The sequence below is a fragment of the Lutimonas halocynthiae genome (genome assembly GCF_030409835.1).
Classification (GTDB): Bacteria; Bacteroidota; Bacteroidia; order Flavobacteriales; family Flavobacteriaceae; genus Lutimonas; species Lutimonas halocynthiae.
In genome coordinates, this window is record NZ_JAUFQO010000016.1 from 519,043 (window position 1) to 634,385 (window position 115,343).

At 35.2% G+C, this 115,343-nt stretch carries 106 protein-coding genes and 2 tRNA genes (2 of these 108 only partly in view); 62 read left to right on the forward strand and 46 right to left on the reverse strand.

The genetic code is table 11. From position 1 onward, the window contains the following. A protein-coding gene (locus QWY87_RS15335) for a FlgD immunoglobulin-like domain containing protein (RefSeq protein WP_290292843.1) crosses the window boundary here: on the forward strand, positions 1 to 1,216 show its 3' portion. Its footprint begins 629 nt before the window's first position; the window shows 1,216 of its 1,845 coding nt (coding positions 630-1,845); the start codon falls outside the window, past its left edge; its stop codon occupies positions 1,214 to 1,216. Between the two features lie 96 nt (positions 1,217 to 1,312). On the opposite strand, the gene QWY87_RS15340 is transcribed toward QWY87_RS15335, so the two are convergent. The 4 genes from QWY87_RS15340 to QWY87_RS15355 form a co-directional block, all read right to left on the reverse strand. Then, the gene (locus tag QWY87_RS15340; RefSeq protein ID WP_290292846.1) at positions 1,313 to 1,744 is read right to left on the reverse strand and encodes a YHS domain-containing (seleno)protein; all 432 of its coding nucleotides are present in this window, start codon (positions 1,742 to 1,744) and stop codon (positions 1,313 to 1,315) included. A gap of 55 nt (positions 1,745 to 1,799) precedes the next feature. Continuing rightward, positions 1,800 to 2,462: a hypothetical protein gene (locus QWY87_RS15345; RefSeq protein ID WP_290292850.1), complete on the reverse strand. Its 663-nt coding sequence runs from the start codon at positions 2,460 to 2,462 to the stop codon at positions 1,800 to 1,802. Between the two features lie 303 nt (positions 2,463 to 2,765). Beyond that, the gene (locus QWY87_RS15350) at positions 2,766 to 4,955 is read right to left on the reverse strand and encodes a xanthine dehydrogenase family protein molybdopterin-binding subunit (RefSeq protein WP_290292852.1); all 2,190 of its coding nucleotides are present in this window, start codon (positions 4,953 to 4,955) and stop codon (positions 2,766 to 2,768) included. Beyond that, complete coding sequence (locus QWY87_RS15355) at positions 4,952 to 5,428, reverse strand: (2Fe-2S)-binding protein (RefSeq protein WP_290292856.1); 477 nt, start codon at positions 5,426 to 5,428, stop codon at positions 4,952 to 4,954. Before QWY87_RS15355 ends, QWY87_RS15350 begins: the two co-directional genes overlap by 4 nt. A gap of 103 nt (positions 5,429 to 5,531) precedes the next feature. On the opposite strand from QWY87_RS15355, the gene QWY87_RS15360 reads away from it, so the two are divergent. The 5 genes from QWY87_RS15360 (at position 5,532) to QWY87_RS15380 (ending at position 9,836) form a co-directional block, all read left to right on the forward strand. Continuing rightward, positions 5,532 to 5,999, forward strand: coding sequence for a hypothetical protein (locus tag QWY87_RS15360; protein WP_290292857.1), 468 nt, complete (start codon positions 5,532 to 5,534; stop codon positions 5,997 to 5,999). Positions 6,000 to 6,014: 15 nt separating this feature from the next. Continuing rightward, a complete protein-coding gene (locus QWY87_RS15365; protein ID WP_290292860.1) occupies positions 6,015 to 6,485 on the forward strand; it encodes a hypothetical protein in 471 nt (156 codons plus the stop codon). Between the two features lie 20 nt (positions 6,486 to 6,505). Next, entirely contained in the window at positions 6,506 to 7,111 is a 606-nt protein-coding gene (locus tag QWY87_RS15370; RefSeq protein WP_290292863.1) for a hypothetical protein, read from the forward strand. A gap of 96 nt (positions 7,112 to 7,207) precedes the next feature. After that, positions 7,208 to 8,749 carry an arylsulfatase gene (locus tag QWY87_RS15375; protein ID WP_290292864.1) on the forward strand — a complete coding sequence of 514 codons (1,542 nt, stop codon included), beginning with the start codon at positions 7,208 to 7,210 and terminating at the stop codon, positions 8,747 to 8,749. Positions 8,750 to 8,798: 49 nt separating this feature from the next. Next, complete coding sequence (locus tag QWY87_RS15380) at positions 8,799 to 9,836, forward strand: HAD family hydrolase (protein ID WP_290292867.1); 1,038 nt, start codon at positions 8,799 to 8,801, stop codon at positions 9,834 to 9,836. Positions 9,837 to 9,915: 79 nt separating this feature from the next. Here the strand turns inward: QWY87_RS15380 and QWY87_RS15385 are convergent, their stop codons facing one another. Beyond that, positions 9,916 to 10,341 (reverse strand): (4Fe-4S)-binding protein, encoded by a 426-nt coding sequence (locus tag QWY87_RS15385; RefSeq protein ID WP_290292870.1) that lies wholly within the window; start codon positions 10,339 to 10,341, stop codon positions 9,916 to 9,918. A 302-nt stretch (positions 10,342 to 10,643) separates the two neighbouring features. On the opposite strand from QWY87_RS15385, the gene QWY87_RS15390 reads away from it, so the two are divergent. Continuing rightward, on the forward strand, positions 10,644 to 11,447 hold the full coding sequence (locus QWY87_RS15390; protein ID WP_290292872.1) for a DUF2490 domain-containing protein: 804 nt from the start codon (positions 10,644 to 10,646) through the stop codon (positions 11,445 to 11,447). Between the two features lie 37 nt (positions 11,448 to 11,484). On the opposite strand, the gene QWY87_RS15395 is transcribed toward QWY87_RS15390, so the two are convergent. The 7 genes from QWY87_RS15395 to QWY87_RS15425 all read right to left on the reverse strand — a co-directional run bounded on the left by QWY87_RS15395 (position 11,485) and on the right by QWY87_RS15425 (position 20,589). After that, complete coding sequence (locus QWY87_RS15395; protein ID WP_290292874.1) at positions 11,485 to 13,659, reverse strand: tetratricopeptide repeat protein; 2,175 nt, start codon at positions 13,657 to 13,659, stop codon at positions 11,485 to 11,487. A 91-nt stretch (positions 13,660 to 13,750) separates the two neighbouring features. Further along, positions 13,751 to 14,929 carry a porin gene (locus QWY87_RS15400; RefSeq protein ID WP_290292876.1) on the reverse strand — a complete coding sequence of 393 codons (1,179 nt, stop codon included), beginning with the start codon at positions 14,927 to 14,929 and terminating at the stop codon, positions 13,751 to 13,753. A gap of 17 nt (positions 14,930 to 14,946) precedes the next feature. Further along, entirely contained in the window at positions 14,947 to 16,020 is a 1,074-nt protein-coding gene (locus QWY87_RS15405; protein ID WP_290292878.1) for a type II asparaginase, read from the reverse strand. Between the two features lie 35 nt (positions 16,021 to 16,055). Next, on the reverse strand, positions 16,056 to 17,543 hold the full coding sequence (locus QWY87_RS15410; RefSeq protein WP_290292880.1) for an aspartate ammonia-lyase: 1,488 nt from the start codon (positions 17,541 to 17,543) through the stop codon (positions 16,056 to 16,058). 34 nt (positions 17,544 to 17,577) lie between these two features. Next, positions 17,578 to 18,906: an anaerobic C4-dicarboxylate transporter family protein gene (locus tag QWY87_RS15415; protein ID WP_290292883.1), complete on the reverse strand. Its 1,329-nt coding sequence runs from the start codon at positions 18,904 to 18,906 to the stop codon at positions 17,578 to 17,580. A 72-nt stretch (positions 18,907 to 18,978) separates the two neighbouring features. Beyond that, positions 18,979 to 19,758 (reverse strand): DUF2490 domain-containing protein, encoded by a 780-nt coding sequence (locus tag QWY87_RS15420; RefSeq protein ID WP_290292884.1) that lies wholly within the window; start codon positions 19,756 to 19,758, stop codon positions 18,979 to 18,981. Between the two features lie 153 nt (positions 19,759 to 19,911). After that, complete coding sequence (locus QWY87_RS15425; RefSeq protein WP_290292886.1) at positions 19,912 to 20,589, reverse strand: hypothetical protein; 678 nt, start codon at positions 20,587 to 20,589, stop codon at positions 19,912 to 19,914. Between the two features lie 268 nt (positions 20,590 to 20,857). On the opposite strand from QWY87_RS15425, the gene QWY87_RS15430 reads away from it, so the two are divergent. After that, positions 20,858 to 20,941: transfer RNA gene (locus QWY87_RS15430), tRNA-Ser, on the forward strand. A 24-nt stretch (positions 20,942 to 20,965) separates the two neighbouring features. Beyond that, positions 20,966 to 21,040 (forward strand) — tRNA-Pro (locus QWY87_RS15435). Between the two features lie 659 nt (positions 21,041 to 21,699). On the opposite strand, the gene QWY87_RS15440 is transcribed toward QWY87_RS15435, so the two are convergent. Then, positions 21,700 to 22,740: a LacI family DNA-binding transcriptional regulator gene (locus tag QWY87_RS15440; RefSeq protein WP_290292889.1), complete on the reverse strand. Its 1,041-nt coding sequence runs from the start codon at positions 22,738 to 22,740 to the stop codon at positions 21,700 to 21,702. Between the two features lie 216 nt (positions 22,741 to 22,956). Between QWY87_RS15440 and QWY87_RS15445 the strand changes: the two genes are divergently transcribed. From QWY87_RS15445 to QWY87_RS15465, 5 genes are all read left to right on the forward strand, one after another. After that, the gene (locus tag QWY87_RS15445) at positions 22,957 to 24,306 is read left to right on the forward strand and encodes an MFS transporter (protein WP_290292892.1); all 1,350 of its coding nucleotides are present in this window, start codon (positions 22,957 to 22,959) and stop codon (positions 24,304 to 24,306) included. A gap of 60 nt (positions 24,307 to 24,366) precedes the next feature. Then, positions 24,367 to 25,305, forward strand: coding sequence for a carbohydrate kinase family protein (locus tag QWY87_RS15450; RefSeq protein ID WP_494337527.1), 939 nt, complete (start codon positions 24,367 to 24,369; stop codon positions 25,303 to 25,305). An 8-nt stretch (positions 25,306 to 25,313) separates the two neighbouring features. Then, positions 25,314 to 27,050: an alpha-amylase family protein gene (locus QWY87_RS15455; RefSeq protein WP_290292895.1), complete on the forward strand. Its 1,737-nt coding sequence runs from the start codon at positions 25,314 to 25,316 to the stop codon at positions 27,048 to 27,050. Between the two features lie 242 nt (positions 27,051 to 27,292). Next, positions 27,293 to 27,799 (forward strand): cytochrome c oxidase subunit 3, encoded by a 507-nt coding sequence (locus QWY87_RS15460; protein ID WP_290292898.1) that lies wholly within the window; start codon positions 27,293 to 27,295, stop codon positions 27,797 to 27,799. A gap of 324 nt (positions 27,800 to 28,123) precedes the next feature. Then, positions 28,124 to 29,305: a cysteine desulfurase family protein gene (locus tag QWY87_RS15465; RefSeq protein WP_290292901.1), complete on the forward strand. Its 1,182-nt coding sequence runs from the start codon at positions 28,124 to 28,126 to the stop codon at positions 29,303 to 29,305. Positions 29,306 to 29,309: 4 nt separating this feature from the next. Here QWY87_RS15465 and QWY87_RS15470 read toward each other — a convergent pair whose 3' ends face one another. Next, a complete protein-coding gene (locus tag QWY87_RS15470) occupies positions 29,310 to 30,416 on the reverse strand; it encodes an XdhC family protein (protein WP_290292902.1) in 1,107 nt (368 codons plus the stop codon). 357 nt (positions 30,417 to 30,773) lie between these two features. Here QWY87_RS15470 and QWY87_RS15475 point away from each other — a divergent pair, with 357 nt between their 5' ends. From QWY87_RS15475 to QWY87_RS15500, 6 genes are all read left to right on the forward strand, one after another. Then, entirely contained in the window at positions 30,774 to 31,430 is a 657-nt protein-coding gene (locus QWY87_RS15475) for a TetR/AcrR family transcriptional regulator (RefSeq protein WP_290292904.1), read from the forward strand. Beyond that, the gene (locus QWY87_RS15480; protein WP_290292906.1) at positions 31,430 to 32,740 is read left to right on the forward strand and encodes an ABC1 kinase family protein; all 1,311 of its coding nucleotides are present in this window, start codon (positions 31,430 to 31,432) and stop codon (positions 32,738 to 32,740) included. Before QWY87_RS15475 ends, QWY87_RS15480 begins: the two co-directional genes overlap by 1 nt. Then, positions 32,740 to 33,396 (forward strand): flavin reductase family protein, encoded by a 657-nt coding sequence (locus QWY87_RS15485; RefSeq protein WP_290293726.1) that lies wholly within the window; start codon positions 32,740 to 32,742, stop codon positions 33,394 to 33,396. Before QWY87_RS15480 ends, QWY87_RS15485 begins: the two co-directional genes overlap by 1 nt. A 51-nt stretch (positions 33,397 to 33,447) precedes the next feature. Next, positions 33,448 to 34,146 (forward strand): GTP cyclohydrolase I FolE, encoded by a 699-nt coding sequence (gene folE, locus QWY87_RS15490; protein WP_290292907.1) that lies wholly within the window; start codon positions 33,448 to 33,450, stop codon positions 34,144 to 34,146. 50 nt (positions 34,147 to 34,196) lie between these two features. After that, the gene (locus QWY87_RS15495) at positions 34,197 to 34,880 is read left to right on the forward strand and encodes an SDR family NAD(P)-dependent oxidoreductase (RefSeq protein WP_290292908.1); all 684 of its coding nucleotides are present in this window, start codon (positions 34,197 to 34,199) and stop codon (positions 34,878 to 34,880) included. Between the two features lie 174 nt (positions 34,881 to 35,054). After that, complete coding sequence (locus tag QWY87_RS15500; protein WP_290292911.1) at positions 35,055 to 35,918, forward strand: carboxypeptidase-like regulatory domain-containing protein; 864 nt, start codon at positions 35,055 to 35,057, stop codon at positions 35,916 to 35,918. Between the two features lie 52 nt (positions 35,919 to 35,970). Here the strand turns inward: QWY87_RS15500 and QWY87_RS15505 are convergent, their stop codons facing one another. From QWY87_RS15505 to QWY87_RS15555, 11 genes are all read right to left on the reverse strand, one after another. Further along, positions 35,971 to 36,798: a prohibitin family protein gene (locus QWY87_RS15505; RefSeq protein WP_290292915.1), complete on the reverse strand. Its 828-nt coding sequence runs from the start codon at positions 36,796 to 36,798 to the stop codon at positions 35,971 to 35,973. Between the two features lie 39 nt (positions 36,799 to 36,837). Continuing rightward, positions 36,838 to 38,850: a vWA domain-containing protein gene (locus QWY87_RS15510; protein ID WP_290292919.1), complete on the reverse strand. Its 2,013-nt coding sequence runs from the start codon at positions 38,848 to 38,850 to the stop codon at positions 36,838 to 36,840. Positions 38,851 to 38,989: 139 nt separating this feature from the next. Continuing rightward, entirely contained in the window at positions 38,990 to 39,736 is a 747-nt protein-coding gene (fabG, locus tag QWY87_RS15515) for a 3-oxoacyl-[acyl-carrier-protein] reductase (protein ID WP_290292922.1), read from the reverse strand. A 120-nt stretch (positions 39,737 to 39,856) separates the two neighbouring features. Then, a complete protein-coding gene (locus QWY87_RS15520; protein ID WP_290292924.1) occupies positions 39,857 to 42,820 on the reverse strand; it encodes a M16 family metallopeptidase in 2,964 nt (987 codons plus the stop codon). A 154-nt stretch (positions 42,821 to 42,974) separates the two neighbouring features. Further along, positions 42,975 to 43,847 (reverse strand): succinate--CoA ligase subunit alpha, encoded by an 873-nt coding sequence (gene sucD / locus QWY87_RS15525; protein WP_290292926.1) that lies wholly within the window; start codon positions 43,845 to 43,847, stop codon positions 42,975 to 42,977. 86 nt (positions 43,848 to 43,933) lie between these two features. Next, the gene (locus QWY87_RS15530; protein ID WP_290292928.1) at positions 43,934 to 44,866 is read right to left on the reverse strand and encodes a UDP-3-O-(3-hydroxymyristoyl)glucosamine N-acyltransferase; all 933 of its coding nucleotides are present in this window, start codon (positions 44,864 to 44,866) and stop codon (positions 43,934 to 43,936) included. Positions 44,867 to 44,871: 5 nt separating this feature from the next. Next, entirely contained in the window at positions 44,872 to 45,438 is a 567-nt protein-coding gene (gene efp, locus QWY87_RS15535) for an elongation factor P (RefSeq protein WP_290292929.1), read from the reverse strand. An 11-nt stretch (positions 45,439 to 45,449) separates the two neighbouring features. Then, positions 45,450 to 46,235 carry an acyl-ACP--UDP-N-acetylglucosamine O-acyltransferase gene (gene lpxA, locus QWY87_RS15540; protein ID WP_290292931.1) on the reverse strand — a complete coding sequence of 262 codons (786 nt, stop codon included), beginning with the start codon at positions 46,233 to 46,235 and terminating at the stop codon, positions 45,450 to 45,452. A 20-nt stretch (positions 46,236 to 46,255) separates the two neighbouring features. After that, positions 46,256 to 47,653 carry a bifunctional UDP-3-O-[3-hydroxymyristoyl] N-acetylglucosamine deacetylase/3-hydroxyacyl-ACP dehydratase gene (locus tag QWY87_RS15545; protein WP_290293727.1) on the reverse strand — a complete coding sequence of 466 codons (1,398 nt, stop codon included), beginning with the start codon at positions 47,651 to 47,653 and terminating at the stop codon, positions 46,256 to 46,258. Next, the gene (gene lpxD / locus QWY87_RS15550; RefSeq protein WP_290292932.1) at positions 47,653 to 48,687 is read right to left on the reverse strand and encodes a UDP-3-O-(3-hydroxymyristoyl)glucosamine N-acyltransferase; all 1,035 of its coding nucleotides are present in this window, start codon (positions 48,685 to 48,687) and stop codon (positions 47,653 to 47,655) included. Before lpxD ends, QWY87_RS15545 begins: the two co-directional genes overlap by 1 nt. Positions 48,688 to 48,751: 64 nt before the next feature. Continuing rightward, positions 48,752 to 49,972 carry an HD domain-containing protein gene (locus tag QWY87_RS15555; protein ID WP_435389568.1) on the reverse strand — a complete coding sequence of 407 codons (1,221 nt, stop codon included), beginning with the start codon at positions 49,970 to 49,972 and terminating at the stop codon, positions 48,752 to 48,754. Positions 49,973 to 50,083: 111 nt separating this feature from the next. Here QWY87_RS15555 and porX point away from each other — a divergent pair, with 111 nt between their 5' ends. From porX to QWY87_RS15580, 5 genes are all read left to right on the forward strand, one after another. Further along, positions 50,084 to 51,631 carry a T9SS response regulator signal transducer PorX gene (gene porX, locus QWY87_RS15560; protein WP_290292935.1) on the forward strand — a complete coding sequence of 516 codons (1,548 nt, stop codon included), beginning with the start codon at positions 50,084 to 50,086 and terminating at the stop codon, positions 51,629 to 51,631. Positions 51,632 to 51,830: 199 nt separating this feature from the next. Continuing rightward, positions 51,831 to 52,889, forward strand: coding sequence for a 3-phosphoserine/phosphohydroxythreonine transaminase (serC, locus tag QWY87_RS15565; RefSeq protein ID WP_290292937.1), 1,059 nt, complete (start codon positions 51,831 to 51,833; stop codon positions 52,887 to 52,889). A 29-nt stretch (positions 52,890 to 52,918) separates the two neighbouring features. Next, positions 52,919 to 53,869: a D-2-hydroxyacid dehydrogenase gene (locus QWY87_RS15570; protein ID WP_290292940.1), complete on the forward strand. Its 951-nt coding sequence runs from the start codon at positions 52,919 to 52,921 to the stop codon at positions 53,867 to 53,869. Positions 53,870 to 53,987: 118 nt separating this feature from the next. Beyond that, entirely contained in the window at positions 53,988 to 55,223 is a 1,236-nt protein-coding gene (locus tag QWY87_RS15575) for a DUF1015 domain-containing protein (RefSeq protein ID WP_290292942.1), read from the forward strand. A gap of 22 nt (positions 55,224 to 55,245) precedes the next feature. Next, on the forward strand, positions 55,246 to 55,908 hold the full coding sequence (locus QWY87_RS15580; RefSeq protein ID WP_290292944.1) for a YggS family pyridoxal phosphate-dependent enzyme: 663 nt from the start codon (positions 55,246 to 55,248) through the stop codon (positions 55,906 to 55,908). 26 nt (positions 55,909 to 55,934) lie between these two features. Here QWY87_RS15580 and holA read toward each other — a convergent pair whose 3' ends face one another. Beyond that, positions 55,935 to 56,939, reverse strand: a complete 1,005-nt coding sequence (gene holA / locus QWY87_RS15585; RefSeq protein ID WP_290292946.1) for a DNA polymerase III subunit delta — start codon at positions 56,937 to 56,939, stop codon at positions 55,935 to 55,937. Positions 56,940 to 56,969: 30 nt separating this feature from the next. Here holA and QWY87_RS15590 point away from each other — a divergent pair, with 30 nt between their 5' ends. The 4 genes from QWY87_RS15590 (at position 56,970) to QWY87_RS15605 (ending at position 60,773) form a co-directional block, all read left to right on the forward strand. Next, positions 56,970 to 57,413 (forward strand): type I restriction enzyme HsdR N-terminal domain-containing protein, encoded by a 444-nt coding sequence (locus QWY87_RS15590; protein ID WP_290292947.1) that lies wholly within the window; start codon positions 56,970 to 56,972, stop codon positions 57,411 to 57,413. Between the two features lie 76 nt (positions 57,414 to 57,489). Then, positions 57,490 to 58,491 carry a glycosyltransferase family 2 protein gene (locus tag QWY87_RS15595; protein WP_290292949.1) on the forward strand — a complete coding sequence of 334 codons (1,002 nt, stop codon included), beginning with the start codon at positions 57,490 to 57,492 and terminating at the stop codon, positions 58,489 to 58,491. Positions 58,492 to 58,677: 186 nt separating this feature from the next. Next, positions 58,678 to 60,141 (forward strand): MltF family protein, encoded by a 1,464-nt coding sequence (locus tag QWY87_RS15600; protein WP_290292950.1) that lies wholly within the window; start codon positions 58,678 to 58,680, stop codon positions 60,139 to 60,141. Positions 60,142 to 60,158: 17 nt separating this feature from the next. Then, positions 60,159 to 60,773, forward strand: a complete 615-nt coding sequence (locus QWY87_RS15605) for a trimeric intracellular cation channel family protein (RefSeq protein ID WP_290292952.1) — start codon at positions 60,159 to 60,161, stop codon at positions 60,771 to 60,773. On the opposite strand, the gene QWY87_RS15610 is transcribed toward QWY87_RS15605, so the two are convergent. Beyond that, on the reverse strand, positions 60,770 to 61,615 hold the full coding sequence (locus QWY87_RS15610) for a transketolase (RefSeq protein ID WP_290292954.1): 846 nt from the start codon (positions 61,613 to 61,615) through the stop codon (positions 60,770 to 60,772). The genes QWY87_RS15605 and QWY87_RS15610 overlap by 4 nt on opposite strands. Before the next feature lie 299 nt (positions 61,616 to 61,914). Here QWY87_RS15610 and QWY87_RS15615 point away from each other — a divergent pair, with 299 nt between their 5' ends. From QWY87_RS15615 to QWY87_RS15690, 16 genes are all read left to right on the forward strand, one after another. Next, positions 61,915 to 62,928 (forward strand): TlpA family protein disulfide reductase, encoded by a 1,014-nt coding sequence (locus QWY87_RS15615; RefSeq protein ID WP_290292956.1) that lies wholly within the window; start codon positions 61,915 to 61,917, stop codon positions 62,926 to 62,928. Positions 62,929 to 63,175: 247 nt separating this feature from the next. Beyond that, positions 63,176 to 65,764, forward strand: coding sequence for an ATP-dependent chaperone ClpB (gene clpB, locus QWY87_RS15620; protein WP_290292958.1), 2,589 nt, complete (start codon positions 63,176 to 63,178; stop codon positions 65,762 to 65,764). Positions 65,765 to 65,969: 205 nt separating this feature from the next. Further along, complete coding sequence (locus tag QWY87_RS15625) at positions 65,970 to 68,555, forward strand: phosphoenolpyruvate carboxylase (protein ID WP_290292960.1); 2,586 nt, start codon at positions 65,970 to 65,972, stop codon at positions 68,553 to 68,555. A gap of 13 nt (positions 68,556 to 68,568) precedes the next feature. Continuing rightward, a complete protein-coding gene (locus QWY87_RS15630) occupies positions 68,569 to 68,982 on the forward strand; it encodes a VOC family protein (protein WP_290292962.1) in 414 nt (137 codons plus the stop codon). 148 nt (positions 68,983 to 69,130) lie between these two features. After that, entirely contained in the window at positions 69,131 to 69,523 is a 393-nt protein-coding gene (locus QWY87_RS15635) for a hypothetical protein (RefSeq protein WP_290292963.1), read from the forward strand. Positions 69,524 to 69,618: 95 nt separating this feature from the next. Next, positions 69,619 to 70,077 carry an SsrA-binding protein SmpB gene (smpB, locus tag QWY87_RS15640; RefSeq protein WP_290292966.1) on the forward strand — a complete coding sequence of 153 codons (459 nt, stop codon included), beginning with the start codon at positions 69,619 to 69,621 and terminating at the stop codon, positions 70,075 to 70,077. Between the two features lie 44 nt (positions 70,078 to 70,121). Continuing rightward, on the forward strand, positions 70,122 to 70,979 hold the full coding sequence (locus QWY87_RS15645; RefSeq protein WP_290292968.1) for a geranylgeranylglycerol-phosphate geranylgeranyltransferase: 858 nt from the start codon (positions 70,122 to 70,124) through the stop codon (positions 70,977 to 70,979). Positions 70,980 to 70,981: 2 nt separating this feature from the next. After that, positions 70,982 to 71,563 (forward strand): Maf family nucleotide pyrophosphatase, encoded by a 582-nt coding sequence (locus tag QWY87_RS15650; protein WP_290292970.1) that lies wholly within the window; start codon positions 70,982 to 70,984, stop codon positions 71,561 to 71,563. 91 nt (positions 71,564 to 71,654) lie between these two features. Beyond that, on the forward strand, positions 71,655 to 72,608 hold the full coding sequence (locus QWY87_RS15655) for a transketolase family protein (protein WP_290292972.1): 954 nt from the start codon (positions 71,655 to 71,657) through the stop codon (positions 72,606 to 72,608). Positions 72,609 to 72,638: 30 nt separating this feature from the next. After that, positions 72,639 to 73,262, forward strand: a complete 624-nt coding sequence (locus QWY87_RS15660; RefSeq protein WP_290292974.1) for an outer membrane beta-barrel protein — start codon at positions 72,639 to 72,641, stop codon at positions 73,260 to 73,262. A 219-nt stretch (positions 73,263 to 73,481) separates the two neighbouring features. Continuing rightward, a complete protein-coding gene (locus QWY87_RS15665; protein WP_290292977.1) occupies positions 73,482 to 73,964 on the forward strand; it encodes a nuclear transport factor 2 family protein in 483 nt (160 codons plus the stop codon). A gap of 21 nt (positions 73,965 to 73,985) precedes the next feature. After that, entirely contained in the window at positions 73,986 to 74,480 is a 495-nt protein-coding gene (locus tag QWY87_RS15670) for a glycine zipper family protein (protein WP_290292980.1), read from the forward strand. Between the two features lie 14 nt (positions 74,481 to 74,494). Continuing rightward, positions 74,495 to 75,295 carry a porin family protein gene (locus QWY87_RS15675; RefSeq protein ID WP_290292982.1) on the forward strand — a complete coding sequence of 267 codons (801 nt, stop codon included), beginning with the start codon at positions 74,495 to 74,497 and terminating at the stop codon, positions 75,293 to 75,295. Further along, the gene (locus tag QWY87_RS15680) at positions 75,295 to 76,353 is read left to right on the forward strand and encodes a hypothetical protein (protein WP_290292983.1); all 1,059 of its coding nucleotides are present in this window, start codon (positions 75,295 to 75,297) and stop codon (positions 76,351 to 76,353) included. Before QWY87_RS15675 ends, QWY87_RS15680 begins: the two co-directional genes overlap by 1 nt. A gap of 114 nt (positions 76,354 to 76,467) precedes the next feature. Further along, positions 76,468 to 78,018, forward strand: a complete 1,551-nt coding sequence (locus tag QWY87_RS15685) for an AlbA family DNA-binding domain-containing protein (RefSeq protein ID WP_290292984.1) — start codon at positions 76,468 to 76,470, stop codon at positions 78,016 to 78,018. Positions 78,019 to 78,022: 4 nt separating this feature from the next. Next, positions 78,023 to 79,141 (forward strand): DUF4421 family protein, encoded by a 1,119-nt coding sequence (locus tag QWY87_RS15690; protein ID WP_290292986.1) that lies wholly within the window; start codon positions 78,023 to 78,025, stop codon positions 79,139 to 79,141. 6 nt (positions 79,142 to 79,147) lie between these two features. On the opposite strand, the gene rny is transcribed toward QWY87_RS15690, so the two are convergent. From rny to QWY87_RS15705, 3 genes are all read right to left on the reverse strand, one after another. Beyond that, complete coding sequence (gene rny, locus QWY87_RS15695) at positions 79,148 to 80,707, reverse strand: ribonuclease Y (RefSeq protein ID WP_290292988.1); 1,560 nt, start codon at positions 80,705 to 80,707, stop codon at positions 79,148 to 79,150. A 216-nt stretch (positions 80,708 to 80,923) separates the two neighbouring features. Then, positions 80,924 to 81,217, reverse strand: a complete 294-nt coding sequence (locus QWY87_RS15700) for a cell division protein ZapA (protein WP_290292990.1) — start codon at positions 81,215 to 81,217, stop codon at positions 80,924 to 80,926. Between the two features lie 8 nt (positions 81,218 to 81,225). After that, positions 81,226 to 81,516 (reverse strand): coiled-coil domain-containing protein, encoded by a 291-nt coding sequence (locus QWY87_RS15705; RefSeq protein WP_290292991.1) that lies wholly within the window; start codon positions 81,514 to 81,516, stop codon positions 81,226 to 81,228. A gap of 161 nt (positions 81,517 to 81,677) precedes the next feature. Between QWY87_RS15705 and QWY87_RS15710 the strand changes: the two genes are divergently transcribed. The 5 genes from QWY87_RS15710 to QWY87_RS15730 all read left to right on the forward strand — a co-directional run bounded on the left by QWY87_RS15710 (position 81,678) and on the right by QWY87_RS15730 (position 87,496). Beyond that, positions 81,678 to 83,375, forward strand: coding sequence for a M23 family metallopeptidase (locus QWY87_RS15710; protein ID WP_290292993.1), 1,698 nt, complete (start codon positions 81,678 to 81,680; stop codon positions 83,373 to 83,375). A 14-nt stretch (positions 83,376 to 83,389) separates the two neighbouring features. Beyond that, the gene (locus tag QWY87_RS15715) at positions 83,390 to 85,846 is read left to right on the forward strand and encodes a TonB-dependent receptor (RefSeq protein WP_290292994.1); all 2,457 of its coding nucleotides are present in this window, start codon (positions 83,390 to 83,392) and stop codon (positions 85,844 to 85,846) included. Between the two features lie 81 nt (positions 85,847 to 85,927). Next, complete coding sequence (locus QWY87_RS15720) at positions 85,928 to 86,473, forward strand: RNA polymerase sigma factor (RefSeq protein ID WP_435389570.1); 546 nt, start codon at positions 85,928 to 85,930, stop codon at positions 86,471 to 86,473. Positions 86,474 to 86,475: 2 nt separating this feature from the next. Then, positions 86,476 to 87,039 carry a hypothetical protein gene (locus QWY87_RS15725; RefSeq protein ID WP_290292997.1) on the forward strand — a complete coding sequence of 188 codons (564 nt, stop codon included), beginning with the start codon at positions 86,476 to 86,478 and terminating at the stop codon, positions 87,037 to 87,039. Between the two features lie 4 nt (positions 87,040 to 87,043). Then, positions 87,044 to 87,496 (forward strand): hypothetical protein, encoded by a 453-nt coding sequence (locus QWY87_RS15730; protein ID WP_290293000.1) that lies wholly within the window; start codon positions 87,044 to 87,046, stop codon positions 87,494 to 87,496. A gap of 27 nt (positions 87,497 to 87,523) precedes the next feature. Here QWY87_RS15730 and QWY87_RS15735 read toward each other — a convergent pair whose 3' ends face one another. Genes QWY87_RS15735 through QWY87_RS15750 form a run of 4 tightly spaced genes read right to left on the reverse strand, consistent with a single transcriptional unit; the run spans position 87,524 to position 91,732 of the window. Then, the gene (locus QWY87_RS15735) at positions 87,524 to 88,687 is read right to left on the reverse strand and encodes a sigma-54-dependent transcriptional regulator (protein WP_290293001.1); all 1,164 of its coding nucleotides are present in this window, start codon (positions 88,685 to 88,687) and stop codon (positions 87,524 to 87,526) included. Between the two features lie 24 nt (positions 88,688 to 88,711). Next, a complete protein-coding gene (locus QWY87_RS15740; RefSeq protein WP_290293004.1) occupies positions 88,712 to 90,025 on the reverse strand; it encodes an ABC transporter permease in 1,314 nt (437 codons plus the stop codon). A 22-nt stretch (positions 90,026 to 90,047) separates the two neighbouring features. Continuing rightward, positions 90,048 to 90,977, reverse strand: a complete 930-nt coding sequence (locus QWY87_RS15745) for an ABC transporter ATP-binding protein (protein ID WP_290293006.1) — start codon at positions 90,975 to 90,977, stop codon at positions 90,048 to 90,050. Between the two features lie 59 nt (positions 90,978 to 91,036). After that, positions 91,037 to 91,732, reverse strand: a complete 696-nt coding sequence (locus QWY87_RS15750) for a hypothetical protein (protein WP_290293007.1) — start codon at positions 91,730 to 91,732, stop codon at positions 91,037 to 91,039. 89 nt (positions 91,733 to 91,821) lie between these two features. Here QWY87_RS15750 and QWY87_RS15755 point away from each other — a divergent pair, with 89 nt between their 5' ends. From QWY87_RS15755 to QWY87_RS15790, 8 genes are all read left to right on the forward strand, one after another. Further along, positions 91,822 to 92,292, forward strand: a complete 471-nt coding sequence (locus QWY87_RS15755) for a MarR family winged helix-turn-helix transcriptional regulator (RefSeq protein WP_290293010.1) — start codon at positions 91,822 to 91,824, stop codon at positions 92,290 to 92,292. 23 nt (positions 92,293 to 92,315) lie between these two features. Then, positions 92,316 to 94,721: a 3-hydroxyacyl-CoA dehydrogenase/enoyl-CoA hydratase family protein gene (locus QWY87_RS15760; protein WP_290293012.1), complete on the forward strand. Its 2,406-nt coding sequence runs from the start codon at positions 92,316 to 92,318 to the stop codon at positions 94,719 to 94,721. Positions 94,722 to 94,724: 3 nt separating this feature from the next. Further along, on the forward strand, positions 94,725 to 95,909 hold the full coding sequence (locus QWY87_RS15765; protein ID WP_290293014.1) for an acetyl-CoA C-acyltransferase: 1,185 nt from the start codon (positions 94,725 to 94,727) through the stop codon (positions 95,907 to 95,909). A 36-nt stretch (positions 95,910 to 95,945) separates the two neighbouring features. Then, complete coding sequence (locus QWY87_RS15770) at positions 95,946 to 97,739, forward strand: acyl-CoA dehydrogenase FadE (RefSeq protein WP_290293016.1); 1,794 nt, start codon at positions 95,946 to 95,948, stop codon at positions 97,737 to 97,739. Between the two features lie 109 nt (positions 97,740 to 97,848). Then, the gene (locus QWY87_RS15775; RefSeq protein ID WP_290293018.1) at positions 97,849 to 98,739 is read left to right on the forward strand and encodes a TolB family protein; all 891 of its coding nucleotides are present in this window, start codon (positions 97,849 to 97,851) and stop codon (positions 98,737 to 98,739) included. An 82-nt stretch (positions 98,740 to 98,821) separates the two neighbouring features. Continuing rightward, on the forward strand, positions 98,822 to 99,781 hold the full coding sequence (locus QWY87_RS15780; protein ID WP_290293020.1) for a Gfo/Idh/MocA family protein: 960 nt from the start codon (positions 98,822 to 98,824) through the stop codon (positions 99,779 to 99,781). 2 nt (positions 99,782 to 99,783) lie between these two features. Continuing rightward, positions 99,784 to 100,425, forward strand: coding sequence for a sterol desaturase family protein (locus QWY87_RS15785; protein ID WP_290293021.1), 642 nt, complete (start codon positions 99,784 to 99,786; stop codon positions 100,423 to 100,425). Next, positions 100,422 to 101,309, forward strand: coding sequence for a 3-hydroxyacyl-CoA dehydrogenase family protein (locus tag QWY87_RS15790; RefSeq protein ID WP_290293024.1), 888 nt, complete (start codon positions 100,422 to 100,424; stop codon positions 101,307 to 101,309). The genes QWY87_RS15785 and QWY87_RS15790 overlap by 4 nt, the downstream gene beginning before the upstream one ends. Positions 101,310 to 101,356: 47 nt before the next feature. Here the strand turns inward: QWY87_RS15790 and QWY87_RS15795 are convergent, their stop codons facing one another. The 5 genes from QWY87_RS15795 to QWY87_RS15815 form a co-directional block, all read right to left on the reverse strand. Then, a complete protein-coding gene (locus QWY87_RS15795; protein WP_290293027.1) occupies positions 101,357 to 101,737 on the reverse strand; it encodes a hypothetical protein in 381 nt (126 codons plus the stop codon). Positions 101,738 to 101,910: 173 nt separating this feature from the next. Further along, a complete protein-coding gene (locus QWY87_RS15800) occupies positions 101,911 to 103,017 on the reverse strand; it encodes an efflux RND transporter periplasmic adaptor subunit (RefSeq protein WP_290293028.1) in 1,107 nt (368 codons plus the stop codon). Positions 103,018 to 103,050: 33 nt separating this feature from the next. Continuing rightward, positions 103,051 to 104,289 (reverse strand): ABC transporter permease, encoded by a 1,239-nt coding sequence (locus QWY87_RS15805; RefSeq protein ID WP_290293030.1) that lies wholly within the window; start codon positions 104,287 to 104,289, stop codon positions 103,051 to 103,053. A 49-nt stretch (positions 104,290 to 104,338) separates the two neighbouring features. Continuing rightward, positions 104,339 to 105,571: an ABC transporter permease gene (locus QWY87_RS15810; RefSeq protein ID WP_290293031.1), complete on the reverse strand. Its 1,233-nt coding sequence runs from the start codon at positions 105,569 to 105,571 to the stop codon at positions 104,339 to 104,341. A 3-nt stretch (positions 105,572 to 105,574) separates the two neighbouring features. After that, positions 105,575 to 106,267: an ABC transporter ATP-binding protein gene (locus QWY87_RS15815; protein WP_290293033.1), complete on the reverse strand. Its 693-nt coding sequence runs from the start codon at positions 106,265 to 106,267 to the stop codon at positions 105,575 to 105,577. A 76-nt stretch (positions 106,268 to 106,343) separates the two neighbouring features. Here QWY87_RS15815 and QWY87_RS15820 point away from each other — a divergent pair, with 76 nt between their 5' ends. Continuing rightward, entirely contained in the window at positions 106,344 to 106,751 is a 408-nt protein-coding gene (locus QWY87_RS15820) for a thiol-disulfide oxidoreductase DCC family protein (protein WP_290293035.1), read from the forward strand. Positions 106,752 to 106,857: 106 nt separating this feature from the next. Here the strand turns inward: QWY87_RS15820 and QWY87_RS15825 are convergent, their stop codons facing one another. From QWY87_RS15825 to sucC, 6 genes are all read right to left on the reverse strand, one after another. Next, positions 106,858 to 107,427 carry a DUF2911 domain-containing protein gene (locus tag QWY87_RS15825; RefSeq protein WP_290293037.1) on the reverse strand — a complete coding sequence of 190 codons (570 nt, stop codon included), beginning with the start codon at positions 107,425 to 107,427 and terminating at the stop codon, positions 106,858 to 106,860. A gap of 79 nt (positions 107,428 to 107,506) precedes the next feature. Beyond that, a complete protein-coding gene (locus QWY87_RS15830) occupies positions 107,507 to 107,845 on the reverse strand; it encodes a hypothetical protein (RefSeq protein WP_290293039.1) in 339 nt (112 codons plus the stop codon). 10 nt (positions 107,846 to 107,855) lie between these two features. Further along, complete coding sequence (locus QWY87_RS15835; RefSeq protein ID WP_290293041.1) at positions 107,856 to 108,242, reverse strand: hypothetical protein; 387 nt, start codon at positions 108,240 to 108,242, stop codon at positions 107,856 to 107,858. A 26-nt stretch (positions 108,243 to 108,268) separates the two neighbouring features. Beyond that, entirely contained in the window at positions 108,269 to 108,640 is a 372-nt protein-coding gene (locus QWY87_RS15840) for a hypothetical protein (protein WP_290293043.1), read from the reverse strand. A 79-nt stretch (positions 108,641 to 108,719) separates the two neighbouring features. Continuing rightward, positions 108,720 to 109,064, reverse strand: coding sequence for a hypothetical protein (locus QWY87_RS15845; protein WP_290293045.1), 345 nt, complete (start codon positions 109,062 to 109,064; stop codon positions 108,720 to 108,722). A gap of 654 nt (positions 109,065 to 109,718) precedes the next feature. Further along, positions 109,719 to 110,912, reverse strand: a complete 1,194-nt coding sequence (gene sucC / locus QWY87_RS15850) for an ADP-forming succinate--CoA ligase subunit beta (protein WP_290293046.1) — start codon at positions 110,910 to 110,912, stop codon at positions 109,719 to 109,721. A gap of 260 nt (positions 110,913 to 111,172) precedes the next feature. Between sucC and QWY87_RS15855 the strand changes: the two genes are divergently transcribed. From QWY87_RS15855 to QWY87_RS15865, 3 genes are all read left to right on the forward strand, one after another. Next, entirely contained in the window at positions 111,173 to 113,548 is a 2,376-nt protein-coding gene (locus tag QWY87_RS15855; RefSeq protein WP_290293048.1) for a DUF5916 domain-containing protein, read from the forward strand. Positions 113,549 to 113,640: 92 nt separating this feature from the next. Continuing rightward, positions 113,641 to 114,294, forward strand: a complete 654-nt coding sequence (locus QWY87_RS15860) for an ABC transporter ATP-binding protein (RefSeq protein ID WP_290293050.1) — start codon at positions 113,641 to 113,643, stop codon at positions 114,292 to 114,294. A gap of 16 nt (positions 114,295 to 114,310) precedes the next feature. Next, positions 114,311 to 115,060: a 5'-methylthioadenosine/adenosylhomocysteine nucleosidase gene (locus QWY87_RS15865; RefSeq protein WP_290293052.1), complete on the forward strand. Its 750-nt coding sequence runs from the start codon at positions 114,311 to 114,313 to the stop codon at positions 115,058 to 115,060. A gap of 9 nt (positions 115,061 to 115,069) precedes the next feature. Here the strand turns inward: QWY87_RS15865 and QWY87_RS15870 are convergent, their stop codons facing one another. Further along, positions 115,070 to 115,343: the 3' portion of a succinylglutamate desuccinylase/aspartoacylase family protein gene (locus QWY87_RS15870; RefSeq protein WP_290293054.1), read on the reverse strand. It continues 896 nt past the right edge of the window; only the last 274 of its 1,170 coding nucleotides appear in the window; its start codon lies off the right edge, out of view — the gene reads right to left on this strand; its stop codon occupies positions 115,070 to 115,072.

Genomic DNA, 115,343 nt, shown 5'->3' on the forward strand with positions numbered 1-115,343 from the left:
TGTACCGTGTGAACCAACTATACAGGTTCCTGTTTCTCAATTTTTTAATGATGTGTGGAGATCCAGAGATGGAGTGAATTGGAGACAAATGATTCAAAATCAAGCTATTGATTTAGAGGATGATAACCCACCCCATTGGGCCGGTCGTGCCGGATTGAGTGCCACTGTTTTTAAGGGCTATATCTATGTTATGGGTGGTTCTGTAAACGATGATAGCGCTGTTGTTATTGGTGCCCCTGCCCGTGAATATTTTAATGACGTATGGAGATCTCGTGACGGAAGACGTTGGGAAAGAGTCAAAAAAAATCAGGAAATAGATTCGGAAGATCCAGATCCAACCCATTGGGCTCAAAGAGCTGGTGGTATTGCTGTCGTTAAAGGCGGTTATATGTATATGGTGGGAGGAGAAGAAGGATTTACATGTACTCCAATCGACCCAACTCAACCTTTTTTGGGATTTGAAGAACCTTGTCCGCCCTACTTTAATGATGTATGGCGTACAAAAGACGGTGTTAACTGGAAACGAATGATTGATAATCAGGACGTAGATCTTGACAATCCTACTCATTGGTCTAAACGTCCGGGACACCAAGTAGTTGTCGCTCAAAACCAACTTGTTCTTTTTGGTGGATTTGGTTTAGGAGAGAATAAATTAGGAAATGAGCCTTCAAACCCATCAGATGTTTGGGTAAGCTATAATGGGGCGAAATGGGAAAAAGTCAGTGATGCACCATGGAACGCTGATGGATCAGAGGATATCAAATATGATTTTGATGCGGTTGTTGAAAAAGGATATGGTAAATTTTCAGATGCCATATATACTTTTGGTGGAGACCGAGAAACTTTTGATTTTTTCGATACAGAAAATTATAAAAACGTTGACAACGACGTATGGAAGTTCTCCTTGCCAAAAAAGAAGGAAGTAGAAGAAGAAATTGAAATAGTTCTTGCGTTACATCAGAATTATCCTAATCCTTTTAGTGAGTCTACAAACTTAAAATATACGATACCTAATCGGGCTTATGTTGCAATCAACATATTCGACAACCGCGGACGTTTCGTATCGAGACTGGTTGGAAAAACACAGAATGCCGGGGATTATGAGTCTACTTGGAATGGAAAAAATTATAAGGGTAAAAATGTTAAAGCAGGTTATTACTATGCTATACTTTGGAGTCATGGAAAGGCCGAAACCATCAAATTATATAAAAAATAAACGCTGATAGCAATTCATAAAAAACTTGTTAATGTCTAAGGCATTAGCAAGTTTTTTTTTGCTTCAATACCAGAAAGGAATCATCTTTTTAATAGATTATTGAAATTTTTTCCAGTTTTCATCTGCCTTCAAAACCAGTTCATCCGGTCCTTCTTCTATCCAGTCTTCAAACGTATTGTCAAAATAAGCATCATAAAAAAGATACAACTTGCTATTTCTTATCTCAAAAGTTTTTGGGTTTACCTTTACTTTTTCTCCCTTCGAGGCCATAGCATAAGCACACCAACCTCCGTATTGAGGAAGGAATTGCAAGGGGTCTTTCTTAAATTTATTTAAATTATTATCTGAAGAGAACCTATACGAAACACCTTTGTGCTCTGTGCTAAATTTGGATTGGCCCTTAATAGCTTTAGCATCAAAATACGCCACTACATCGTAACCTGCTGCGCCGTAATCACTCTGAATATTAACATTTTGCTGAGCTGACACACTTTGTATAACCAATAAAAAGACCCAAACTAATCTCATATTTTTATTTTTAGCTTAGGACGAGCGAGATTTAAATTCCTTGCAAGATTGCCGTTTAATATTCTGGCGTAACCATGATATGTGCATTATATCTTCCTGGAAACATCAACCATGGGTGGCTCGATTCGTTTGGTGCTAATGACAAGCCTGTGCTTTCTTGAGTCGCATAGGGTATATAGATTACATATCTGTACTTTCCATTGTCTATCACTCCTGTCTCTTCATTGAAATAAGCATTTTCTCCATAATAAATATGTAAGGTAGCAGGTGCTTCGGGCAATGCCATTTTTCCGGACGTTGCTTCTTCATCTCGAATCGTTTCCTTTTCTTCACGTGATTTTCCTTCTGCATTTAATTCGCGCCCTCTATCCATCATCGGTTCCAAGCTTTTATGATAACAAACAACCTGAAAACCGTCTTTTGCCGGATTATCAGCCACGCAAATAAATTCATTGTTTCCTTCTCGCAACATCATAAACTCACCTGACTCGCTATACCCATAAACCATGGCCTCTTCCCTAGCCTCTTGCGGCGCTGCTAAAATGGCAGAAGCAATTTGCTGATCAGGGCTTAATTTTTGATTTTTGGGAATGTCAAAAATAGAGGTCTCAGAGACTTCTTCTTTGTCTATTAACATGATTTCATTTTTCTTATATGAAGGTTTTGCACAACTCAATAAAAGTATGCTAAAGGCTAATAGGTAGGCGGCTAATTTCATGTGGCTTTGGTTAAAAATTTGATAAACGAATATACTCCTTTTTGAACTTTTAAACAACAATTGATAATCCGGGGAATTGTTATCAATACAACATGTTTTTAGCTACACAATAAATTGGAGCATCCTACGTTACAGTATTATTAAGTTCTTAACTTTAATAAAATTGCTAATTTTTCCTCTTAAAAAGGGATGATTACCAAAAAAGCCATAGCGAGCAAAAAATAGCCTTGAGGGGGGCTTATGATCAAACTAATAACATTTAAAATCTAAATGTTCAACTATTGAAACTTGCTATGGCTTTTTTTATTGAAATTTATCTTCTGCTTTTAGAGGCAGACTTCTAAACCTTTTTCCGGTTGCATTATAAACAGCATTCACAATGGCTGGCGCTATCACAGGAACTCCTGGTTCACCTATGCCCGTCGGCAACTCATCACTATTAACAATTTCAATATCAATAAGAGGAGCCTCATGAATTCTCAGCATTTGATAATCATGAAAATTACTTTGCTTAACAGCTCCATCTTCTACACTAATATCTCCATAAAAAGCCAAGGACATTCCAAAAATGACTGCCCCTTCTAACTGAGATTTCACTGTATCGGTATTGACAACGGTTCCGCAGTCTACTGCTGTAAAAACATTAATCACTTTCAGTTTATTATTGATCACAGAAACTTCAACTATAGATGCCACATAGGTATAAAAACTATAATGAATCGCTATTCCCATGCCGTGCCCTTCTGGTAAATCTTTACCCCATCCTGCATTTTTCGCAGCTATCCGCAACACATTTTTCAGTTTTGCCGTATCCAATTGATATTCGTTATCAGAGGGATATACCCTGTCAGAACCAATAAGTTCAAGCCTGAAATCCAAGGGGTCCTTTCCAGATGCTACAGCTAGTTCATCTGCAAAAACATTAATCGAAAAACCGTGAATAATATTATAAACAGATCTCAACCAGCCAATCCTAACATGAGCTTCAGCTTCTCCATTCTCAAACCTACTATGCGCTATTTCATAAGGCATATTGATCATTCCTTGTCGAAATTCAACACCAACACCATGCGTAATACCGGGTAGAAAAGTTGAAGCAATAGATGGATAAGCGGTTCGATGCAGCCAACCAGTCACTGAGTTATCTTTAAAAGAGGCTTTCATATACTGTGCACTAATCGCATGATAATAACTGTTTTGAATATCATCTTCTCTGGTCCAAATAACCTGTACCGGTTTTTGTTCCATCTTTGACAATGCTACCGCTTCCAGCACAAAATCTGGTTTTGACTTTCTCCCAAATCCACCGCCTAAAAAAGTAACATTTATGCTTACTTTATCTAAATCTATTCCTAAAAAGTCACTTACTTCCTTTCTCGTAACTTGAGGTGCCTGAACCGGAGCCCAAACTTCACATATACCATCATGAACGTGGGCTGTTGCGTTGGGCGCTTCCATAGGAGCATGAACAAGATGCGGCAATTTATATGTAGCCTCAACTATACGATCTGCATCCCTAAAAGCGCTTTGCAGATTACCTTCTTTCTTAATTAATTTAGCTTTTTTATGAACATTCGCGGTTATTTTGTCCATATATCTATCTGAAGAATAAGATTCGTTCTCCCCAGCATTCCAACTAACTTTTAATCTCTTTTGTCCTTCAATAGCTGCCCAGGTATTTGAGGCAATTACTGCTACACCACCTAGCGCACCAAATGGTTTTTTAATTCGATCAATTTGCCTGGCACTAATAACTCCTTTTACTTTTAAGCTAGCACTGCTATCAAAGGAATCCAAACTTCCAAAAGTCACCGGGCATCTTTTAATACAGGCGTAAACCATATCTTGGATCTTAATGTCAAGACCATATTTATTCTTCCCTCTGACAAAATCACTGACATCGACACTTTTAAGCCCTTTACCTATATAAACAAATTCTTCTGGTGATTTGAGCCTTGGCTTTAAAGGTGGTGTTTCCATTCTGGCAGAAACAGCTAAATCTCCATAAAATAACCTTTCATCGGTATCGGTTCTGATAACATAGTGTTGTTCCGTCTTACAAACATTCTCTGCAATTCCCCATTGCTTTGCAGCCGCAGATACAAGCATACCTCGAGCCATAGCTCCCATTTCTCTCATGGGTTGATAAATAGTTCTGATACTTCTTGAACCATCGGTATTTTGATTGCCATAGGCATCATCTCCTGGAGCCTGAACTACAGTAACCCTTGACCAGTCTGCATCCATTTCATCGGCAATAACAGATGTTAACGAAGTTCTTACACCCTGCCCCATCTCACTTCTTGATGCGGTCAAAATTAAATCACCATTTGACTTTAGTTCTACAAACAAATTCGGAGAAAAAACATCAGTATCATTTTTTAAAGTTTCCTTTATTTCATTAGAACCCGTGTCACAAGCAAGAATCAAGCCCCCACTAAGCAAACTGACATTTTTAATAAAATAACGTCTCGAGATTTTCGATTGCTTCATATAACTTCTTTGTTTTCTGGTTCTACATTCAATGAGGCTGCCAAATGAATCGCCTTCTTAATCCTGACATAAGTACCGCAACGACATATATTACCGCTCATTGCACTGTCTATATCATCATCAGTGGGTTGTGGCTGCTTATTGAGTAAGGCCAAAGCACTTACCACTTGCCCCGGTTGACAATACCCGCATTGAGGTACATTTAGTTCTTCCCATGCTTTTTGAATATTCGGGTTCAACTCAAATACACCCTCAACAGTAGTAAGGTTTTTACCCACAGCATTTGAAACAGGAGTAATACATGATCTTATTGGACTTCCATCCATGAGCACAGTACAAGAGCCACATACGCCCAAACCACAACCATATTTAGTGCCTGTTAGTTCAATAAAGTCTCTTAAAACCCATAAGATGGGCATGTCTGGAGAAACATCTACATTGTGCTGAATACCATTTATCACGAGTTGTATCATATGTTGTCTTTAAAGTTAAGTGTCTTTGTAAAGTTAGTATAATTGATTAATTTTGTAAATTGTGACAATAAAAATACTTACTTATTCTTCAAATTTCCCCATTATGATAAAACGATTACTTTTCTTACTATTTATTTTTACTTTTTCAATCGGAATGTCTGGTCAGGCCTCACAGGATGAACTCCAATTAATGCAGTCTCTTTACGGGATGGAAAAAAGGGATATAGTGAGCGAGTTTATAGAATTAAATGATTCACAGGAACAAGAATTTTGGCTTCTGTATGATGAATATGAAGAAAAACGTAAAGATCTTGGCACAGAACGTTTCAGATTGCTTACCAGTTACGTAGATGATTATGGTGAAGTTAAACCACAAGATGCGGATAATTTTATGAAGCAGGCCATTCCGTTAAGGATCAAATCTGACAAACTGGTTGACAACTATTACAAAAAAATTAAAAGCCGAACAGACCCTATTGTCGCTATGCAATTCTATCAAATTGAGAATTATTTGGCTGATGTGATAAGAATGGAATTACTGGAAGAAATTTATACAACAAAAAAACAATAACTAAAAACCCTTAAAATGAAAAAAATTACCTTATTAATTGCGGCATTATTAGTATTTAATTTTACTTATGCCCAGGATGTTACAACTGAAGAAATTCAAATGGTGCAAGAATTATTTGGATCAGAAAAAAAAGCCATCATTGAAGAAAATGTAGATTTAACCGGGGTTAATGCAGATTCTTTTTGGAAACTATATGACGAATATGAAAATCAACGTCAGGAAATTGGTCAGGCTAAACTTGAATTATTGCAAAAGTATACGATGAAGAAAGGTGCATTAACAAACCAGCAAGCTACTGATTTGATGACGGAAGCAGTTCCCTTAAGAACGGCTGAGGATAAATTAATCTTGAATTATACAAAAAGAATCGGGAAAGCTACAAGCCCACTGGTATCAGTTCAGTTTTATCAAATAGAACATTATATTTCAGATGGAATTCGCTTTTCAATCTTGAATAATATTGATTTTATCCAAGACAAAAAGTAAATTACTAGAAAAATATAACTATGAAAAAGATTGCTTTAATTATTGCTGTGATTCTTTTATGCGCAGTTGATACTTATGCTCAAAAGGTTGAGATCACACCTCAATATGGGTATCAGGTAGGCTCTAAATACAATTATTATGGAGGCTATCTAAAATTTCATGCTTCAGATCAATACGGGCTGACTTTTGGAATTAATGCTTCTGATGACGTCACCATAGAATTTATGTGGGCACAACAAAATTCTAAAGTAAGCGTACAGGATGTAATCTATTATCCACAAGAAACAGAAGTTTCGGATATGCAGGCCAATCATTATCAATTAGGAGCAATTCACATGTTTGGATATAGTGATGCCCGACCCTTTGCAGGTCTTTCTGCAGGTTGGTCAACCTGGAACCCTGAAGATTCTTTTTTTGATTCTCATACTACTTTTACACTTGGAATCACTGGAGGTTTAAAATATTTCTTCTCTGACAGAATTGGGTTAAGACTTCAAACGCAGTTACTCATGCCAATAAATTATGGTGGCTTCTACCTTGGAAGTGGCGGAAGTGGCGTTGCGGTTAGCGGTAATATTTTACAGCTTAACTTTAGCGGTGGTCTGATCATAGGATTGGGCGATTAATCCTAAATTAAAAAATTCTCATTAAGTCCTGCTTGGTATTTCCTCGCAGGACTTTTTTATTTATCTTTACTTAAAATAATTAAAACCCCCTTTTTTATGAAAAAAAACGAACTAATCACATTAATTTCAATGTGCTTATTGATGGTCGCATCCGTCACGGCACAAAAAAAACCGAACATCCTTGTTATTTGGGGAGATGATATCGGTCAATCCAATATTAGCGCCTATACAATGGGACTAGTGGGATACCAAACCCCAAACATTGACAGAGTTGCCAATGAAGGAATGATTTTTACAGATTATTATTCTGAACAAAGTTGTACGGCTGGTCGTTCTTCTTTTATAACAGGGCAAAGTGTTTTAAGAACAGGATTGAGCAAAGTTGGTATGCCTGGTGCTAAAGAAGGAATTAGCGAAAAAGATCCAACAATTGCTGAAATGCTGAAACCTTTGGGTTATGCTACAGGACAATTTGGTAAAAATCACCTTGGTGATCTTGACGAAATGTTACCTACAAATCATGGCTTTGATGAGTTCTTTGGAAACTTATATCACTTGAATGCCGAAGAAGAGCCTGAATTACCTGATTATCCAGATCCAGAAAAGTATCCTGATTTTGCCAAGAAATTTGGTCCACGTGGGGTTATTCACTCCTATGCTGATGGAAAAATTGAAGATACAGGGCCATTGACTAAAAAAAGAATGGAAACTGTAGATGATGAAACTGTTGCTGCAGCGGAAAAATTTATTAGAAACGCAGTTAAATCCGGAAAACCATTTTTTGTGTGGTGGAATGGAACAAGAATGCATTTTAGAACACACGTTAAAGATGAATTAAGAGGTGTTTCTGGTCAAAATGAATACGGAGATGGAATGGTTGAACACGATATGCATGTTGGTAAACTATTAGACCTCTTGGATGAATTGGGTGTTGCTGACAACACTATCGTTCAATATGGAACTGACAATGGACCACATAAAAATACTTGGCCAGATGCAGGTGTTAATCCTTTTAGAGGTGAAAAGAACACCAACTGGGAAGGTGGTTGGAGAACTCCTTCTATGATTAGATGGCCAGGACAAATTAAAGCTGGATCAGTATCTAACGAAATCATTTCTGGAATGGACTGGTTTCCTACTTTTGTTGCTGCGGCAGGTAATACTGATGTAAAAGCAAACTTATTAAAAGGGATCACTGTTAATGGCAGGTCATATAAAACGCATTTAGATGGTTATAACTTTTTGCCGTATTTAACAGGTAAAGAAAAGACCGGTCCACGTCAAGAGTTGTTTTACTTTTCTGATGATGGTGAATTAATGGCCTTACGTTATAATGATTGGAAAGTTATTTTTATGCAACAAACTTCTCCAGGAACTCTCGACACTTGGTCTAAACCGATGGAAACAACAAGAATTCCATTACTTATTAACTTAAGAAGAGATCCTTATGAATTTGCTACTATAACTTCAAATACTTATTGGGATTGGTATTTAGACCATGTTTTCTTATTACTTCCAGCTACAGCCTATGTTGGGAAATTTATTGAAACATTTAAAGAATACCCACCTCGAATGAAAGCTGCCAGTTTTAATCTTGGTGATACTATGGAAGCCTTACAGGCGCCTACAAGTAATTAATTATTCAATTAAAAAGGCAGTTTTCAACTGCCTTTTTTTTATATATCATATGAGACAATTTAGACTAATAAACTTTTTCACTTTTATCCTATTGGCGAGTATATTGTATTCTTGTAATACTGAAGTACAACAGAAGGAGACAAGTGATAATGTACAGGAAACAAATATAGACCCACTGCCTTCATGGAATGAAGGAAAAACTAAGAGTAATATCTTTACTTATGTAGAATCAGTTACTGATAAAGGAAGCACAGATTTTATTCCAATTAAAGATCGAATCGCAACTTTTGACAATGATGGGAACCTTTGGAGTGAGCAACCTGCTTACTTTCAATTATTCTTTGCCATTGACAGAGTAAAGGCAATGGCAGCGGATCACCCTGAATGGGCCAGTGAACAACCCTTTAAGGCCGTCTTAGAAAATGACATGGAATCATTGGCCAAGCAAGGAGAACATGGTCTCATACAACTAGTAATGGCCACACATGCAGGCAATACAACTGAAGAATTTAAAGCTGATGTGCAGGATTGGATTAAAACAGCCTTGCATCCCTCAAAAAAAGTTACTTATGATCAATTGGTTTATCAACCCATGCTCGAATTATTACAATATTTAAGAGCTCATGATTTTAAGACTTATATAGTATCAGGTGGGGGTGTTGATTTTATGAGAGCCTTTGTCACTGAAATTTATGGTATTCCAGAAGAACAAATTATTGGAAGCCGCATTAAAACCAGCTTTGATTATAATGATGGAAACCCTGTAATTAAACGTTTGCCAGAATTAGAATTTATAGATGATAAAGAGGGTAAACCTTTAAATATTCAAAAAATTATTGGAAAAAAACCTGTTTTTTCTTCTGGTAATTCTGATGGGGATTTACAAATGATGCAATGGGCCGCTTCTAATAAATACAAAAGTTTTATGCTCTATGTACATCATACTGACGCTGAAAGAGAATGGGCCTACGACAGAGCGTCTCATATAGGAAAACTTGACAAAGGTCTTGACCAAGCTCTAAAAGACGGTTGGACCGTAATAGATATGAAAAATGATTGGAAGGTTATTTACACTTTTGAGAAATAATACTATAAGATCAAAATATATTAAAAAAAAGGGGATGACTTTATTGTCAACCCCTTTTTTAATAAATCAACCTCTATGGTTAACCTTCAAATCCTGCTTGTTTGTGTTTACCATCACAATAAGGTTTGTTACTAGAGGCTCCGCATCTGCAAAAAGCAGTCATTTTCTCTTTAGTTACAACGCTTCCGTCATGAGATTTTAATTCAATATTTCCTTTGACCAACAAGGGGCCGTTTTTCATTAATTCTACTTCTGTTGCCATATTAGTTTTTTTTATTGATGATTCATTTTCTTCATAACTCAGAGCCCCGGAAGGACACAAGTCAATTTGTTTTTTCAGGTTCGCTGCTGGTGCATTCTCTGGTTTGATCCATGGTTTATCGTTTGGGTCATACACTTCAGGAAGTTCCTTTACACAAATAGCGGCATGTATACATTTTTTGGGTTCCCACAAAATAGTGAGATCTTCCTTTTTATATTTTTTAATAATTCGATTTGCCTCCATAATATTCAACAATTATTTTACTAAACGCATAGCTTTAAAACTGAATTCTCTCAAAGATAATCAATATCATTTAGAATATTCTTGAAAATGATTCTGAGACGAGCTGATGATCAATGATTCTTAAAATTATCATTCTTATGTTTTTTTATTAGAAAAGACTGTGCTTAAGGGTAAAAAAGATTTAAATCTATTATTTTTGAACCGCATAACTAAGGCCTATTATAATAAAACCGCATTTTTTAATTAGCTGTGAAGAACAAAGATTCAATAGTCACAAAGAATAAATTAACACTTTTCATTATATGCTAAGAGTGCTACTTGTTTTATTGTTTATATGGAATACATCGATTATTCGATCTCAGGAGAACGTGCCCGAAGATGCTTCTGTTAACAGTCAATTCTGGTTTGATTATAACACGAGATATAAATTGAATGACAAAAACAGCCTTGGAGGTTTTGCTGGATATAGAACCATCAACCCGCATCTTTTTGACAAATTAGTCATTGTTCCATCCTATGACATCATACATACTAAAAGCCCCAAATTCATAAAATCAGAAGAACCACTCATCTCGTCTTTTCATTTGGGAACTGGCTTATACTATACAAAGAATAAATTCGAACCAGATAATTTTGAATTTAGGTTAATGCAAGGATTGAAATTCTTCCTGCCATCTATCGATTTAATACCTTTAAAAACCTATATCCGTTTGGAAGAAAGGTTTCAAAAAACTTTCGACGGTTCAAGTTGGAGTTTTTCGGGTAGGTTTAGATTCAAAATTTCAACTGTTATTGAATGGAAAAAACACTTGTTATCCTTTAATAAGGGAATGTATATTCCAATGAGTGTAGAGTTTTTTTATAATTTACAAGAAGCTAACCGATACAATGATGTGATACGAATTTCGCCTGGTTTGGGCTATAAATTGAATGATAAATGGAAAGCTGAGTTTTATGTTTCCTATCATCTAAGTAATAATACCTCTGAAGACGATGAATCAACAAATGACTTTGTATTTAGACTAAGAATATACAAGTTAACCTCAGGTAAGAAAGAATACAAAATAAACAGTAAAGAAGAAGACATTAAAGAATTAATTGAATAACACGTTGATTATATCTTCTTTTAAACTCAGCAATTGATTAGGCTGGCTGTTGACTTTGCAATTCCTGCATCAGCTTATTCGATTCTTGTATTTTACCCAATTCCTTTAAAATTAATGCTTTCAAATATTTTACTTCCGGATTATTAGCTTCTAACTTCAAGGCATCATTTATCATGGATTCCGCTTTTAAGAAATCCTTTGTTTGATAATAAAAAGTTGCCAGGTTATACATTGAACGACTATCCTCAGGATTTAATGCTATGGCCATTTTTAAATCTTGCTCGGCCAGTTCATTGTTTCCAATTTCAAAATTTAGCAATGCCCTTAAATAATAAGGACGGCTGGCATTTGGTTCTTTATCCATCCAGGTGTTTAATGTTTCAAAAGCCTTATCTGTCTGGCCAGACATGCTATAGGCGGTTGCCAAATTAGTATAAACCGGGAATAACAAGCTATCCTTTTTTAAAGCAATTTCATAATGTTTTATTGCAGTTGTCACATCATTTGCCTGCATAAAGTAATCACCCAATTGCAAGCGTCCGGTTGAAAAATCTGCGTTACCAAAAAGCATTTCTTCCAATTCTTCTTTGGCCTTAAATAAACTCAATTTATCGGCTTCACTCCAATCCTCACCTTGGAATCCAATTAGCAACTGAGCACTTCCTATTCTGACCAGCCTAACCGAGTCAGTCATATGCTTTTTGGCAATCACAATTCTATCTTGAGGGTTCATATTTCTAAACTCCATCAACGCATTATATCTTACTACAGCAGAAGAATCATTTAAAGTGGCTATTAACGATTTTAAATCAGCCTCATTAGCAAAACTCAAGTTACTGATCACTGTGGACCTTGCAATTGCGGGATAGTTAAGATCACTGATGAATTCATTTAGCTTTTGTCTATCCTGCTGATTCAAATCGGTATTGGTACTCATTAACAAATAATCCGAAAAATGAGGTCTTCTTTCCTTTCCATACCAATCCACTACTTGCTGAGCGGCCCATTCTTCTGACTTATCTTTATGGCATTCATTACAAGCATTCGGTGTGCCATGACTTACGCTTTGATCTGGTCTTGGAACTCTAAAGCTATGGTCTCTTCTAAAATCGTTACCCATATAAAACCTGCCGGTCATATGACAATTAATACAAAGACTAGCTTCAGTGTTTTCTTTATGAAAATGATGTTTGGGAGATTCGTAGGTATCTGGAACATGACATTGCAGGCAAAGCTTGTTTCCCGTCATTTTTAATTTATTACTATGAACGTTATGACAATCTCCGCATTTTATGCCTTGTGCATGCATTTTACTTTGCAGAAACGAGCCATAAACATAATCCTCTTCTAGTATTTGTCCATCTAAATGGTAGTAGTCTGAAGATATATTTTGTACCAGATACTGGTCTTCAAAATTAAGTCCAGGAATCAAATCTTTAGTAAGTTTTACGCGTCTTGCATGACAAGGGGCACACATATTCATTTGTGCAGTCTGATCATTTCCGAGTACCATGTACATATTACCCTCTGTAGCTCCTGAATTAGCCCAATTTAAGTGTTGGGCTCCTGGCCCGTGACAACTTTCGCAGCTTACGTTGATCGATGAATATGTTGTGTGAAAAGAATCCTTCTCTACAAAATAATTTTTTTTCAAATTGGTTGAATGACATTCTGCACACATGGTATTCCAATTCTGCGCTCCCCTGCTCCAATGCAACCAATCGGTAATCACGATTTCATCACCTGCATATTGATGAAACCATTTTTTATCTAAAGTGTCCCAGGTGACTCTTAAAACCTGCTTCTTACCATCCTTAAAATCAATGATATACTGTTGTAAAGGGGTAAGACCAAAGACATAGGCTAACTTATACTCATTCACTGAGCCGTCCAATTCGGTCGTCCTTACAAAAAAATCAGACTCTTTCTTGAAAAAGAAATAGTTGACACCATCTATACTTGCTTCTGCATCATTAAAATCTCCTAATACAGTTTCATCTGAAACGGTTTGCATCGCTTTATCATGATGAGATCCCTGCCAATCCTTTGCAGCATCCTCATGGCATGAAATACAATTTTGGTCTCCAACATAGCCGTCACCTGTTACCGCTATCTGTTCAGATAATTTTTGATAAGGTTCATTATCGCTCGATTTCTTACAAGAAGCAAGGAAAATAAATAAGAGAGCCACATAAAAAATGGTGTTTTTCATAGAAAGATGATATGGAATGCTAAAATAGGTCATTCATAAAAAAAGACCTAAGAAATTCTTCAGGTCTTTTTGTTTGTCAATTTGCAATATGTTAGAAGATATGTAAGGGTGAAATAACACCTATCATAAATCTGCTTGTACTATAATCTTGCAATCCTACTCTTGATTCTGCATAACTTGAATAATCGTATTTCCTACCTACATAGGTGGCGAAAAATTTCAAATTAATGTCTTTCCACGGATAGAATTCAAGTGATGGAACTACTCCATAACCCTTTCGCCAATCATCAGTGGTTTTCTGAGGATCCACATCAGAAAGCCATTTCGCTGTATCTATAAATCCAGAGAAGCTAAACCCCCATTTTTCCGCAAAGCGATAATCAATTCGAGTCCAGTGACTGTAATAAAGCGTGTTCTGCAAGGCATACGGATATATATCATCAGGCACATCTCTGCTGATAATACCAGTTCTGTCAAGGTCTTCCTTACTCCATTTAAAATCATAGGCTATGGTCCATTTATCCAAAGTCAATAAATTTCCGAGCGCTATATAGTTTTTAAAAGTATCTTTGGCTTCATTAAATAAGGAATAAGACCATAAGGTGGTGAACTTTCCATCCCAAAACTTTCCACGCCAATTCCCTACTACTGCCAATGGAATATCTGACCCTTCTAAACCAGGAAGGCCTTGGTAAATTTCTTCAAAAGATTGCGTCCTGGAATTCAGAATCTGGAAGGAAAAACCATTCCGTTCTGTGGCCTGCCAGTACACGCCAACCCCGGTAAGAAAGTTATCTGCCTGCTCAATGATATCTGAATACTCAAAGATATCTATTGGATTCAGATCAAACTCAATACCTCCCCAATCTGCATAGGTCTTACCTAAAGTAAGATTCACCTTATCTGACAAGGTAAAAGTTAAATAAGCAAAATCAACTCCTTTAATAATCTTGTCTATTGTTTGCGGCTCAAAAGTACTTGTGTACCTGTGTCTAAATCTAAAATAGATTTTCTCATGCACATAGCCTTTGATTTCCAGTCTAAATTGTTCCACTCTAAATTTAGATTCCTGGTGTTCACCCTCGTAAAAATCACTTCTAAAAGCAATTTGAGTATTGGCAATCATGTCAACATTTTTCAACAATGATTGCTTACTTACGGGAATCAAGCTTCTGTAAGTATTGGTTGTATCAGACTGTCTGTTTTGTGCTTGCCCTACAAAGGCAAATAACAGTATAATCAAACCATATATAAATTTAAAATTTCTCATAATTGGTTTCTATATGATTAGTAAGTATAAAACAGTTTCTGAATATCCTCCAAGCTCCTGTCTTTTTGTAAAGCCAACATGAGTAATACCCTTGATTTTTGAGCATTCAACTCATCAGAAGCTATGGTTTTATTTTCATCATCATTAACTTCCGCATTTCTTAAAACATACCCTGTTGGCACTCTCGTGCTGCGTACCACAACAATACCACTTTCAGCTGCTTTTTTGCATGCTGCTAAGGTGGCTGCGTTCATGTTCCCGTTTCCTACACCTGCAATAACAATACCTTTCGCCCCTGCTTTTATTGATAAATCAACTAAATCTGCTGGTGTATCGACTCCTGAATAAATAATATCAACTCTTGGTAAACTTGTCACGCCATGTACGCTAAATTCACTATCAAGTCCATGAATACCATGTGGTTTGCTGTAAAATTCATGTCTTCCGTAAATCACTGCACCTGTTAAGCCATGCATGGGAGACATAAAAGTTTGGACAGAAGTTGTATTTGTTTTTGTGACGCCATGGGCTGAATGGATCTGATCATTCATTACCACCAGAACACCATGACCTTTGGCCTTAGTGTTAGCTGCTATGGCAACGGCATTATATAAATTTAAAGGACCTTCAGCGCTTACTGCTGTCGAAGGTCTCATAGAACCAGTCGTTACAACCGGTTTATCGCTTTTTACAACTAAATTTAAAAAGAATGCTGTCTCTTCTTGCGTATCGGTACCATGGGTGATAACTATGCCGTCAACATCATCTGTTGCCAAGAGCTCATTAATTCTATTGGCTAATTTTAACCAAATTTCAACGCTCATGTCTTGAGAACCTACATTTGAAACTTGTTCACCGGTTACATTGGCCAGGTCAGTTATTCCTGGAACAGCAGCTATCATTGTTTCAATACCTACTTGACCTGAGGTATAACCTGCCTGGGTTCCACTGTCAGCTGAACCAGCTATAGTACCTCCTGTTGCTAAGATTACAACATTTGGCAAATCTTTATTTTGAGCGAATGCAGATGGCGTTATGGCTAAAACCAATAACAACAACATGAGTTTGTTTAAAAGGGGGTGGCTTTTCATAATATTAAATTTTAAGTTTTTGATTAATGATTGTTTTATTTGTTTTCATATATAGATTTGTCAAGACCAGTCATATTTTCGGGTGACAATAATGTTTCTATTTGTTCTTCAGTGAGCAGTTTTTGCTCTCTAACTAATTCTAAAATTCCTTTTCCTGTAGCTTTTGATTCTTTTGCAAGTTCATCACCAACATGATGACCTAAAATTGGATTTAATGCAGTAACGATTCCAATAGTAGTTTCAAGGTTCCGTTTATGAACTTCTTCATTTACGGTTATTCCATCGATGCATTGGATTCTAAAAGCATTCATCGTATTGGTGAGGATTTTCTGTGATTCGAAAATCGAAAGACCTACAACGGGTTCATAAGCGTTTAACTGAAGATCACCATCAGAAGCCGCCATATTTACGGTTACATCATTTCCAATAACTCGATAACTAACAAAAGCCATCAACTCAGGAATCACAGGGTTCACCTTTCCTGGCATAATTGAAGAGCCCGGTTGTCTTGGCGGTAAATTAATTTCAAAAAGACCATTTCTCGGTCCGGAAGAAAGATTGATCAAATCATTTGAGATCTTGGAAAGGGTTGTCGCCAATGTTTTCAAGGCTGAGGAATAGACTACAAATCCTTGTAAACTTGATGTTGCAGCTATCATATCCTCTGCATTGCTAAGATCATATCCTGAAATTTCCCTAAGGTGCTTTATAACATATTTATCATAGCCTTCTGGTGCGTTCAACCCGGTACCGATAGCAGTACCTCCCATATTGAGCATCAGTAATGATTTACTTGCATGCTCTATATTGGAAATATCCCATTCTAACATTGCTGCGAAAGAGTGAAATTCCTGACCAACGGTCATAGGCACGGCATCCTGAAATTCAGTTCGCCCCATTTTTACAATATCAATATACTTATGACCCAAAGTTCTAAATGAAACTTTTAGTTCATTCAGCTCTTTTAACAATTTGTCATTATGCAACAACATCCCTAATTTCAAAGAAGAAGGATATGTATCATTGGTAGATTGCGACATATTAAGATGGTCATTTGGAGATATTTTGCTGTAATCCCCTTTTTTATGACCTGATTTTTCAAGCGCAATATTTGCCAGGACTTCATTGGCGTTCATATTTGTTGATGTACCAGCACCCCCTTGATAGAGGTCTATTGTGAACTGATCTAAATATTTTCCTGCGATTACCTCGTTACAAGCTTCTTCAATAGGTTTTAAGATTTCAGGTTTCATTTTTCCAGCATCAGTATTGGCCTGGGCGCAAGCCAATTTCACCATGCCCCATGCTTTAATAAAATCAGGGTAGTCATTAATATACTGGCCTGAAATTTGAAAATTTTCCATACCTCTGGCAGCCTGTGCGCCATAATAGGCATCTATGGGAACTTTAACATCACCCAAGAGATCTGTCTCAGTTCTAAATTCCTGAGCATAAGATAAATTTGTTAGTCCTGTTACAATTAGCAGCACTGATAGAATTGTTAATTTGTTAAATAATTTCATTGTGTGATTCACTAATAGAGGTTAATAATATATTTTAGGTTAAATAGGTAATAAGTAATGCGATAACCACTGCAGAAAATGTGGTAATAAGTCCTGGCAGCATAAAACTGTGATTTACCAGTCGGTTACCAATTTTTGTGGTTCCGGTTTGATCAAATGATATAGCAGCTAGTATGGTTCCATAAGTAGGTAAAACAAAGAATCCATTCACTGCTGGATAAAGTGCAATTAAAAGCTCTGCATCAAGCCCCAGGGCCAATCCAACGGGCATCAACGTTACCACCGTTGCAGCCTGACTAAATAACATTATCGACAAGGTAAATAAACCAAAACCAAACACCCATTGATAACCTTCTATGGCATTTGAAATACTATCAATAATTAAAATCCTGTTTCCTTCAAAAAACGAGGAGCCCAACCACGAGATTCCAAGAATTGAAATCAGCGCGACAATACCGCTCTTCATAATACTACCGCCTACTGCCTTGCCAGCATCTGCTTTAAAAATAATCATGATAAATCCTGCGATGGCTAGCATGATGACCATAATAGCGGGGCCCATACCAATCTGATCTTCTGTAAGCTGACCATCAACCATCCATTGATAAGTAGGCCTGATTTCAGGAAATATACCGATAATGACAACCATAATAATGGCTAAGAAAAACATCATTGTAGATCCCTTTGCTTTTCTTAAGGATGCCTTTGTAGGTTCTTCCGAAGAAGCCAAATCTTTTATCTTGCCATCCTTTAATCTTTGTTGATAGATAGGGTCATCGGCCAACTCTTTTCCTTTTCTATATACGCTAAATGAACCTATTATAACCGCAATTAATGTGGAAGGAATAATGACCATCATCATTCGAGGAAGACTCACTCCCATAACAGACAATATACCCAGCATGGCAACTGTAGCGGCTGATATAGGTGAAGCCACTAGTCCTTGCATCGCTGCTATATCAGTCATGGCAATAGGCCGTTCAGGTCTGATTCCTGATTTTCTCGATATCTCTGCAATTACAGGTAATAAGGCATATATTACGTGCTGTGTACCCGCTGCTAAAACCAATATATAAGTAACCAAAGGGGCTACAAAAGTGATATGCTGAGGGTGCTTTCTCATAATCTTCTCTGCAACACCAACGAGGTAATCAAGGCCCCCAGCTGCTTCCATGGTTGAGAGTGCAGTGATCACAGCTAAAATCATACCCAACACAATTATTGGGGGGCTTCCAACGGGCAATCTAAATGCGAAAATAAATATGACTAGTCCAATACCAGCAATGGTTCCCATTGCTATTCCTCCTATTCTGGCACCGATAATAATGATGGCCAAAAAAATGATCAATTCAATCCAGAGCATTTCTTTCGGTTTTAGTTAGATACTCACTAAAATACGAAGAATAACGGAATAAATTCAATAGACAATTAGGAACTATTCAATGCCACCTACAGGATAATGGGGTAAATCTTCACTTTTATTCTTTTTACGTAGGTCGGGTGATAAATAAAAGAATAATCGGATAGTGTGATTCAGGTCATACTGATAACCACTATATTTTTGTTGAAATACAGCCATGTAGCCAAAATCAAAAGACCATTCTTTGTTAAGTCTATGGGTCATCCCCACAAAAAGTCTGTTTTGATCAAAGGTATTGTAAACAATTTCCTCTCCAAAATGAAATAAGATTTCATCAGACAACACTAAGCGTGGCTTCTTTTCATCCTCAAAAACCCTGATTGCTGCTGAAAACAAAAACCTAACGCGATTTGAAAAACGAACTCGATCTACTGAACCATCTGGATCAAGAACCTCGTGCCATCTTTGTTCATTTCTTATCCGCTGAAGAAACCGAGTTCTTCCATTTTCGCTTCTCCAAAGAAATTGCTGATAAATCCTCTTTTCTAATGCGTAGTTAAACCCTCCGTCCAATGCAGGAGATGCCAACCATAGCGCTGCTGCTCCACCAGCCACTGACATTTTATCATTCAACCAGTATACACCACCCGCTCTAATAAAATAAAAGTTGGGGTCTTTTATAAAATCATCTCTTCTTATGTGAAAATCACCCATTGCTCCCCAATGGTCACTAAAACGCCAGGTTGAATTGATACTTGTCCAGAATTGCACTTGATTATCAATTTCCTTCTCTTCTTGAGCTCTTGCTGAGTAACAAGTAATAAGCAAAATTATGATTGTGGTTATTTTCTTCATAAGGAGCACAAAAATACGGAATAGAGACAGAAATATTCTCAATAAAAAGATGAATCTAAGAAAACGGTTTCGCTACTAAAATATTAGAATAAGGTTCATAAAAAAGGCCTAAGTAATTAAACTTAGGCCTTTCAAATTATTGAAAATTTTATCTTATTTTTTCAACTGCTTCAAAACCGCATCCGCATAAGGAGGAGCTACTTTTGAAATAGATTTTGGATCAGTAATATCAATTGCAATTACACCTAATAATTGCTTCCCTGGTTCCAAGTCTAAATTATAAATTACAGTTTCTAAGTTGTAAGTTTCTGAAGTATAAGTTCTGGTTTCTGAAGGAACATATGATCCACCATAACCGTAACCATAAGGAGAATATACACGTCCGTAATATCCACCGAATCCACCGTAATAGCCACCATAATAAGATGGGTAGTAACCACCTGAAACATAACCACCAGTTTCTGACGTTACAATTTCTTTACTCATGTCTTTTAAAACAGTAAGTACAACACCTTTATAGCCTTCATTCTTAATAATCTGAACTCTTTGAGCAATTTGCTCTTCAGTTAATTGTTCGTTCTGTTTCATTGCTGGGAATTTTTTATAACTCTCCGTTGCATCAACTCCGCCAGCTCTTAATCTTTCAGCAATTTCTTGCTCAAATCTTTGTCTTCCAACCATATCATCTGATCTGGCAATTACCAAAATTTTGGCACCTGCAAGAGTCTCTATTTCATCAGCCTTCCAAGAATCAACTACTTTAATACCTGAACAGCTTCCAAAAATTAATGCCATAGACAATAGCATTACAAATTGTTTAAATCTTTTCATATTCGTTTTAATATTAATTAATTTTAATAAGTGTTTACAAATATATATTTTTTTCAATGAAATGACTTGAAATACTCAAATAAACTGAATGCTGATTATCATATTTATTCTTTAGTGTAACCAATAAATCAAGGCTAATTCTTCTGTGCCTAAATGTTTTACAAAACACATCGATTATTTTCTAAAATAATATTGAAAATGTTTGCAGGATTCTATTCCATATAATACATTTGCAGACCTAAAAATTAGTTCTTTAAAATAGGAAATTGGAGAGGTGCCAGAGTGGTAATGGAGCAGATTGCTAATCTGTCGACGGGTAACCGTCGCCAGGGTTCGAGTCCCTGTCTCTCCGCATAAAATTCAAAAGATAATCGCTCGGGGTGTAGCGTAGCCCGGTTATCGCGCCACGTTTGGGACGTGGAGGCCGCAGGTTCGAATCCTGCCACCCCGACAAAGCAAAATCCTTTTAAACTGAAGTTTAAAAGGATTTTTTGTTTCCAGCCCGTTGAAAGTTCACTTTCATAAGGGTCTGGAAACAAAAAAGACTCAATTGTGAAACAATTGTAAAGGATTTTGCTTTGGCATCGTTCCCCATTTCAGGATCACCAACTGTAAGGAGGTAATCCGATTTGAGATTGGAGATTGTTGATTGGAGATTTAAGAGTTAAAGGCCTTATTACCCTCGTCACACCACTTCAGGATCACCAACTGTAAGGAGGTAATCCGATTTGAGATTGGAGATTGTTGATTGGAGATTTAAGAGTTAAAGGCCTTATTACCCTCGTCACCCCATTTCAGGATCACCAACTGAAAGGAGGTAATCCAATTTGAGATTGGAGATTGTTGATTGGAGATTTAAGAGTTAAAGGCCTTATTACCCTCGTCACCCCTTTAAGATCACCGACCGCAGGGAGCTAATCCGATTTAAGATTGTTGATTGGAGATTGTTGATTTAAGAGTTAAAGCCGTTATTAGCATCGTCCCCCCTTCTCAGGATCAACGCTGTTAATCGATTTAGAATTTCGAATGTCGAAGTTTTCTCCTTTACTTTCAACCATGCAACAGGACACCCTCAATAAAAAAGGCTACATCCAAACTTTAATTTATTTTCTAATTTTTACTAAAAATTTCAGTGGATTCCCTCTTTATCAGCTTTGTTTCTAATGTTATAGTTTGAGGTGCAGTTTCTTCCTTATTTTTAATGGCTATTATTTCTTTATAAAGTTGGTTAAATGCTGTTTCGCCCATAAGGTATCCTGGTTGATCAATCGTCGTTAGTGATGGTGAAATGACTGAAGACATAAACCAATTGCTAAATCCAATAATTTTAATATCCTCCGGAACCATAACTCCTAATCTTTTCAACTCGGTTAATGCTCCGATGGCAACTAAATCAGTATTGACAAAAATTCCATCCACATCTTTGTGATCTTCAATTAATTTCTTAGCACTTATTTGACCTGCTTCAAAACTCATATCTCCAAATTCACTCATATAAACCAATGAGGAGTCAAAAGGCAAATTATTATCGAGTAAGGCTTTTCTGTAACCAAGAAATCTATCAATAGAATTCAATGGTAAAAGGGCTCCTCTAAAATGGGCAATACGTTTACATCCAATATCTATTAAATGCTGAGTAGCATCATAAGCTGCTTTTCTATCGTCTATTATAACCTTCGAACAGCTCACCATTTTAGCAATCTTATCAAACATTACCAAAGGTTTGTTCAAGGCTATGACTTGATTTAAATGCTCATAGTCTGAAGTATTATTTGCTAAGGAAATTAGTATACCATCAACCCGTTGACTCAATAACAAATCTATTTGTTTCTTTTCTAATTCATAAGACTCATTGGATTGCAGAATAATCACTAAATATCCTTTTTTTTCGGCTTCGTTGACAATCCCTTTTATAATATTAGAAAAGAAATGATGGACTATTTCAGGAACTATCAAACCGATCGTTTTAGACTCCTTTGTTCTCAAATGAACGGCAAAGGAATTGGGTTTGTAATTTAATGATTTGGCTAAGTCCTTTACTTTTGTCTTTGTTTTAATGCTAACATCAGGATAATCTTTTAAAGCTTTTGATACAGTAGCCACAGAAATATTTAACTGTTCCGCTATTTGTTTCAAGGTAACAGGTTTCATAAAAACATTGATTTTGAATACCAAGATACAAAAAACGAAAACGTTTTCGTAAAAATCGAAAACGTTTTCGGTAAAATAATTGTACTCGTAAAATATATATAACTGTACATTGCTTCATGTTTCCCATAAAGGCCATATTGATTGTAGTAAATGGAAGTCATTCACTACTCAATATGGTCATTTTTAGATATACAAATAATCACTTAACTCTAAATAATGGTTGGTAAAGTAAAGCTAAGTTTCTGGCAAATTTTTAATATGAATGTAGGTTTCTTAGGAATCCAATTCAGTTTTGGTTTGCAGCAAACTGCAATTAATCCAATATTTTCATTTTTAGGAGCTAATCATGAAGATTTACCCTTACTAAATTTAGCGGGCCCCGTAACAGGTTTAATTGTCCAGCCTATAATTGGTGCTATTTCAGATAAAACCTGGTCTCCACGTTGGGGAAGACGAAAACCATTTTTTCTTATTGGAGCATTAATAGGTAGCTTGTGTTTATTTGCATTTCCTTTTAGTCCTACATTGTGGTTTGCCGTAGGTTTATTATGGATTCTTGATGTCGGGAATAATATGGCAATGGAGCCATATCGCGCCTTTGTAGGTGATAAATTACCAAATACACAGTTGAGTTTCGGTTACCAAATGCAAAGTTTATTTGTTGGCGCTGGTATTGTTTTAGCAAATGCTTCCATATTTCTTTTCCAAGATTGGTTTGGTGAGGTGGAAACAGCAAGTGAAACAGTAAAATCTATCCCTAAATGGTTGTATTACTCCTTTTTCATTGGGGCTGTATTATCTGTTTCTACGATTTTATGGTCAGTGCTGAAAACGCCTGAAATACCTCCTTCAGATGAAGAGATGGCAGATATTAATAAGCATAACGCATTACCGTTTATAGATCGAATAAAGACTCCATTCATAGAAATTGTCGATTCAATCAAAGATATGCCCAAATTTATGTGGAAGTTATCAGCAGTATACCTGTTTCAATGGTATGCCCTATTTATTTATTGGCAATTCATTGCTCCTATGTTCAAGGAAAGCATGGGTTTTAATAGTTCTGAAGCTTTAAGCCAAGCAGCAAAGATGAATACTACCTATAACTTATCTACAATTGTTTTTGCCCTAGCATTGGTGCCGTTAGCGCTTAAATTTGGCGGTAAAAAAGTATATGTATTCAGTTTGTTTTTAACAGGTATTGCAATGCTTTCTATACCATATATTCAAGATCCCCTATTGGTTATTTTACCAATGATACTTTTTGGTATAGGTTGGGCCGCTATGATGGGTATTCCTTATTCGATGGTTTCTAAAATAGTGCCTCAGGAAAGACGCGGTGTTTATATGGGAATATTAAATATGATGATTGTTATTCCTATGGGAATTCAGACATTGACTTTTGGGCCAATTGTAAAAAACTTGTTAGACAACAGTGCGGTTAATGCCATTCTATTAGGTGGCGTGTTTTTTATTATATCAGGTGTATTGGCATTGCGACTTAAAGAGCCTAACTCAATTGAGGAAAACGAAAATATACCCGTTTCAAATATTATTGATCAATAGATTCAATAACCTAAGGGCTAATTAAATTAAAAATAAGTTGATTAACATAGCGAATTCATTTTGAAAAATAAAGCAAGAGATATAGATATTTTATGTGTTGGCGAAGTGCTTATAGATTTCATTGGACATCAAACAGGAGTGCTTATCAATAACGCAAAAGATTACCACAGGTATTTAGGTGGTTCTCCAACTAATGTTGCTATGAATTCAGCAAAATTAGGCTTGAAGTCTGTAATGGTAGCTACTGTTGGTAAGGATGGTTTTGGAGAATATATTTTTGAAAGACTCATTGAAATCGGAGTAAATACGGATCATATAACTGAAATCGAGGCCAAACCGACAAGCGTTATTTTTGTGTCCAGAACAGACGGCACACCAGATTTCATACCATACCGTGAAGCTGATTCTCATATTACAGAAGCTCAAATTTCAAAAGACTTACTTTTAAAAACGAATATATTTCACACAACCTGTTTCGCTTTAAGTAAAAACCCTGCACAATCAACTATTTTAAAAAAGGCTGAAGAGGCATTTAAATTGGGATGCAAATTAAGCATCGATGTGAATTATGCTAAAAAATTATGGCGCAGTCAGGAGGAAGCTGTTCAGATAATTAAAGACTATTGCAAATTTAACCCATTAGTAAAGATTAGCGAAGACGATATGCTGAGACTCTTTGAGAAGAATCTCCCTCATGAAGAAATATTCAATTTTTTCCATTCTGAAGGAGTTGAAACTGTCTGTTTAACGCTGGGCAGTAATGGTGTTAAAGTATCAGAAAAAGGAAAAAAGATAATTCAATTGCCAGCAATAAAAATTGATGCCGTTCAAGACGCAACAGGCGCAGGTGATGCTTTTTGGTCTGGATTTTTATTCGCCTATATAAAAGAAAAACCTATTGAAAAATGTTTAGAAGTAGCTTTACAAATGGCAGCCATAAAACTTCAAAATGTAGGTAGGTTACCTGATAACATTAATATATTATCAGAACTTTTATAAATTCTTTAATGATGCAAGAAGATTTTACTATTAGCAAGGGAGTAATGTTCAATGCATATCCCGATAGCATTGGAACAAATTTAAGCGATTTGATTGACATGCTGAAAATGCCTCATTTTAAAGATGTGTTTTCGCTGTTTTATGTACTTCCAACATTTTTTAATAGCGATTTAGATAGAGGGTTTTCAATCGTGGATTACGATTTAAATAAAGATTTAGTTTCTAAAGAAAACTTAAAAGCATTTGAGGAGCTCAATATTCAGTTAAAATTCGATATTGTTTTAAATCATCTTTCAGTAACATCGCCTCAATTCAAAGATTTGCTGAAATATGGTGATAAATCAAAATACAAAGACTTCTTTATTAATTGGAATACCTTCTGGGAAGGAAAAGGTGAAATGGGAAAAGATGGTATTATCATGCCCCATGAACAATTTCTGAGTAAATTATTTATGAGAAAGTCTGGATTACCCGTTCTAAAAGTGCTTTTCCCTGACGGTTCAGAAAGACCTTATTGGAACACTTTTTACCAAAATATCAGCTATGCTAATCTCACTGAAAATGATTTAATAGATTTAAGTGGTTTGAGTCAGGAGCAAATTAATCTTATTTGCAGTAAAGTCAATGCAGCAATAGATGAAAAACAAGATCTTAACAGTGTTGATTTTGAAAATTATGATTATCTGAAAAATAAGATTTTACAAATCGTAAATCAAAAGCGCTCCTATCTTGGCCAAATGGATGTGAATGCCAAAGCTGAATTAGTTTGGGAATTTTATGAGGAAACCTTAGAAAAAGTGAGCGATTTCGGTTGCAAAATATTAAGGTTAGATGCTTTTGCATATTTGCATAAGGAAATAGGGCAGTCAAATTTTTTTAATAAACCTGGTACTTGGCAGTACTTAAAGAGAATTAAGAAAATAGCATCAAAGCATGATTTAATGCTCTTACCAGAAATTCATGCGGAATATGGATTGCATTTACATGATGAAGTAGCGAATGAAGGCTATTATATTTACGATTTTTTCTTGCCAGGATTAACCATTCATACTATAGAAAATGGTTCGAGCAAAGCACTTTTAACATGGGCTAAAGAAATCATTCGTAAAAAATATAAAACAGTGAATATGTTAGGCTGTCATGATGGGATACCTGTTCTCGATTTAAAAGGCAAAGAAGTCAACGGGATATACAATAATGGTTTACTTGATGATGTTGAGATTGAAGCAATTATGAATAAAATAATGGAGCGCGGAGGCCGGGTGAAAAATCTTTACGATCCATCAGGTAATAAGATTTCATATTATCAAGTAAACGCTACTTTTTTCAGTGCTTTGGGCGAAGATGAACGCAAACTATTATTGGCAAGAGCGATTCAAATGTTTATGCCTGGAATTCCTCAGGTCTGGTATTTAGACCTTTTTGCCGGTAAAAACGATTATGAAGCTGCCGATAAAGCAGCGGATTCGGGACATAAGGAAATTAACCGATCTACTTTAAATATGCAAGATATTAGAAACGGTCTTCAAAAAGATATTGTGATGAATCAACTGAAAATAATGAGGTTGAGAAACAACTCTGATGCTTTTTTGGGTTCTGTCACTTTTCATGAAACTTCAGATTGTGAAATTCATATCGAATGGATTAATCAAAATGAAATCGCAGAATTACAAGCAAATCTCAAAACCCTTGATTTTAGTATCAATCATAAAAAAAACGGCTTGATCAAATCAATGAATTTTTAATACATTTTCAAGTTGTCATCAACCATCCAACAACTGGTTTATAATGGAAATTTCATAGGCCAATTTGTTGTTATATTTGAAAACAGGTTTAATCTATAAATAATTTAATACTGGTTTTAGGACTTACATTATTTATTCAAAAATATTTTAAGACTGGGATTAAATTTATAAGTGTTCAACAAATTAATTCAAAAAGCATATGGTATCCACCAGGAGGTATCCTTATGTGAATTATCATCTTTTTGGAACTGTTCACTTTTGGTGCGGCCTTAATTTCAATGGCTCATTATAGCAGTCAAGAATTAGAATTATTTCATAGTTCAAGCCTGAAATTGAATACTGCATATGAAATGATAAACTCCTTCTTCTTATTAACCAGTTGTTTTTTTATGGCCGTTTCCGTTACAGAATTTAAAAAAGAGAACAAAACACAGTTTAAAAAACTCCTGCTATTGACCATGCTTTTTGGATGCCTTTTTTTAGGATTAAAAAGTTTTGAATATGTCGAAAAACTCAATGAAGCAATTACAATTGGATACAATACATTCTTTACTTTTTATTGGATGCTCACTTTGTTTCATGTGATTCATGTTATGGTTGGCTTGGTCATTTTAACCTCGGTATATTTTGGAATCAGCAAAGAAAAATCCAATACAAGTGTTGAAGATATTGAGGATAGCGCCGCTTTTTGGCACATGTGTGATTTAATTTGGCTGATGCTTTTTCCAGTAATTTATTTACTTTTTTAATATGAAAAACGCAGCAACAATAACTTGGATTATTTTAATAGTACTTACGATTACTTCGGCACTATTAACAAAGATTGACAGTAATTATGTTGTTTTCAGTATTTTAATATTATCAGCTTTAAAATTTTGAGCTGTGGCTTTTCAATTTATGGAAATAAAAAAAGCCCATGTATTTTGGAAAACAATAATTATTAGTTTCATTTTCCTATTTGGTGTCGGCTTATTGATTGCTCTATAAAATATAAAGGAGTTAAAAGCTCCTGTATAATGATGCTTATTGATCAATTTATTTTAATTTTAAACAGTCCTATTTAATTTCTTAAAATGCAAAAAAAGCTTTATTTAGATTATAATGCCACTACCCCATGTGATCCGGCTGTTGTTGATGCTATGCTCCCATTTTTAAGTGAAAATTTCGGGAATACCTCAAGCATACACCATTCGTTTGGGTGGCTTGCAGAAGAAGCTGTAGAGGCTTCTACTGATCAAATTGCCAATATTTTAGGTATTTCTCCTGATAACATTATCTATACTTCAGGATCAACTGAAGGAATTAATATGGTGTTAAAAAGCTTTTCTAATAAATATAAGCCATCGGGTTCTCATATAATTACTTGTAAAACTGAACATAAAGCTGTTTTAGACACTTGTGCATATATGGAAAAATATGAAGGCGTTTCTGTTACCTACCTCAATGTTGACACTTCGGGATTGATCAATCTAAACGATTTAAAAGCAGCGCTGCGGCCCGAAACAGTTTTATTAGCTATTATGTATGCCAATAACGAAACCGGCGTTATCCAACCTATACAAGATATCGCCAAGATTATAGCAGATCAGAACATATTCCTGTTTATTGATGCTACGCAGGCCCTCGGAAAAGTGGAACTCTACGATGCTTTGGAAGTTGCTGATTTTGCCTGTTTTTCAGCTCATAAAGCTTATGGGCCGAAAGGAATTGGCCTGGTTTATTATAAAGATAATAAGGCTAAAAAAGCTTTGCACAGTTTTATTCAAGGGGGTGGACAACAAAAAACCTTACGGGGCGGTACGATAAATACTCCAGGAATTGTAGGTTTTGCAAAATCAATTGAATTGAGCTGCGAGAACCTATCTGATGACATGATCAGAATAACCCAATTAAGGGATCAGCTAGAAGAAGGCCTTCTTAGAATTGAATTGTCTAGTTCTAATGGGCATTCAGCGCCCAGGTTACCTAATACCTGTAATATATCCTTTCCTTTTGTTAATGGAGCTGACCTATTACGAGCCTTAAGCAAAGATATAGCCGTTTCGAATGGTTCGGCTTGTAATGCGGCCTCTGAAAACCCTTCTCATGTGCTAACTGCCATGAGAATAGATCCTGACTTAGCCTTTTCATCACTCCGCTTTAGTATAGGTAAATACACATCTGAAGAGGACATTATTAAAACCATTAATATCGTAGACAAGGAGGTGAATTCACTTAGAGAAAAAAATATCCTTTGGGAACGCAGAAAAAATTAATCCTTTAATTTCTTTCGTGAATCGGTCCGTTTTTAAACTTAAGCATTCCTCCTCTTTTTCCTGAAAAAACGCTTATTATTTCTGAAAATATACTCATGGCTATTTCTTCCGGAGAATTAGCACCAATTTCTAAACCACTTGGGGCATGTATTCGCATCAAATCTCCTTTTGACAACTCAAGCCCCTCATCTTTAAATGAATCTATCATTTTATCAAAACGCTTTTTAGGCCCTAATGAGGCTATATAATTTGCTTGGCTATTCAAAACCTCCTTTAGGTTTTTACGATCAGTTTTAAAATCATGGGCCATTAATATTACTGCTGTTCTATTGTCTAATTGGGGGCGATCATTAAAATCTTTGTGAAAAATATTTGTTACTCCTTTGATCTTTTCCTTTTGAAGCTTCTGCATATTTCCGACCAAGCTTATTTCCCAGTCCAATACTTTTGCAAACTCCAACATTGGGTAAACATCATAATTATCCCCAAAAATGGCCAAATGGTATTGAGCTGGAATTATTTCAATAAAGACCCCGGCTTCTAATTCGCCAGAAGAGAAATGATAGCTGTTCGATTTATTTTTCTCAATAACCTCTTGAATTCGATCTAGAAGAAATAATTTAAAATCTGAAGAAGGCATATCATCCAAATCACCGCTTTCAATATCATAATAAAAACTACTACCCAGTTTTAAAGATTCTTGATCTGGGTCAATAGAAGTTATGGTAATGACTATATGTGACTTTCTATTTGATAAACATTTTTTTAAAATTTTTAAAGTATTCGATTCCTCATCAATTGGAGTCATCAATACATCAATAACACCATTACAACCTAAACCAATACCAATTTCATGCTCTTTAGACGTATCATAAGTAATCAAAGATGGTTTTTGCTTTAATATTGCCAGCTGAGAACGTTTTAAAGTATCACCTTCTAAACAGCCACCACTAATACCTCCTTCAAATATGCCTGATTCAAAAATAACCATCCTCGCCCCTTCTCTTCTGTAAGAGGAGCCTTCAACTTTTACTACTTGAGCAATTGCATATTTTTCTCTTGAAGATTCTTTCGCAGCAACTAATTCTAAAATAGTTTTAATTTCCTTCATAACTCATTTAGCTTCTTCTTTAGAATACTCTTTTTACCAATCAATTCATGATGAACAAATCAAAACCAAGTTAATTAAAATTTCCCATTTTCAATTAGAAAAACCCCTTGTTCTCTTTCTTTATCAAGGATTTGATATAAATTGAAATAAAACAACTTAAGTGCATCATAAACAATGATTTACAAATATATGATTCATTTTCACAGCTTTCCACCTAAGTTGAAGGCTAATTCCTTAAACAATTTTGGCGCTATTTAAAACACTGATAATAAGTATATTAAATTAATTCATTTAACTTTGTTCAACTTTTTACTATTAAAGTTAGACATTTTTGTATCTTTACACAAAATAAAACTTATGGCACGCAAGAAAAAAATAAACAAAGAAGATATTTTTTCATTTTATATGGACTATTATCTTGAAAATGGAGAGGCTCCAAAATCAGTCTATCAATTGTCAAAAGAATACAATTTCGATGAAGCACATTTTTATCAGTTCTTCGGTAATTTAAGTGCGATTGAAAAATCAATTTTTAAATCATTCTTTGAACAAACTATCGAGCTGTTAAATAAGAGTGAAGAGTACCTGACTTTTGATGCCAGAAACAAACTGCTCAGTTTTTATTATACTTTTTTTGAAATACTCACAGCAAACAGAAGTTTTGTTCTTAGTGTCTTGGAAAGGGATCAAAACAGCCCGCGATTTCTTAAAACAGTTTCTTATTTTAAGCCTGAATTCATAAAATATTTACAAACTCTTGAAATTGAAAGGCTTGATCTTAAAGGTGCTCAAATTGAAAAAATGGTTGAAAAATCTGTTGATGAGAGTCTTTGGATGCAGATGGTAATTTGTATCAAATTCTGGATGGATGACGATTCAGCAGGCCTTGAAAAAACTGACATTTTTATCGAAAAATCAATTAATACAGGTTTTGATCTGATCAATATACAACCCTTAAAAAGTGTTATTGATCTCGGAAAATTCCTGTTTCACGAAAAAATGAACATGAACTAATGAATACAATAGACAGAATTCCAATTACAAAAATTGAACGGGCATCGAACTTAGTGCATACAGGGGCTAAGGTTGGCGTAAATTATTTGAAATATTACGGAAATAAACTCACAGGTACAGAAGGTGAAGCCAGAGCAAAGTTAAATGAAGACAATGCTGAGGATATCTATGACGGACTAAAAAAATTAAAAGGAAGTGCCTTAAAGGTGGCGCAAATGCTGAGTATGGAAAAAAGTCTTATGCCACAAGCATATGTTGAAAAATTCTCCTTATCTCAATTTTCAGTACCTCCCCTTTCACCTGCTCTTGTATTGAGAACTTTTAAAAAATATTTCGGGAAATCACCCCAGGATGTTTTTGATTCATTTGATGCGACATCAGTAAATGCGGCGAGTATCGGCCAAGTGCACAAGGCTGTATTGAACAATAAAACACTGGCAGTTAAAATTCAATATCCAGGTGTTGCAAACAGTATAGGTTCTGATTTGGCGCTAGTAAAACCGATAGCCATTAAAATGTTTAATATAAGAGGTAAAGACTCTGATAAATATTTTAAAGAAGTCGAAGGCAAGTTAATGGAAGAAACAAACTATGATTTAGAGATTGAACAGTCTTTAGAAATTGTAGCTTCCTGTAAGCATATACCTAATTTGGAATTTCCAGATTATTACCCTGACTTATCTTCTGAAAAGATCCTGACCATGGATTGGATGAACGGAATACATATTTCAGAGTATGTGAAGCTAGTAAACGACCAACAAGATCTGGATCAGATCGGACAGGCTCTCTGGGATTTCTATATGTATCAAATTCATGTTTTGAAAAAAGTGCATGCCGATCCGCATCCAGGAAATTTTCTTGTATCCCCTGACAAAGAATTGATAGCACTTGATTTTGGCTGTATAAAAACCATTCCTGATAGTTTTTACCTGCCCTATTTTGAATTGGCAACCAATGAAAATTTAGCAAACCCAATCTTGTTCAAAGAAAAATTATATGAACTTGAGATTTTGCTGGCAGATGATTCCAAAGAAGAAGTTATATTTTTTACTGAAATGTTTCATGAATTATTAACGGTTTTTACGGAGCCTTTTCAAAAGGAAACATTTGATTTTTCAGATGACAGTTTTTTTAGTAAACTAAGTAAATTGAGTGAAAAATATAGCAAAAACACACAACTAAGAAAGATGAATGGCAACAGAGGTTCCAAACATTTTATCTATATGAATAGAACTTTTTTTGGGTTGTATAACCTCATGTTTGATTTGAAAGCAAAGAATGTTGCTATCAATAATTATAAATCGTTATGATGAAATATTTTGACAAAAACTATCTGGCAAATCTTGACCATCTCTACCGTATCAATATGGTAAATTCGAGTTCCGGCTTTAAATCAGCAAATCTTATTGCTACAAAAAGTAAGGATGGAATAAGTAATGTCGCAGTTTTCAGCTCTGTAATTCATTTAGGTTCAAATCCTCCATTGCTGGGGTTTGTAACAAGACCCACAACAGTCCCCAGAAATACCTATAAAAACATAAAAGAAACAGGCTTTTACACGATTAATCATGTGCATGAAGATATCATTGAAGACGCGCATCATTGTTCAGCTAAATACGATGAATCAATTTCAGAATTTTCAATGACCAACTTAGAAGAAGCTTATGACCATGCTAGTCTTGCGCCTTTTGTTAAAGGTGCTCCTGTTCAAATGCACATGCAATTTAAAGAGGAACATCATTTCAAGATCAATGGCACCATCATGATCATTGGAGAGATCATAGGATTATATATTAAAGAAGATCTTTTGAAAGAAGATGGATTCATAGATCTGGCTCAAGGAAAAGTCTCAGCCATTAACGGTCTCGACGGCTATACAATTCCGAAACTCAAAACGAGATTACCTTATCAAAGACCAAAAAGAACACGCCTAACAAAAGAAAAATTTGATCGAATCAATACTTAAAATTTTAACCAATGCTTTGCTAGTCTAAGACAGCATTAAAAAAAGACAGAAATGAAAACAAATGAAGCCTTATTACAAAAAAACAGTTCACCAGTTAAATCAATACTTAACCATGAAGAAATAGGTGATGACCATATGCTAACCGGCATGGATACTCCTATGAAACCCACAGCTTTTTTAATTAGTGACGAGGAGAAAAAAAAGAGAATAGCCTTTCATTTCACAGAAATTATGGACACCTTGGGTCTTGACTTAAACGATGATTCTCTGCAAGGCACACCTGAAAGAGTTGCTAAAATGTATGTAGAAGAAATCTTCTCAGGACTAGATCCAAAGAATAAACCGAAAATAGCCCTTTTTGACAACAAATATAAATACGAGCAAATGCTGGTAGAAAAGAACATTACGTTCTATTCAAATTGTGAGCATCATTTCGTTCCTATTTACGGAAAAGCGCATATTGCCTATATTTCTTCTGGTAAAGTTATTGGCTTGTCCAAACTAAATAGAGTGGTTCAATATTATGCCAAACGCCCACAAGTTCAAGAAAGATTGACAAATCAGATCGCTACCGAATTAAAAAAAGTTCTTCAAACGGAAGATGTAGCTGTCATTATTGATGCCAAACACTTATGCGTTTCTTCAAGAGGAATTAAAGATGATACTTCGGCAACAGTAACAGCATATTATGGAGGCGCTTTCAAACAACATGAGAAGATTGTAGAGTTGCAAAATTTTATCAATTCTTAAATAGAAAATTGTAGAATAATAGCCAAAACAGGTGAATTAATAGATGATTTATGAAAAAAGTTCTTGTAATTGGAGGAAGCAAAGGCATAGGCAAAGCCATTATTAAAAATTTGCAGGGTTCATGTGAATTGATCAATATAAGCAGGTCTGAACCTGTAGAATTTTTAGACAAAATTCAGCATTTCTCATGCGATGTTTTAGCTGATGAACTTCCTGATTTGGAGCAATTGGATGCTTTGATATATTGCCCGGGAAGCATCAATTTAAAACCTTTAAACAGACTTACAGAAACTGATTTTAAAAATGATTTTGAAATTAATGTATTAGGAGCTGTGAGGGTGATCCAGAAGTATTCAAAAATTCTCAAATCAGGTCAAGACCCTTCTGTAGTGCTTTTTAGTTCAGTAGCAGTGAAAATGGGCATGCCTTTTCATGCGAGTATTGCTGTGGCTAAAGCCGGTGTTGAAGCTTTGGTTCGTACCATGGGAGCTGAATTTGCACCCCATATTCGGTTTAATGCCATTGCTCCTACTATAACTGACACAGGTCTTGCAGACAAACTACTTCGAAACGACATAATGAAAGAAAAAATGCGTGATCGACATCCAATGAAATCCTATCTACAACCAGATGATGTTGCTGAGATGGTTGAATTTCTGGTGTCAGAAAAAAGCAAGCGAATTTCAGGTCAGATCATGGAGCTAGATTGCGGGATAGTAAGTTTCAAACTCTAGCCAAAAATTATTTTTGTGATACTACCTAAAGACCATTTGAGTTCATTCCTGCTTAGAAAATCATAAAAGTTGTGAGGTTAACATTGAGCGAGGCACTTCTTAATTCTTTTCAGAACACTGTTTTTTTCACAATATTTTATTAAAAAATTACCTCAATATTTAGTATCATTGCCCATGCAAAAATTTGTATGCACTTTTTTCTTATTCTGCCTGGGTATTACTGCCAATTCGCAAGTAATTACTGATATGCCAGCAGATAGTGTCAAACAAGATACGGTTCTTAGAGAGTTGCATACTAACTTATTTTCACTCAAAGGGCGAATCATAAGCATCGTAGATAAAAAACCACTACAAAGTGCCCATGTTGTCAATTTAAACTCCGTTCAAGGTACCATAACCAATACAAATGGTCAGTTTGAAATTCCTGCTGTAGTAAATGACACCGTTTTTATTTCATATATAGGATATCAATCTATAAAGTTGAAGATCACAAATGACTTGCTTAAAGGAAATGAACTCGAAATTGCAATTCATGAAAAAGTCGTGAATATTGAGGAAGTTACTGTAAAATCTCATAAGCTTATTGGCGTACTTGTAGTTGATGCAAAGAACGTTCCGCAAGATTCTTACAGTAGGATACATATTAATGGCTTACCACAGGCTTATGAAAGCGGCAGCACCTATAATAGAAATTATAACAGTGGTCTTGGTGCTATTTTTAACCCTGTTGACTTTTGGTATAACAAATTTGGAAAGAAGCCAAAAGAAATGGATCGTTTAAGAAAATTAAAGGAAGGCGACCAGATGAGAAACATGATGGAGCAGAAATACTCCAGAGAAATCATGATGGATTATCTTGATATGAGTCGTAAAGAATTAAATGATCTTTTATCAGAATGTAATTATTCCAATAGGTTTATCAGCAAGGCCAGTGATTTACAGATTATTGAAGCTGTAATTGAGTGCTATGAAAACTACAGAGCTTTGCAAAAAGGCCAGGTTAAAAAAGATATGATCCGAGTAAAAGATGCGTATTAAAAAAGGCCGGTTTTCACCAGCCTTTCAAATCTTATTTTAATAATTCTTCTTACTAATTATTTCCAAGAATTAACGGTAAACCATCTGAACCACCAACTACAACTACTTTCGTATTTGCTGATTGAGAAAGTTTAAGCGTTGCCTCAATTCCTTTATCCTGTAAGATTTTATCAGTTAAAGAAGCACTTAAAATTCTGTTTGCATCTGCCTTACCTTGGGCCTCGATACGCTGTTTATCAGCCTCTTTTTGAGCAATCTCTAATTTAAACTTATATTCTAAAGACGTTTGCTCTTGACTTAGTTTTCTTTCAATCGCGTCTTTGATCGCTACAGGCAAGGTAACATCTCTTACCAATACGTCATTAAGCTGAATATGCTGATCTTGAACTATCTTCTTCGTTTCATCAAAAATCTCTTCCTGAATTGCATCTCTTTTAGACGAATAAATTTGTTCAGGCGTATACCGACCAACAACACTTCTTGTTGCTGAACGCATAGCTGGTTTTAAAACCCTATCCAAATAATTGGTTCCTTTAGTTTGATGTAAAAATCCTAGCTCTGCAGTTACAGGCTGATACCAAGCTGTTGCCTCTAATTGAATATCTAGTCCATTTGATGAAAGAACCTTCATTTTTTCAGTTAATTCTTGCTGTCTTGTCTCATATACGATTACCGTATTCCAAGGTGCTACTAAATGAAATCCTTCACCCAAAGGCGGTTGATCTGTAACAACTCCTCCTGCAAATCTTTTCCAAAGTACTCCGGCTTCACCTGCATCAAGTGTAACGGTAGACTTCGAAATAAAGATCAATAAGATGATCCCGATAAAAACTATAGGCAATATCCCTTTTGGGAATTGTAATTGTGGTTGTTGTGCCATTTTTAAATATTTATATTAAATTGATTAACGGAATAAACTTTAAATCATTCCTCGATATTTTCGAAGCAGCCATTCCAAGCTCAAAGATAATACAATTAGCCCTAAAAGCCACTTCCAATCAATTAAAGAAATCAAATTATTACGCTCTTTTTGTACTGTTTTGAAAGTAGGATTCTTGAGCAGTTCTGTTTTTATTCCCTCAAATTGATCTTCATAAAATTCCATACCCTTTGATTGTCTTGCCAATCGCTCTAAGTCATTCCTATTCGGGCTTTGAGATTCTTGCTCTGAAGAAAACGGGACTACTAAAAAGGTTCCGTATTGTTTCTTATCTGCACCCAATTCCTCAACTGCAAACTTATAGCGTCCGGCAACTAAATTGTTGATTTCCAATTCATAAACATTATTCTTTATATAAAAGGGAATTCCTGCCACGCTATCATTTAACTGTAATGACAGTTTAGAATTTAATTCTACATTGAGATTGCTATCATAGTTTTTAACCTGAATCTTTATGGACTCATTTGCATTATAGACCGGTTCATAAAACAAGTCCATGTTTTGATTTCTATCTGACAATTGTAGATATTGCATTAGGCTGTTAAAAAAAAGATCGAATTTTTCAAACGATTTTTCATCACTAAAACTTTGGGCCCGCCACTTCCACATATTTTCACCAAAGAGCACGATTCTTTTAGCATTATTCTCACTAAAAGCAGTGAGTAATGGAAATCCGGTATTTACATCATTTATTCTTTGAGAAAGAAGGACTTCATGCTTGGCAATAAATTCTATTTCTCCAAAAGAAGTTACTAAAGGTGGGAAATTTTCATAACCAAGGTCTTCGGTATAAAACAGATTAAATTCATTTTGGAATAAAGGGAATACATTTTCAATAATACCCGATGTCTTTTTCGAAAATTTATTTTGGACAGTATTTAGAAAATTCCAGTCGGTATGACTTCCAGTAACCAATAAATAATTTAATTCCTTTTCTTCCAACACCTTCATTGCGCTTTCAAAACTGGCATCAGGCTGGTATAACAAAACAACGGAAGCATCATTTGACGTCGCATCAAATTCACTAATAGGAATTAAACTTGCCTTTCTTTGTTTATTAGATTCAATACTTCTTTTAAACATTCCAAGATCAGGATGTAAAACCTTGTAGACAATAGCAACTTCAGTTTGTTCATCCAGAATTTCAACTCCAAAATTATAGCTGTTATTCTGCAGGTTGCGTTCTCCTTCAAAAGGAATCAATCTCGCTTTATATAATTGCATACCTACCGTATCGGCAGCTAAGTAAAAACTAACATAAGCTGATTTTTTCTCTTTGCTAAAGGAAACAGGGCTACTATACATTTCTAAACCATTTCTTTCAACCAGTAACTTCGTTTTTATACGAGCTTCTACATTGGAATTTAAAAACAATTCGACCTGAAATTTGTTATCTAAAGAGGCATAAGCATTCACATTGACCCTGCTTATTTCTAGATCAGAATGCACAATAGTGTCACCTATTATTATCGGAAACACAGGGTTCTTCGAAAGCATATAGGCATAATTATTCCCAAAGGTTTGATTACCATCTGTTATTAATACAATCGGAGATGGTTGATCTGATGACAAGGCATTTAGCCCATCTACAACCTTATGAATATCTGTTTGATTTTCATCAAAACTCAATGTTGTATCAGTTGTAATACCTGAGCCAAAATTGAAAACCTTCAAGTCAAACTTATCAATAAGTTCTTGATCATTGAGAAACGATTGTCGAAACTCTTTTACCTTATCCTCTCTTTCCAAATAAGTGATCGACTTCGAATTATCAGCACCAAGAAATAAATTTGGCTTCTTAACTTCTGTATAATTCTCTTCAAATTTCGGATTGATCAGTAAAAGTAGAATGCAAAATAAACTAATGAATCTTAAAATAGATAAGACCTTTGAATCATTGTTTATTTTTTGCTTATAAAAATACTGATAATAAACAATGAAGGCCGCTATTAAGAGAGCCAATACACTCATAAACAAGCTCATTGTATTCATGTATTATATCAGAATTATAAGTTAAATTAAGGATGAAAAATATGTGTAAATATACTTTTAAAATTTAGGAATTTTATGATACAAAAAAGCAAACCTTTAATATAGGTTTGCTTCTTTGTAATATTAAATTCTATCTTATTTAAGTGAGCATACCTCCGTCAACATTTAAGGTCTGACCAGTAATATACCCTGAAAGGTCAGAGGCTAAAAATATACAGGCATTGGCAACATCTTCAGGAGAACCACCTCTTTTTAATGGAATAGCCTTTCGCCATTCATCAACTGTATTTTGATCGAGTTTGGCCGTCATCTCCGTTTCAATAAATCCGGGTGCTATAGCGTTACATCTTATGTTTCTTGATCCGAGTTCTAAAGCAACAGATTTTGTAAAACCTAAAATACCTGCCTTCGAAGCCGCGTAGTTGGTTTGCCCGGCATTACCCTTAACTCCTACTACCGAACTCATATTGATAATTGATCCCTCTCTTTGTTTCATCATTGGTCTGATGACTGCCTTTGTCAGATTGAAAACAGACTTAAGGTTTACCTCAATTACTTTGTCAAAATCTTCCTCTGAAATACGCATCAAGAGGTTATCTTTTGTGATTCCTGCATTATTGATTAAAATCTGTAAACTGCCAAAATCTGCAAGCACTTCTTTTACCAATTCCTGAGCTGCGTCGAATATAGCTGCATTTGACTGATAACCTTTCGCCTTAACGCCATAAGATTCCAGTTCCTTTTCAAGTTCCTTAGCAGCTTCCACTGAGGCATTGAACGTGAATGCCACGTTGGCGCCTTGTTTTGCAAACTCAACGGCAATTCCTTTACCAATTCCTCGAGAAGCTCCAGTAATCAAAGCCGTTTTATCTTTTAGTAATTTCATAATTTAAATTGTGATTTTCAAAATCAAAGATAATAATTTGTGTTTTAGAAAAACAAGGATTCAAAAAAAGAAAAACCCCACATTATATTGCGGGGCGCTCCTTGAAAGTTTTAAAATAATTTATTGTTTTACTTCTGTCTCTTTGTAGTTAAATAAATAGTCGATATCCATTTCATGAACCTTTCCTAATTTCTTTAAAGCCTCCATGTCAAGGTCTTTTTTATTTCCAATTACAGAAATAGAAAAATTTTGTCCTTTAACATTGGAATCAAAGAATTTACTTACGTCCTCCATGCTCATGCTTTGAATATCCTTATACATCTCTTCTCTGATATCATAGTCAATACCTCTTTTAAGCAAGCTCTCGTAATTCCAAAAAATATTTGATTTTGTAATACGTTGTGCAGCAATTTTCTTCAAAGCAGCATCTTTGGCTTCATTAAATTGCTGCTCATTTTTTGGCATTTCATTTAATAATTCCAACATGGCATCAACTGCTTCTGGCAACTTATTAGCTTGAGTTCCAATATATGCTAACATTCTGTCAGAATCTTCCTTCTTACTTGAAGGGTTATAGACTGCTCCTACGGCATATGCCAAGGATTTTGATTCTCGAATTTCCTGAAAAACTACAGATGACATACCACTTCCAAAATAAGAGTTAAACACTGCTGAAATCGCCATTTTATTCGGATCAAACTTATCTCCCTTGGCAATAAAGTATAACTCAGATTGTACCATGTCAAAATCGGCAAAATATACATTTTTACCAGTTGCTAATTGGTTATATTTTTTAGCCGGAGGATAATCCTTTAGTTCCTTTGAAACTTTATGATGCATATTTAACGAAGTTACAGCTCCATTTACATCATTCCCATAGTAGAAAATCCGGTGCTTAAAATTACTTAAATCTCTAATGATCTCAACCAACTCCGATGGATCCATCTCCATGAGTTCATCTGCATTATATATATCTCTTAATCTGGAATTTTCACCATATTGTGCGTAACTATTAAGTCCGTTTCTTAATACATTGGCTTTTTGCGTTTTTCCATCTGCTCGAGCTTTAAGAATACTGGCTACATATTTCTCATATGCCTCCCTGTCCACAACAACATTTGCCATTAAATGCTCCAACAGCTCTAGGCCCTTATCCATATTTTCCTGTAACCCGGAAATTGTAACATAAGACCGGTCACTTCCTGTATTCACACTATGATTTATTCCTAATTTATAAAGCTCTTGAGCAAAGGCCTCAGCGGAATACTTTTCTGTTCCTAAATATTCCAAATATCCAACAGCAAGCGATAATTTTTTATCATTGTCATTACCCATATCGAAAATAATATTCAAATTAAACAAGTCATTTGTTTTATTTATGATATACGACATACCTATTCCGCTGTCTAAGGTGTTTTTTTGAATTTCCTTCTTATAATCAACAAAAAGAGGTTTTAATTCTTCCGACTCCATAGCATTAAAACTTGCCATAAATTCTGACTGCTTACCCCTGTTCAATTCAATAGGTGTTATCTTCGGATTTTTGACCTTCACAATGTTCTTATCTTCTCCCATACGTTTATAAACCAATGCATAATTATCCTTAAAAAATTCGTTGGCAAAGGTTACCAACTCTTCCTTTGTTATTTTTCTTAGATCCTCTAAAAACTGCATTTTATCACTCCATTTTTCTTTATGAATAAAAGCTGAAAAATACATGCCCGCCAATCCGGTAGCGCTTTCATATTGCCTTGTTTCTCTTAGCTTTAAGTCATTAATAGTAGCTTCCATCAACCATTCATCAAATTCGCCTTTTTTTAACTTTTCAATTTCACCTAACATCAAATCTTTGACTTCATCCAAGGTTTGATCAGCTTTAGGAATCCCATGTAAATCTATATATCCATAGTCATTATTAAATGTAGGGTTTGTGTATGCATACTGAACTAATTGTTTCTGATTTAGGTTCAAATCAAAAAGACCAGCCTTCCCATTTGTAAGGATCATGTCTAATAAAGTGATAAATTTTTCATCCTTAGAACCCACACCATCAGTTCTCCAAGCAAGCTCTACACTTTCATTATTAGGGCCGAAAACCTCCCTTACAACTATGTCAGTCATGGGCTTTTCTTTCGGAAGCTCTGGGTGTGTAACTTCTTTTCTTTCCATTGTACCCAATGTAGCATCTACCATTTTAATCGTATTATCAAAATTAAGATCCCCTACCAAAACGACTGCCATGTTGTTCGGTACATAATATTTATCAAAATAATTGTTAATATCAACTAAAGAAGGGTTCTTAAGATGCTCGGAAGATCCTATAGCAGTTTGCTGGCCATAAGGATGCGTGGGGTATAATCCATCAAGTTTCGCAAAATATTCCTTATGAGGATCACTATCCTGAATACGGTTAAATTCCTCATAAACTGCCTCAAGTTCAGTGTGAAACAAGCGCAGCACCAAATTATCAAATCGCTCTCTCTCAAGAGTAAGAAACTTTTTTAGTTCGTTTGCTGGGATTTTATTGTGATATATAGTCTCTTCAAAACCTGTGTGTGCATTAGTACCTGTTGCCCCAATCGATGCAACCATTTTATCAAATTCATTGGCAACAGTAAATTTTGAAGCAACAAAAGAAATGCTATCAATTTGACGGTAAATGGCGTCCTTCTTTTCTGGATCTTTTTCAGCCCGATGGAGTTCGTATAGATCTGAAATTTGAGCTATTAAAGGCTCTTCGGCTTTCCAATTAGTGGTTCCGTAATGACTCGTTCCTTTAAACAGCATATGCTCTAAATAATGCGCCAAACCGGTACTTTCTTTTGGATCATAACTCGATCCGGCCCTAACGGCTATATAGGTTTGAATCTTAGGCTCGTCTTGGTTTTGGCTGAGATAAACCTTAAGACCGTTTTCAAGAGTGTATAATCTTAATCCGGAAGGATCATTTGTAACAGTTTCATATTTGAAACCATTTGCATCAGTATGCATTTTGGTTTCATAAGAGGATGAATCGCTAGCTTTGCTGCATGCAAGAGCTGTTATAATCATCAATAAATAAGTGAAATATTGTAATTTTTTCATTATCAGAAATAAATATGAGTTATGAAGTAAAAATATTAATTGTCAAGTTGAATAGCACTCCTTTTCAGTTAATTAAGATTTTTTTAACATATGTCGGAGATATAAAAAAAAGCCCGTCAACACTGACGAGCTTTTTTTGATTTATAAAATTTTGTTAGGAAAGTACCTCTACTACCTTTTCACCGATTTGAGCAGGCGATTCGACAACATGAATACCATTCTCAGCCAGAATTTGCATTTTGGCCTGAGCCGTATCATCTTTACCTCCTACAATGGCTCCTGCATGTCCCATAGTTCTTCCAGCCGGAGCTGTCTGACCTGCGATAAAACCTACAACAGGCTTTCTATTTCCATCAGCTTTAATCCAGCGAGCAGCATCAGCTTCAAGCTGACCACCAATCTCACCAATCATAACAATAGCATCAGTATCAGGATCATTCATCAATAATTGTACAGCTTCTTTAGTAGTTGTCCCAATGATTGGGTCTCCTCCAATTCCAATAGCCGTAGTGATTCCAAGACCTCTTCTTACCACCTGGTCAGCTGCTTCATAAGTCAAAGTACCCGATTTAGAAACGATTCCTACTTTACCTTTTTTGAATACGAATCCTGGCATAATTCCAACTTTTGCTTCACCTGGAGTGATGACACCTGGGCAATTTGGCCCAACCAATCTACAGTCTTTCGTATCAATATAAGCTTTCACTTTTACCATATCGGCCGTTGGTATTCCTTCAGTAATACAAATAATCACCTTAATACCAGCCTCTGCAGCTTCCATTATCGCATCAGCAGCAAAAGCTGGTGGCACGAAAATGATTGATGTATCTGCTCCAACTTGCTTAACAGCATCCGATACAGTGTTAAACACTGGCTTATCCAAATGTAATTGTCCACCTTTACCTGGTGTGACACCTCCTACAACGTTGGTTCCATAATCAATCATCTGACCTGCGTGAAAAGTTCCTTCACTACCAGTAAAACCTTGAACAATAATTTTCGAATCTTTATTAACTAAAACACTCATTCGTTTAATTTTATGAATTATAAATATTTAAAAGTATTTCAAATTGTATCCTACAAAAGTATATGAATGCAATGACTAATCCTTTTTTATTTTTTTATTTTTTCTATCAATTTTGGAAGAGATCTTATCATAGCCATTTCTCTGAATTTATCTCTCGCTTCTATTGCCGGAGATCCAAAATAAGCCTTTCCTGGTTCAAGATCCATACCTATGCCGCTTTGCGCATAAACTTCTGCTCCTTTTCCTATTCTTAAACCACTTTTAATCCCAACCTGACCCCAGATAATCACCTCATCTTCAATCACATTACAACCAGCTATTCCTACTTGTGAGGCAATCAGGCAATTTTTACCGATTACTGTATCATGCGCTATCTGAACCTGGTTATCAAGTTTGCTACCCCAACCTATTGTGGTATCACCGGTTACACCTTTATCAATAGTACAAGCGGCACCAATCTCAACATGGTCTTCAATAATTACCCGACCTACAGAATTTAACTTATCAAAACCATGCGGTCTTTTTTGAAAATAAAACCCGTCTGAACCTAAAACAGTACCTGCATGAATAATCACATTATTACCAATAACACAATGATCATAAATCGTAACATTTGGGTGAATTAAACAATTATCTCCAATTTTAACGTGATTTCCGATAAATACATTGGGTTGAATAACCGTGTTTTCTCCAATAGAAGATGAGCTCGAAACTGACTCACTTGCCGCTCGAAATGCCCTAAAATGATTTGATAATCGATTAAAATCACTAAACGGATCCTCTGAAATTAACAAAGCTTTCCCTTCAGGACAAGCTACCTCCTTATTGATTAGAATAATCGTAGCAGCTGATTCAAGGGCTTTGCTATAATATTTGGGATGGTCAACAAAGACAATATCTCCCGGCTCAACAACATGGATTTCATTCATTCCTTCAACCGGAAATTTCTCATCACCAACAAACGAAACATCTATAATTTTCGCTATTTCTTGTAAACCATAAGTTCTTGAAAATTTCATAGAAACTATTCTTTCACTCTTTCAATATACGACCCTTTCTCCGTATCAATCTTGATCTTATCGCCTTCATTTATAAACAAAGGAACATTCACCTTTGCACCAGTTTCCATCGTTGCCGGTTTAGTTGCATTTGTAGCCGTATTTCCTTTTAGTCCAGGCTCTGTATGGGCCACTTCTAAATACACATGAGATGGCATGTCAACTGACAATGGCAATTCATCTGAGGTTCTGGTAATAATCGTAACCACTTCGCCTTCTTTCAATAATTCTGGAGCATCCAGTGATTCTCTTTCCAAAGTAATCTGGTTATAATCATCTGTATTCATAAAATGATAGGTATTCCCTTCTGGATACAAATACTGATATTTTCTAGTTTCAACACGCACTTCCTCTAGCTTATGACCAGCTGAGAATGTATTGTCCAGTACCTTACCAGTAGTAAGACTTCTCAATTTGGTTCTTACAAAAGCCGGGCCTTTACCCGGTTTAACATGAAGAAATTCAATTACCTTATAAGTATCATTGTTAAAGACGATACAAAGTCCTTTTTTAATATCTGATGTACTTGCCATTTTTATTTTTTCTAATAATTACTAGTGTATCCTTTCATGATACCCCTTTGTGAATTGTTTATAAATGTAATCACCTCATCTCTTTCAGGACTTGCGTCTAATTCGGCTTCTAAAATTCTGGTTGCTTGGGTTGTGTTGTTATTTTGTTGAAACAGTATCCTGTAAATATTTTGAATTTCATTGATCTTGTCAGAACTGAATCCCCGACGTCTTAAACCAATTGAATTGATACCTACATAAGAAAGCGGTTCTTTCGCTGCCTTAACAAATGGAGGTACGTCTTTTCTAACCAGCGATCCTCCTGAAATCATAGCATGTTTACCTACGTGAATGAACTGATGAATACCAGCTAATCCGCCAATAATTGCATATTCACCGATCTCTACGTGGCCTGCAAGCGTTACACCATTAACAATAATAACATTATTATGAATGATACAATCATGCGCCACATGGGCAGTTGCCATAATCAAACAATCATCTCCAATCTGAGTCTTACCATAGGCTTGTGTACCCCTATTAATAGTAGCACATTCTCTTATGGTCACATTGTCTCCTATTACTACTAAAGAATCCTCGCCCTCATATTTTAAATCCTGTGGAATCGCAGAAATAACTGCTCCAGGAAATATCCGGCAATTCTTACCAATTCTAGCGCCTTCCATAATGGTAACGTTAGAACCAATCCAGGTGCCTGAACCAATGGTAACATTGTTATGAATGGTTGAGAAAGGTTCTATGACCACATTGGTAGCAATCTTTGCTCCCGGGTGGATATATGCTAATGGTTGATTCATCTGATTTGGATTAGTTTAATTTATTTTTCAGGATTTCTAGCTATCTGGGCCATTAATTCTGCCTCAACAACCAATTTGTTATTTGCATAACCATACGCCTGCATATGACAAATCCCGCGACGTATCGGCGCTACCAATTCTGCTTTAAAAGTCAAGGTATCTCCGGGTAGTACTTTTTGTTTGAATTTAACATTATTCATTTTCATGAAATAAGTCAAATAGTTTTCAGGATCAGGAACTGTACTTAAAACAAGAATTCCTCCACATTGTGCCATGGCTTCAACTTGAAGAACACCAGGCATTACCGGCGCTCCAGGAAAATGACCAACAAAGAAAGATTCGTTCATCGTCACATTCTTCATTCCCACAACATGGGTTTCTGAAAGTTCAATGATACGATCTATAAATAAAAAGGGTGGCCTGTGAGGCAATAATTTCATGATTTGATGAATATCCATCAATGGAGGCTTGTTAAGATCGTATTGAGGAACTTTATTCCTTTTTTCGATCTTGATCAACTTCATCATTTTTTTGGCAAAATTCGTATTGATCTTATGTCCTGGTTTCGTAGCGATTACCTTACCTTGTATCTTGGTTCCAATCAAAGCTAGGTCACCAATTACATCCAGTAGTTTATGGCGAGCGGCCTCATTAGCCCAATGTAAAGTCAAATTGTCAAGAATGCCATTTGGATTTACTTTTACCGATTTTTTATTAAAGGCCTGGCTCAATTTTTCCATGGTTTTTTCAGACAAAGGTTTGTCTACATAAACAATGGCATTATTAAGATCTCCACCTTTAATAAGGTTATTGTCAAGAAGCATTTCAATCTCATGCAAAAAACTGAATGTTCGTGCATCAGCTATCTCCGTTTTAAAATCACTTAATTTATCTAGCGTAGCATTTTGGGTTCCAAGTATTTTTGTCCCGAAATCAACCATAGTCGTTACCTCATACTTATCTGACGGCATAATCATAATCTCACTACCCGTTTCTTCATCTTTGAATGAAATAATATCCTTTACTTCATAAACATCTCTCTCTTCATCTTGTTCTACGATACCTGCTTGCTCTAATAATTGAACAAAATATTTGGAAGAACCATCCATAATAGGAGGTTCAGGAGCATTTATTTCAATGATAATATTGTCAATATCCAATCCAACAACTGCAGCTAATACATGTTCAGAAGTATTGATTATAACACCGTTCTTTTCAATATTGGTACCTCTTTGGGTATCCGTAACATAGATGGCCAACGCTTCAATAGCTGGTTGTCCTTCAAGATCAGTTCTGACAAAAGTAAAACCAGTATTTACTGCGGCAGGTTTAAAAGTTAATGAGACTTTATTACCTGTATGTAAACCTATTCCTTCAATAGAAACCTCTCTTTCAATCGTTTTTTGGTTCATACTTATTATTTAATATTTTGATTATCCCTTTGTTTTTCAAGTTCATCTATTCTCGAACTCCATTTTGGTAAATTTCTAAAATGCACATATGATTTATTAAAATCATTATAAGGCATCGCCGGACTTCCTTGAACAATCTCATTATCACCAATTGATTTCCCAATTCCAGATTGAGCCTGTATCCTGACATTATTTCCTATGGTAAGATGACCTACTATTCCAACTTGTCCGCCAATTTTGCAATCTTCACCAATCTTAGTGGACCCTGCAATTCCGGTCTGTGCCGCAATAACAGTGTTACTTCCTATTTCAACATTATGCGCTACATGAATCTGATTATCCAATTTAACACCTGATCTAATTATGGTTGAACCTAAAGTGGCTCTGTCAATTGTAGTGCCAGATCCTATATCAACATTATCTTCAATGATTACATTTCCTATTTGAGGTATTTTACTATAGCCACCTTTTTTATCCGGGGCAAATCCAAAACCATCACAGCCAATAATACTGCCAGAATGAATTGTACATTCATTTCCAATTATACAGTCTGAATATATTTTAGCTCCCGAAAAAAGAGTTGTATCATTCCCAATCACAACATTATCGCCAATAAAAACATTCGGGTAAATTTTGACATTACTGCCAATACGAACATTTTGACTCAAGTAACTAAATGAACCTAAATACAGATCAGCGCCATAAGAGGCAGTTTCGTGAATAAAAACAGGCTGCTCAATTCCAGATTTGTGAAGCTGAATATTATTATAATATTCAAGTAATTTGGTAAAAGCCATATACGGGTCCTCCACTTTAATCATGGTACTCGATACTTCTTTTTCAGGCACAAATTTTTCATCGACTATGACCACAGAAGCCGCCGTAACATAAAGCCATGAATTATACTTTGGATTGGATAAAAAAGTAAGAGACCCCTTCTCACCTTCTTCAATTTTTGAAAGCTTAGAAACCTCTTCTTTGGGGTTACCATAAACTTCTCCATTTAGGATTTCAGAGATTTGTTCAGCTGTAAATTTCAAACGTTGCGTTTTAATATGATAGTTGATGAATGCAAAAATACTAAAATTTAGCAATCCAAAGGAATTATCGCAATTTCTTTGGATAACAAAGAAAATACTTTCTAACGGTCAATGATAATGCCTGAATACTCGCACTATCTGAAGCCTTGACAATATCTTTTTGTTCTCCATTTTTATAAAGAATATTGATTTGCTCTGCTTCCGGGTTATACGCCTTATTACTAACGGTTCCATGATAAACAAGGTAATCCACTTCCTTATCACTTAAATTAAGTGCTGCCTTGACCTTTTCTTTTCTTTCAAGAATTTCACTCTTTTCAAACTCCTCATTTCGCATTTCTATTTTTGGGAGCCTTCTGTTTACAATAGATGTACATAAATAAGAAAGTATCTTGTCTTCATGATAACACCAGTCTTTAACAGCTGACATGACATCATAATCGTCGAGTCGGCTAAATGCTTCTATTATTGATTCGTCAAAATTATTTTCGTTTACTTCATTATCTAAAAAGACTTTTAAGGTGGCACTGCAAGGTACATCTTCACCTTTTATGATTAGCTCTCTCGCTCTTTCAATTATTTTCACCAATACTCTTTCAGCAACAATACCTGTTTTATGGAGGTATACCTGCCAATACATGAATCTTCTGGCCATGATGAATTTTTCAACAGAATAGATTCCTTTGAACTCCACTACGAGTTGATCATCTTTCACATCTAACATGGTAATCAATCTTTCTACACTTATGTGCCCTTCTGCAACCCCACTGTAAAAACTATCCCGTTTAAGATAATCAAGCCTATCCATGTCTAATTGACCGGATATTAATTGATTCATGAACTTTCTGTTATAGTCTCCCTTAAAAATCTGAATGGCAAGGTCAAGAGCACCATTAAAATCATCATTTAATATTTCCATAAACTTTAAGGAAACAAATTCATGACTGATACCTTTAATAAAGGTATGTTCCAAAGCATGTGAAAACGGACCATGCCCCATGTCATGCATTAAAATAGCAATAGTTAAAGCTTCCTCTTCCTCATCGCTTATCTCAACATTTTTCATTCTCAAGGTCTCTATCGCTTTTTGCATCAAATAAGTACAACCTAACACGTGATGAAAACGAGTATGATGTGCTCCCGGATATACCAGATAAGACAATCCCATTTGCGAAATACGCCTTAGTCTTTGGAAATAAGGGTGTTCAATAATCTTATAAATCAGTGGGTTTCTTACTGCAATAAATCCGTAAATTGGGTCATTAAAAATTTTTAGTTTTTTCAAAATATTAACGTTGATTTTTGTACTTTTCAGAATTAATTGCGTTCCTTGCGTAACAAGATTATCAGCAAAAATAAAGGTTTAATTTAATTAATCATAGATAATAGAATTAGAATGAGTTCAGGAAAAATACTTTGGGTTGATGATGAGATCCAACTTCTAAAACCCCATATGTTATTTTTAGAGAAAAAGAATTATGAAGTTATCCCATGTACCAATGGAGCTGATGCTGTAGAAAGCGTAAGTGAGGAGCAATTTGACATTGTTTTGCTAGATGAAAATATGCCTGGTTTATCTGGGCTGGAGACCTTGTCTCAGATAAAAGAAAAGCTCCCGAACTTACCAGTGATCATGATCACTAAAAGTGAGGAAGAATATATAATGGAAGAAGCTATTGGTTCTAAAATCGCTGATTATTTGATCAAACCTGTCAATCCAAATCAAATTCTATTGAGTTTGAAAAAGAATCTTGACAATTCAAGATTGGTTTCTGAAAAAACAACTTCTAATTACCAACAAGAATTTAGAAAAATCGCCTTAGATCTGGCAATGGTGAATACCTATGAAGACTGGATCGAATTGTATAAGAAACTGGTGCATTGGGAGATTCAACTAGAGTCTATCGCTGATATTGGAATGATTGAAATTCTCGAAAGCCAAAAAGAAGAAGCGAACTCACAGTTTTATAAATTTATTAAAAACAATTACAGCGATTGGTTTCACGGTGATGACCGCCCTGTTTTATCTCATACACTATTCAAAGAAGTCATTGCGCCTCAGATCGAAAAAGATCCTGGTACGCTACTAATCGTGATCGATAATCTAAGATATGATCAATTGAGGGTTTTAGAACCCATCATTAGTGAATACTATAAGTCTATCGATGAAAAATCATTCTTTAGCATATTGCCTACCGCAACACAGTATGCAAGAAACGCCATTTTCTCAGGGTTAACACCTTTGGACATGGAGAAAAAATACCCTCAATATTGGAAGAATGATACTGATGAGGGTGGGAAAAACATGTATGAAAATGAATTTTTCACCGCACAACTAAAAAGAATGAACCTAAACCTGGTTCATGAATACTATAAGATTACAGCGGTTCACCAAGGTCGAGAATTAGCTGCCAATTTCGCTAAAACGAAAAAGAATGATCTAACGGTGATTGTCTATAATTTTGTCGATATGCTATCACATTCCAGAACAGAAATGGATATGATCAAAGAATTGGCAAATGATGATAAAGCGTATCGTTCATTGACTTTAAGTTGGTTTAAGAACTCACCCCTTTTGGAAATCATCCAGAATGCTCAAAAAATGGGCCTTAAATTAATTATTACTACAGACCATGGAACCATTAATACTTCGAAACCTTCTAAGGTAGTTGGAGATAAAAATATAAGTTCGAACCTTCGTTATAAAACTGGTAAAAGTTTGAGTTATAATGAAAAGGAAGTCTATGAAGTAAAAGATCCAAAAGAAATTTTTCTTCCATCTTTAAATATCAGTAGTTCGTTCATTTTTGCAAAAGAGGATTATTTCTTTGCCTATCCTAACAACTACAACCATTTTGTGAAGTATTATAAAAACACGTATCAACATGGCGGTATTTCGCTTGAAGAAATGATTATTCCTTGCATGACTTTTGTACCAAAATAAAACGTAGCAATCACTTGATGTATTTTATTTTTACAATTAAAAACTCATTTGATTTGGCTGACTTACATTTTTGCTAATGAGCGATTCAATTATGCTCAATAAACTCCTTGAATTTTTAAGAAATTCATAGCCTGTATTTCAAAGAATTTTATCAATTTTGCATTATAAAATGTAAGCGAATCATTTAAACCCAAATTTGATGAAAAAACATAATTTTAGTGCAGGTCCATGTATTCTTCCTCAGGAAGTTTTGCAAAAGGCATCAGAAGCAGTTCTTAATTTTAACAATCTGAACCTTTCTTTAATTGAAATCTCGCACAGGAGTGCTGATTTTGTTGAAGTTATGGAACATGCAAAAGATCTTGTACTCGAACTTTTAGATCTTAAAGACAAAGGATATTCAGCCTTATTTTTACAAGGCGGTGCAAGCCTGGAGTTTTTGATGGTTCCTTATAATATTTTGCCAGAAGGCGGCAAGGCTGCATTTATCAACACGGGTACCTGGAGTTCAAAAGCGATTAAGGAAGCTGGCCTTTTAGGAGAAGTAGAAGTGATTGCTTCATCTAAAGATACCAACTTTAATTATATTCCAAAAGACTATACCATCCCATCGGATGCTACTTATGTTCATTGCACAAGTAACAATACGATCTTTGGAACACAAATGAAATCCTTTCCTAAAACTGATAAACTATTGGTTTGTGATATGAGTTCAGATATTTTTTCACGCAAATTGGATTTTAGTCAATTCGACCTTATTTATGCCGGCGCTCAAAAGAATATGGGACCTGCGGGAACAACTTTGGTAGTTGTGAAAGATGACATTTTAGGAAAAACCGGAAGAAAGATTCCTTCTATGTTAGATTATCAAATTCATATCTCAAAAGAGAGTATGTTCAATACACCACCTGTATTTCCTGTATATGTATCTATGTTGACTCTTGAATGGCTTAAGGGCTTGGGAGGCGTAGAAGGTATTGAGAAAATAAACGATGAGAAAGCAGGGATTCTTTATGACGAGATTGACAGTAACCCTTTATTTAAAGGAGTGGCGAATAAGGAAGATCGCTCAAATATGAATGTCACATTTGTCTTAACCGATGAAAGCAAAAAAGAAAAATTTGACAGTATGTGGAAAGAAGCAGGTATCAGTGGTATCAACGGACATAGATCAGTTGGTGGTTACAGAGCCAGTATTTACAATGCCATGCCTAAAGAAAGCATCCAGGTTTTGGTAGATGTAATGAAAGCACTTTAAAAATAGTATAAAAATTTAAATATAATAAAATGAAGGTATTAGCGAATGATGGTATTGCAACTTCAGGAGTTGTGGCGTTAGAAAATGCAGGTTTTGAGGTTATTTTAAAAACTGTTGCGCAAGAACAGCTTGCAGAATTTATTAATAAAAATGAAGTTGCTGTTCTCTTAGTAAGAAGTGCAACTACGGTAAGGGAAGCGCTTATAGATGCATGCCCTTCACTTAAGATCATTGGTCGTGGTGGTGTTGGTATGGACAATATCGATGTGAATTATGCAAGGAACAAAGGTCTTAAAGTAATTAACACTCCGGCTGCCTCTTCACATTCAGTTGCAGAATTGGTTTTTGCTCATTTATTTGGGATGGTAAGATTTTTACATGATTCTAATCAAAATATGCCACTTGAAGGAGATTCTAAATTTAAGGAACTTAAAAAGGCTTATGCCAAAGGTATTGAGTTAAAAGGGAAAACATTAGGAATTCTTGGTTTTGGCAGGATTGGTCAGGCCACAGCCAAAATTGGATTAGGTGTGGGGATGAAAGTTGTTGCTTTTGATCCTTTTATTGATTCAGCTAATTTACAACTGGACTTTTTTGATGGGCAGCACGTGAATTTCACTATTGACACAACTTCAAAAGAGGATGTGCTTGCGCAGGCAGATTTTATTTCATTGCATGTACCGGCACAAAAAGAGTATGTGATTGGCGCCAAGGAATTTGCCATCATGAAACAAGGTGCTGGGATTGTCAACGCGGCACGTGGTGGAGTAATCGATGAAATTGCACTTATTGCAGCCATTGAGGAAGGAAAAATTTCAAATGCAGCCTTAGACGTATTTGAAAACGAACCAAGTCCTGAAATTCAATTATTGATGAACAAAAACATTTCACTTACACCACATATTGGAGCTGCTACACAAGAAGCTCAGAATAGAATTGGTGAAGAATTAGCCACTCAAATTATTGAGATCCTAGCCTAGGTTAGTTCTTGAAATTATATTAAAATAGAGATTTATTATATCCATAATAAATCTCTATTTTTGTTTTAATCAACAATATCATACTGAATACTGTAATTACTTGATCTAATTATTAACCATGGCCAAAGTAAATCCATTCCGAGCTGTAAGATCTACAAGAGATAAGGTTGCCTTAGTAACTACACGCTCTTATGATATCTATAAAAAAAAGGAATTAAACGACATTCTCAGATTGAATCCTTTTTCTTTTTTACACATTCTGCGTCCAGGCTTTAAATTTCATAAAACTGTTCATGGGGCCAAACGTTTCAAGATGGTTCATAACAGGTATGGTGAATTTAAAGAAAATGGCATTTTTAAGAATGATAAAAAACCCAGCTATTACTTGCACCAAAAGTCTTTTAATGGAGATGTCTTTTGGGGAATTATCGGTTTAGCCTCTCTAGAGGATTATCAAAATGATGTGATAAAAAAGCACGAAAAGACTTTGAGCGAGAGAGAGGCACTATTTGGGAATTACCTTGAGGTTACAGGATTCAACGCCGAACCTGTATTGATAACTTATCCAGACAATGATTTTCTTTCTTCACTTATATTAAAATACAGAACGCTCAGAGCTGAATATGAATTTACCACAAACAAGAACAGAACACATCTTATGTGGTTGATCGATAATGAAGATGAAGTAGCTCAAATTTCAGATTCTTTTGCCAATATGCCTTCGCTCTATATAGCCGATGGACATCACAGAACCGCTTCTTCCAATTATTTGTATGAAAAAATGAAGCAAAGTGGTGATGAAAAAGCAAAAGACTTGTGTAAACATTTTATGGCCTATTTTATTCCTGAGTCAAGTTTGAGAATCACTTCTTTTTATCGATTTATCAATAATCTGAATGGCCTTCATAAACGGGAATTTTTGATGGCTCTTGATGAAAATTTCAGAATTCAAAATCTGGGGAAACAATACTATCAACCCTCAAAAAAGCATCATTTCTGTATGTATCTTGATGGTGAATATTACAAACTATACCTCAGAAAGTCATCATTCAATCCCAGTAATGAACTAGACGATTTGGATTCTCAAATTCTGTTCAAAAAAATTCTTGAACCTATTCTTGGCATCAAGGATCCTTCAACAGACAAAAATATAGATTACCTCCCTGAAACCGGCAATGAAATGCAACTGCAGCAACTAGTTGATTCAGGAGATTATGAGGTCGGATTTGGTCTGTTTCCTATTTCTGTTAAACAGCTTAAAACTGTTGCCGACAACAACCTTACAATGCCTCCCAAAAGCAGCTATGTCGAGCCCAAATTAAGAAGTGGGCTAACCATCTATGAATTGAAGTAATAATTGAATTAAATCATATTAAATGCTTGTTAAAGAGAACTTAGAGAATTTTAAATCAAAAATAGACCAAGGCGTAACGTTGGTTGCTGTATCGAAGACCAAACCTATTTCGGATATCATGGAAGCCTATGAAGCAGGGCAACGAAATTTTGGTGAAAATAAGATTCAGGAAATGGTGAATAAGTATGAAGCCTTACCAAAGGATATAAAATGGCATATGATAGGTCATCTTCAGCGTAACAAGGTAAAATACATGGCACATTTTGTCGATTTAATTCATGGTGTTGATAGCTTTAAAACGCTAAATGAGATTAACAAGCAGGCAAAGAAACATGACCGCATTATCAACTGCTTGTTGCAAGCCAGAATTGCTAAGGAAGAGACTAAATTCGGTCTTGAGTTTAGGGAAATAGAAAGTATACTTCAATCTAAAGAACTTGCTGAGCTGGAAAACATCAAAATTGTGGGCTTAATGGGAATGGCAAGTTTCAGCTCAAACGAAGAAGAAGTTTCCGCTGAATTTCAAGGATTAAAGGCCCTTTTTGACAGCATCAATGCATCAAATATTGAGCTAAAAATTCTTTCTATGGGCATGAGTGGTGACTATAAGATCGCTATTAAAAATGGGAGCAATATGATTCGCGTAGGGTCTGCGATTTTTGGATCCAGAAATTATATTGTTTAATAAAAAATACTAGAAAGGCATCTTTTCTAATGCATAATTTTAAACAATAACTCTTTAAGAATATCTCCCTGAGCTAAGTTTGAGGCACCAACACCCTTACTTTTCAAATCAGCCTCTCTTAGGCTGGCAATTACCTGAGCTACCTTCCTCATTGGGTAATTTCGCGCCGCTCTCTGGTACTCAGCAATAAAATACGGGTTAATCCTCAACATTTTTCCAACATTGATCTTGCCTTTATCTTTTAAACCGTGATATAACAACAGCTGGGTAAAAAAACTATTCAATAATGAAATAGTCATTATCAATGGATTACTCTTTGGATTTTGAGAAAAATACTGCGCTATTTGATTCGCTTTAACCAGCTCCTTATCTCCTATTGCCTTTCTCAATTCGAAATTATTGTAATCTTTACTTATGCCTATATTTTCTTCTATGTTTATAGCTGAAATAACAGAACCTTTATCTAATACAAGCGCCAATTTGTCTAGTTCGTTATCAATTTTTGAAAGATTCGTTCCGAGAAATTCCACCAACATATGTGATGCTTTTGGTTCTATCTGATAACCTTTATCCCTCAAATTACTATTGATCCACTCACTTACCTGATTTTCATAAAGCTTTTTACTCTCAAACAGACAGCCTACTTCTGCCACCGTTTTTGCTAATTTCTTTCGCTTATCAATGGTTTTATACTTATAGCAAATAACCAAGACTGTAGACGGCTGTGGGTTTTCAGCATAAGCCGCTAATTTTTCAATATTCCTCGATAGATCTTGTGCTTCTTTTACGATAACCACTTGTTTATCAGACATCATAGGGAAACGTTTGGCGTTTGCCACAATTTCTTCGATTGTAACATCCCTACCATAAAGCACCATTTGATTAAAGCCCTTTTCTTCTTCCGCCAATATATTGTTTTCAATATAATCAGATATCTTATCTATATAATAGGCCTCCTCGCCCATTAGAAAATAAATGGGCTTGGTGTTTTTCGATTTTATATCATCGACGATCTGTTTGATTCTATTCATAAATTATAAGAAGTTCCTTACTTTTACCTCATGATGATTCTCAATTTGCCAAAGTATTCCTTTCGGATCAAAAATAAAGAAAATAAGCTTTATATTTTTGACCGAGTTAGAAAAAAAGACATCGTTCTTACTGATGAAGAATGGGTAAGGCAAAACATTGTATCATATCTTCATGAACAAAAGAATTATCCCCTTTCTTTAATGGCTATTGAAAAGCAATGCATCGTAAACAATACGGTAAAAAGAACCGATATTCTTATTTTTGACAAGACCGGCTCGCCAAATATTATTGTAGAATGCAAAGCGACTCATATAAAAATCAATCAAGATACTTTTGATCAAATAGCCAGATACAATATGAAACTCAATGCTACTTATTTAATTGTTACCAATGGCCTGGATCATTTCTATTGTCAAATGAACCACGAAGAAAAGAAATATACCTTTTTAAAAGAAATTCCAAATTATTCTTAAAATTAAGGGCTTTTATAGTTTTGATTAGTGAAAAAAGCTATGTTTGCATTCTTTAAAATAATTATTTCTACCCACCTTGAAAATAGCAATTGTAATTTTAAACTGGAATGGCAGAGACTTGCTAGAAAAGTTTCTCCCTTCAGTTGTTGACTACAGTCTGGAGGATGCAGATGTTTATGTGGCGGATAATAATTCAAGTGATCAAAGCATTTCATTTCTTCAAAATAATTATCCCCAGGTTAAGATTATTCAGAATAAAATCAATGGAGGTTATGCAAAAGGATATAATGATGCCTTAAAGCATATTGAAGCTGACATTTACGCTTTGGTAAACTCAGATATTGAAGTAACTCAAAATTGGCTTAAACCAATCAAATCGGCATTTGAACAAAATAATACTACCGCCGTAATTCAACCTAAATTACTTGACTTTAAAGACAGATCAAAATTTGAATATGCTGGCGCCGCAGGAGGTTTTGTAGATTTCATGGGCTACCCTTTTTGCAGAGGGCGGATTTTTATGGAATTAGAAAAAGACCAAGGACAGTTCAACGATGTGGCAGATATTTTTTGGGCTTCAGGAGCCTGCTTTTTTATCAAGTCAGACATCTACCATGAGTTGGGTGGTTTCGATGAAGAATACTTTGCGCATCAGGAGGAAATCGATCTTTGCTGGAGAGTTCAAAACGAAGGGCATCATATCAAATACGTGGGGGCATCTGAAGTGTATCATGTTGGTGGTGCAACATTGCAAGAGTCTAATCCACAGAAAACCTATCTCAATTTCAGAAACAGCCTTTTTACTATTGCCAAAAATGTACCGAAACGATACGTTTTTCTGGTGATCTTTTTTAGATTGGTTCTCGATGCAGTAGCAGGCTTAAAATTCATCGTCGAATTAAGACCTATTCACACTTGGGCCATAATCAAAGCGCATTTGAGCTTTTACTGGCATGTCAGAAAAATGCTAAAAAAGAGAAGGGCTTTGTCTTTTAAACAAACCAATTATTTTTATTGTTTCAGCATCGTCTGGCAACATTTTATTCAAGGAAAAAAGAGATTTTCATTGATTAAATAATCTCTCCCATTACAATTTATCTATCCAATTAGGCTTTTTTATTAATTTTCCTATATTTGACTGCATTGCAATCTATTGATATTCTTATATATTCTATTAATTGGAACTGAAATAGGTCTAATAAAAATTGATATGTCGAGCTTTCAATTGATAATGTATGCAATGTTAATACATGAATAAATTGTTATGAAAATAAATTTTAAAACCAATTTTATTGTAATGGGCTGCCTTTTATTAATTTGCAGTTGTTTCTGGGCCTGCTCTTCGGAGCCTAAAAAGAAACAGATCATTTCAACCGTTGCCAAGATTCCGGATCCCATAAATTATGACCTGGATAGCATCGTAAATTCTGGTGTTCTCAGGGTAATTACCACCTACTCGCCTACTGGCTATTTTCTGTATAAAGGAGAAACAATGGGGTTTGAGTATGAAATGTTCAAAAGACTTGCTGACCACCTTGATATAAGCCTTGAAATTGTTCTTGCCAAGAATGTAGATTCTGTCATTTCTATGCTCAACAGAGGCGAAGGAGATATTATCGCCTTGGGTTATACCATTACATCAGATCGGAAAGAAGATGTAAGTTTTACGGATCCTTATATGATTACCCATCAGTCTTTAATTCAAAAGAAACCAGATAACTGGAGAAAAATGACGCGAGACAACATTAAGGATGCCATGGCTACTGACATCATTGACCTGATTAATGATACGGTTTCAGTAAGACAGAATTCTTCTTATTATTTAAGACTGAAAGAACTGACCAACGAATTAGGAGATAGCATTTATATTGATGTACTTCCTGGTGAAACGTCAGATGAACAAATTATAAAAATGGTTTCTGAAGGCGAGATAAAATATTCGATAATTGACAACCACAAGGCATCGATACATAAGAGCTATTTCCCAAACATTGACACAGACACTCCTGTGAGTTTATCTCAACGAATTGCCTGGGCTGTGCGAAAAACCTCTCCTGATTTACTTGCTATCATCAATAAAGGTTTAATCGCAATAAAGAGCAAGCCCGATTATAATATGATCTATGAAAAATACTTTGAAAATAAAAGGCAGTTTCACAAAAGGTTAGATAGTGAATATTATACCGGTACAACAGGTAAATTCAGCAAGTATGATGAAATGGTGAAAAAATATTCCGCTGAATTAGGTTGGGACTGGATCCTGGTCAAATCCTTGATTTACCAGGAGTCTATGTTCAACCCTGGAAATAAATCATGGGTAGGTGCCAGTGGCTTAATGCAGCTTATGCCTGCTACAGCTAAAGAAATGGGAGTCTCTAATATTCATGATCCGGAACAGAACATCAAAGCAGGAAGTAAGTACCTGGCTAGAATGCATTCTTACTGGGACCAAATCCCTGACTCTGTCCAAAGAATAAAGTTCGCAATGGCCTCTTATAATTGTGGTTATGGTCATATTAAAGATGCACAGAATCTGGCAATCAAATACGGAAAAGATTCTTTGGTCTGGGACGAAGGCGTTGATTATTACGTATTAAACCTTTCCAAAGAGAAGTTTTATAATGACCCTGTAGTTACCTATGGCTATGCTCGTGGTTATGAACCTTATGAATATGTCAAAGATATCTTTGAAAGGTATAAAAATTACAAGACCTTCGCCAACCAATAATCATTTAAGTATTTTTCATGAGCATCTTTGACTTTCTTGATCTCTTAGGAACTGCGGCATTTGCCATCTCTGGTGCCTTGTTCGCCATTAAAAAAAGAATGGACACCTTTGGTGTCTTAATCATAGCATTTGTTACTGCAGTAGGTGGAGGAACCTTACGGGATATTTTAATCGGAGCCGATAGCATAACCTGGATGAGAGATCTCAATTACAGTTATGTGATTTTAACCGCTGTCATTCTGGCCATCATATTCAGAAAAAAAATAGGCTACCTCAGTAAGTCATTGTTTTTATTTGACACAATAGGATTAGGAATCTTCACCATAATTGGAACAGAAATAGGCATACAAAACGACTTCCATCCTATTATCTGCGTTGCCTTAGGAACAATCACCGCTACCTTTGGTGGTGTTATTAGAGATACACTTAGTAATGAAATACCCTTGATATTCCAAAAGGAAATATACGCAACCGCATGTATAATTGGAGCTGTTACTTATCTGATCTTAGATAGATTTCAAATCGATCAAGACCTGATCCATATTTTAACCACGCTTATGGTGATTACCGTAAGATTAATAGCCGTGAAATTTAAACTCAAACTCCCTACTTTTTATAGTAGTGAAGTTTAATAGTCCCCTAAAGTTTCAGGGTTTTGAGCAAGTGCGCTTTCTAATTGTTCCGGATTGGGAGCTTTACCATGCCAGGCATGCGTACCCATCATAAAGTCTACACCATTACCCATTTCAGTATGCATAAGGATACAAACTGGTTTTCCTTTTCCTGTTTCCCTTTTAGCTTCTTTCAATCCTGCTATAATACTCTCTAGATCATTACCATTAACAACCTCAAGTACTTTCCAGCCAAAAGCTTCAAACTTATCTCTAAGATTACCAAGTGGCATAACATCATCTGTGGCGCCGTCAATTTGTTTTAAATTGTAATCAATGGTAGCAATCAAATTATCAACCTTCTTACCAGCAGCATACATAGCAGCTTCCCACACCTGACCTTCCTGCAACTCACCATCGCCGTGTAATGTGTAAACCAAATGTTTGTCGCCATCAAGTTTCTTAGCATTTGCAGCACCTAAAGCTACAGATAGTCCTTGCCCTAATGATCCGGCAGACATTCTTATTCCAGGTAAACCTTCATGGGTAGTTGGATGACCTTGTAAACGCGTATTAATTTTTCTGAAAGTTGCTAATTCTGAAACTGGGAAAAAGCCACTTCTTGCTAACACACTGTATAATACCGGAGATATATGGCCATTTGACAAAAAGAAGAGATCCTCATTCGTGCCGTCCATATTGAATTCTGAAGAATAGTCCATCACTTCTTGATACAAAGCAGTCATAAATTCTGTACAACCCAATGATCCTCCAGGGTGCCCTGAATTTACTGCGCTCACCATTCTAACAATATCTCTTCTAACTTGAGTAGAAAAATCTTTTAATTCATTAATTGTAGGCATCTCCATGTGTTTTAGGTTCGCAAAAATACTAAACTCAAATCAATATTTTTATCAATTGAATAATTATTTATAAGTTATGTTTCAAGCTAGAATATAATGCTAAACAATAGCCTAAATTGTATCCCGATAATTCCTCCAAATTCCCTATCCGCCAGGCAAAAATTGAATTAAAAAATAGGAGCTCGTAATGAAGGAGTTTATTCTGCGACTCATTGACCATAATTTAAAATATGTTTAACAATTGAACCAAAGAAAGTTAAACTGAAAAACATACATTTGTACGCTAAAAAAAACATAAAATGAAGAAAGTTATCATGCTACTAGTGGCGATCAGCCTTTTCGCCTGTAGTGAAGAATCAAATAAAACTTATGTAACGTTACAAGGAAACATAAATAATTCAGATTTAGACAGTATCCTGATTTTAGGTAAAGATTTTAAAAAGACTATTCAAGTCAATGAAGACGGGTCTTTTAAAGATACCTTAAAAGTTGTGGATGGTTTTCATGGTATTACTGATGGGAAGAAACAAGGTTTTTTATATTTAAAAAACGGGTATGACATGGAAGTTGAGATTGACATGGAGAAATTTCCGGAATCAGTTGTATATGAAGGTCAAGGATCAATCACCAACAACTACCTGGTTAAAAAAATTCAATTCATAAAGGATGAAAAATTAACAGATTATGCGGCATTTTTCTCTTTAGAAAAAGATGAGTTCGACAGCAAGTTAATTGCATTGAGAACAAGATTAGATGATATGTTAAATAGTACCGAGGGTCTAGATGAAGAAGTCATCAAAATAGAAAAGGAGTCAACTGATAAACTAATCAATTTCTTTGAATCAAATTATGAAAACGAACATGCAAACTATGTTGGTTTAAACGTAGGTGACCCTTCTCCAAAATTTAATTACCCAGATCAAAATGGAAATAACGTATCATTAGATGATTTGAAAGGAAAATATGTATATGTTGATGTATGGGCTACATGGTGTGGGCCTTGCAAAAAAGAAATTCCGTTTTTAAAGGAAATGGATGAAGCATATAAGGGAAAGAATATAGCATTCGTTAGTCTTTCTATTGACAAAATGGAGCACAAAGACAAATGGTTGAAAATGATCAAGGATGAAGATCTAGGAGGAATTCAAATATTGGCTGACCAGGATTGGAACTCTGAATTTGTAACAGCTTATAATATTAAAGGTATTCCAAGGTTTATCTTAATTGACAAAGAAGGTAATATTGTTAATTCTAATGCACCAAGACCTTCAGACCCAAATTTAAAAGAAGTTTTAAGCACACTTGCTTTATAAAACGCTTTCATACATTAGAAAAAAAGCCTTTGAGAAATCAGAGGCTTTTTTTTGTGCATGATTATGAAAGAACACTGTAATCAGATTTTGCCTTTTCTTACTTTGTTTAAAAAATGAACCTTTTGACATAAAACAAGTCAAAAAGTCATCTAAAACCCTCAATTTCAGTCAAATTGACATCAGAATAAGCAAACTATGATCTTGGAACGTATTTTGACTAATGCATGTTATACTTAAAACAAATATTATGAATTTTAATAATTTCACTATAAAATCACAAGAAGCAGTGCAAAAGGCGCAACAAATTGCACAAGGCTTTAAGCATCAACAAATTGAAAATGCCCATATATTAAAGGCAATACTAGAAGTTGATGAAAATGTAACACCATTCATTCTAAAAAAACTAGGAGTGAATGTTGAACTGTTTAATAGAACCTTAGATAATATTATCCAAAGTTTTCCTGTTGTTGAAGGAGGAGAATTAATGTTATCCAAGACAGCAAATAAAATGCTGATTGATTCGAGTAATATTGCCAAAAAAATGAAGGATGAATATGTGTCCTTAGAGCATTTATTACTGGCTATATTAGACTCTAAAGGTGATACGACCCAATTGCTTAAAGACAATGGCGTCAATGAAAAAGACTTAAAGAGTACCATTGACGAATTGAGAAAAGGAAATAGAGTTACTTCACAAAGTGCTGAAGAGACCTACAATTCATTAAGCAAATTTGCCAAAAACTTAAACCAACTTGCCAATGATGGAAAACTAGATCCGGTAATTGGACGAGACGAAGAAATCAGAAGGATTCTACAAATTCTTTCAAGAAGAACCAAAAACAATCCGATATTGATTGGTGAACCAGGAACTGGTAAAACAGCAATTGCTGAAGGATTGGCGCATCGAATTGTAAAAGGCGATGTTCCTGAGAACCTGCAAAATAAAGTTATTTACTCCCTTGATATGGGAGCCCTTATTGCTGGTGCTAAATACAAAGGGGAATTTGAAGAAAGGTTAAAATCTGTTATAAAAGAGGTTATTTCTTCAGATGGAGAAATTGTTCTTTTCATTGATGAAATCCACACCCTTGTGGGAGCTGGAGGAGGCGAAGGCGCAATGGATGCAGCGAACATTCTTAAGCCAGCCTTGGCCAGAGGTGAACTAAGAGCAATTGGTGCCACTACCCTAGATGAATATCAAAAACATTTTGAAAAGGACAAGGCCCTTGAAAGACGGTTTCAAAAAGTAATTGTCAATGAACCTGATACTGAAAGTGCCATATCCATCCTAAGAGGAATCAAAGACAAATATGAAACGCATCATAAAGTAGAGATCAAAGACAGTGCGATCATTGCTGCTGTAGAATTGTCTCAACGTTATATATCAGATCGATTTTTACCTGATAAGGCGATTGACTTGATGGATGAAGCAGCTGCCAAGCTTAGAATGGAGATTAATTCGAAACCTGAGGAACTGGATGTTCTAGACCGAAAAGTGATGCAGTTAGAGATCGAAATCGAAGCTATAAAAAGGGAGAATGATACCAAAAAATTAAAATTCTTAAAAGAAGAACTTGCCAATTTTAAGGAGAAACGAAATGAGATCAATGCGAAATGGACCAGTGAAAAAGAGATCGTTGACAAGGTTCAGTCAACCAAAGAGCGAATTGAAAAATTTAAGCTTGAGGCTGAACGTGCAGAACGAGATGGTAATTATGGTCTTGTGGCTGAAATCAGATATGGTAAAATAAAAGATGAAGAAGAGAAACTTCTTGTATATCAAAAAGAGGTCGAAGCTAATTCAGAGAATTCTTTAATTAAAGAAGAAGTTACCAGCGAAGATATAGCCGAAGTTGTAGCGAAATGGACAGGCATTCCAGTACAAAGAATGTTGCAAAGTGATAAAGAAAAATTACTTGCTCTTGAAGAAGAGCTGCACAATAGAGTTATCGGCCAGAATGAAGCTATTGAGGCAGTTGCGGATGCAGTGAGAAGGTCAAGAGCTGGTTTACAAGATGCAAAAAAACCAATAGGATCTTTCTTATTCTTGGGAACAACCGGAGTCGGTAAAACTGAATTGGCTAAGGCCCTGGCAGATTATCTTTTTGACGATGAATCGGCCATGACCAGAATTGACATGAGTGAATATCAAGAGAGACATGCGGTTAGCAGGCTAATTGGAGCACCTCCAGGGTATGTTGGTTATGAAGAAGGCGGACAACTCACTGAGGCGGTGAGAAGAAAGCCATACTCGGTAATTTTACTCGATGAAATAGAAAAAGCACACCCAGATACTTTCAATATTTTATTACAGGTATTAGATGAAGGTAGGTTGACTGATAATAAGGGGCGTGTTGCAGATTTCAGGAACAGTATCATTATCATGACCTCAAATATGGGAGCCCATATCATTCAAGAGAATTTTGAGAATATTGATATGGCAGCAAGAGACGCGGTGATTGAAACAACAAAAATTGATGTTATTGGTTTACTTAAGAAAACCATTCGTCCAGAATTTTTGAACCGTATCGATGAAATTATCATGTTCACGCCGCTTAATCAAGAGGAAGTGACACAGATAGTTCGCTTACAGATTGATGCTTTATCTGATATGCTAAAAGAAAAGAGTATAAACCTAAGTGCAACTGAAGATGCTATTTTTAGCTTGTCTAAGAAAGGGTTCAATCCACAATTCGGAGCAAGACCTATAAAGCGGGTAATTCAAAAGGAAGTGCTTAACAGTTTGTCGAAAGAAATATTAGCGGGTAAGATTATACCTCAAAGCAATATCCTGCTCGATGCTTTTGACGATGAGCTCGTCTTTAGAAATAAATAAAATGATTTAAATAAAACAAAAGGCCACTTTAGAAGTGGCCTTTTTTATTATAAGCTCCTGAACCTAAGGAATCATTATTATTCTAAAGGATTATTCTCTTTTTGGCAAATATTCAAATTCGAAATTGACAAGTCCGTAAATTTCATCTTAAAATAGTATTATCCTTGTATTCTTATTAAATTTGCATCAAATCTTGAGCATTATTATGAATATACAACCTAAATCAAAACGGTTCAATCAAAATATACTGACTAAATATCAAATTTACAATAGTATATTTATAACCCTTCCATTTGATAACATAAGGAATACGGGCGTATTGATGCCTCTTTTAAAAAGTGAATGTGAGAAAGGCTTTGCTAAAGGATTAACACCTGTTGAAATCATCGATAATTTTTTCACTAAGTACGAAGATAATGCCAAGGAAAGTGAAAAAATAGACATGCTTTTCAAGTTCATTCAATATATTGAAAGACAGGTCGTGTTATTTGATGCGATTGAAGATGCAGCATTTCCGATCATTCATAATATGGATGGTAAAGGAACGCTGAGAAATGCTAAAGAAGAGGCTTTTTCACAAAATAAGAAGGAAGCTTTACAAAATTATTTAGAAGCCTTTAAAGTGAGGTTGGTTCTTACTGCCCACCCCACTCAATTCTACCCTGGTTCGGTTTTAGGAATTATAACTGATCTGACCAATGCCATTGAAAGAAATGACCTTGTAAATATTAAAAAATTATTAGCTCAGCTTGGGGTAACACCTTTTCTTAAAGCGGAGAAACCAACTCCTTTAGACGAAGCCATCAATTTAATATGGTATCTCGAGAATATTTTTTATCATGCTGCCGGTTCTATTTATAATTATATTGAGAGTAATATTTACGAAGGCAAGGAAATTATTAATGAATTTGTGAGTCTCGGGTTTTGGCCTGGTGGAGACAGAGACGGTAATCCTTTCGTCACAACTGAAATCACTGAAAAGGTAGCAGAAAAATTAAGGCAATCTGTTATAAGAAACTACTACAGAGATATTCGTAAACTAAGAAGAAAATTGACTTTTAAGAAAGTCTCAGATATAGTTCTGGAAGTTGAGAATAAATTATATCGAAGCTTTATAGAACCTGATAAGATCATTTATTCGCAAGATGAATTGTTGAGCAAACTGTTTGAGATAAAAGAATTACTCATCAATGATTATCAATCATTGTATTTAACTGAGTTAAAGGATTTGATCCATAAAATTAGAATATTTGGGTTCTATTTTGCAACGCTTGATATCCGACAAGATAGCCGTATCCATCATCAGGTTTTTACAAACATTTCAGATACACTTGTCAAGGAAGGTTCTGATATATTTCCAAAAAATTACAGCGAACTTAATGAAAAAGAACAATTTGAAGTATTAGCAACTGTGAATGGTCAGATTACTTCTGATCAATTCAATGATGAATTGGTGGTTAAAACCTTAGGCTCAATTGAGGCCATTAAAAAAATTCAACACAACAATGGTGAAAAGGGCGCCAATCGCTATATCATCAGTAATAATCAAAGTGCGCTCAATGTCATGGAAGTTTTTGCCATGTTAAAATTAACGGCGTTTCACAATGAACTACCGGTTGATATTGTTCCTTTGTTTGAAACTGTAGATGATCTTAAACGATCAGCTGATGTCATGGAACAATTGTATTCCAACGAAACGTATCGAAAGCATGTTGAAAGCAGGAACAATAAGCAAACTATAATGCTAGGATTTTCTGACGGTACTAAAGATGGTGGTTATTTAATGGCTAACTGGTCAATTTTCAAGGCCAAAGAAGAGCTGACAAAAATTTCAAGAAAATACAATATCAAAGCCATATTTTTTGATGGTCGTGGAGGTCCTCCAGCAAGAGGTGGCGGAAAAACACATGAATTTTACGCTTCTTTAGGGCCAAGCATAGAAAATGAAGAAGTTCAATTAACCATTCAAGGTCAGACCATTAGCTCCAATTTTGGAACAACAGATTCTGCTCAGTATAACCTCGAACAATTAATTAGTTCAGGTGTTAGTAATGAGTTTTTTGATAGTGCCAAGAACACACTTACAGATGAACAAAAAGAAATAATGGATGAACTTGCACAGACAAGTTATGATACTTATAGTGCATTTAAAAACCATGAAAAGTTTTTACCTTATTTAGAAGGAATGAGCACCCTAAAGTATTATGCCAAAACCAACATTGGAAGTCGTCCATCTAAAAGAAATAGTTCAGCAAAACTAAATTTTAGTGACTTAAGAGCCATTCCTTTTGTTGGCTCATGGAGTCAATTAAAGCAAAACGTTCCCGGATTTTTTGGAGTGGGAACTGCCCTGTTAAAATATGAAGAAAATGGAGAATTTGACAAGGTTGTAAGCTTCTACAACAACTCCAAATTCTTTAAAAGTCTTATCGATAACAGTATGATGTCTATGAAGAAGTCATTTTTTGAATTGACTAGATATATGGAGAAAGATCCTGAGTTTGGTGATTTCTGGAAATTGATATATACTGAATTTTTAACGAGTAAAAGACTTGTTTTAAAATTAGGAAATCATGCTGAGTTAATGCAAAATCACCCAATCAGTAAAGCTTCTATTGAAGTAAGAGAATCTATTGTATTGCCTTTACTTACCATTCAGCAGTATGCCTTGAAAAAAGTACAGGAACTCAATCAGGACCCTAATGCCGATAAAGAAATGCTAGCTGTCTATGAAAAGATCATAACCCGATCACTGTTTGGAAATATCAATGCCAGTCGTAATTCTGCTTAATTTTTAATCGCCATTGCGTGAATTTAAAATAGAAAATATTGATCATGTTGCTATAAGGGCAAGTAACCCGGAAGAATCCATTAATTGGTATGCTGAAGTTATAGGACTGAAAGAACTTCGTGCGGAAGCCTGGGGGGCCTATCCGGTTTTTATGGTATCCGGAGAAACTGGAGTGGCTATTTTTCCTGCCGAGGGAAAAATGCCTTTTCCTGCGGAGAAATCAAACTTAACAGGAATTGATCATTTTGCTTTTAGACTTGACAATGAAAATTTTTTATTAGCCCAAAATACTTTTAAAACCTCTAATATTCCTTTCCAATTCAAAGACCACACCTATTTTCAATCTATGTATCTTAAGGATCCTGACAACCATACTGTTGAACTCACCACCCTTCTGGTTGACCCGAAGCAGTTCTACAAACTATGAATTCATAAAACTGCTGGTACGCATTATTTCTTAGTTTAAGAATTAGAATAGCTCACTAGAATAAAAACATTAACTTAATTAAAATAAATCCTTATGTGTTAGCGTTATAGGTTTCTATAATAACAATTGCTATAAAAAATAAGGAGTTATGAAAAAGATTTTTTTAAGTTGTGCATTATGTCTATGCATAATGTCGTTCTCTTCTTGCACTTCAAACGATGTAAAGGAAATTTCAGGAACAATTATCATCAAAGATTTAGGGTCTCATGTTTTCAATATTAATGCTGACAACATTGATGCCACAATAATAATGGCCGGGCCTCAGTTTGATAGCCCAATGATTTTTGAACATGTACCATTGTTTAGAACCTCTGATTACAATGCCAAAATAGAAGTCGACAATTCAGGCAAACTTAGAACTGAACTGCTCAATAATTTAGTAGTGATGTACGAAGTCGAAGCTGGTGAATTACCAGATCAACAGCTAAATCATCTAATGCGACAAGGTTTTATAAAGATTGAATGGACAGGTTTAAATTAATATTACCGCCTCCTAATCTCATTATCTCAGCTAATTTTATTTCATTTTGAATTGAATTCTTCACATTTCGAATAATTTTTATTTAGATTTGTCGAATGCAAAAGAATGTCAATATTCAAAATAAGAAAGCCCGTTTCGAGTACGAAATTTTGGACACCTATATAGCTGGTATCCAACTCACCGGAACCGAGATAAAATCCATCCGCCAAGGAAAGGCAAGGATTACAGAAAGCTTTTGTGAGTTTAATGACAGAGGAGAGCTATTTGTTATCAACATGTTTATCGAAGAATATAGTTATGGTAGTTTTTATAACCATAGATCTAAAGGAGAACGAAAACTGTTGTTAAATAAAAAAGAATTAAAAAAACTTCTCAAAGAGGTACAAAACGTAGGACTTACCATCATTCCTTTAAAGTTATTTGTCACTGACAAAGGCTGGGCTAAACTCCATATAGGGCTGGCTAAGGGTAAAAAACTATATGATAAAAGGCAAGTTCTTAAAGATCGAGACAGTAAAAAATCTCTTGACCGATTAAAGAAAAACTATTCATGACATTTAAAGACTATTTGATATTTTTTCGTTGGAAGAACATTTTAATGATTTTGTTAATTCAATATCTTTTCAAATACTTCCTTTTTGAAAAATTTGAAATTCAAGTTTCTCTCGATGACTTTCACTTCAGTCTTCTGGCACTCTCTACGGCTTTTATTGCCATTGCCGGTTATATCGTTAATGATATGCATGATGTGAAAGCAGACATCATCAATAAGCCTGAAAAATTATTTGTTGATAAGAAGATTACTAGAATTACAGCTCAATATCTTTTCATTGGATTCAATGCGGCAGGCTTATTATTAGGGATGTACTTATCTTATTATGTTGGAAACACATCGTTTTTTATAATTTTTGTACTTACATCATTACTTCTATATCAATATGCTAAGTATTTAAAAAAGAATATTTTAGTTGGAAATTTAATAGTATCTTCTGTGGTGCTATTTTGCATTTTAATGGTTGCAGTATTTGATGTTGGCCCAGCCACTAATTATTATAATCTTGAATCCCAACAACATGTTTTGCGCATATTTTTAATCATCGGGGTATTTGGTTTTATCCTTACTTTTTTAAGGGAAGTTATTAAAGATATTGAAGACATTGAAGGAGACAGGGCTATTGATGCAAAATCATTTCCAATTGTGCTGGGTACTAAAAAAACAAAAAACATTCTTGTTGCCGTGACGGTTTTATTTCTAATTTCATTGTCCTATCTATCTTACTTCGTCTTTGATAAAAGTAATTATTTAAGTTATTATCTTATTGCCTTAGTTTGTTTACCACTACTCTATTTTATCTTTAAACTAAATCAAGCGAAGACCAAAACTGATTTCCATAATTTGAGCACACTGCTTAAGATTATCATGCTGCTAGGAATGTTTTCAATTATTCTCATTTGATCATGTTGCAAAAATTGCTAAAAGACCGTCGGCTAATACTCGCTTCTCAATCTCCGCGCCGAAGTTTTTTTTTGAAAGAATTAAATTTAGAATTTGAAATTCGAATAAAAGAGGTCGCTGAAAACTACCCCATTCATCTCCAGGGAAAAGAAATAAGTGAATACCTGGCAAAACTAAAAGCTTCTCCATTTTCAGGAATATTAAAGGCGCAAGAAATCCTTATTACGGCTGATACAATTGTATGGCTTGAAGGAAAGGCCTTGGGCAAACCAAAGAATAAAAAAGAAGCTGTTGAAATGTTGAAATCCTTATCCGGAAAGAAGCATGATGTTATCAGTTCTATAGCACTTACAACGATTAATAATCAGATCATTATTTCAGATACCACCCAGGTAATTTTTAAGAAATTAACCGAGGAAGAAATTCATTTTTATATTGAAACATTTAAACCTTTTGATAAAGCCGGGAGTTACGGAATACAAGAATGGATAGGCTATATTGGAATTGAAAAAATCAATGGTAGTTACTTCAATGTGATGGGCTTTCCGGTTCAAAAATTTTACACGGCCTTGCATGACATTTAAATATTCAATAATCTGATTAAATTAATATTTTTACTAATTTAAATTGCTATTTTTGCCGCATTATAACCAATTGATATTAGCGTAGACACAGATGAAAAAATACACTTTTACAGAAAAAATTGATACTCGCTCAGGCTTTGGAGCCGGGCTTGCAGAATTAGGTAGAACCAATGAAAATGTTGTGGCATTATGTGCTGATTTAATTGGCTCTTTAAAAATGGATGAATTTATCAAAGAAAATCCTGAAAGGTTTTTTCAAATAGGTATCGCTGAAGCCAATATGATGGGGATAGCTGCTGGACTTACAATTGGCGGAAAAATTCCTTTTACTGGAACATTTGCTAATTTTTCTACTGCAAGAGTTTATGATCAGATCAGACAATCAATTGCCTATTCTGCAAAGAATGTAAAAATATGTGCATCACATGCTGGCTTGACTTTAGGTGAAGATGGCGCTACACATCAAACACTTGAAGATATTGGAATGATGAAAATGCTTCCAGGAATGGTAGTGATCAATCCTTGTGACTACAATCAAACAAAAGCAGCAACCATCGCTATAGCTGATTATGAAGGACCGGTTTACCTAAGATTTGGTCGTCCGGCAGTACCTGTTTTTATGCCAAAAGATGAGAAATTTGTAATTGGCAAAGCTATTCAACTTACTGAAGGTACTGATGTAACGATTATCGCGACAGGACATTTGGTTTGGGAAGCTTTACAGGCATCTGAGCAATTAGAAGCCATGGGAATAAGTGCTGAAGTTATCAATATACACACAATCAAACCATTAGACGAGGATGCAATATTAAAGTCAGTTGCCAAAACTGGCTGTGTTGTTTCAGCTGAAGAACATAATATTCTGGGAGGTTTGGGTGAAAGTGTTGCAAGAACGCTTTCTTTAAATAATCCGGTTCCTCAGGAATATGTTGCGGTTAACGACAGTTTTGGAGAATCAGGAACTCCTGCCCAACTTATGGAAAAGTACAACTTGAATGATAAAGCCGTCATTGCAGCTGTAAAAAGAGTTTTAGCAAGAAAATAATTTATATTTTTATGTTTAAATAGCCCCCCTATGAAAAATCTATATCTACTTCTTGTCGTTTTTTGTTTAACAGCTAGTGCTAATGCCCAGTTCTTAAATTGGGGTATTAAAGGTGGCGTGAACTACAACGAAAATGGTGATTTAAGAACCATTAATCAAGGTAATCCTATTTCATTGTCTTCAAATGAAGAAGTTGGTTATCACATTGGAATTCTCACTGAAATTAAATTACCTCTATTTTTATATATCAGGCCTGAACTGGTTTATACACATACTGAAAGTAGTTATATACTAGATGATGATCAAGGTACTTTAAAACTGGATAAATTAGAACTACCTGTTTTATTAGGGTTTAGGGTATTTAAAATTGGGAGATTCTTTTTTGGACCCAATTTTTCTTACATAATGAATACAAAACTTTCTGTACCCGAAAGCATAGAAGGCGTGTCTAACGTAAGTTCTGATGATTTTCTTGTTTCAGGACAAGTTGGCTTAGGACTTAACTTTGGAAAAGTTGGTGCAGATATTCGCTGGGAAACAGGTTTTTCAGATTCCGAAGCTAGTTTTATTCGTGACAGTACAGACCTTGATTTTGCCTTGGTTGACACCTCTCATTCACAATTTATTTTAAGTTTCTATTATAAGTTTAAATAAGCATTTTCATTAATAGCACCTTAGAAAAATAAGTGATCATCTTTTAGCGATTTCTTGACTAAAAGATGATAAAAATCTGTTCCTCAATAATATGTTTCTGTGCTTCTTAAATTAGTTCATATCTCATATTCTTAGATTAGGTATAAGAATAAAATGAAAATTCATACCGGAATTATCAAGATAATTGTATTTTTATTACTTCATGTAAAAGACGTTAAAATGAAAAATTTATTTTTAGTTGTGTTTGTAGTCGGGTTGTTGTCATCATGCGAGCCAAATGATCCATCGAAAGAAAATGTGCTACTAATTCAGAATTATATTCAAGCAGTTGAAAATTTGGATTATGATGCCATGAGCAATATTTTGGATGATTCCTATGTAGGAATTGGCCCGTCAAGAGGCGACTCCATTTGGAAAGAACAAGCAATCATGAACTGGAAATCTAACATAGAAAATCTCTATGAAAAAATTTCCTATTCAAAATCACAAAATATTGCGGTCAAAACACCCGAGGGCGAATGGGTTTCGAACTGGGCAGATTTGACAATTGTTTACAAGGGATCGAATAAAACAATTAGCATTCTGGCGAATACAGTCTATCAGATAAAAGATGGAAAGATTATTAAAAGTCTAACATTTTATAATGAGGCTGATGCTCTGGAGCAATTAGGATATGTGTTTATAAACCCTGAAGATCTTTAGAACCTTTTATTATAAAAAATTATGAAAAATAAAATTATATATACTTCACTGATTATTGGTGTATTTGGTTTCACAACTTTATCTGCTCAAAGTATTTCTAGCAGTCTGGGGCTTTATGTTTTCCCTGCTAACAATCAGAATGCAGCGACTCAGGAAGCAGATGAAATGGCATGCTTTAAATGGGCCAAGCAACAATCAGGTTATGACCCTATGAATCCAACTGTATACAAAGGAGCTGAAGTTGATAGATCAGTAGATGGGACAGCCGTTGGAGGAGCCGCTGTAGGAGCAGCAGGTGGAGCTGCAATAGGTGCAATTGCCGGTGATGCTGGCAAAGGAGCAGCTATTGGAGCTGTGGTAGGTGGCGTAAGGGGGCGTCGATCAAAAGTAGTCGGAGATGAGAGGGAGCAACAAGCAAATGATCAGGCAGCGAGCGCAGCAAGCCAAGCTGCAGCCAAAGATTATAACAAAGCCTTTTCTGTATGTATGGAAGGAAAGGGTTATACAGTCAAATAAAAAATTCCAAATCAATGAAAAAGACATTTCTCGTTACAGTTTTTCTTTTGATTAGCTTATCGATGCAGTCTCAGGTATTGATAGCCCTTCTTTTGGGCAAGTCTCTAAATACAGGTAAAATTGAATTCGGACTGGATGGAGGGGTTAACTATGCCAGTATCAGCGGGATGGAATCAAGTAGCTGGTATCGAAAATGGAACCTGGGTTTCTATTTCGATATAAAAATGAAAGAACAATGGTATTTTCATACGGGCGTGCTGGTTAAATCGGAACTGGGTTTGGATGATTTAGAAGAAAGAGATCTTGAATTTTTAAACGCAACAATCTATCCTTATGAAGGAGAATACAGTCAATCAATAAGTTATTTTTTGGTCCCTGCCCTCGCCAGGTATAAATTTGATAACCACATGTATGCTGAGCTTGGACCTCAGTTTGGTCTTGTATATAAGGCTAGTATTCAATTCAATTCTGACATTGATGGGATTTCAATTAACGCGACAGAAGATAATAGAGATATGCTCAATAGGTTTGATATGGGTTTGGCTGCCGGAGCCGGCTATAGACTATTAAAGGGTCTCGGATGGACCATTGGTGCTCGTTATTACTATGGCTTTCTTGATGTTTATAAAGACAAATCAGGAACCAAAAACAGTGCCTTATTTCTAAAATTGAATGTACCCATAGGTCTTAGTCAGGAAAAAAAGGATCAAGTCAAAAAATTTAAAGAGGCCAAAGGAGAGAAAAAAGCCGCAAAAAAAGAGGCAAGAAAAGAAGCGAAAGAAGGAAGCCAAGATGAAATAAAAGAAGACCAATAATGAATGATTTATTTATGACCATAGTTAAAAAAACTACTTTATTATTTTTTTTATCACTTCTAATTCCCGTAACAACGCTTTGGGGTCAATATGTAAACACCAAAGTAAAGACAAAACATGAGGCTTATAAGGATAGCCTGAAGCAGGTAGAATACGATTATATTTTCCCTATTCTCGGGCAAGGCGCCTATAAAAAAGGTTTTGACATACCCTACCCTGCTGGACTTATGGCTAACTTTATGTGGCTGCAGCAAAACTTGGTATTTGACAATATGCAATTAGGAGTTAAAACAGATAACGTGGACATACCGCTTACTCCTGTTGATTTCATTGAATTTGGAGAAAATATCAATACTTCTTATGCCTATAACGTAAGGCCTGATCTTTGGGTTTTACCTTTTTTGAATGTCTATGGCATCTTTGGAGGCGGACAATCGAACACTGAGGTTAATATAATAGCTCCAATCTCACTGCTTTCTATTGTTGATCAGGATTTAAGAACTGCAGGAGTCGGGGTCATGGGAGCTGGAGGAATTGGCCCCATTTGGTTCTCTGTGGATGCGAACTGGACATGGAGTAAACCAGAATTATTAGATAAACCCGTCCAGGTAAATGTTCTTGGAATACGATTTGGGCATACCTTTACTTTCAAGGAGAAACCTGAGCGAAATTTTGCACTTTGGGCAGGCGCCATGAGTATGAAAATGAGTTCTGAGACATCGGGTGAAATTAAGTTAATTGATGCCTTACCGCCAGAGGCCTGGGAGCGAAAAGACGAAATCGTGACAGATTATTACGATTGGTATGAAAATGAGGCAACTCCACCTCAGAAAATTGTTGCTGATCAGGTGCTCACCCCTATTGTAGAAAGAATAGATGCCGCAGATGGCAGTACAATTATTCGTTACGGCATGGACAAACAGGTCGAGCAACAATGGAATGGCACTATTGGGGGTCAGTTCCAATTAAATAAAAGGTGGATGTTTAGATCTGAAGCTGGTCTTATTGGTAATAGAAAGTCATTTTTAGTATCTATCAATTACAGATTTCTTCTATAAATCTTAAAATTTCCAAGTATAAATCCATTAATTTTCTGCTCTCCATTGACAGAAAAATGTATTTTTGATACTTAAAATTGTTTTAGAAATACTTCCCCTGCATAATTTTGCATAATGAGAAAATACATTCTATCTATACTACTGATAATCATAGGGTTAACTATAGTTGTTGTTAGTTACTTTAGACAAAACAACCCCACTTATGCTGAAGCTGCTTTCGCAACTCAGTCTGAAAAATTCGATTTGATTTTTGAAGAGTTTACTTCTGAGGTTAAAGAAAATATTTTTACGATTAAAAACAAATACCCAATTAAGTTTGCCCTGAAAGATTCCTTGGTATACCGTGATTTTTTTCTTGAAAGACTGAGCAATTCAGAAGCAATAAATTCTATTGGCTATTTTCAAGGTGATAATAAAGTTGTAATTCGTAAAGAGAATTCAAGTTATGTTATGGCGGTTGAAGGTTTAACCAATTCGGAAGTTGTTAAATGGGAAAGGTTTGAAAAAGGTAAGAAAATTGGTAGTTGGTATGAGAGTTTTGAGAAATCCATTTACAATACCAGCTGGTACCAAGACCTTATGAGTCAAAATGAACAGCTCACTTGGTATCTTCGAAAAAGTGTAAATATTGATGATGCCAATAATCGGGTTGAATTGTTTTATGTTGGGTATTCTTATATGTTAAATAACTTGAAGACAACTATTGTTTTAGCTTATTCCAAAGAAAGGTTATTCCAAGAATTTGGTTTTACATCAAAAAAGGTACATCCTCGTCTTTCTTTTATGAATGTTGATGGGAAAGAACTGCATCTCAATACAAATAAAACTGATCAAGAAAACGATAGTCTTTCCGCTCCTTTAATTGACAGTCTTCAAATTAGTATTGCTAATCATTTCAAGAATTTCAGAAACGTAGCCCAAGGATCTTTTAATTTTAAATTCAAAAACGAAGTATATTGGAATTCGTTTAAGCGACTTTCTGGAGAAAATGGTATCCAATATTATCTTTTCACAGTTCCTAGCAACCAATTACTCCCAAGTACAAATTCACTTTTTACTGATTACAGCTCTTGGTTTGCAATAGCTTTGATCATTATAGGTTTGATCATATTATTCATAAGAAAACGTTTCTTTTATTTACCGAATAAGATGGAAATACCGCCCGTAACGGAGTTATTGAAAGAAGATGAAAACAGGTACTTAGAGTTCAAATCTTCTCTTAGATGGGATTACAGACAAGAAAAAGTGAATCCAGAGTTGGAAAAGGTAATTATGAAAACGATTGCTGCTTTTGGAAATACTGATGGAGGTATTCTGCTAATAGGAGTTGATGATGATAAGAACATAGTGGGTCTTGAGAACGATTTTCAATCCCTCAAAAGAACAGATGCAGATTATTACGAAGTACACCTTAGAAATATCATGCATAAATTAATGGGCGTAAAATATGTTAGCAAATATATCAGAACCCAATTTGAAACCGTGGATGAAAAAAAAGTGATTTGTAAGATTAAAGTCATTTCTGCCAAAGAGCCCTTATATATAAAATACCCTAACAAGAATGGGCAACAAGAAGAGAAATTCTATGTACGAAGCGGTAATTCATCGCATGAAATAAAATCGATAAGGGAAATCAATGATTATATAAATTCCAAATTTAAATAATGTTTTGCTAGACAGTTGTAATATTAAACCCATTTATTATACCAGAATATTATGTCTGATATGCTTTATCGCCTTTAATATTCAATATTGTTTTGCCCAAGAAACAGTCGAAGAAATAGCCACTACTAGAGATACCCTTTCAAATGAATACATTATTGATCATAAAAAACAATTCAACGTTAAGCTTGAAGTTGGTAATGAAATTTCTTCGTTTAAACTTATTGAAAATAACACGGAAGTAGACTTAAGTCCTAGCCTGAATACCAGGTATGCAGTAGTTTTAAGTTATAAGTTTCTCTCAGTAAGAATTGGTATACGACCTAAAATATCCGATAGCGAAAAAGAAGAGAAAGGTGACTCTGACACCTTTAGACTTAGATTGCAACTTTTATTTGACAGCTGGAATCATGTTATTGAATACAATAAATACAGGGGTTTTTATGTAGAAAATTCGAGTGACTATATTGGCAATACAAGCGGCAATTATATTCAGTTTCCAGATCTAACTACACATGTAGTGTTTGGTTCTTCTGTCTACAAATTCAATAAGAACTACTCTATGAGAGCTATACAGTCTCAGACGGAGATTCAATCAAAAAGTGCGGGTTCATTTATGCCTGGACTAGCTTATACTTTTTATAGCATCTCTGGTACAGACAAGATTAAAAATATTGAAGATGGTGAAACAATCACTAGAGATTACTACAATGAATATAGAGGCGTGAACCTGGCGCTGCAATTCGGATATTATTACACTTTTGTTTTTCAAAAAAACTGGTTTCTAAATGGCTTTGGGATCCCTGCCGTAGGTGTTGACTTTTACTCGGTAGATTATAATACACCTGTGGGTCAAACTACAAGGAATTTTAAGGATTCCTTTTTCTCTCTTAGTTATGGTGCTGGAGTTGGCTATAACGCTAAAAAAATATTCTTTGGAGCCTTGTATAAAACCAGATTCTCGAATGAAAAATTTAGTTCCAGTCGATTACATATAATTCCAACAAAGGATGAGTTTAGTGTTTATTTTGGCTATAGATTCCGCGCCCCAAAAACGATCTCCAAACCGATAGATCTTATCGAAGATAAAGTACCCATCTTAAAAGATGATCACAATAAAAGGTGATGACGATTATTTTGCTACATTCACAACCCTTGTTTCACGAATCACAGTAACCCTTACCTGACCTGGGTAAGTCATGTCATTCTGAATTTTTTGGGTAATATTGAATGACAACTCAGCAGCCTTGGTATCATCTACTTTATCACTTTCAACAATTACACGAAGTTCTCTACCAGCTTGAATAGCATAAGCTTTTTGAACGCCGTTAAATGAAAATGCCACATCCTCGAGCTCCTTTAGTCTCTGGATATAAGAATCAACAACCTGTCTTCTTGCCCCTGGTCTTGCACCTGATATTGCATCACAAACCTGGATGATAGGCGCGTATAATGATTTCATTTCAACTTCATCATGGTGCGCTCCAATCGCGTTACAAACATCAGCCTTCTCGTTGTACTTTTCAGCCCACTGCATTCCTAATATAGCATGTGGTAACTCTGTATCCGTATCCGGAACTTTTCCTATATCATGAAGCAATCCTGCTCTTTTTGCAATTTTTGGATTTAGGCCCAATTCAGAAGCCATTACTGCACAAAGATTAGCAACTTCTCTAGAATGTTGTAGAAGGTTTTGACCATAAGAAGATCTGTACTTCATTCTACCAACAGTCTTGATTAACTCAGGATGTAATCCATGTATACCAAGATCAATAACAGTTCGCTTACCAACTTCTATAATCTCTTCATTGATTTCTTTACTCGTTTTTGCTACAATCTCCTCTATCCTTGCCGGGTGAATTCTTCCATCCGTAACCAACTTATGCAAAGATAAACGTGCAATTTCTCTCCTCACCGGATCAAAACAAGATAATATAATAGCTTCAGGTGTATCATCAACAATAATCTCAACCCCGGTTGTAGATTCGATAGCTCTAATATTTCGACCTTCTCTTCCAATAATACGTCCTTTAACATCGTCATTCTCAAGATTGAATACTGAGACACAATTGTCAATCGTTTGTTCAACACCTATACGCTGTATGGTATTTAAAACGATCTTCTTAGCTTCCTGTTGTGCACCCATTTTGGCTTCTTCCAAGGTGCTCTGCATAAACGACATGGCATCACTTTTAGCTTCCTCCTTTAAAGTTTCTACCAATTCCTTTTTAGCCTCTGTAGCTGACATACCTGAAAGTACTTCAAGCTGTTCAACTTGTCTTTTATGTAGTTTATCAATTTCAGACTTCTTTTTCTCAATGTGCTCCAGTCTGTTGCCTAGTTGTTTATTCTTATCTTCTAAGGATGCGTTTATTTTTTTATTTTTATCTAATTCTTGTGAAACTTTCGACTCTTTATCTCTGACTCTCTTCTCTGTTTCATTAATTTTTTTATCTCTTGAAATGATTACTTTTTCATGCTCAGATTTCAATTCTATAAACTTTTCTTTCGCCTGTAAAATTTTATCTTTCTTAATTCCATCTGCTTCTATTTTTGCTTCTTTCAATATAGTGGCAGATTGCTCTCGAACATTCTTAATTGTTGATGAAGCTTTCTTTTTCTCTAAAACTTTGGCAATAAAATATCCCAATATTAGGGCTACAATTGCTATACTTATTGTTGTTGCTATCATAATGTATATATAAAAAAAGCCTACATCGGCTACGGTTTTGTAAACTCCAATTAACAAGTTTAGGACTAACTTAAAGGTCAAGTATCCAATTTTAAAGTGATAAAATCACTTACTTAGGCACGCTTTCACTCTAAAAACTCATCCTTTTTAAATTGATAGTGTTGAGTTTAATAAACAAATAACTAATGTAGGCAGTAAATTGTTTTTTTAAAGAACTTATGCAAGATGCGAATCTAACAATTGATTCAATTCTAATAACTTGCTTTCGATTTGTCTCGAATCTTGACTTTCATTGACGTTTTTAACTTCCTTCTGCGATGCAAATTGCAAAGCACACATGGCTAAAACGTCTTGTTTATCTCTTACTTCATAATTCTGTTCAAATTGTTTCACCATTTCATTAATCTGCTTCACAGCCTTCCGAATACCTTCTTCCTCTCTCTCGTCTCTAATGGTAAGCGGATAAACTCTATCTGCTATGGTTACTTTTATCTTCAGATTATTACTCATTTTATTTTCTAGTCACTTAATTGAACAATACATTTATCAATTTCTCTGATCAAAGTATTTATTTTAAGCTTTGTTGCATGTTTGTCTTCTTTGCTGCCTACGATGGTGTTTGCAACTCGTAATGAATCATATTTTTTTTCTAATGAATCAATAACTTCCTGTTGCTTACTCAATTGTTGCTGAAGATTATTTTTTTGCTGCAATAATTTTAAATTCTCTTGTTGCAACATAGTATACTGACCCAATATTCTTGAAAGCTTTGCTTCCAGATTGCTCACTATATCAAATAATTTATTCATTAACCCAAAGAATCAAACAATTGCAACAAATTTAACATAGTTGGTCTTATAAAACAACTATTTTACAATAAATCCATAAAAAGTTAGACAAATTATTGAATCATAAACATTTAAAATTTTCATTTTTTTGTATCACCTCTTATTATTATTTTAGCCCAATTATGCGCAAAAAAATAGTTACCATTTTATTTTTGGGAATTGTTAATTTTATTTTTTCACAAAATGAATTACCTAAAGATTATTTTACAAATCCATTAGAGATACCACTAGTGTTGTCTGGTACATTTGGTGAACTAAGAACAAATCATTTTCATGCCGGTCTGGATATTAAGACTCAGAAAGTTGAAGGACATAAGGTACTTTCGTCTGCTGATGGTTACGTATCCAGGATAAATGTATCCTTATGGGGTTATGGCAATGCCCTTTACATTACCCATCCGAATGGCTACACGACTGTATATGGACATTTACAAAAATTTTCACCTGAAATAGACGCTTATGTGCGTAAAATGCAATACAAAAAAGAAAGTTTTTCAATTAGACTCTATCCCAAACCTGATGAGCTTATTGTGAAAAAAGGTGCCTTAATAGCACTCAGTGGTAATTCAGGAAGCTCAGGCGGGCCACATCTCCACTATGAAATTCGCGATGTAAAATCAAACATATTAAATCCAATGCTTTTGGGGATTAATGTGCCTGATCACAAAAACCCAACTATACAGAACGCATTCGCCTATTCTAAAAATGATAGTGCCCAGGTTAATCAATCATCAAAAAACGTACAACTGGTTTTTAGCAGACAATACGACGGAGACCTTTTGGCTAATACAATTTATGCGTTTGGAGAAATAGGTTTTGGCATCAATGCTTATGACCGTTTAGACGGAGCATTAAATAGAAATGGCTTGTATTCACTTGAAATGACTGTTAATGGAGAAAAAGTGTTTCAATTTACAGTCAACAAATTCTCGTTTGATGAATCAAGATTTATTAACTCTTATGTTGATTATGAAAGATTAATCACACTCAAACAAAGAGTGCAAAAATGTTTTGTAAATCATGACATGAATAATTTAAGCTTATACAAAAAGCTTGACAATAAGGGGTTTATTAATGTCAAAGATAGTCTTGAATATACGGTATCAATAATAGCCAAAGACTTTGAAGGGAACAAAACAAGATTGATCATCCCCATTAAGGGAAAAAAGGATTCCATAATCATTCCTAAGGTTGTTAAAAAAACACCTTACTTTTTTAAGGCCAATCAGCCAAATAGAATAAAAGATTCGGTAGTTACTGTAACCTTTCCAAAAAATATTTTCTACGAAGATTTCTATTTTGATTACACCAACATAGACGGCATTGTTAAGCTACACAACAGCAGTGTTCCTGTCCATAAAAGTTTTAGAGTCGCATTTGATATCTCAAACTACAGCGAGGATGAATTAAAGACTTTACACATTGCTAAGAAGAACAAATATGGCAAGTTGTATTATGTGAGCACCAAAAGAAAAGACAATACATTATACACTGTAAGTAAAAATTTAGGTGAATACACGTTAATGTCTGACAACGTGAGTCCTACAATCAGAGCTTTAGGCTTTAAAAATGAGCAATGGCTAACTAAGTTTACAACGCTAAAAGTGAAGATTCACGATAAGGGTTCAGGCATTAAAACCTATCGAGGTGAAATTGACGGAGAATGGATTCGAATGGCTCTTAACCCAAAAACCGGGACCCTGACCTACGATTTTAGTGATAAAAAACTGGAAGGAACCCTTCATAATTTAAAAGTAGTTGTGACAGATAATGTAAATAATTCCACTACATTTACAACCTCATTTAACAAGAAAAACTAATCATTGAGAATCCCTTGAAAGCAAAGTTTCTAATCTTTTTCCTTTTTAGCCTTGCCACCCAGTTACTATCTGGACAAACTGCTACCATCAAGGGTAAGGTTTTAGATAGCATCAACAATCCTATAGAGAATGCTACTGTTAGTATTGGAAATTTAGGGACTGTGACAGATGCCTCAGGGGCCTATGAAATCATCATACCTGCGGGCAAAAACATAACTATCAGATATGGTCATGTTTCATTCAATAGCTTCTCAAAAAATTTTAGAGTAAATCGAGGTAAGACGCTCTACTTTTCTCCTCGTTTGTACAGCAAAACGGAATCAATTGATGAAGTAATTATTATTGACCCAAGAGCTGCTAGTCAAGGCGTAGTTCCAATAAGTAGTGAAACAGCCAGGCTTATTCCGAGTGCCAATCAAGGTATAGAAAGTGTTTTAAAGACTTTGCCGGGCGTAAATTTCAACAATGAACTTAGTACCCAATACAATGTGAGAGGCGGAAGCTTTGAGGAAAATCTGGTCTATGTAAATGGAATAGAAATATACAGACCCTTTCTTGTTCGGTCTGGTCAACAGGAAGGTTTGAGTTTTGTGAATCCTGAGTTAACCCAAAATGTAGACTTTTCAGCAGGAGGTTTTCAAGCAAAATACGGCGACAAACTTTCGTCTGTTTTGGACATTACCTATCGCAAGCCATCTCGATTTGGAGCCAGTTTTGAAGCTAGTTTTTTGGGTGCATCACTTATGGTGGAGGGCTTATCTAAGGATGAAAAATTCAAGGCTCTGGTAGGCGCCAGGTATAGAAATAATAGTCTTTTTCTCAACAGCAATGATATTGATGCCAATTTCAATCCGAATTTTACCGATATCCAAACTTATCTTTCCTATGATTTTAGTGAAAAATTTTCATTGGATTTCCTGGGAAGCTACTCTGTAAACAATTATGATTTCACACCTATTTCAAGGCAAACCAATTTTGGAACCCTAACCAATCCCTTGTCATTAGTTGTAAATTACCAAGGTAAAGAAGAGGATAGATATGAAACCGCTTTTGCGGCGCTAAAAGGAAATTATCAATTTTCAGAAAACCTATCTGTCTCTTTAACCGCCTCGTCATACAATACTAAAGAGCAAGAATATTATGATATACTTTCTTCTTATGGGTTAGGAGATGTTGATGCCAATTTTGGTTCAGAAGATTTTGGAGGCACGAATTTTACTCAATCGATCGGTTCTCAACTTGATCATGCCAGAAATAATCTAAAGGCCCAGATCAGCAATATCAGAGTTACCGCTGATTGGAGAAAGAACACAAACCTTTTTGAATTTGGTGCCAAGTACCAATATGAAAATATTAAAGATAGAATCAATGAATGGCAAGTTGTAGATTCTTCCGGTTTTTCATTGAGACCACCTCATTTATTACCCAGGAATGATCAGCCTTACACGCCCTTTACAGGTCCAATTGAGCCATACATTAATGTTAATGCTACCAATGATGTAAACATCCAAAGGATATCTGGATTTGCCCAATGGAGTAAAAAATCGACAATTAATGAACATACGGTATGGTACAATCTAGGAGTTAGGGCACAACACTGGCAAGTTAGTGGTGTAGGTCTGGTTTCAGACAACCATACAGTTATTAGCCCAAGAGGTCAGTTTTCAATAAAACCCAATTGGGATAGTGACATGTTATTCAGGGTTTCTGGTGGTCTTTATTACCAACCTCCTTTTTACAGAGAACTTAGAGATAGCTTAGGCACGGTGCATCCTGAAGTAAAAGCTCAAAAATCAGTCCATATTGTTCTTGGTCATGACTATAGCTTTGGCATGTGGGGAAGGCCATTCAAGTTAATCAGTGAGGTCTATTTCAAGAACTTAACGGATGTGAACCCTTTTACGATTGACAACGTTAAGATCAGATATAGAGCTAAAAATAATGCAATTGCCTATGCAGCCGGAGTAGATCTGAGAATTCATGGTGAATTTGTCCCTGGTACAGAATCTTGGTTTAGTATAGGCTATTTACAAACTGAAGAAAATATTGATGACAGAGGCTATATTTCCAGGCCCACTGACCAAAGATTAAAGTTTGCACTGCTGTTTCAGGATTATGTTCCATCCGTGCCAAGTCTGAAAATGTATTTGAATTTAGTTTATAATACTGGAGTTCCAGGCGGCTCACCTTCTTATGCAGATCCGTATCTTTATCAAAATCGACTTCCTGCCTACTTTAGAACTGATATCGGGATTTCATATGTCTTTATCGATGCCAATAACCCTCCGAAAGCAAATTGGCAGAAAAAATTCAAACAGCTTTCAGCAGGTCTAGAACTCTTTAACATGTTTGATAACCAAAATACGATTTCGAATACATGGGTTAAGAATGTTTCATCTAATCGTTATATAGGCATCCCTAACTATTTAACCGGGCGCGTTTTGAACCTAAAAGTAGCCATGAGATTTTAAGGAACTCAGATACTTTTATCCATTTTTTTTTCTGAACTTTAAACCTTTCTCCTAACCACGAGTCTTAATACATAAACATAAGTGCTGAACGAAGAAGTTCTAATTGTAAAGCTTAAGGATCCCTTAACAAGGGAAGCGTCTTTTCGCACCCTTATTTCAACACATAAAGAGCGTCTTTACTGGCATATTAGAAAGATTGTGTTAAGTCATGAAGATACAGATGATGTGCTGCAAAATACTTTTGTAAAAGTTTTCAGGCATATCGATGGTTTTAAAGGTGAGAGCAAACTTTTTTCCTGGATGTATAGAATTGCGACCAATGAAGCCATTAGCTATTTAAATAAAAAAGCGAAGCATGCGGGTACTGACATACAAAGTTTTGGAGAACAAAGAGCCGAAAACCTTGAAGCCGATACTTATTTTGACGGAGATGAAATTCAATTACAATTGCAAAGAGCCATTGCAAAATTACCTCAAAAACAACAATTGGTTTTTAATATGAGGTACTTTGATGAATTAAAATATGATGACATGTCTGACATACTTGAAACTTCGGTAGGTGCATTAAAAGCTTCCTATCATCATGCAAGAAAAAAGATAGAGCTATACCTTACGAATGAAATATAATAATGGATAAGAAGGATAAAGACATACTAAATAAATTAGACTCAAGTTCTACTGGGTTCAAAATACCTGATGGTTATTTTGACAACTTAGAGAACAGATTGTCTGAAAAGGCTTTGACTAATGAACAATCAGATAATGAGAAGTCATTACATCAATTACACATTATCAGACCCAATGAGCTGAAAATAGATAGAAAGGAAACAGGATTTAAAGTTCCTGAAAATTATTTTGAACAAATAGAATCGAGATTTGACAAACCTGGCAAGGCTAATAAGGCTGTTGGAAAAGTGAGGACACTTAGGCTCATTTCGATGTCAGTTGCAGCTACTATATTGTTGTTTTTTGGAATTCAATTTATGAACGATACACAGCAAAGCGTGAATGTGGTAAATATTGAAAATGAGGAGATCGCTGATTGGGTTGCTGAAGATCTTATCACCTTTAACACATATGACATTGCCGAAGCCTTTAGTGATGTAGAATTGGAGCAAACATTATATACCGACGAAGCGGTTAATGATTATCTCGACTTTATGGATATCGAAAGTTTAATAATAGAAAATTAAAACAATGAACAAAGCATTAATAATGGCAGCTATAGCCCTAATGTTATCTACTGGACTTATTGCACAAGAAAGAGGAAAGGAACGAATTAAGGCATATAGAACAGCCTATATTACGCAAGAACTTGATCTAAGTTCAAAGGAAGCTGAAAAATTCTGGCCAGTATATAATGAGTATGACAAAAAAATATTCGGCCTAAGGGTGGTAAAGATGCGTGAGGAGAGATCTCGTATTAAAGAGTTAGGAGGCCCTGAAATGCTCAGTGATGAAGAGGCTTCTCAAACATTAAACACGATGCTTGCATCAGAGAAAGAGATAACAAAGACCAGAGAAGACATGTACAAAGCGTTGTCGAAAGTTCTAAGCCCTACCAAATTGTTAAAACTCTATCATGCAGAAATGAGTTTTAATAAAAGACTATTATCTGAATTTAAAAAGGGTAAGCAAGGAAATAAATGATAGTTACTATCAATTGACTAGGGACGTCTATTTATTGGCAAATAAACGAATATCATTTTCGCTAATAACTTCTTCTCCAAGTATAGTCAATCGCTCCACAACGTTTCTCAATTCCCTAATATTCCCAGTCCATTTATAGCTTTTTAATAAATCAATGGCTCCTTTTGTAAATGACCTTGTAGCATTCCCCTGTTGCGCCGCTATCATTTCACTAAAATGATCGACTAATAAAGGTATATCCTCTACCCTCTCATTTAATGACGGCACATTAATCAATATAACTGCCAAACGATGATAAAGATCTTCTCGAAACCTCCCTTTAGCAATTTCTCTTTTTAAGTTTTTATTTGTCGCTGCAATGACCCTGACATCTACCTTGATATCCTTGTCACTTCCAACCCTGCTCACCTTGTTTTCCTGTAAAGCTCTTAATACTTTTGCTTGGGCGGAAAGGCTCATATCCCCAATTTCATCCAAAAAAATAGTGCCCCCATTAGCGGCTTCAAATTTACCAGCTCTGTCTTTATTCGCTCCGGTAAATGATCCTTTCACATGACCAAACAATTCGCTTTCAATTAACTCTGAAGGAATCGCGGCACAATTTACTTCTACCATAGGATTTTTGCAACGCTCGCTCTTTTGATGTAACCAATGCGCTACCAACTCCTTTCCTGTTCCATTCTCTCCTGTAATCAAGACACGCGCCTCAGTTGGAGCCACTTTTTCAATAATACTTTTGATTAGGTTGGTCGCGTCACTTTCACCAATCATTTCATAACTTTTATCAACCTTTTTCTTCAACCGTTTGTTCTCGACAACAAGTTTCTTGCGATCTAAAGCATTTCGAATCGCATTTAACAAGCGATTTAAATCAGGCGGTTTCGATATATAATCAAAGGCACCAAGACGCATAGCTTCAACTGCGGTTTCCAACTCACCATGCCCGGAAATCATTATAAATGGAATTTCAGGCTTAAAGCTCTGTACTTTTGACAAGACCTCAACACCATCCATTTTGGGCATTTTTATGTCACAGAGCACAAGATCATAATCCTCTGTTTCTATTTTTTCAAGTCCTTCCTGCCCATCTGAGGCCTCTTCGACCGCATAAGTACTATTCTCGTTCTTAATGATTTTGATCAATACTCTTCTGATCGCATCTTCATCTTCAATTATTAATATTCTAGACATCTTCAATTATTCATTAAATGGTAGTTAATAACGAATCCACTTTATTAATTCTTTATAATTTATTTTTTTTCCATACATCAGAATGCCAACACGATAAATTTTGGCAGCAATCCAGACAGTTCCTAAAAAGCTCACCACAAGTAAACTAAGTGATATCAAGATCTGCCACCATGGCACGCCAAAAGGGATTCTCATTAGCATTACGATTGGTGAAGTAAACGGAATCAATGAAAAAATTGTTGCCACCGTTCCATGCGGATCATTGATCACTGTTGCAAATCCTATATAAACACCAAGCATCAATGGTAACATAATGGGTAGCATAAACTGCTGAGTATCCGTTTCATTATCCACTGCAGCTCCAATAGCAGCATATAATGAACTATATAATAAATAGCCCAAAAGAAAATACAGAATAAAATAAATGAAGGTACTGATAAGGGGTAAACTCATCAATTCATCAAAAATAAGCTGCGCATCATTTTGAGCAAGACGATCCATATGCTCTACTCCCAGTTGTTGCGCTCCAACACCATTTTGATGCAGGTCAACACCGAAAAAATATGAGCTCCCGACAAATATTAGTGCCATTAGGAATCCCCAGATTACAAATTGTGTCAACCCGGCCGCAGCAGTGCCTAAGATTTTCCCCATCATTAATTGAAAAGGTTTTACTGAAGAAATAATAACTTCAATTATGCGACTCGTCTTTTCTTCTATAACGCTTCTCATGACCATCGCTCCATATATAATAATAAACATCATGATCAAGTATCCTGCGCCCATACCTATCCCTATCTTAATGCCATTGATAATTTTTGACGATTTTACACCGCTAAAATTTGACATTTTTATATCTATATCCACTTTTGAATTTTCAAGTTTCACAAGATCAATGCCCAATAGTTTCATTTTTTCATTCTCGAGCTTCTTGTCTAGAATGGATTCTAAAGTTGAAATGGTGATCATGCTTGGAGAATCCTCTGAAAAGAATTGAACGTTACCCGCAATCTCATCCATATTCTCTCCTGCCGGTATATATAACAATCCTTCTTGTGAAGATTCACGGACAAGTATCTTTGCTTTATCAAGCCCAATCTCTGTTAAATTCTCGAAAATGATAGATTTATCTTTGTTAAAATCCTCGCCCACAAACACCCCTGAGTCATCTACAAAAGCAACGGTTCCTTTTTTCTCAAAACTATTCTTGGTCAACAAGGTTACAAGGGCAATCATTCCTATCATCAGAATAGGACTTAGAAATGTCATTACTATGAAGGTTCGGTTCCTTACTTTGGCCAGAAACTCTCTTTCAATGATTAGTTTTAATTTCTTCATTCAACTGTTTTGCATTAATTAACTATGAATTTTGATTTACAGTTTCAATAAAAATATCGCTCACACTTGGTATAACCTCTTTGTAATGTGTAATAGATGCTTTACTATTTAGGTATCTGATCAGATCTGATGAAGTATTACCATTATGTAATCTGATATTCAATTTTAGATCATCGTCAAGCGTTTTAAAGCTCGCAGGACTCACCTCAAATTTTTCTTTTAAGTCTAATTGAAGTGCACCTTTATCAATTGCAGATAGAGCCACTTCAAAAGTATTCGTTTTGAATTCTTTTTTTATATCCAGTAATTTACCATCCAGCACTTTATTCGATTGATGAATCAGCGCTATATATTCGCATAATTCTTCTACTGATTCCATTCTGTGTGTTGAAAAGATAATGGATGCCCCTTGATTCCTTAAATTGAGAATCTCATCTTTGATCAAATTCGCATTGATCGGGTCAAAACCGCTAAATGGTTCATCAAAAATTAATAATTTCGGCTCGTGAAGCACAGTAATTATAAATTGAAGTTTTTGGGCCATACCCTTTGAAAGTTCTTCAACTTTCTTATTCCACCAGGGCCCTATTTCAAATTTATCAAACCAATATTTCAATTTTTTCTTGGCTTCTAACTTTGACATACCCTTAAGTTGCGCCAAATAAAGAGCCTGTTCACCAATTTTCATGCGTTTGTACAAACCTCTCTCTTCAGGTAAATAACCAATATAATGGACATCATCAGGAGCCAAAGGCTTGCCATCAAACCAAACCAAGCCTTCATCGGGCATGGTAATTTGATTGATGATCCTGATAAAAGTAGTTTTGCCTGCACCGTTAGGGCCTAGCAAACCGAAAATGCTCCCTTTAGGTACCTGCAGCGAAACATTATTTAAAGCTTTAAAGGAACCAAAATTCTTTACGATGTTTTCGGCCACTAAAATTTGATCCATAGAAGAAATTTAAGAATTCAAATATAGTAAAATGAACGCCGAAAAAGGGATTAAATTATCTAGCTGAGCCGATCTAAGTATTTTTCACGAATTTCACGAACCATATCCACTGTCATATTCGGTTTTAGAACTCTTAGAACATCCGTTATTCCGTCCTTGTTGTATAAAATACCTTTGGCAATATCGTAATTCGTAACAGAAATATTATTTTTTATATCAAAAGTTATATCTCTAAATTCCTCCCAATTCATATATCTTGGAACCTCAAAATAATACCTGTCCTTATTATGCGGCGATTGGTAAATACCCTCCTCAACATCAACAATATTGAAAAATTTGTTAACCCTTATAATCGCATCAGTCCCCTTACTCAATTTAATATTTTTATGAAATTCGAAGCCGGCATCTCTATACGCAGTTTGTACTTTATCGATATTTGTGTAACGATCTATTCCCATGATACGAATACCACTGTATTTGTTTCTACCAATTACCACCTCGCATTTAGCTCCGTCTAAGTTGAGCTCATATTTATCATTAATCGTTTTTGTTGCCCTTAGTATTATTTCAAACGAAACAGGGTTTTTAGTTACTAAAACAATAGAGTTTGGTCGATTTACTTCAGTAAATCGACTGTAATAGGAAGCTAAAGGATTCGGGATATGAATAACAAATGTGCCACTAACCTTATTTCGTTCAATGGGACTGATGTTCTCCTGAAGGGTTATTTTCCCTATTAATTCGCGTATTTTCATAAAAATGATATTTGATTGGTTATTCTGTAGTTGCGTCTTCAATTTACAATATTTATTTTAAAAACTAAATTTTTTTTAAAATACTATGCATGCATAGTATTTTTTATTATATTTGGCATATGCAAAAAGAAAAATCAATAGATCACGCATTAAGAGCAACATGGCAAGCGGTTGCAAAGATCTATAATGAACAGGCTGCAAAACACGATAGTACCATGGCCATGGCGATGGCACTACTCTATATAGATGCCGAAAACGGCACACCTTCAACTGCTCTCGGACCTTCTATGGGCATGGAAGCGACAAGTTTATCGAGAACACTTAACAGTATGGAAGAAAGAGGTCTTATTTTCAGAGAAAGAAATCCTGAAGATGGAAGAGGCGTTTTTATAAAATTGACTGATTTAGGGATTGAAAAGCGAGAAATTTCAAAATCTTCGGTATACCAGTTCAATCAAACAGTTAAAGATCACATCGACCAGCAAAAACTTCAACACTTTTTTGAAGTAACTGATCTGATCAAAGAACTCATTTACGAAAAATCAATATTTAACGACTAAGAACTAAGCTATAATTAAATCTAATGAAGAAAAGACATATTAATAAGGTAGCAGTGATTGGCTCCGGAATCATGGGTTCTGGTATAGCTTGTCATTTTGCAAATATTGGTGTCGAGGTATTACTATTAGACATCATTCCTCGAGAACTAAACAAGGCGGAAGCGGCAAAGAAACTTACTCTCGAAAGCCCTCAAGTGCGAAATAGACTAGTTAATGATAGTTTAAAGGCTGCATTAAAATCAAAACCATCCCCTATTTATGATCAGGCTTTTGCCTCAAGAATAACTACTGGAAACCTTGAAGATGATATCTCAGAAATTGAAGATGCAGATTGGGTGATTGAAGTAGTTGTTGAAAGATTAGACATCAAAAAACTGGTTTTTGAAAAAATTGAAAAATTTCGAAAAAAAGGAAGTTTGATTACTTCTAATACCTCTGGTATTCCTATTAAATTTATGAATGAAGGCAGAAGTGATGATTTTCAAAAACATTTTGCCGTTACACACTTCTTTAACCCGCCCAGGTATCTAAAGCTTTTTGAAGTAGTACCTGGTCCATCTTGCTCTCAGGAAGTTACAGACTTTTTGATGATGTATGGAGAAAAGTTTCTAGGAAAGACAGCCGTTTTGGCAAAAGACACCCCTGCATTTATAGGTAATCGCATTGGCGTATTTGGAATAATGAGTCTCTTTCATATTGTGAAGGAAATGGGTTTAAGTGTCGAAGAAGTAGATAAATTGACTGGGCCGGTTATCGGAAGACCCAAATCTGCCACCTTTAGAACTATTGATGTTGTAGGACTTGATACTTTAGTCCATACAGCAAATGGAGTAGCTCAAAATGCACCTGACGATGAAATGCATGACAGTTTCGCTATTCCTGACTTTATCAACACCATGGTAGACAATAAATGGTTAGGTAGTAAAACCCAGCAAGGGTTTTATAAAAAGAGTGTGGATAGCAGCGGAAGAAAAGAAATTTTAGTGCTTGATCTCGAAACACTCGAATACCGAAAAGCCAACAAGGTGAAGTTTGCTACACTCGGAAATACAAAATCTATCGAAAAAGTAATTGACCGATTTAAAGTACTTGTTAAAGGAAAAGATAAGGCTGGTGAATTCTTCAGAAAAACGCTGTCAGCAATTTTTGCTTATTCTTCAAATAGGGTACCTGAAATTTCAGATGAACTTTTTAGAATTGATGATGCAATGAAAGCAGGGTTTGGATGGGAACATGGTCCTTTTCAAATTTGGGATGCCATCGGAATTGAGGAAGGAATAGCAATGATGGAGAAAGAAGGTTACAGTCCTAATTCTTGGGTAACAGAAATGCTGTCAAATAAGAACAAATCATTTTATACTATAGAAAAAGGGTCTAAGTTTTATTATGACCTCGAGACAAAAAAGCAAACCAAGATTCCGGGGCAAGATGCCTTTATCATTTTGGATAACATAAGAGATTCAAAAACGATCTGGTCTAACAATGAAGCTTCAATTCAACATTTAGGTGATGGAGTCTTAAACGTTGAATTCCAGTCTAAAATGAATACAATAGGAAGCGGAGTATTACAAGCCATAAACAAAGGAATTGATTTAGCGGAACAAGAATATGAAGCAGTAATTATTGGAAATCAAGCAGCAAATTTTTCAGTTGGAGCTAACCTGGCTATGGCATTTATGCTCGCCATTGAGCAAGAATATGATGAATTGTCAATGGCAACTCGAATGTTCCAGAATACTGTTATGAGATTAAAATACAGTTCTGTGCCCACTCTGATCACCCCAAGAGGGATGACTTTTGGAGGTGCCTGTGAAATGGGACTGCATGCTGATAAGGTTATTGCAGCTGCTGAAACCTATACAGGATTGGTAGAGTTTGGTGTCGGAATAATTCCAGCTGGTGCAGGAACCAAGGAAATGACTAAAAGAGTTTCCGAATTATGGGTAAAAGACGATGTCAAATTAAATAGACTTAGAGATGCATTTATAAACATTGCCATGGCTAAGGTTGCAACTTCTGCAGAAGAAGCTTTTGATTTAGGCTACTTTAAGAAAGGAAAAGACATTGTAGTTGTCAATGCTGATAGACAAATCGCAACAGCTAAAAGACATGCCATTCAAATGCTTGAAGATGGCTATACCCAACCCGTTAAAAAAGACGTAAAGGTGCTGGGTCAGCAGGCCTTAGGAATGTTCCTTGTAGGTACAGATAGTCTTGAAAAAGGGCGTTATGCATCAGAGCATGACAAAAAAATCGCAAACAAACTAGGTTATATTATGGCCGGTGGAGATTTATCAGAGCCCACAATGGTATCAGAACAATACCTCCTTGATCTTGAAAGAGAAGCAATACTTTCATTATTAACAGAGCGTAAAACCTTGGAACGAATAGAACACACCTTGAAAACAGGTAAACCTTTAAGAAATTAAATCATGAGAACAGCATATATCATAAAAGGATACAGAACAGCCGTTGGAAAAGCACCAAGAGGTACTTTCAGGTTCAAAAGACCTGATGAACTGGCCTCAGAAACGATAGAACATCTACTTAAGAATGTTCCTGAACTAGATGTTAAAAGAATTGATGATGTCATTGTAGGGAATGCAATGCCTGAGGCAGAACAAGGCCTGAATATGGGAAGATTGATCTCATTGATGGGTACTAAATCAAACGATGTTGCTGGTGTAACTGTAAATCGTTATTGCGCTTCAGGGCTTGAAACTATTAGCATGGCTACTGCAAAAATTCAAGCCGGAATGGCTGATTGCATCATAGCAGGCGGAGTAGAAAGCATGAGCTATATTCCTATGGGTGGTTACAGACCCGTTCCTAATTATAAATCGGCCAAAGAGGGTCATGAAGATTATTATTGGGGAATGGGACTTACTGCAGAAGCAGTAGCAGAACAATATAAGATAAGTCGTGAAGACCAAGATTTGTTTTCTTTTAATTCACACAAGAAAGCACTGCATGCAATCGACAACAATATATTTGATGACGACATTGCTCCTATCAACGTGGAACAAATATTTTTAGATAAGAATGCCAAGAGAACTGTAAGAAATTACACGGCAAAAACTGATGAAGGACCGAGAAGAGGAACTTCTGTTGAAGCCTTAGCTAAACTAAGACCTGTTTTTGCTAACAAAGGAAGTGTTACCGCAGGTAATTCGTCTCAAATGAGTGACGGAGCTGCCTTTGTATTAGTAATGAGCGAAGAAATGGTAAAGGAACTAAATTTAGAACCAGAAGCCAGGATGGTGAGCTTTGCTGCCGTTGGGGTTGAACCTAGAATAATGGGTATTGGCCCGGTAGCCGCTGTTCCAAAGGCGATAAAGCAAGCTGGATTAAAACTAAATGACATTGAACTGTTTGAATTAAATGAAGCTTTTGCTTCACAATCTTTGGCTGTAATTCGTGAACTAGGTCTTAATCCGGATATTGTAAATGTAAATGGAGGTGCTATATCCTTAGGACATCCATTGGGCTGTACAGGCGCTAAATTATCGGTACAGTTATTCAACGAAATGAGAAGAAGAGATCAGAAATATGGCGTAGTGACTATGTGTGTTGGTACTGGTCAAGGTGCCGCAGGTGTATATGAATTATTAAAATAAAAGTTTAACTCAATTGATATTTAAATAGAAAAAATTATGGAAGCTATAAAAGGAGGAGAATTTCTTGTCAGGGAAGTTAAAAAAGAAGATGTATTTATAACTGAGCAATTTAGCGAAGAGCAGAAAATGATGAAAGATGCCGTTGTTGAATTTATTGATCGTGAAGTATGGCCAATCAAAGAACGATTCGAAGAGAAAGATTATGCCTTGACTGAAGAATTAATGAGGAAGGCTGGTGAAATGGGATTTTTAGGAGTTTCTATTCCTGAAGTCTATGGTGGGATAGGAATGGGATTTGTATCAACGATGTTGGTAACTGATTACATCTCTGCCGCTTCAGGCTCTTTGGGAACTGCTTTTGGAGCCCATACAGGAATTGGCACCATGCCCATCTTTTTATATGGTACTGAAGAACAAAAACAAAAGTACCTTCCGGTTTTGACAGCTGGAGAAAAATTTGGCGCTTATTGTTTAACAGAACCGGGCGCAGGAAGTGATGCCAACTCAGGTAAGACTTCGGCCACTTTAACAGATGATGGAAAAAACTACTTGATTAATGGTCAAAAAATGTGGATATCCAATGCAGGTTTTGCTGAGATTTTCATTGTATTTGCCAGAATTGAAGATGATAAAAACATAACCGGTTTTCTCTTAGAATACGACAAGAATAATCCGAATGGAGTGAGTTTTGGTGAAGAAGAGAAAAAATTAGGTATTACCTCCTCCTCTACCAGACAAGTGTTCTTTAATGATACTAAAATTCCTGTCGAGAATATGCTTTCTGAAAGAGGTAAAGGTTTCAAGATTGCACTAAATTCTCTGAATGTGGGTAGGATAAAACTGGCTGCAGCTTGTTTAGATGCCAGTAGACGAATTCTTACAGAGTCTATTAAATATGCTAATGAAAGAATACAGTTTAAAAAACCTATTTCAAGTTTCGGCGCTGTTCAGTTGAAAATTGCTGAAATGGGAACACGAACTTTTATAACCGATGCCGGTTCTTACAGAGCTGCAAAAGACATTCAAAACTATATTGATGATTTACTTGCTTCTGGCAAGTCTCATCAAGATTCAGAACTCGAAGCTTTCAGCGAATATGCCATAGAAGCGGCTATTTTAAAAGTTTATGGTTCTGAGACTTCTCAATACGTTACCGATGAAGGAATACAGATTTTTGGCGGTATGGGATTTTCAAAGGATACTCCAATGGAGGCAGCCTGGAGAGATGCCAGAATTACCAGGATATATGAAGGAACAAACGAGATCAACAGGTTACTGACTGTAGGAATGCTTCTCAAAAAAGCTTTTAAAGGTGACATTGATTTATTGACTCCTGCTACGGCAGTGGGAAAAAGCCTTATGGATATCCCATCTTTTGATATTCCAGATTATTCTGAATTATTCTCAGAAGAAAAAGAAATGATTGACAAGTTGAAAAAAGCATTCCTAATGATTGCCGGAAAAGCGGTTCAGACATTCGGTATGGAACTTGAAGAGCACCAGCAATTGATCCTGGCTGCCGCTGAAGTACTTATTGAAATCTATATGGCTGAAAGTGGTATACTCAAAGCTGAAAAAGTTGTTTCGATGAAATCAGCTGATGAAGCTAAAGGTCAAATTGCCATGGCAAAACTCAACCTAAGCAATGCCGTTGGTATCATTAATGAAAAAGGAAAAGAGGCTATCGTTTATTTTGCAGAAGGTGATGAACAAAGAATGATGCTAATGGGGCTTAAACGCTTTACCAAGTACACCAATATCCCCAATGTAATCACTTTGAGGAAAGAAATTGCCGCCATTCTTATAGCTGAAAATAAATATTGTTTTTAGCCTTTAAAACCAGAGATGATTCATCTCTGGTTTTTTTCTGTTCAATAAATTTTCTTTATCGTCGTTATATAGACTATATTTGAAATTGAAATAGCTTAAATTATAATTCATGTATATCAAAATAATCCCCTCCATTTTGATGTCTTTGTTGTGCGCCGTATTGGTTGCACAAGAGGCCACTGAAATCTACTTATTTGATCTATCCGAACAGGACGATCAAATTACCATTAGTAATCCTATAAATATATCAAATAACCCGGGCTATGATAACCAGCCGAGTTTTACCGAAGATGGCTTGGGAATACTATTCTCATCCTTCAGGGATGGACAAGCTGATATATCCAAGTATTTTTTAAGCGAAAATTATAGGGTTTGGCTGACTAACACTCCAGAAAGTGAGTTCTCACCAGTTGCTGTTCCAGGTAAAAAAAAATATTTTACTTGTGTGCGACTTAACGAAGACGAGACCCAGTATTTATACAAATATGCTTTTAAGAAAAAATTGCCTGAATTATTGATTCCAGATTTGAAAGTTGGTTATTACCTCTGGTTCGATCCAAAAACTGTTATTAGCTTTGTCATTGATGACATTGAAACGTTGCAAGTGAGCAGTTTTAAATTCAAAATCAGATACCCTATCCAGAGTAATATTGGCAGGTCATTGCATAAAATTCCAAATAGTGCGGGACTTGGCAGTAACTTAATTAGTTTTATCAGTTTAGATCATGAATCTCCTGAAATCTACTCAATCGATCCTTTAAAAAGTACGGCTACGTATATTACAGATGCCTTACCCGGATCACAAGATGTCACCTGGACATCTAAAGGAACTATGCTAATGGGTAAAGGAAACACAATTTACAAATTTCATCCAGGCATTGATAAAGAATGGCAAGCTATCATTATTGAAGGAGATTTTATCATCGATGGAGTGAGCAGAATGGTAATTAGTCCAGATGGTTCAAAGTTAGCTGTTGTTGCTTCTGAACCTGCCATGTAAATAGCTTTATTTTTTAAATATTTCTTTCTATTGCTCTTTTTTATTTTGGCTGCGATTTTGTACTTTTGACAAAAACTTATTTATGCTAAAAGCAGGAGTATTGGGTGCTGGTCACCTAGGCAAAATTCATTTAAAACTTCTTAAAGAATCCTCAGAATATGAACTTATTGGCTTCTACGATCCTATAGAATCGTATGCCAAACAAGTATCAGAAGATTTTGGCTATAAGTTTGTAGAAAGTATAGACGAATTGATAGATATGGTGGATGTCATTGACATTGTGACACCCACTTTAAATCATTTCGAATGCGCAAAAAAAGCCATTGAAAAAGGCAAACACATATTTATTGAAAAACCGATTACAAAAACGGTAGAGGAAGCAGAAACTTTAAGAGACTTGGTTTATCAAATGAACGTGAGAGGTCAGGTAGGTCATGTTGAACGATTTAACCCTGCCTTTACCGCGGTGTCAGGCATGATACATAATCCTATGTTTATAGAGTGTCATCGTTTGGCAGAGTTCAATCCTAGAGGCACAGATGTGCCAGTGGTTCTCGATTTGATGATTCACGATATTGACATTATTCTAAGCGTTGTAAATTCTGAGGTTAAAGATGTACACGCAAGTGGTGTTTCAGTAATTAGTGACACGCCCGATATTGCCAATGCCAGAATTGAATTCGAAAATGGCTGTGTCGCAAACCTGACTGCCAGTAGAATTTCTATGAAGAATATGAGAAAATCAAGATTCTTTCAGAAAGATGCCTATATCTCGGTAGATTTTCTTGAAAAGAAAAGTGAAGTTGTCAAAATGAAAGATGCCCCTGAGAATCCTGATGATTTTGCTATGATTCTACAAAATGCTGAAGGCAACAAAAAACAGATTTATTTTGAAAATCCAAAAATCTTGCAGAACAATGCCATTTTGGATGAATTAGAATCTTTTGCATCGGCAATTAATAATAACACAACCCCCGTAGTCTCTTTAAAACAAGGTGCAAAAGCACTTCAAGTGGCTCAGCAAATTATTGATAGTTTTTAACCATGGAAGCAAAAGTTACCACAGAACACCATAGAGGAACGGCAACTATTTTTAAGAATTCATTTCTCGAAAGCCTTACCAAAACTTCTGTAAAACAAAATATACTTGTTTATGGAATGATTGTAGTATTATTGATTTACAATGCCATATTCATTCAAGAGATTGCACCGCTTATGTTTATGGGTTTGTTTGTATTTGCACTATTCTTTTGGACGCTTGCCGAATACCTTTTGCACCGTTACGTATTTCATTGGATATCAGAAAATAAATTTGTTCAACGATTTCATTTTGTGATGCATGGTTCTCATCATTTATATCCCAGGGATTCTGAAAGGTTATTAATGCCTCCAGTGCCTGGAATTATTATGGCTACTATCCTATTCTCAATTTTTTATCTCATCTTTACTATGATAGGTTATCCTCTTTATACTTGGGGCTTTTTTCCTGGTTTTTTTCTGGGCTATCTGTTATATTCATTTTTACACCGTGCTACACATGTGGTAAAACCACCAAAACGGTTTAAATACTTGTGGAGACACCACAGTTTACATCATTATAAATATCCTGACAAAGCCTTTGGTGTTTCGAACACTTTATGGGATAGGATATTTGGTACGATGCCACCAAAAAAATCATACGAATGAAAAATATCACAGTAGTTGGAGCAGGAACCATGGGGAACGGAATCGCACACGTGTTCGCCCAAAATGGTTTTCAAGTAAGTTTGGTAGACATTTCTGAAAAAGCGCTGGCAAATGCTTTAAGTAGCATCGAAAAGAATTTAGATCGTATGCTCTCAAAGGAGAAGATCACTTTAGAAGTTAAACAGGCTACTTTAAATAACATAAATACATTTACCGAACTGGCCGAGGGTGTTTCAAAAGCTGACCTTGTTATTGAGGCAGCTACTGAAAACATTGAATTAAAGAAGAAGATATTTTCGCAGATTGATGCTTTAGCTAAACAAGAAGCTATTTTGGCTACCAATACATCTTCAATTTCTATTACGCAAATAGCCGCAGTTACCGGCCGTCCTGATAAAGTTATTGGTATGCATTTTATGAATCCTGTACCGATAATGAAACTAATTGAAGTTATCAGAGGCTATTCAACTTCAGATGAAGTCACTAATTCAATAATGCTTTTATCTGAAAAATTAGGAAAGAGCCCGGTTGAAGTGAATGACTATCCAGGCTTTATTGCGAACAGGATCTTAATGCCCATGATTAATGAGGCCATCTACTCTTTATATGAAGGGGTTGCCGGAGTTGATGAAATAGATACAGTCATGAAACTGGGTATGGCTCATCCTATGGGTCCGTTACAACTGGCAGATTTTATAGGCTTAGATGTTTGTCTCTCAATTCTAAAAGTTCTTTTCGATGGATTCGGAAACCCAAAATACGCCCCATGCCCTTTATTGGTAAATATGGTAATGGCCGGTAAACTAGGTGTAAAATCTGGTGAAGGTTTCTATGATTATTCAAACTCGAGAAAAGCAGAGCAGGTCTCAAAACAATTTAGTTAAAATTCAACATAAAAAAAGCCCCATTAACTTGGGGCTTTTTTTTGTGCTTATAACCATCTTAAAAAATAATCCATCAGATCCTCTTTCAATTCATAATGCAATTTTATATAAGTTTTCATATCATCCTTCATTGAAGTTTGCTGATTTCTCAATCTTCCATCAAGTTCTTCGCTAAGATCAGCTGTAGCGATAATTTTTTTCTTCATTCTTATTCGTTGTAACATCCTTCCGATTACCTCTTTTTCACGGATAATTTTATTTTGAAAGCCTTCTAAAGGAGCCATGGCCTCGATTCCTAAATTTCGTCTTGCAATACTTTCAAGTTTCTTCTCAAACTTCTCCATCTCTTTTCTATGAAATCTTAATTCTTCCTTCCAAACCTTCAAATTAAACTTCAAATCGCTTAAATAAACTAATTTTGTCTCCATGGCCTTAAAATGTTATAATTAATAATACCATAAATTTCTTAAAAAAAAATGAGTATACCATTGATAAAAGTCATTTTTTTCAACTTATACTCACTTTTTTTAACTAAAATATTTGATATAAAAAAACCCTGCAAGTGCAGGGTCTTTTATTTTATGGATTTTAATTTGTGTTACTATCTTTCTTCGTTATCATCTTTTTTGTTCGCCTTATTCCAAATCTTGATTTCGTCTTCGTCAGTTATTCCGGATAATATTTCTACATTAATCCCATCTGAAATACCCAGATCCAAATCCTTTCTTTCAAATTCCTGTTCTCCTGTTTTCACCTCAACATATGGCGCTTCGGTTATTTTATCAAATTGTAAAAGCGCTTCTTTAATAGATAAAACACTATCTTTTTTCTCTAGCACAATATCTGCATTGGCACTGTATCCTGCCCTGACAAAAAACTCTTTATCCAAAGTGACATCTGCCTTAATTTTAAACTGTACAGCTCCATTTTCTTCAGTTCCTTTGGGTGCTATAAAATTCAATACAGCAGGAAATTTTTTCTTGTCAATTGCCCCTAGCGCTACTTGAATCTCAGATCCTTCTTCTAATTTACCAACTTCAGCTTCATCAACTTTACCTTCAAATATCATTTTAGTCATATCTGCAATTGAGGCAATAGTTGTTCCTGCATTAAAATTATTACTTTGGATTACCTGATACCCTTCTTTTACAGGAATTTCTAAAATCATTCCTGATGTAGTCGCTCTAATATTTGTATTCGCCGAACCACCAGAACCGGTATAACCTCTTCTTATAATTTCATAATCATTTTTTGCATTTTGAACATCTTCTTTTGCCTGATTATAAGCCAATTCAAAGGTTTCCATGTCTTTCTGAGATATAACACCGTTTTGAAACAGTTTCTGGTTTCTATCATAAACAGTTTTTGCGTTATCAAGCTGCAATTGGGCTTTATTAACCCTTCCCTTTGCACCTGTTAAGGCCTGTTCATTAGGTACAACTCTAACCTTTGCAATGAGATCACCTTTTTTAATGTCCGCTCCCTCTTCAACAAAGATCTCATCAATTATTCCTGAAATCTGAGGTTTAATTTCAACCTCCTCTAAGGGAATAACCTTTCCTGTTGCAACTGTTTTTTCAACAATAGTTGCTTTGAATGCCGTTTCAGTTTCAAATACCTCATTTGGTTGCCTGTTTTTCTTAGCAAACATGATTATTACAGCAATAAATGCTATTCCAACAATTGAAAATATTATTGTTTTTTTCATTTTAATATTTATTATTTGATTTGATTTGTTTTTTTACTCATCTCTTAAAGCTTCAATTGGTTTTATTCTGATCGCCCTGTTAGCAGGGATTAACCCGATCAAAGTTCCCAAAACGACTAAAGTTAAAAGAGCTGATAGGATTACATAAATTTCAACCGAAGAATTCAGCAAAACGGCATCTGGTCCATCAGAGACATAGTTTATTAAAAATACAACACCACCAGCTCCAATAATTCCAAGGATTCCTGCGAATAGTGATAATACTACTGATTCAATAATGATTTGCAGCTTTATTTCCCATGGCTTGGCACCTAAAGCCCTTCTAATTCCTATTTCTTTTGTTCTTTCTTTTACAGTAATCAATAATATATTACCAATAGCAAAAATACCTGCAATCAATGTTGCCAGTCCCACAAATACTGTCAGGAATTGCATTCCGGTTAAAAACCCTGTCACTTCCGCAAATCTTTCACCTAAATTAAAGCTCCCAAATGCCCTGCTATCTTCAGGGTGTACATCATGTAAATTCTTCAGTAATAATTTTACATCAGATTCAATCTGGCTAATATCATACTCCGGCTTACCAGTTATCACCATCCAACCAATATTATCACCTTGGTTAAAAACTTTTTGAAAAGTTGTAAAAGGAATATGAATTGCAACTGGTGGTCCCATATTAATATTTGACCTTTCAAAAACACCAACTACCGTATAATTAATCTCACCAATCTCTATCAACTCTCCAATAGGATCTTCATTTTCTTCAAACAAATCTTCATAAACATCTTGAGATATAACGGCAATTTTCTTGCTATACGTAATGTCGTTTTTATTAATAAACCTTCCGTACATTAATTTCTTCTTTGCCACTTTATCCACTAAGGGATAATCTCCTGCAACACCATAGTTTCCATCTAAAAATTTATGTAAAACAATTTGTTGATTACGATTCCTTGGCACTACAAAACCAATTCCTTCAACCTGCTCTTGAATGAGCATGGCATCACTTAACTTCAATCGCATAGGACGATTTTCTTGAAATCCATGAAAAGCCATCCCGGTTGATTGTCCCCAAACAAAAACACTGTTTGTAGCTAAATCACCTATGTTTTTATTAAACCTGTTTTCAAAACCTTTTGCTGTTGCCAACAAAGCCACTAAAATAAAAATACCCCACATTACTCCGATCATCGTGATGATGGTCCGTGTCATATTTTTTCGCAGTACACTATAAATTTCCTGCCAGGTATCAATATCAAAAATTGTTTTCATTTAGTCGCTATAGTTTTATCTACTATTATTAATCAAAACATTTTAGGTTTTAAGCATCGTTTAATGCCTCTATCGGTTTAATTTTACTTGCTTTTCTTGCGGGTATATAACCTGCAATAATTCCAGAAATAACCAGTAATACGGTTGCGAATATTACGATTCCTGTATCTACACTTGGATCCTTAATAAAATATTTTTCCAAACCGGGAGCGGCATATGCCAGTACCCCAATACCTATCAACATTCCCAGATAACCAGCTATTGAGGTTATAAATAATGATTCAAACATGATCATTTTTATGATTGAATTTGGAGTAGCTCCTATTGCCTTGCGAATCCCTAATTCTCTGGTTCTTTCCTTTACAATGTAGATCATGATATTACTGATTCCTACAATTCCGGCTATTAACGTACCAATACTTATAATAATGACTATCATATCCAAGGCCCCTGAAGTCTGTTTGGTTCCTTGAACGACCTCTGCCCTATTCATCACACGAATTGCGCGTACATCTCGGGGAGCCACATTAAATCGATCCTTTAAATCCTTGACTAAATTATTTCCAAAACTAATTGCCTCACTTGTTGACAGTTTTGAATTATATAAAATGTTGATCTGATCTACCTTATCATTGTTACCATATAAAGCCTGTGATGTTGTAATCGGAATATAATTCAGTCTTTCTTCATTGTCACCTCCTGGATCAGAAAAAACACCAACCACTTTATAGGCCAATCCTCCAACATTTAAGTATTTACCCACAGCGCTTACACCAGTAGGGAATAAGTCTTGTTTGGTCATGCGTCCAATTACGATAACCTTTGATTTTTTATTTAAATCTGATTTATTAATAAAACGACCTTCAAAAGGAACTGCTCTTTCTAAAAATTGAATTTCTGGGTCAACGGCAATCAATGAATAATTAGATTTATCATTCTTATATGAAAAATCAACTCGTCTTTCATTTCTTCTAATTATAAATTCAATTTCATCTTTATATTTCGCCTCAATATAATCGACATCATCGTTTTTAAATTCAATCCTTCTACCACTTTGATATCCGCGATATGCCTTTGATGTATTATTGGGCATAATAAAAATTGCATTCTCCGCATCTCTGCTAAAAAATGATGAAAAAGTGTTCTTCAAGCCATTACCCATCCCTAATAGAATAGTGAAAAGCATAATAGCAAAAGTAATTGTTAAACCAGATAAAACAGTTCTTAGTTTATTCTTACCAATGCTTTGAAAAATTTCTTGCCATCCGTCTAGATCAAACATATTTTAAGCTTCTGCTTTATTTTTCATTTTTTCATCACTAATAATAACTCCATCTTTCAATCGAACTATTCTGTCAGTTTCTGCGGCGATATCTTCTTCGTGTGTGATCACAAACACTGTCATTCCTTCATTGTTGATTTCTTTCAACAATTCCATTACAGCATGTGAAGTGGTCGAATCCAAAGCACCAGTTGGTTCATCTGCTAATACCACTTTAGGGTTGGTAACAAGAGCTCTCGCAATTGCGACTCGCTGTTTTTGTCCACCAGAAAGCTCACTAGGCAAGTGATTCGCCCATTCAGCTAATCCTACTTTTTCAAGGTACTCCATAGCAATTTTATGCCGTTCTTTTCTACCTACTCCCTTATAGTATAATGGCAAGGCAACATTTTCAAGTGCGTTTTTATATGTAATCAAATTAAAAGCCTGAAAAACAAATCCTAAAAATTTATTTCGTAATACAGCTGCTTTTTTTTCATCTAATTTTTCGATCAATTGACCGTTTAAATAATAATTTCCCTCGTCGTGAACATCTAAAAGCCCTACTATGTTTAGAAGCGTTGACTTTCCTGAACCGGAAGAACCCATAATAGAAACAAACTCTCCTTCTTTAATATGTAAATCCAATCCTTTTAAGACGTGTAGTGACTCATCTCCCATTGGATAAGACTTATGAAGATTTTCGATTTTAATCATTAGCTAACGGTATTTATTATTTAATCAAACAATTTGTAAACCTTATAAAACAAAGCAAATTCATTAATTTAGCAGTATGAGTGAAAAGGGTCAAAAAACAATCATCCTATTCGACGGTATCTGCAACTTATGTAATGGAGCTGTTCAGTTTTTACTCAAAAGAGATGTTAATGAACAGTTCTTATTCGCTTCCTTACAATCAGACGCTGCAAAAAATATTTTGTTACAGTATAATGTGAAAAAAATCAAGATGGATTCTATCATTTTTATCGAAGACGACCAGCTTTATCAAAAATCAACTGCTGTATTAAAAATTTGCAGGTATTTAAATTGGCCCTGGACCATGATTTCTTTTGCTGGTATCTTGCCCCTGCGATTTAGAGATAAGATATATGATGTAATTGCAAAACATAGATACAAATGGTTTGGTCGCAAAGATACTTGTACTATGATGATGCCCAAATATAAAAATAGGTTCATCTAATATGTAGACAAACCTATTTTTAAAATAATCCCCTTTTTTTTGATTCTAAAACTGTATCTATTCATATGGCGATGTCTAGATACAGGCAACACAAATTAATCAATAATTATATTTTTGAAATGAGTCTTTCTTCAGTGTATAACGGAATTTTGACTCTTGTTTCGGCCCAGGCAAGTATCATTTGCGTACCGTAATCTTTTGTTGTAAAACCAATAGAGAAGTTCTCTAAATTCTGCCCCTTAACAGCTGGAACATCAATACTGGCAATGTTATATTTTGGATCGTAAAAATGAGCTCCATAGGTATCAGTTTTACCATTCAAAATGACGATCCAATAATTCTCATTTGGAATCGTATACAACGAATAAGTTCCTGCTTTTACAAATTTGTTTCCAAACATTACATCACAATAAAACTTCACTTCAGTCGATTCATTACTTCCAGTATTCCAAATCTGTCCAAAAGGCACCTGAGTTCCAAAGACTTTAGTGTCTTCAGCTTTAGGTCTTCCGTAGATTACCTTTATTTGAGGTGCATCTTCAGACGCTGGTTTGTAATAAACAATGTCATGAGGATTCTGGTCCATATCATTGAATTGTTGTGCAACAACTTGATTGTTTATTAACAAGCCGAATGTCAGGGCAATAATTGCAGTGAGTGAATTGAATCTTTTCATTATTTCTTGATTTTTGTTGGGTTTGTAAAAACTAACTTAATAGTCCTTCGTTTATTAATTGTCTAATGCAATCTGCTGTTTAAGCACCGCTACTATCCTCGTTTTCATCTTCTGGATCTTTGTCAGAACCATCTACCATGTAATAAGCGTCTTGTTCAGCTTGAATTAATTTCTTCCTACTTGTTGATTTATGAATCGCCTCGTGATTCGACAGATCCAAAATTTCATATTTATTATAATCAGCTGTAGTTGTCAATTTGATCACATTCTTATCTGATTTTGCAATGATTTCAATCGCTTCATCTCCATTCGAAAAAGTGGCTATATTCCTTGTCTTTTCTTTTTGTTCGTTTTGAGCGAATCCGTTATAAGCTATGAACATCATTATAAAATTGAATATGAATTTTATTTTAGTCATCAACATACGTTTATTGTATGGCTCCAGATTGATTTTCCATACCATTCGTTATGGTTATGTCTGACGTGATAACAAAATCATCTGTATAAACCTTTAAGGTGTATGTTCCGTCTGTTAGCTTCGTCTTGTCAATATTACATACCTTCCCTTGGTTATTAGATCCGTGCAACAACTCGTGATTTGACGACTCTAAAATTTCATATTTATAGAAATTATCAGCTGAAGTTAATTCCAGGTTGTCAGATGCTGAATGGTCAGTAATTGTAATGGCTTCTTCACCATTTGGGAAGGTCGTTACATACTTTGTAACTTTCTCAGATTGTTTGTTTGTAGTTGATTGTGCATATGTTGACATGCTGATCAATGATATTACGAGTATTAGAATTATATTTTTCATGATATTTAGTTTAATGTTTAAATTTATTATTGGATACTTCCTTTTGATGCTTCGTCATTAGAGATTGTTATATCAGATGTAATTACAAAATCATCCGTGTAAACCTTTAAAGTATAGGTACCATCGTTTAATTTACTCTTATCGATCGCACAAACATTTCCTCTGTTGTTCTGGCCATGAACCAATTCATGGTTTGATGATTCCAGGATTTCATATTTATAAAAACTGTCTGCAGATGAAAGCTCCAGAGAACTTGAATTTGATTTGTCTGTAATGGTTATGGCTTCCTCTCCATTAGGGAAAGTTGTAACATATTTGGTAACCGTTTCTTTAGCTTCTTGAGCATAAGTTGTAAATCCAGTTAAAGCAATAGCGAGTATTAATAGTGTTTTTTTCATGGCGTTTTAATTTTATGATTTATGACTTGTTTATTGTACTTTATTTATTGGGAAGATAACTTTCTTGAATTCTACTAGACTATGATCTCAGATCAACTAAATCTGTTGGATCATCAGCATAATGCAAAGCATATTCATTATAAGAGAAAGCTCCTTCTACAAATTTACTCTCTATATCAAAGTTATCTGGAGCATCATGAACCAATTCATGGTGATTGAAATCAAGCTCTAATTCGTTTGTTACCTTTGTTCCAGTTAACAACATATCTATATTATCATCAACTATAATATCGTCTAATACAATAATGTATTCTGATTGACGTTCTATTGTTTCTGAACTAGAATTTGTAGTGTTTTTTGTTTCTTGAGCGAATCCTACTAGACTCACGAAGCTTAATGCGAAGAATAAAGTTATCTTTTTCATAATTGAAATATTTATGTTAATAATTAGCAATTCAATGTTTGCGTATTATTTCAAATTAGGAAAAATTGTCTATAAAGAGATTTAATAAAGTGGAGCTAAAATTTCTAAAAATTCTCAAGAACGGGATCTGACAAAAATTGTAGATCATTAATATGTTCGTGATGTAAGAAAGTAATGTTATCTCATATAGTATTATTAAATCGTATTGTTTGTTAAAGAATATGATTTCACTTGAAAACCATAGTTCAAATGTAAGTCACAAATCAAGTATCAAACAATAGATAAAAATGGGAATTTCAAATATCCCTGAAAACAACTAGATTTATATTTATACTTAAAAATATATTTAAAATATTGTAATTCAACTACTTAGATTAGTGCAAATACACATCACATCTCCTGAATTCAGGAATTTAATAATTAAATTATTTCAAAAGTTATTTTTATCAGGATCCTTCTAGAGGAAAATGGTTAATCAGAAAACACCAAAATTTGACGGATTTTGCTATTATTTTGCTTAGAAGTGATTTTTGAACTTACACGTATTTGTAGAAATTGATGTTTTTTTTGCAAAATTTATAAAGAAACAAGATTGTAGAACAACAAAAAAGGCCCGAATTTCTTCAGGCCTTTTTAATTTATAATTGAATATGTTTATGCTAAAACCTCTTGAACTTTTTCAGCTGCTTCTCTAAATTCAACCACTGAAATCACATCTAATCCGCTTGCATCAATCAATTCTTTGGCTTCAACAGCATTGGTACCTTGTAGTCTTACAATGATAGGAACCTTAATTGAATCTCCCATATTTTTATAAGCATCAACGATTCCCTGGGCTACCCTGTCACAACGAACGATACCTCCGAAGATATTGACCAGAATTGCCTTTACCTTAGGGTCTCTCAAAATGATTCTAAAACCAGTCTCAACTCTCTCCGCATCAGCAGTACCTCCTACATCCAAAAAGTTGGCAGGTTCACCACCTGATTGTTTAATAAGGTCCATAGTGCTCATCGCAAGACCTGCACCATTAACCATACATCCAACATTTCCATCAAGATCAACATAATTAAGACCAACAGCATTAGCCTCAACTTCAATTGGGTTCTCTTCTCTTAAATCTCTTAAGTCCTGGTAATCTTTATGTCTGTATAATGCATTATCATCAAGTGTAACTTTGGCATCAACAGCCAAAACATTGTCATCTGAAGTTTTTAAAACCGGATTGATCTCAAATAATGAGGCATCTGATTCTACATATGCTTTATAAAGTGCAAATACAAACCTTACCATTTCTTTAAATGCCTTTCCAGACAAGCCAAGGTTAAATGCAATTTTTCTGGCCTGGAAACCTAATATTCCAGCACCTGGATCAATTTCCTCAGTGAATATAAGGTGAGGTGTTTCTTCTGCTACCGTTTCAATGTCCATTCCACCTTCAGTAGAATACATGATCATATTCTTTCCTGTTCCTCTGTTAAGCAATACAGACATATAATACTCTTCAGGTTCATTCTCTCCCGGGTAATAAACGTCTTCAGCAATAAGAACCTGGTTCACCTTCTTTCCTTCAGCAGAAGTCTGAGGTGTTTTCAACATCATTCCTATTATATCTTTAGAAATACTTTCTACTTCCCCTAAATTCTTGGCTAATTTAACACCCCCGCCTTTTCCGCGTCCACCTGCGTGAATTTGAGCTTTTATAACCCACCAGCCAGTGCCAGTCTCAGTTGCTAATAATTTAGCTGCCTCAACTGCCTTTTTATGATTGTCTGCAACCATTCCTCGCTGTATCTTTACTCCGAAACTGTTTAAGATTTCTTTCCCTTGATATTCGTGTAAGTTCATTAATAAGTCGTTTATATATTGATGTTTACAAAAGTAAGTATTTAATTGAAATACAATCAAAGCCCATTCATTTTTTTTTATCCATTTTGAACTTTCATATTCTCTTGAATAAAGCTGCATTTTCACAATAGTTTAACAGTTTTTTAAGAGACAATTATTCTTGTGCTACATACATTCGCTTAGTATAAATCTATTCATTCATTCCCTTTTAAATGAGAAAATTTCTTCTCCTCCTTTGTTTTTTGTCGGTCATAAACAGCATGGCGCAAAACACAAAAAAAGAACTACAAGCTCAAAGAATTAGCGAAGCACCTGTTATTGATGGGAAACTTAACGAAGGTGCCTGGGAAGACGCCAACATTGCCAAAGATTTTGTTATGTTCAGACCCGGCGACGGTGATCCAGAACCAAAGAACCAAAGAACTGAGGTTAAAATCATATATGACAATCAGGCCATTTATATTGGAGCTTACTTGTATGATGCTAATCCTGACAAAATCATGAGGCAGTTAAGTGAGCGGGACAATCTAGGGACAGCTGATTTTTTTGGTGTTGCCATTAGCCCAAATAATGATGGACAAAATGAATTTGAATTCTTTGTAACCGCAGGTGGAACTCAAATGGATGCGCAGGTATCACCCGCTAATGGAGAAGATTTCAGTTGGAGCGAGGTTTGGTTCAGCCAGGTTAGCTTTGATGAAAAAGGATGGTATGTTGAAATGAAAATTCCCTATGCTGCTTTAAGATTCGCAGATGGTAAAGATATGACTTGGGGCCTAAATATGCATAGACGTATTGAAACAACAAGAGAGCAATATGTTTGGAACTATATTGACAAATCAACTGGCAGAATGACTCAATATGCTGGTATACTGACCGGCTTAAAGGATATTAAGCCTCCTACCCGATTAAGCTTCTCTCCTTTTACGTCTTTTGTACTCGATAGTAATGATGGAAATACTGATACTTCCTTGAATTTTGGTATGGACCTTAAATATGGGATCACAGATAATTTCACCCTTTTTGCAACATTGGTCCCTGATTTTTCTCAAGCGGGTTTTGACAATGTGGTTTTAAACCTTGGGCCCTTTGAGCAAGTTTTCTCTGAACAACGTCAGTTTTTTATTGAAGGTGCTGATTTGCTGGAAAAAGGTAATCTGTTTTTTTCAAGAAGAATTGGTAATGCCCCAGTTGGTAGTAGTGATGTTGAAGATGCGTATGACGAAGAAGAGATCGTGAGCAACCCTAACGAAGTTAAAGTATTAAATGCGGTAAAGGTAACTGGAAGGTCACAAAAAGGATTAGGACTGGCAATACTTAATGCTGTAACGGAGGAAACCTTTGCTACAATTCAAGATACAATAACAGGAGAAACATCTAAATTAAAGACCGAACCTTTGGCGAATTATAATGTTTTTGTTATTGATCAGGAATTCAACAAGAACTCTTCAATTGGTCTGGTAAACACAAATGTGCTTAGAGAAGGATCATTCCGAGATGCCAATGTGACCTCTTTGGTATTTCGATTGGCCAACAAGGCTAATTCTTATAGATTGAGTGGAGATGGAAGTACAAGCACTATTAATGAAGACGATAGCAACACAACAGGATTTGCCTCCAGACTTGAATTTGAAAAAACTGAAGGTCATATAAGGTATAGTTTAAGACACAGGTTTGCTGATGATAAATATGACAAAAACGATCTTGGGTTTCAAAGAAGTAATAATTACAATGATTTTATGGGGAATGTCTCCTATCAAATATTCAAACCTACTAATCATTTCAACTTTCTCAGGGTAAGTTTTTTTGCGGGACACTTCAGACGATTTGAACCAAGTGTTACAACAGGTAATTATATGGAGATCGATTTCTTTGCAACCAATCTAAAGCAATTGTCTTACGGTCTTGAAATTGGAACTAATTTAGGCGAAAGGATTGATTTTTTCGAACCCAGAACTGAAGGCCGCTATTGGATTCGAAATGGCATGTTTTCAACTGAAGGTTATTTTTCTTCAGATTTTAGAAAAAAAATAGCTGTTGAAGTTGGCATAGACTATCGGGCAAGATATGGCACAGATGAATATTCCTACGAGTTGGGCGTTGGGCCACGCTTCAGAGTAAATGACAAACTTGAATTCGGTTATGGATTCACTTTAGACAGGAGCTTTAATCAGCCTGGTTATGTTGATACATTAGATGATGATACCATTATTTTTGGTGTCAGACAAAATGATCAAATAGAAAATAGTTTTTCTGGTAAATACAATTTTAATGACAGATCATCCGTAAGCTTATCATTTAGACACTATTGGTCAACTGTAGCTTATCAAGATCAATTTTATGAGCTGGAAGATGACGGGTATTTGACCGAACATCCTTATGACGAAGAAAACGATCTGAATTTTAACAATTGGAATCTCGATTTAAGATATGTCTGGCAATTTACAAGAGGAAGTGAATTTGTCGCGCTTTATAGAAATACCATTCAAAGTGAAGATGACAGATCAGATCTTTCTTTTGGAGAGAATCTGTCAGATTTACTTGAGCAGCCTTATGGACATCTCTTATCCTTGAAATTGATTTATTATCTCGATTATAATAATTTAAAACATTGGATAAAAAAGAAAGATTCATAATGAATTTATACCTATTCCTTTTCACTCCCAACTCTTCCTTTAAATTGGATACTCACTAAAAAATTGTATTTTCACCAGCATATTTTATCAAAATGATCAAAGCTAAGAATATTCATAAATCCTATGGAGAATTAGAGGTTCTTAAAGGAGTTGACCTACATATTGAGAAAAGCGAAATCGTTGCCATTGTTGGCCCAAGTGGGGCTGGAAAAACAACACTTTTGCAGATCCTAGGAACTTTAGACAAACCATCATCCTCAAAATCTTTGTATATAAATGATACGGATATTCAGGTCCTTAACGATAAAGCCTTATCAAAGTTCAGAAATAAGCATATTGGTTTTATATTCCAATTCCATCAGTTATTACCTGAATTTACCGCTATTGAAAATGTTTGTATCCCAGGATTTATAGCCAATAGGCAAAAGAAAGAAGTGGAAATAGAGGCTGCAGAAATATTGAATTTCTTAGGTTTATCAGACCGAATTCATCACAAACCAAATGAGCTGTCTGGCGGGGAGCAGCAAAGAGTTGCCGTAGCGCGCGCTTTAATTAATAAACCAGATGTTATTTTTGCTGACGAACCAAGTGGGAACCTCGACACTATTTCTTCTAGAAACCTTCATGAGTTGTTTTTTACCCTTAGAGATCAATTTCAACAAACTTTTGTCATCGTCACTCATAATCAAGAACTAGCCGATATGGCTGATCGTAAAGTTGAGATGAAAGACGGCATTATCATCTAACAAAATCGGACTTACCATGTATACTGGAATCATCAGCGCCATGAAAGAAGAAATTCAGGCTGTTATTGAAGTACTTGAAATTGAAAGTAAGCAGGTCAAGGGCATGAGAACCTATTATGTGGGCAAACTATACGGCAAGCCTGTAGTTTTGGTTTTTTCACGTTGGGGAAAAGTGGCATCAGCAACAACAGCGACTCAATTAATAAACGATTTTAAGGTTGATCAATTAGTATTTACAGGAGTTGCTGGGGCGATTCATAAAGATGTTCAAATTGGCGATATTATAGTGGGTAAGCAGCTTTTTCAACATGATATGAACGCAAGCCCATTGGTAGAGACCTATGAAGTTCCGCTCTTGGGGAAAACTTCGTTTTTGACCAACCAAGCTAAAAGGGCAGATCTAATGGCCTCTTCTAAAAGCTTTCTCGCTGAAATAGAATTATTTCTTTCAAAAGAACTTTTAACCGAATTCAACATTATTTCACCGAAAGTAATTGAAAGTGATATTGCTTCAGGTGACCAGTTTATATCTAATAAAATGCAAAGTGATAAAATAAGTGAAGGCTTACCTACTGTAAAGTGCGTTGAAATGGAAGGTGCGGCAGTAGCTCAGGTTTGTTTTGAATACAATAAACCATTCTCAATAATAAGAACCATTTCTGATAATGCAAATAATAATGCCCATGTTGATTTCCCTAAATTTGCCCATGAAATAGCAAGTAAATATGCTTTGGGAATTTTAAAAAACTATTTATCATTACAATGATTAAGCTTACTATAGTTCAGTCAATTTTCGATCTCTTTTAATATAATGTAGCTTATCATCTTTTAAAATTTGTTGTCGATAACCAAATAAATGAAAAATCTGTTTTGTCATGAACCTTGCAATACGTGGGTCAACTATTAGCGTATAATTATTATCAGGATCTTTTTTTACCCCAGGAATCAAACGTAAAACATGGTTTATTTTTAATTTGCGAAGAGTCAAAGATGCCCCAAGCCAGAATCTTGATATTTTATTTAATATAAAAAAACCATCTTCTCCAAGC

Bases quoted from the DNA above. Each gene is read 5' to 3' on its own strand.
- clpB (WP_290292958.1), top strand. From the start codon at position 63,176: ATGAATTTTAATAATTTCACTATAAAATCACAAGAAGCAGTGCAAAAG.
- QWY87_RS15685 (WP_290292984.1), top strand. From the start codon at position 76,468: ATGAGAAAATACATTCTATCTATACTACTGATAATCATAGGGTTAACT.
- QWY87_RS15380 (WP_290292867.1), top strand. From the start codon at position 8,799: ATGAGACAATTTAGACTAATAAACTTTTTCACTTTTATCCTATTGGCG.
- QWY87_RS15350 (WP_290292852.1), bottom strand. From the start codon at position 4,955: ATGAAGCAATCGAAAATCTCGAGACGTTATTTTATTAAAAATGTCAGT.
- QWY87_RS15605 (WP_290292952.1), top strand. From the start codon at position 60,159: ATGAGCATCTTTGACTTTCTTGATCTCTTAGGAACTGCGGCATTTGCC.
- QWY87_RS15390 (WP_290292872.1), top strand. From the start codon at position 10,644: ATGCTAAGAGTGCTACTTGTTTTATTGTTTATATGGAATACATCGATT.
- QWY87_RS15445 (WP_290292892.1), top strand. From the start codon at position 22,957: ATGGTTGGTAAAGTAAAGCTAAGTTTCTGGCAAATTTTTAATATGAAT.
- efp (WP_290292929.1), bottom strand. From the start codon at position 45,438: ATGGCAAGTACATCAGATATTAAAAAAGGACTTTGTATCGTCTTTAAC.
- QWY87_RS15780 (WP_290293020.1), top strand. From the start codon at position 98,822: ATGCTAAAAGCAGGAGTATTGGGTGCTGGTCACCTAGGCAAAATTCAT.
- QWY87_RS15810 (WP_290293031.1), bottom strand. From the start codon at position 105,571: ATGTTTGATCTAGACGGATGGCAAGAAATTTTTCAAAGCATTGGTAAG.
- folE (WP_290292907.1), top strand. From the start codon at position 33,448: ATGAAAACAAATGAAGCCTTATTACAAAAAAACAGTTCACCAGTTAAA.
- QWY87_RS15465 (WP_290292901.1), top strand. From the start codon at position 28,124: ATGCAAAAAAAGCTTTATTTAGATTATAATGCCACTACCCCATGTGAT.
- QWY87_RS15590 (WP_290292947.1), top strand. From the start codon at position 56,970: ATGATGATTCTCAATTTGCCAAAGTATTCCTTTCGGATCAAAAATAAA.
- QWY87_RS15455 (WP_290292895.1), top strand. From the start codon at position 25,314: ATGATGCAAGAAGATTTTACTATTAGCAAGGGAGTAATGTTCAATGCA.
- QWY87_RS15440 (WP_290292889.1), bottom strand. From the start codon at position 22,740: ATGAAACCTGTTACCTTGAAACAAATAGCGGAACAGTTAAATATTTCT.
- QWY87_RS15405 (WP_290292878.1), bottom strand. From the start codon at position 16,020: ATGAAAAGCCACCCCCTTTTAAACAAACTCATGTTGTTGTTATTGGTT.
- QWY87_RS15475 (WP_290292904.1), top strand. From the start codon at position 30,774: ATGGCACGCAAGAAAAAAATAAACAAAGAAGATATTTTTTCATTTTAT.
- QWY87_RS15615 (WP_290292956.1), top strand. From the start codon at position 61,915: ATGAAGAAAGTTATCATGCTACTAGTGGCGATCAGCCTTTTCGCCTGT.
- QWY87_RS15570 (WP_290292940.1), top strand. From the start codon at position 52,919: ATGAAGGTATTAGCGAATGATGGTATTGCAACTTCAGGAGTTGTGGCG.
- QWY87_RS15800 (WP_290293028.1), bottom strand. From the start codon at position 103,017: ATGAAAAAAACAATAATATTTTCAATTGTTGGAATAGCATTTATTGCT.
- QWY87_RS15520 (WP_290292924.1), bottom strand. From the start codon at position 42,820: ATGAAAAAATTACAATATTTCACTTATTTATTGATGATTATAACAGCT.
- QWY87_RS15375 (WP_290292864.1), top strand. From the start codon at position 7,208: ATGAAAAAAAACGAACTAATCACATTAATTTCAATGTGCTTATTGATG.
- QWY87_RS15485 (WP_290293726.1), top strand. From the start codon at position 32,740: ATGAAATATTTTGACAAAAACTATCTGGCAAATCTTGACCATCTCTAC.
- QWY87_RS15600 (WP_290292950.1), top strand. From the start codon at position 58,678: ATGAAAATAAATTTTAAAACCAATTTTATTGTAATGGGCTGCCTTTTA.
- lpxA (WP_290292931.1), bottom strand. From the start codon at position 46,235: ATGAATCAACCATTAGCATATATCCACCCGGGAGCAAAGATTGCTACC.
- rny (WP_290292988.1), bottom strand. From the start codon at position 80,707: ATGATAGCAACAACAATAAGTATAGCAATTGTAGCCCTAATATTGGGA.
- QWY87_RS15755 (WP_290293010.1), top strand. From the start codon at position 91,822: ATGCATAGTATTTTTTATTATATTTGGCATATGCAAAAAGAAAAATCA.
- QWY87_RS15530 (WP_290292928.1), bottom strand. From the start codon at position 44,866: ATGAAATTTTCAAGAACTTATGGTTTACAAGAAATAGCGAAAATTATA.
- holA (WP_290292946.1), bottom strand. From the start codon at position 56,939: ATGAATAGAATCAAACAGATCGTCGATGATATAAAATCGAAAAACACC.
- QWY87_RS15775 (WP_290293018.1), top strand. From the start codon at position 97,849: ATGTATATCAAAATAATCCCCTCCATTTTGATGTCTTTGTTGTGCGCC.
- QWY87_RS15415 (WP_290292883.1), bottom strand. From the start codon at position 18,906: ATGCTCTGGATTGAATTGATCATTTTTTTGGCCATCATTATTATCGGT.
- QWY87_RS15805 (WP_290293030.1), bottom strand. From the start codon at position 104,289: ATGAAAACAATTTTTGATATTGATACCTGGCAGGAAATTTATAGTGTA.
- QWY87_RS15480 (WP_290292906.1), top strand. From the start codon at position 31,430: ATGAATACAATAGACAGAATTCCAATTACAAAAATTGAACGGGCATCG.
- QWY87_RS15760 (WP_290293012.1), top strand. From the start codon at position 92,316: ATGAAGAAAAGACATATTAATAAGGTAGCAGTGATTGGCTCCGGAATC.
- QWY87_RS15360 (WP_290292857.1), top strand. From the start codon at position 5,532: ATGATAAAACGATTACTTTTCTTACTATTTATTTTTACTTTTTCAATC.
- QWY87_RS15730 (WP_290293000.1), top strand. From the start codon at position 87,044: ATGAACAAAGCATTAATAATGGCAGCTATAGCCCTAATGTTATCTACT.
- QWY87_RS15395 (WP_290292874.1), bottom strand. From the start codon at position 13,659: ATGAAAAACACCATTTTTTATGTGGCTCTCTTATTTATTTTCCTTGCT.
- QWY87_RS15665 (WP_290292977.1), top strand. From the start codon at position 73,482: ATGAAAAATTTATTTTTAGTTGTGTTTGTAGTCGGGTTGTTGTCATCA.
- sucD (WP_290292926.1), bottom strand. From the start codon at position 43,847: ATGAGTGTTTTAGTTAATAAAGATTCGAAAATTATTGTTCAAGGTTTT.
- fabG (WP_290292922.1), bottom strand. From the start codon at position 39,736: ATGAAATTACTAAAAGATAAAACGGCTTTGATTACTGGAGCTTCTCGA.
- QWY87_RS15795 (WP_290293027.1), bottom strand. From the start codon at position 101,737: ATGGAGACAAAATTAGTTTATTTAAGCGATTTGAAGTTTAATTTGAAG.
- QWY87_RS15410 (WP_290292880.1), bottom strand. From the start codon at position 17,543: ATGAAATTATTTAACAAATTAACAATTCTATCAGTGCTGCTAATTGTA.
- QWY87_RS15365 (WP_290292860.1), top strand. From the start codon at position 6,015: ATGAAAAAAATTACCTTATTAATTGCGGCATTATTAGTATTTAATTTT.
- QWY87_RS15785 (WP_290293021.1), top strand. From the start codon at position 99,784: ATGGAAGCAAAAGTTACCACAGAACACCATAGAGGAACGGCAACTATT.
- QWY87_RS15705 (WP_290292991.1), bottom strand. From the start codon at position 81,516: ATGAATAAATTATTTGATATAGTGAGCAATCTGGAAGCAAAGCTTTCA.
- QWY87_RS15345 (WP_290292850.1), bottom strand. From the start codon at position 2,462: ATGAAATTAGCCGCCTACCTATTAGCCTTTAGCATACTTTTATTGAGT.
- QWY87_RS15575 (WP_290292942.1), top strand. From the start codon at position 53,988: ATGGCCAAAGTAAATCCATTCCGAGCTGTAAGATCTACAAGAGATAAG.
- QWY87_RS15610 (WP_290292954.1), bottom strand. From the start codon at position 61,615: ATGCCTACAATTAATGAATTAAAAGATTTTTCTACTCAAGTTAGAAGA.
- sucC (WP_290293046.1), bottom strand. From the start codon at position 110,912: ATGAACTTACACGAATATCAAGGGAAAGAAATCTTAAACAGTTTCGGA.
- QWY87_RS15745 (WP_290293006.1), bottom strand. From the start codon at position 90,977: ATGGATCAAATTTTAGTGGCCGAAAACATCGTAAAGAATTTTGGTTCC.
- QWY87_RS15625 (WP_290292960.1), top strand. From the start codon at position 65,970: ATGAATATACAACCTAAATCAAAACGGTTCAATCAAAATATACTGACT.
- QWY87_RS15750 (WP_290293007.1), bottom strand. From the start codon at position 91,732: ATGAAAATACGCGAATTAATAGGGAAAATAACCCTTCAGGAGAACATC.
- QWY87_RS15580 (WP_290292944.1), top strand. From the start codon at position 55,246: ATGCTTGTTAAAGAGAACTTAGAGAATTTTAAATCAAAAATAGACCAA.
- QWY87_RS15500 (WP_290292911.1), top strand. From the start codon at position 35,055: ATGCAAAAATTTGTATGCACTTTTTTCTTATTCTGCCTGGGTATTACT.
- QWY87_RS15635 (WP_290292963.1), top strand. From the start codon at position 69,131: ATGAAAAAGATTTTTTTAAGTTGTGCATTATGTCTATGCATAATGTCG.
- QWY87_RS15710 (WP_290292993.1), top strand. From the start codon at position 81,678: ATGCGCAAAAAAATAGTTACCATTTTATTTTTGGGAATTGTTAATTTT.
- QWY87_RS15835 (WP_290293041.1), bottom strand. From the start codon at position 108,242: ATGAAAAATATAATTCTAATACTCGTAATATCATTGATCAGCATGTCA.
- QWY87_RS15505 (WP_290292915.1), bottom strand. From the start codon at position 36,798: ATGGCACAACAACCACAATTACAATTCCCAAAAGGGATATTGCCTATA.
- QWY87_RS15735 (WP_290293001.1), bottom strand. From the start codon at position 88,687: ATGTCTAGAATATTAATAATTGAAGATGAAGATGCGATCAGAAGAGTA.
- smpB (WP_290292966.1), top strand. From the start codon at position 69,619: ATGCAAAAGAATGTCAATATTCAAAATAAGAAAGCCCGTTTCGAGTAC.
- QWY87_RS15660 (WP_290292974.1), top strand. From the start codon at position 72,639: ATGAAAAATCTATATCTACTTCTTGTCGTTTTTTGTTTAACAGCTAGT.
- QWY87_RS15700 (WP_290292990.1), bottom strand. From the start codon at position 81,217: ATGAGTAATAATCTGAAGATAAAAGTAACCATAGCAGATAGAGTTTAT.
- QWY87_RS15845 (WP_290293045.1), bottom strand. From the start codon at position 109,064: ATGAAAAAGATAACTTTATTCTTCGCATTAAGCTTCGTGAGTCTAGTA.
- QWY87_RS15470 (WP_290292902.1), bottom strand. From the start codon at position 30,416: ATGAAGGAAATTAAAACTATTTTAGAATTAGTTGCTGCGAAAGAATCT.
- QWY87_RS15725 (WP_290292997.1), top strand. From the start codon at position 86,476: ATGGATAAGAAGGATAAAGACATACTAAATAAATTAGACTCAAGTTCT.
- QWY87_RS15825 (WP_290293037.1), bottom strand. From the start codon at position 107,427: ATGAAAAGATTCAATTCACTCACTGCAATTATTGCCCTGACATTCGGC.
- QWY87_RS15740 (WP_290293004.1), bottom strand. From the start codon at position 90,025: ATGAAGAAATTAAAACTAATCATTGAAAGAGAGTTTCTGGCCAAAGTA.
- QWY87_RS15425 (WP_290292886.1), bottom strand. From the start codon at position 20,589: ATGAAAAGATTTAAACAATTTGTAATGCTATTGTCTATGGCATTAATT.
- QWY87_RS15855 (WP_290293048.1), top strand. From the start codon at position 111,173: ATGGCGCAAAACACAAAAAAAGAACTACAAGCTCAAAGAATTAGCGAA.
- QWY87_RS15815 (WP_290293033.1), bottom strand. From the start codon at position 106,267: ATGATTAAAATCGAAAATCTTCATAAGTCTTATCCAATGGGAGATGAG.
- QWY87_RS15655 (WP_290292972.1), top strand. From the start codon at position 71,655: ATGAAAAAATACACTTTTACAGAAAAAATTGATACTCGCTCAGGCTTT.
- QWY87_RS15510 (WP_290292919.1), bottom strand. From the start codon at position 38,850: ATGAATACAATGAGCTTGTTTATGAGTGTATTGGCTCTCTTAATAGCG.
- QWY87_RS15355 (WP_290292856.1), bottom strand. From the start codon at position 5,428: ATGATACAACTCGTGATAAATGGTATTCAGCACAATGTAGATGTTTCT.
- QWY87_RS15675 (WP_290292982.1), top strand. From the start codon at position 74,495: ATGAAAAAGACATTTCTCGTTACAGTTTTTCTTTTGATTAGCTTATCG.
- QWY87_RS15495 (WP_290292908.1), top strand. From the start codon at position 34,197: ATGAAAAAAGTTCTTGTAATTGGAGGAAGCAAAGGCATAGGCAAAGCC.
- QWY87_RS15340 (WP_290292846.1), bottom strand. From the start codon at position 1,744: ATGAGATTAGTTTGGGTCTTTTTATTGGTTATACAAAGTGTGTCAGCT.
- QWY87_RS15765 (WP_290293014.1), top strand. From the start codon at position 94,725: ATGAGAACAGCATATATCATAAAAGGATACAGAACAGCCGTTGGAAAA.
- QWY87_RS15840 (WP_290293043.1), bottom strand. From the start codon at position 108,640: ATGAAAAAAACACTATTAATACTCGCTATTGCTTTAACTGGATTTACA.
- porX (WP_290292935.1), top strand. From the start codon at position 50,084: ATGAGTTCAGGAAAAATACTTTGGGTTGATGATGAGATCCAACTTCTA.
- QWY87_RS15650 (WP_290292970.1), top strand. From the start codon at position 70,982: ATGTTGCAAAAATTGCTAAAAGACCGTCGGCTAATACTCGCTTCTCAA.
- QWY87_RS15680 (WP_290292983.1), top strand. From the start codon at position 75,295: ATGAATGATTTATTTATGACCATAGTTAAAAAAACTACTTTATTATTT.
- QWY87_RS15770 (WP_290293016.1), top strand. From the start codon at position 95,946: ATGGAAGCTATAAAAGGAGGAGAATTTCTTGTCAGGGAAGTTAAAAAA.
- QWY87_RS15420 (WP_290292884.1), bottom strand. From the start codon at position 19,758: ATGAAGAAAATAACCACAATCATAATTTTGCTTATTACTTGTTACTCA.
- QWY87_RS15865 (WP_290293052.1), top strand. From the start codon at position 114,311: ATGTATACTGGAATCATCAGCGCCATGAAAGAAGAAATTCAGGCTGTT.
- QWY87_RS15860 (WP_290293050.1), top strand. From the start codon at position 113,641: ATGATCAAAGCTAAGAATATTCATAAATCCTATGGAGAATTAGAGGTT.
- QWY87_RS15790 (WP_290293024.1), top strand. From the start codon at position 100,422: ATGAAAAATATCACAGTAGTTGGAGCAGGAACCATGGGGAACGGAATC.
- serC (WP_290292937.1), top strand. From the start codon at position 51,831: ATGAAAAAACATAATTTTAGTGCAGGTCCATGTATTCTTCCTCAGGAA.
- QWY87_RS15670 (WP_290292980.1), top strand. From the start codon at position 73,986: ATGAAAAATAAAATTATATATACTTCACTGATTATTGGTGTATTTGGT.
- QWY87_RS15385 (WP_290292870.1), bottom strand. From the start codon at position 10,341: ATGGAGGCAAATCGAATTATTAAAAAATATAAAAAGGAAGATCTCACT.
- QWY87_RS15830 (WP_290293039.1), bottom strand. From the start codon at position 107,845: ATGACTAAAATAAAATTCATATTCAATTTTATAATGATGTTCATAGCT.
- QWY87_RS15820 (WP_290293035.1), top strand. From the start codon at position 106,344: ATGAGTGAAAAGGGTCAAAAAACAATCATCCTATTCGACGGTATCTGC.
- QWY87_RS15370 (WP_290292863.1), top strand. From the start codon at position 6,506: ATGAAAAAGATTGCTTTAATTATTGCTGTGATTCTTTTATGCGCAGTT.
- QWY87_RS15645 (WP_290292968.1), top strand. From the start codon at position 70,122: ATGATTTTGTTAATTCAATATCTTTTCAAATACTTCCTTTTTGAAAAA.
- QWY87_RS15400 (WP_290292876.1), bottom strand. From the start codon at position 14,929: ATGAGAAATTTTAAATTTATATATGGTTTGATTATACTGTTATTTGCC.